The sequence below is a fragment of the Streptomyces sp. NPDC054783 genome (assembly GCF_053611725.1).
Genome location: NZ_JBSHAY010000008.1, coordinates 113,344 through 226,253 on the forward strand (window position 1 = coordinate 113,344; position 112,910 = coordinate 226,253).

Here is a 112,910-nt window from a genome sequence, read left to right on the forward strand (position 1 = left end):
GCACTGGCGTGCCCCAGGGCCGGCTTCTGCGCGACGACGCCGGAGGCGTACGCCACGGCTGCGAGCAGGCACAGCACCACGCCGAGCAGCGAGTTGCCGCCGCCGCCCGACATCGACAGTCCCACGGTCACCGCGCCCGCGAACGACACGACCATCCCGGCCAGCAGCCGCGGCGGCATCGGATCACCGAGCAGCCGGGCGCCGAGCAGGGCGATCAGCAGCGGGCCGACGTTCACGACGAGAGCGGCGGTACCGGCGTCCACCTGCTGCTCGCCCCAGTTCAGGACGGCCATGTAGAACCCGAACCACAGCAGCCCGGAGAGCAGGATGCCGCGCCAGGCGGCCCTGGGCGGCAGCCCCTCCCGGCGTACGGCCCATATGACCCCCAGCGCGAGGGCCCCCGACGCCAGCCGCCCGAGGGCCAGCGCACCGGGGGAGTACTCCTGCCCCGCACTCCGGATCGCCACGAAGGCCGACGCCCAGAGCACGACGGTCACGCAGGCGGCGCCGGCGGGGAGAAGACGTTGACGTGGGTCGGCGTTCATCATGCTCCCGACGTTAGGTAGGGGAATGTGTCCTGGCTGGCGGAAATCGGACGGGGAAGCGCCCCGCAGGGGCGCGGGGAACCGCGCGAGCGACCACCACGGAGCCGCACCCGGCAGACCATCGAACCCCCACCCCCGTGGCCGCACTCAGCACAGCTCTTCCGGCGGAATACCCAGCAGCGCGGACAACTCCCGCTCCCCCGACGGAGTCACCTTCACCGCCCGCTGCGACCCGATCCGCACACACCACCCCGCATCCAGCGCATGCCGGCACAACGCGGCCCCCGCCACCCCCGCGAGATGGGGCCGCCGCTCGGTCCAGTCCAGGCAGGCACGGGCCAGCGGCCGCCGCCCCGACACCTCAAGAGCAATCCCCGCCGCACGGAACCACTCCACGCCCGTGTCCGTGAGCGCGAACCCGGTGTCCTGCCGCAGCAACCCCCGCAGGGTCAGCGCGTCCGTGACGGCGATCCCGAGCCGCCCGGCGAGATGGTCGTAACAGGTACGCCCCCGAGCCATCGCGGACCCCGCACTCGATTCCCGCAGCGTCCGCGGAGAGTGGCGTACGGCCGCCGGAGGCACCCGCGCGGCGAGGTCCTCGACTAGCTCCGCCGCGCGCGCGTCGGCGAGCCGCACATACCGGTGCCGCCCCTGCCGTTCCTCCGCGAGCAGGCCCCCGGCCACCAGCTTGCCCAGGTGCTCGCTGAGCGTCGACGCGGCGACCCCCGCGTGCCGGGCCAGCTCACCGGCCGTCCAGGCCCGCCCGTCGAGCAGGGCCAGCAGACACGCGGCCCGGGTCTCGTCGGCGATCAGGGCGGCGAGCGCGGCCAGGCCGGCGGCCTGCGGGTCCTTGGCGGTCATACCGCCCAGCATGCGACACGGACACTTCGGCCCCCACCGAATTATCGCTGCACGCTCTGCTGTACCTGCTGCCGTACCTGCTCGTACTGCTGCGCCAGCCCGTCCAGCAGCGCCGTCAGGCCGGTCTCGAAGGCCCGCTCGTCGATCTTCTCCTGCTGCTCGGCGAGCAGATGGGCCTGGCCGAGGTGGGGATAGTCGGCCGGGTCGTACGCGCTCGCGTCGTCCACGAAGCCCCCGGCGAACGAACCGAGTGCGGAGCCCATGATGAAGTACCGCATCAGCGCGCCGATGGAGGTCGCCTGGGCCGGCGGCCAGCCGGCGTCGACCATCGCGCCGTACACCGCGTCCGCGAGCCGCAGGGCGGCCGGGCGGCGGCCCGGGCCCCGGGCCAGCACAGGGACGATATTGGGGTGGTCGCGCAGGGCGGCCCGGTAGGAGACGGCCCAGTCGTGCAGCGCGGTGCGCCAGTCCCGGCCGTCCTCGAACATCGACAGGTCCACCAGACCGCTCACCGAGTCGGCGACCGCCTCCAGGATCTCGTCCTTGGTGCGGAAGTGGTTGTAGAGCGAGGGCCCGCTCACCCCCAGCTCGGCGGCGAGCCGGCGGGTGGAGACGGCCGCCAGGCCCTCCCGGTCCACGAGTTCCCGGGCCGTCTCGACGATCCGGTCGGTGCTGAGGAGGGGCTTGCGCGGTCGGGCCATGGCGCACATAGTAGGGCTGCGCGCGGAAACTAGCAGTGCTAATTTAAATGTACGGCTTTCAAGATCCGTCGCTGGATTCTTTCTGTGGGGTGATCGCGTGGTGAACCTGGAGCTGAGCGAGGAGCAGGCCGCCGTACGGCAGCTCGCCCGGGACTTCGTGGAGCGCGAGATCGCCCCGCACGTCGTCGCCTGGGACCGGGCCGAGGAGGTCGACCGGGGCATCGTGAAGAAGCTCGGCGAGGTCGGCTTCCTGGGGCTGACCATCGACGAGGAGTACGGCGGCTCCGGCGGTGACCACCTCGCCTACTGCCTGGTCACCGAGGAGCTGGGCCGAGGGGACTCCTCGGTCCGCGGGATCGTCTCGGTCTCCCTCGGGCTCGTCGCCAAGACGGTCGCCGCCTGGGGCGACGAGGAGCAGAAGCGGCGCTGGCTGCCGGGGCTGACCGCGGGCGAGTACGTCGGCTGCTTCGGCCTCACCGAGCCCGGCACCGGCTCCGACGCGGGCAACCTCACCACCCGCGCCGTACGCGACGGCGACGATTACGTCATCAGCGGCACGAAGATGTTCATCACCAACGGCACCTGGGCCGATGTGGTCCTGCTCTTCGCCCGCTCCACCGGCGCCCCCGGCCACAAGGGCGTCTCCGCCTTCCTCGTGCCCACCGACACCCCCGGCCTGACCCGCCGCACCATCCACGGCAAGCTCGGCCTGCGCGGCCAGGCCACCGCCGAACTCGTCCTTCAGGACGTGCGGGTGCCCGCGTCGGCGATGCTGGGGGAGGAGGGCAAGGGCTTCTCCGTCGCCATGTCCGCGCTCGCCAAGGGGCGGATGTCGGTCGCCGCGGGCTGCGTCGGGATAGCCCAGGCGGCGCTGGACGCCGCCGTGCGGTACGCCGGTGAGCGCGAGCAGTTCGGCAAGCCGATCGCCCGCCACCAGCTGGTGCAGGAGCTGATCAGCGACATCGCCGTCGACGTGGACGCCGCGAGGCTGCTCACCTGGCGCGTCGCCGGTCTGGTCGACCGCGGGCAGCCGTTCGCCGTCGAGTCCTCCAAGGCCAAGCTGTTCGCCTCCGAGGCCGCCGTCCGCGCCGCCAACAACGCCCTGCAGGTCTTCGGCGGTTACGGCTACATCGACGAGTACCCGGCCGGCAAGCTCCTGCGCGACGCCCGCGTGATGACCCTCTACGAGGGCACCAGTCAGATCCAGAAGCTGCTCATCGGGCGTTCCCTGACCGGGGTTTCGGCGTTCTGAGCACTTCCCGGACACACGTCGTCTCTGAGTATGTGTCTGAGTACTTCGGCGGATGTGGCGCGGGCCACGTCCGCCGATGCTTCTGCCATGAGTGACACACCGGTCAAGCAGCAGAGCACGGCCGCGTTCTACGGGCAGGCCGTCGCCTCCTTCTCCATCGCCATGGCGGCCACGGCCGTCGGCATCTACCAGCTGGACACCAGCGCCTGGGTCCGGGCCTTCCTCGCCATCGCCGTCCTCTACCTCGTCACCTCCGCCTTCACCCTCGCCAAGGTGATCCGGGACCGCCAGGAGGCCGGGCAGATCGTCAGCCGCGTCGACCAGGCGCGGCTGGAGAAGCTGCTGGCCGAACACGACCCCTTCGAAAAGCTCTGACCGGCTGCACTAAGCGCTCGCTCACCGTCGGCGGTATGGTGGTGCTCCTGCCATCGAGAGGGGCGAGCGAGCGATGAGTACGGCGGAGGAGACGACCGGCGGCGAAGTGGAGCCGTGGGAAGAGGTCACCCCGGACGCGGCCCGACGGCTGCTTGTCGCCGCCGTGGAGGCCTTCGCCGAGCGCGGCTACCACGCGACGACCACCCGCGACATCGCGGGCCGGGCCGGCATGAGCCCGGCCGCGCTCTACATCCACTACAAGACCAAGGAAGAGCTGCTCCACCGGATCAGCCGGATCGGTCACGACAAGGCCCTCGACATCCTGCGCACGGCCGCGCGGCGGGAGGGCACCGCGACCGAGCGGCTGGCCGACGCCGTCAGCTCCTTCGTCCGCTGGCACGCGGGGCGGCGCACCACCGCCCGGGTCGTGCAGTACGAACTCGACGCCCTCGGCCCCGAGGCCCGCGCCGAGATCGTCGCGCTGCGCCGCCAGGTCGACGCCGAGGTGCGCGGGATCATCGAGGACGGCGTGGCCTCGGGCGAGTTCGACGTGCTGGACGTCAAGGGCACCACGCTCGCCGTGCTGTCGCTGTGCATCGACGTGGCCCGCTGGTTCACCGTGGACGGTCCGTTCACGCCCGAGGAGGTCGGCGCGCTCTACGCCGACCTCGTGCTCCGGATGGTCGGGGCCGAGCAGGGGCCCTGGGCTCAGACGTAGTACCGGGACACCGACTCCGCGACGCACACCGGCTTGTCGCCGCCCTCGCGCTCCACGGTGAAGGCGACGGCCACCTGGACGCCGCCGGTGACGTCCTCGACGCCGGTGATCTTCCCGGTGGCGCGCAGCCGGGAGCCGACGGGGACGGGGGAGGGGAAGCGGACCTTGTTGGTGCCGTAGTTCACGCCCATCGTCGCGCCCTCGACCCGGATCAGCTGCGGGCCGAACAGCGGGAGCAGCGAGAGCGTGAGATAGCCGTGGGCGATGGTGGTTCCGAAGGGGCCCGTCGCGGCCTTCTCCGGGTCCACGTGGATCCACTGGTGGTCGCCCGTGGCCTCGGCGAACAGGTCGATGCGCTTCTGGTCGACCTCCAGCCAGTCGGTGTACCCCAGCTGCTCGCCGACGGCCGCCTTCAGCTCGTCGGGGGAGGTGAAGGTCCTCGGTTGTGCCATGTTCCCGGCCTCTCGCTCGCATCTCGCTCACGTCTCTAAGCAACTGCTTAGCATGGTCGGGTGAGGGACGCCTGTCAACGACTGGGACCGGCACCGGGCGACTAGGCTCTCAGGAGTGCCCCAGATTCCCGAGAAGATCCACGAGCTGACCGTCGGCCAGTTGTCCGCGCGCAGCGGCGCCGCGGTGTCCGCCCTGCACTTCTACGAGTCCAAGGGCCTGATCACCAGCCGCCGCACGCCCGGCAACCAGCGCCGCTACAGCCGTGACACCCTGCGCCGGGTCGCCTTCGTACGGGCCGCGCAGCGGGTCGGCATTCCGCTGGCCACGATCCGGGACGCGCTCGCCGAGCTTCCCGAGGAACGCACGCCGACGCGGGAGGACTGGGCGCGGCTGTCGGAGAAGTGGCGCTCGGAGCTCGACGAACGCATCAAGCAGCTGAACCGTCTGCGCGACCACCTCACCGACTGCATCGGGTGCGGGTGCCTGTCCCTGGAGAACTGCGTGCTGTCCAACCCGGACGACGTGTTCGGCGAACGGCTGACGGGGTCGCGGCTGTTGGCGGAGGGCCGCTGAGATCCGGCGGATGCCGGCGAGCGTTCCGGCCCCCGCCACGCCCCGCCCCGCCACGACACCGGGCGACCGGTCACTCGTACTCGGTCCCGCCCTTGCGCGTCAGGTACGCCGGGCTCACCGCCTTCGCGATCGCCCGGCCCCCGGTCACCGCGCTGTACCGCTCCACGGCGGGCCGTATCACCACGCCCTCCCGCAGATGCAGCCCCCGCCCGGACACCGTCTCCCGTCCGCTCGCGAACTCCAGCACCCGGTCGATGTCGTACGGCCCCGCGTACAGCCGGGGCACCACCGGCAGCTCCCCCTCCAGCAGCTCCGCCGCGTCCAGCCGGCGCACGGCGCCGTCCACGTCCGCCGAGACGTCGAACGCCGCGTACCCCAGCGTGTCCCGCCGCCCGTCGGCGCCGTACGACAGGTCCTGCACTCCCGCGCCGTACACCTCACCGAAGATGCCGATCCGGCGTGCACCGAGCCGCTCGGCCAGCCGGGCCGCCGCCTCGGCGACGCCGTGTCCCCGGATCGCCCGCCAGTACAGGTTCCGCGGATCCTCCCTCAGGGCCAGCGACTTGGCACCGAAGCCCTTGGAGGACACGAACACCCGCCCCTCGTCGGCGACATACGTCAGCAGGCAGGCCGAGCCGTGGAGCTTCTCCGTCAGGACGACCGGCTCGCCCGGGGTGAAGATGTCCGGGTAACGCTGGATGTTCTCGATGTCGACCCACGGCAGCAGGTCGGGAGCGGACTCCACCTCGCCGTTCATGGTCGGCGGGATCGGCGGCACCCACTTGGTGATGCCCAGCCGCTCCGCGAAGTCCGTCCCCTCGGCCGCCGCCCGCGCCAGGTCGACGTCCGCCAGCGCCCTCGGCCGGCACACGATGCCCTGCGACAGCTCGCCGCGCAGCCGCACCGCCTTGACCCGGTTGGCCTCGCCGCCCGCCAGCCGTCCCGTCAGACCCAGCTCCTCGATCAGCTCGGCGGGGAGCACGGACTGCTCGGGGACGTAGACGGCGGCCTCACCGGTGCGGTACGCACCCTTGGCGACGACGGCCCGGTACAGGCCCACCTGGGCCAGCTCGAGCGCGTCGGCGTTCGGATGCTCGTGGACGGTCAGCACTTCGGCGGTGACCCGCAGAGTGGACATGGGACTCCCCGTGTTCATCGGTTCGGTTTCATCGGCTCCACTGTCCGGACGGGAATCGGGTGGAGCGAGCCGATTTACGGCTGATAGCGTCGGCCTCTTCGGCCGGCCCCGGCGCCGCGCACGGAGTATCGAACGGGGACCCAACTCCCTTGCCCACGCCTGCCCTTGCCGCCGCGCTCGCGGACATCGACACCGTCTTCAACGGCTTCTCCAGCCCCACGGAGACCGGCTGCGAGCGCTGTTTCGCGCCGGAGGAGACGGCGTATCTGCGCACGCCCTGCACACGTCTGCCACCCGCCCTGCTGAGCCGGTTCGTGCGCAAGGTCCCGGACCACTTCGAGGACCACGCCGCCGTGATGCGGCGACTGCTGCCCCAGTGCGCGCACGCGATGGCGGACGGCACCCTGGACGACGTCGGCTGGGCACCGCACGGGCTGAGCCGGGTGGACTGGCGATCGTGGCCGGCAGCGCAGGCCTCGGCCGTCGAGGCGTTCGTGCTCGCCTGGTGGGAGGACGTGCTCGCGGCGCCCGAGCCGCCGTACAGCGCCGAGCACGTCCTCGAGACCTGCGCCTCGATCCTGCGCACCCTGACCCCGCTGCTCGACCGGTGGCCGGCCGGTCCCGTCGCCGACGCCCACCTCGCGGGCTGCGCCCGCTCCTGGCTGTACGACCTGGTCAACGACGACTGGCCGTTCACCTGGTGGGAGCCCGAGGACCGGGCCGCCGGTGTCGCCGAACTGCGGTCCTGGCTCGCCCGGCACGCCCCCGAGCGGCTGCGGGCCCGGGGCGAGCCGGATCTGGCGATCCGTGCCCGGCTCGTCGGCCTGCCCTACGACGAGCGCTGGAACGACCCGTACTGGACCAGCCCCTCCGCGACCAGCTGAGCATTCCCCGCCGCCCGTCGGCCGTCCGGCAGGAACAGGGTGTCCTCCAGACCGATGCGGGTGGCCAGGCCCAGCCGTCCGGCCAGCCTCAGCACCGGCCAGGTGCCGCCCTCCTCGCCGTGCAGGAGCACCGGGCGGCCGTGGGCCGTGCCCAGCTCGGTGAGCAGGGTGCGCGCCGAGGCCTCGGCCGTCGCCGGGTCCGGGTCGGTCACCTCCGCCAGCACGCGCAGCACCCTCGGCCCGAGCGGTGAGGCCGCGAACCGGGCCGCGCCGTCGGTGCCGGACCAGATGCCCGCCTCGACGCCCACACCCATGGCGATGAGCTGGTGGGCGACCGCTTCGGCGCCCGGCTCATGCCAGTTGACCGAGGCGAAGTCGGGCAGCACGGACCAGCCGCGCACCCGGGCGAGCCGGACTTCGGGATCGGGCTCCGCCCAGGCACCGGTCGTCACCCCGACCGGCACCGGCACCCGCGCCCGTATCGCCTCCAGGGCCGGAGCGAGGACGCGCGGGGAGAGGCTGTCGTGTCCGCACGGCGTCTTCGGGTGGACGTGCACCGAGGTGGCCCCGGCCGCCACGGCCCGGGCCGCGGAACGGGCCATCTCCTCGGGGGACGTCGGCAGCCCCGCGCCCTCGGCGGCCGAACGGCTTCCGTTGAGACACACCTGCATCATGCTGTTGATGGTGCCAGTCGCCACTGACAACGGCCCCCGGTCACCGCACCGCAGGGGGCGCGGCATCCCCCAACGCACCCCCCGGACATGCCCCCCGTTGGTACAGCACTGCTCAGGCCGACATCAGCAGCCGCCCCCGCCTCGCGAACTCCAGTGCCTGCGGCGTCAGTACCGGACGCGGTACGAGGATGCCGCAGTCCGTGCAGACCGGGCCGGACGACGGCTCGTGGTCCAGGCCGTACCGCCAGACCAGGCGGTCTCCGCCGCACACCGGGCAGCCCGAGCCCGGTTCCCGCTCCAGGGCGGCGATCAGCCGGCGCAGCACCTCGGCCAGCGGCGCCCCCGGATGGACCCGCGGGTCGTCGCACCACGCGACCCCGAAGCCTCCCCAGGTCAGCCGGTGCCAGTCGTCCACGCTGCCCGGCCTGCGCAGCCCGTCGTGCTTCTCCTTCCTGCGCCGCTCGGTGAAGTCGGTCTCATAGGCGAGCCAGACGGACCGGGCCTCCTCCAGCTCCTCCAGTGCGGCCACGAGCCGCGCCGGGTCGGGGGAGCGGTCCTCGGGGCCGAAGCCCGCCCGGGAGCACAGATGGTCCCAGGTCGCCCGATGCCCGTAAGGGGCGAACTTCTCAAGGCACTTGCGCAGTGAGTAGCGCCGCAGTGCCAGATCGCAGCCCGGATCGCGTACCTGTCTCGCCAGACTCCGGAAACCGGCCATCGCCCTGCACCTCCGTCACACCTGCACCTGTACTTCGGTCACTTCGGCGTCGTCGCACGGACGTCGCCGAATAGACGTATCGACAGGCGAATCGGCTCCATCTCTTCGCGTGCTGTCTTCTGCTTCCTGCTTGCGGACTCCGGAAAGTGACGCATGTTCACCTTTAAAGCTGGGGATACCGGCGGTAACGTTCGGCCACCTCTGTCGCTAGGAGCTGCCATGCCACGGCGAACCCCACGTATCACCCTTGACAGACTGAGAACGTCCCGCCGCTTCAGCGGGTTCCTGAAGACGGCGTCGATATGCGTTCTCGTCGCCGGACTTCTCTCCCCACTCACCCAGACCGCGTCCGCCGCCGCGGCCACGGCCTCGAACGACTACTGCGGCGGCCAGTGCTCGGACATCCTGCCGCCAGGCGAGAACGGCAACGCCACGCTCGCCCAGATCCTGCTCAACCAGGCCTTCGGCACCCAGCCCTCGCACGCCGAGGACCAGCTCGGCCCGTACGCCAACCTGGCCGGCGGCTACAAGGGCCTCACGGACGCCACGATCAACAACTTCTTCAACGACGCCTCCTTCGGTGTCCCGTCCGACCAGGTCGCCTCCACCGAGAAGCCGGGCGGACGCGGTGACGTGACGATCGTCCGGGACAAGAAGTCCGGTGTGCCGCACATCACCGGCACCACCCGCTACGGCACCGAGTACGGCGCCGGGTACGCGGCGGCCGAGGACCGGCTGTGGCTGATGGACGTCTTCCGGCACGTCGGCCGCGGCCAGCTGACGTCATTCGCCGGCGGCGCGGCCGCCAACCAGGGCCTGGAGCAGCAGTTCTACCGCAACGCGCCCTACACCGAGACGGACCTGCAGGCGCAGATCGACAACGCCGTCGCCAAGAACGGGGCCCGCGGCCAGCAGGCCCTCGCCGACGTCAAGGCCTATCTCGACGGCGTCAACGCCTACATCGACGCCTCGGACAGCGGCCGCTACTTCCCCGGCGAGTACGACCTGACCGGCCACAAGGACCCGATCACCAACGCCGGCACCATCGATCACTTCAAGGTCACCGACCTCGTGGCGCTGGCCTCCGTGATCGGCTCGCTGTTCGGCGCCGGCGGAGGCGGCGAGGTCAACAACGCCCTCTCCCTGCTCGCCGCCCAGTCCAAGTACGGCGTCGAGGAGGGCACCAAGGTCTGGGAGTCCTTCCGCGAACGCAACGACCCCGAGGCCGTCCTCACCGTCCACGGCGGCGAGAGCTTCCCCTATGGCGGCAGGCCCGCCGACGCCAAGGGCGAGGCGCTGCCCGACGCCGGCTCGGTCACCCAGGAACCGCTGGTCTACGACCGTACGGGCAGCGCGGCCACGGCCGCCGCCAAGAGCACGTCCGCCACCGCCGCCAAGGCCACCCTCGGCTCGGCCAGACGCGGGATGTCCAACGCCCTCGTCGTGAGCGGCAAGTACACCGCGAGCGGCCACCCGATCGCCGTCTTCGGACCGCAGACCGGCTACTTCGCCCCGCAGCTGCTCATGCTCCAGGAGATCCAGGGCCCGGGCATCAGCGCGCGCGGCGCCTCCTTCGCGGGTCTGAGCATGTACGTCGAACTCGGCCGCGGCCAGGACTACTCCTGGAGCGCGACCACCTCCGGCCAGGACATCATCGACAGCTACGCCGTCGAGCTGTGCCAGGACGACTACCACTACCTGTACCACGGCACCTGTACGGCGATGGACAAGGTCGAGCAGAAGAACTCCTGGTCGCCGACCACGGCGGACAGCACGCCGGCGGGGTCGTACACCATGCGGGCGTGGCGGACGAAGTACGGCCCGGTGGAGTACCGGGCGACCGTCGGCGGCAAGAAGGTCGCCTACACCACCCTGCGCTCCTCGTATCTGCACGAGGCCGACTCGATCATCGGCTTCCAGATGCTGAACGACCCGGACTTCGTCAAGGGCCCGAAGGACTTCCAGAGCGCGGCCCAGCACATCAACTACACCTTCAACTGGTTCTACGCCGACGCCCAGCACACCGCGTACTACAACAGCGGTGACAACCCGGTCCGCGCGGCAGGCGTCGACGCCGAGTTCCCGGTCTGGGCGCAGCCGGCGTACGAGTGGCAGAACTGGGACCCGGCCACCAACACGGCCGACTACACCCCGGCCTCCGCCCACCCCAACTCCATCGACCAGGACTACTACGTCTCCTGGAACAACAAGCAGGCCAAGGACTACACGACCGCGTCCTGGGGCGACGGATCCGTGCACCGCGGCAACCTGCTGCAGGACCGGGTGAAGAGGCTGGTCGCGGCCGGCGGGGTGACCCGCGCCGAACTGGTGCAGGCCATGGCGGACGCGGCCCTCGCCGACCTGCGCGCCGAGGACGTGCTGCCGAAGCTGCTCAAGGTGATCAACTCCTCGACGGTGACCGACTCCACGGCCGCCGCGGCGGTGAGCAAGCTGCAGGCCTGGGTGGACGCGGGCGCCAGGCGCACGGAGACGTCCGCCGGTTCGAAGGCCTACGCCGACACCGACGCGATCCGCATCCTGGACGCCTGGTGGCCGCTGCTGGTCAAGGCGGAGTTCGAACCGGGCCTCGGCAGCGACCTGTACACGGCCCTGACGAACAACCTGTCGGTCGACGAGGCCCCCTCGGCCGGTCACGGTCCGACCGGCGCGCACGCCGGAAGCTCCTTCCAGTACGGCTGGTGGAGCTATGTCGACAAGGACATCCGAGCGGTGCTCGGGGAGAACGTGCAGGGCGGGCTCGCCGAGAAGTACTGCGGCGGCGGCAGCCTCAGCGCCTGCCGGGCCGCCCTGATCAGCACCCTCGACCAGGCGGCCGGGACGACCGCCGCCCAGGTCTACCCGGGCGACGACCAGTGCTCGGCCGGCGACCAGTGGTGCGCCGACTCGATCGTCCAGCGCACCCTGGGCGGCATCAAGCACGGCAGGATCAGCTGGCAGAACCGGCCGACGTTCCAGCAGGTCGTGGAGTACACGTCGCACCGGTGAACCGGTCGGCGTGATGCGGGCGGCGGGTCAGCTGATACGGCCCGCCGCCAGCACCAGCCGTGCCAGTTCGGGGTGCACGATGTCGCTGTGCGCCCCGGCCGGCGGGCCGCCGTGGCAGACGACCGCGGCGGCGTCGACGTTCACGCACCCCGACGCGGGCAGCGGTCCGGAGAGGGCCGCCGCGAGGTCCAGCCGGGCGGTGCCCGGCACCGCCTGCACCCCGTCGTGGCCCATGGCGCCCCACTCCGGCCCCAGCACGGCCGCGATCTCGCTGCCCACGCACGAGCGGTCGTCCCCGGCGAGCCGGGAGGCCAGCGGATAGAACGTGCCGAGTGCCACGTCGAAGTGCGAGTAGCAGCACACCAGCGGGCCGTCGATCCGCCGCTGCCGGTCCTTGAGCGCCCCCGCCCTGTCCGGGTCCTGCGGCAGCCGGTCCGCGAACGCGTAGTGCGAGAAGGCGCCTTGGAGGAGCGTCACGGACTTCACCGTGCCCACCCCGTCGGGCAGCCCGCGCAGCGCGAACGACACCAGCCGCCCGCCGAAGCTGTGCCCCACCAGGTGCACCCGCACCCCGGGCGCCGCCTGCGCCAACTGCCCGATCACCGGCCCGAGCCCGTGCTCGCCGACCGTCCCGGCCCGCCGCTTCATCGTGTAGTACGTCGCCTGCCGCAGCAGCTCCTTCGCGCCCTCCCAGGGGTTCGGGATGCTGAAGCCGGCCGGTGCGCCGGGCGACCGTACGGCGGCCAGCGCCTCGGCGAACTCGTCGCAGGCGGTCGCCGGGTCCTCGGTGAACACCAGCGGCTCGCCCTCCTGGCCCGTGTCGGCCACCCCGGGCCGCTCCCCGTCCACCAGCAGCCGCACCAGCCGCCCGAACTCGGTCAACCGGCCCTCGCCGTCCGGCCGTTCGTCCAGCATCCGGGCCAGCTGGTCGATCACCGGGGCCCGCCCCTGGAACGTCCGAAGCAGCGCACTGCGGGTGCCCTTGTCCAGCGCCGGACCCGGTGCCCCCTGCGCCGCCACGGCCGCCACCGACTTCGGGAAGTCCGGGATCGGCTCGTCGCTGAACCGCATCGACGGCCAGATCACGCCGACGTACCCGATCCGGGCCCGAGGCGCGAGCGCCGGGACCGGTGCGAAGAAGCGCCGGTACAGCGCGGTCGCGCCCGAGCGGTCGTCGTTCCAGCCGTGCGCGAAGACGATCAGGTCACGGACGCCATGTGCCGTGACCTGCGCCATCAGCTGGTCGCGTTCGGGGTCGTCCACGTCCCCGTCCGCGTCGAAGGTCAGCTCCCAGTAGGGAGTCACGCTCATCCCGGGATCCGCCATGCCAGGCCCCCTCGTCCCGCCGGAAACGATGCGTCACGATGTGGTGCGGACGCATCGTCCTGCGCCGGGGCGGGGTTGGCCATACACCGTGCCTCACCTGTACAGGAGATATTCCTTTCGAACCCGCCGGAACGCGGCCAGCTCCTCCTGCCAGGCGCCGGTCACCTCGTCGGTGGCCGCCCCCGCGTCGATCATCGTGCGCACCCGGGTGGAGCCGGTGAGCCTGTCGATCCAGTTGTCCGGCCGCCACGCGAAGCCGGCCCAGACCTTCCGGACGGTCACCAGCAGCGCGATCCCGGTGCGCACGGGGTCGTAGGCGGCCCGGTCCTGCACATGGATCTGCACCCCGCCGACCGTCCTGCCCTGGAACTTGGAGAAGGTGGGCGTGAAGTACGCCTCCCTGAACCGCACGCCGGGCAGCCCGAGTTCGTTCACCGCGGCGGCCCAGCGGCCGTCGACGCCCTCGGCACCGAGCAGTTCGAACGGCCTGGTCGTGCCCCGGCCCTCCGAGACGTTGGTGCCCTCGAACATGCAGGTGCCGGAGTACACGAGAGCCGTGTCCGGGGTCGGCATGTTCGGGCTCGGCGGCACCCAGGGCAGCCCCCAGGAGTCGTAGAACTGCGTGCGCTTCCAGCCCGTCATCAGTACGGTGTCCAGCGCGACCGGACTGCTCAGGAACTCTCCGTTGAACAGCCGCGCCAGCTCCGCGACGGTCATGCCGTGTGCCTGCGCGATCGGCTGCCGGCCGACGAACGTGGCGAACTCCTTGTGCAGGACCGGCCCCAGGGCCTCCCGGCCGGTCACCGGATTGGGCCGGTCGAGGACGACGAACCGCTTGCCCGCGAGCTGCGCGGCCTCCATGCAGTCGTAGAGCGTCCAGATGTAGGTGTAGAAGCGGGCGCCGACATCCTGGATGTCGAAGACGACCGTGTCGACGCCGGCGGTGGTGAAGATGTCGGCGAGCTGCTGTCCGCTCTTGAGGTAGGTGTCATAGACGGGCAGCCCCGTCGCCGGGTCGTCGTACTTGCCCTCGGAGCCGCCCGCCTGAGCGGTGCCCCGGAAGCCGTGCTCGGGACCGAAGACCGCCGTCAGCTGCACACGGGGGTCCCTGTGCATGACGTCGACGATGTGGGCGGTGTCCCTGGTGATGCCGGTCGGATTGGTGACGATGCCGACGCGCCGGCCCTTCAGCAGGGAGTAGCCGTCGGCTGCGAGTCTTTCGAAACCGGTGTGCAGTTCCGCACGGTGGGCGGGCGTGGGCGCAAGGGCGGCCATGGGTGCCGATGCGAGCAGGTTCCGTCGGGACAGATGCATGGCTGGAGGTTGATGCGGTGGCCCTTCCTTCACACATACCGACCGGTTAGTCTGGGGCGATCAGAGCCGACGCGCGCCGCGCGAAGTCGTGTCGAGGGAGACCGATGGTGGAAGCCGTGCAGGATGCGGGAGTGGTCGTCACCGGGGCCGGCGGGGGGATCGGGGCCGCGCTGGCCCGGCGTTTCGCCGCCGAGGGGGCCCGGGTCGTCGTGAACGACCTGGACGTCGAGCGGGCCGAGGCGGTGGCCGAGGAGATCGGCGGGATCGCCGTACCGGGCGACGCCTCCGCGATCGTCGGCGACGCCCGCGACGCGCTCGGCGGCACCGTCGACGTCTACTGCGCCAACGCCGGTGTCGCCTTCGAGGGCGGCGGCGAGGGCGGGCCGCTCGACGAGAGGTCCTGGGCGGTCGCCTGGGACGTCAATGTGATGGCGCACGTCCGCGCCGCCCACGCGCTGCTGCCGTCCTGGCTGGAGCGGGGCGCCGGGCGGTTCGTGTCCACCGTGTCGGCCGCCGGCCTGCTCACCATGATCGGCGCGCCCTCCTACAGCGTCACCAAGCACGGCGCCTACGCCTTCGCCGAGTGGCTGTCGCTGACGTACCGCCACCGGGGCCTGAAGGCGCACGCGATCTGTCCGCAGGGTGTGCGCACGGACATGCTGGCCGCCACCGGCAGCGCCGGGGACCTGGTGCTGCAGCCGACCGCGATCGAACCGGAGGCCGTCGCCGACGCCCTGTTCCGGGGCATCGAGGAGGACCGCTTCCTGATCCTGCCGCACCCCGAGGTGGCCGAGTACTACCAGGCCCGGGCCACCGATCCGGATCGCTGGCTGAGCGGCATGAACCACATCCAGCGCAAGTGGGAGCAGACCCGGTGAGCGCCTCCCGCTACGCGGCACGCCCCTGGCTGGCCCTGCTCGACGACGCCCAGCGCGGCCCCGTCGACCCTGCCGACTCGCTGGTGCACGCCCTGCGGACGGCCGTCGCCGAGGCGCCCGAGCGCACCTTCCTCGCCTACTTCGACGCCCGGCTGAGCTACCGCGAGGTGGACGAACTGAGCGACTCCGTCGCCGCCCACCTCGCCACGCACGGGCTGGAGCGCGGTGACCGGGTGGCGGTGCTGCTGCAGAACTCCCCGCACTTCGTGCTCGCCGTCCTCGGCGCCTGGAAGGCCGGCGCGACCGTCGTCCCGGTCAACCCGATGTACAAGTCGGCCGAGATGGAGCACATCCTGCGGGACGGCGAGGTGGCCGCGCTGATCTGCTCCGACCGGGCCTGGGAGGCGTACCTCAGGCAGACGGCGGCCGGGTCACCGGTGCGGGTCGTGCTCACCGCGAGCGAGCTGGACTTCCAAACCCGCAACGACGCGCGCGTTCTCGGTTTCGAGCGGCTGCCCCAGGCGCCGGACGCCGACGACCTCGTGGCCGTCGCCCGCCAGGGCGGCAAGGCGCCCGAGGACCGCGACCCGCGCCCGGACGACATCGCGCTGATCAGCTACACCTCCGGCACCAGCGGCACCCCCAAGGGCGCCACCAACACGCACGGCAACATCATGCACAACGCCGAACGGCAGCGGACCGGGCTCGCGCTGCCCGAGGCGCCGGTCTACTACGCGCTCGCGCCGCTGTTCCACATCACCGGCATGGTCTGCCAGTTCGGTGCCTGCCTGAACAGCGCCGGCACCCTGGTGCTCGCCTACCGCTTCGAGCCCGGACTCGTCCTGGAGGCCTTCGCCGAGCACCACCCGCACTACACGGTCGGCCCCTCCACCGCCTACATGGCGCTCGCCGCCCACCCGGACGTCACCCGCGAGCACTTCGCCTCCTTCGTGAACATGTCCTCCGGTGGCGCGCCCGTGCCCCCGGCCCTGGTGGAGAGCTTCCGCGAACGCTTCGGGCCGTACATCCGCGTCGGCTACGGCCTCACCGAGTGCACCGCCCCCTGCGCCTCCGTCCCGCCCGGCCTCGAGGCGCCCGTGGACCCCGTCTCCGGGACGCTGTCGGTGGGGCTGCCCGGCGCCGACACGGTCGTCCGGATCGTGGACGAGCAGGGCGAGGAGGTGCCCTTCGGGGAGCAGGGCGAGATCCTCGTACGAGGGCCCCAGGTCGTTCCCGGCTACTGGCGGCGCCCGGACGCCACCGCGGAGTCCTTCCCGGACGGCGAGCTGCGCACCGGCGACATCGGATTCATGGACGAACAGGGATGGCTGTACGTCGTCGACCGCAAGAAGGACATGATCAACGCGTCCGGCTTCAAGGTGTGGCCCCGAGAGGTCGAGGACGTGCTGTACACCCACCCGGCGGTGCGCGAGGCGGCCGTCGTGGGCGTTCCCGACGGCTACCGTGGCGAGACCGTGAAGGCGTACATAAGCCTGCGTCCGGGCGCCGAGGCGGCCCCGGACGAACTCGCGGTGTACTGCAGGGAGAGACTGGCCGCCTACAAATACCCGCGTCAGGTGGAGATCCTGCCCGACCTGCCCAAGACGGCGAGTGGGAAGATCCTCCGGCGGGAACTGCGTTCCCGCGCGCGGGACCTCGCGCAGGACATTCGGTAAGCATCACGGAAGGCAGGTGGCGGCAGTGCCCAGGACGACGGACGGAGACGGGACGCCCGTTCCGCAGCGGCTGCTGGCCGCCGCCACCCGGCTCTTCGCCGAGCAGGGATACGACCGCACCTCCGTGCAGGAGATCGTGGAGGCGGCCGGCGTCACCAAGGGGGCGCTGTACCACTACTTCGGCTCCAAGGACGACCTCCTGCACGAGGTGTACGCGCGCGTGCTGCGCATCCAGCAGGAGCGACTGGACCACTTCGCCGGGATGGACGCGCCGGTGGAGGAGCGGCTCAGAGCCGCGGCGGCTGACGTGGTCGTCACCACGATCGACAACCTCGACGACGCGATGATCTTCTTCCGGTCCATGCACCACCTCAGCCCGGAGAAGAACAAGCAGGTCCGCGCCGAGCGCCGGCGTTACCACGAACGGTTCCGGGCGCTCATCGAGGAGGGCCAGAAGGCGGGCGTGTTCTCCACGGCGACCCCGGCCGACCTGGTGGTGGACTACCACTTCGGCTCGGTCCACCACCTGTCCACCTGGTACCGCCCGGACGGCCCGCTCACCCCGCAGCAGGTCGCCGACCACCTCGCCGACCTGCTGCTGCGGGCACTGCGCCCGTGAAGCGACCGTCCGTGAGATGACGGACGAGGGCCGCGGCCGCCGGATTCCCCGGGGCGGTGATCAGCACCAGCTCCTCGTGCCAGGCGCCCAGCTCCCGTCCGGCGCGTGCGGCGGCCGTGCTGTGCCCGCGGGACAAACCCCCGGGCCCCGGCCCAGAACCCCGCGCGGAGCCTTGTGGACGTGGAGCGCGCCGCATCCGGCACGCTCCACGTCCCCACGTTGTCGCCGGCCCCTTGCCGAACGGGGCGGCTCAGACGTACTTCTTCAGCTCCCGCCGGGCCAGCGAGCGCTGGTGCACCTCGTCCGGGCCGTCGGCCAGCATCAGGGTGCGGGCGCTCGCGTACAGCTCGGCCAGCGGGAAGTCCTGGCTCACCCCGCCCGCGCCGTGCAGCTGGATCGCGCGGTCCAGGATGCCGACCACCGCGCGCGGCGTGGCGATCTTGATGGCCTGGATCTCGGTGTGGGCGCCCTTGTTGCCGACGGTGTCCATCAGCCAGGCCGTCTTCAGCACCAGAAGCCGCAGCTGCTCCACCGTCACCCGGGCGTCGGCGATCCAGTTCTGGACCACACCCTGCTGGGCCAGCGCCTTGCCGAAGGCGGTACGGGAGACGGCCCGCCGGCACATCAGCTCGATGGCCCGCTCGGCCATGCCGATCAGCCGCATGCAGTGGTGGATCCGGCCGGGGCCGAGCCGGGCCTGGGCGATGGCGAAGCCGCCGCCCTCCTCGCCGACGAGGTTGGTGACCGGCACGCGCGCGTGGTCGAAGATCACCTCGGCGTGGCCGCCGTGCGAGTGGTCCTCGTAGCCGAAGACCTGCATGGCGCGCTTGACGGTCACGCCCGGGGTGTCTCGCGGGACCAGGACCATGGACTGCTGGCGGCGGATGTCGGCGCCGTCCGGGTCCGTCTTGCCCATCACGATGAAGATCTTGCAGTCCGGGTTCATCGCGCCGGAGATGTACCACTTGCGGCCGGTGATGACGTACTCGTCGCCGTCCCGCTGGATGTGCGTGGTGATGTTGGTGGCGTCCGAGGAGGCCACCTCGGGCTCGGTCATCGCGAACGCCGAGCGGATCTCACCGGCCAGCAGCGGCTCCAGCCACTGCTTCCTCTGCCGTTCGTCGCCGAACTGCGCCAGCACCTCCATGTTCCCGGTGTCGGGCGCGGCGCAGTTGGTCGCGGTGGGCGCCAGATGCGGGGAGCGGCCGGTGATCTCGGCGAGCGGCGCGTACTGCAGGTTGGTGAGGCCCGCGCCGTACTCGGCGTCGGGCAGGAAGAGGTTCCACAGGCCCTGCCTGCGGGCCTCGGCCTTCAGCTCCTCGACCACGGCCGGGGTGTCCCACGGCGAGGCCAGCGCGGCCCGCTGCTCCTCCGCCACCGCCTCGGCCGGGTGGACGTACTCGTCCATGAAGGCGAGCAGCTTGGCACGCAGTTCCTCGGTGCGCGCGTCGAACGCGAAGTCCATGAGCGGTCAGCCTTCCTGAAGAGTGGTCAGTCCGTGGTCGATGAAGACGGGCACGAGGTCGCCGATCCGGTCGAAGCCGCGCCCGACCGTCTGGCCCAGCGTGTACCGGTAGTGGATGCCCTCCAGGATCACGGCGAGCTTGAACCAGGCGAACGCCGTGTACCAGGAGACGCCGGAGACGTCCCGCCCCGATCGTTCGGCGTAGCGCTCGATCAGCTCCCGCGGGGACGGGTGTCCCGGGGCCTCGGCGGTGGTGGAGACCGGGGAGTCCGCCATGCCCAGCGGCTGGCTGTACATCACGAGCAGCCCCAGGTCGGTGAGCGGGTCGCCGAGGGTGGACATCTCCCAGTCGAGGATCGCCTTGATCTGGTCGTCGTCCCCGATCAGCACGTTGTCGAGCCGGTAGTCGCCGTGTACGACGGCGGGCGCGGGGGAGTGCGGCAGCTCCCGGCCCAGGGACGCGTGCAGTTCGTCGATGCCGGCCAGTTCGCGGTTGCGGGAGGCGTCCAGCTGCTTGCCCCAGCGGCGCAGCTGCCGGTCCAGGAAGCCCTCGGGGCGGCCGAAGTCCTCGAGGCCCACCGCGGCGGGGTCGACCGCGTGGAGTTCGACCAGCGTGTCCACCAGGGACAGCACCGCGTTCCGGGTGCGCTCGGGGCCGAGCGGGGCGAGCTGCTGGGCCGTGCGGTACGGGGTGCCCTCGACGAACTCCATGACGTAGAACGGCGCCCCGAGCACCTCCTCGTCCTCGCACAGCAGCACCGGGCGCGGGACCGGCACCCGGGTCGGGTGCAGGGCGCTGATCACGCGGTGCTCGCGCTTCATGTCGTGCGCGGTGGCCAGGACATGGCCGAGCGGGGGCCGGCGTACGACCCAGCGGGAGGTGCCGTCGGTGAGCGCGTAGGTGAGGTTCGACCGTCCGCCCTCGATCAGCCGGCCGCTGAGGGGGCCGGTCGCCAGACCGGGGCGCTCGCGGTCGAGGTGGGCGCGCAGCCGGTCCAGGTCGAGTCCGGGCGGGTGGTCGGCGCTCATTCATCACTCCTACGAACGGGTGAACAGGTCTCGACTCATGATGCCGACCGGTCGGTATGCCGTCCAGTGGATGTACCCGCCAGGAGGTGAAACGTGACAGGAGCCACGATAGGCCGACGGCTCCCCGGCGCGCTGCCCGGGAAGCCGTCGGCCTATCGTGTCAGTGGTCGTCCCAGTGACCCTCGTGCTCGGCGTGCCGGTGGCCGCCGTGCAGATAGTCGATGTGGTCGCCGTGCGGCACCTGGGCGTGTCCGCACTCTTCGTAGTGCACGTGCTCGTGCCCCTCGTGGACGGTGTGCCCGGTCGGCTCGCACTCGTCCCAGTGACCCTCGTGCTCGCGGTGCAGATGCCCGTCGTGCGCGTAGTCCAGGTGGTCGCCGTGCGACACGGCGCTGTGCCCGCAGCCCGGGCCGTGGCAGTGCGTGCCGTGTTCGGTGTGTTCCTGGTGCAGGGTGGTCATGGTGCTCACCTTCGTACCGCTTGCGTGAGGTTCGAGTACCCCGGAGGGTCGAGGGCATGAAGGGCATCAGCTACCGCCGCTACGGCGGACCCGAGGTGCTGGAGTTCGGCGAGGTGCGCGACCCCAAGGTCGGCCCCGACCAGGTCCTGGTCGAGGTCCGTGCCGCGGCCGTCAACCCGGTCGACTGGAAGTGCCGCGAGGGTCACCTCGACGCGGTCCTGGACGCCGTCTTCCCGGTGATCCCCGGCTGGGACGTCAGCGGGGTGGTCGTCCGGCCCGGCGCCTCGGTCACGGAGTTCGCCGCAGGCGACGAGGTCATCGGCTACTGCCGCGAGGACTTCCTCTCCCGCGGCACCTTCGCCGAGTACGTCGCCGCGCCCGTGCGCACCCTGGCCCGCAAGCCGCGCAACCTCTCCTTCGAGGAGGCCGCCGGCCTTCCGCTCGCCGGGCTCACCGCCTATCAGGTGCTCGTGAAGGTGCTGCAGGTGGGGCGCGGCGAGACCGTGCTGGTGCACGCGGCGGCCGGCGGGGTCGGCTCCCTCGCCGTCCAGATCGCCTCCCACCTCGGCGCCCGGGTCATCGGTACGGCGAGCGAGCGCAACCACGACTATGTGCGGGGCCTCGGCGGCGAGCCGGTGACCTACGGCGAGGGCCTCGCCGGACGGGTGCGCGCGCTCGCCCCCGAGGGCGTGGACGCGGTCTTCGACACCGTCGGCGGCGACACCCTGAAGACCTCGGTCAACCTGCTCGTCCCGGAAGGCCGGCTGGCGTCGATCGCCGACCCCGAGGTGGTGAGCCACGGCGGCCGCTACTTCTTCGTCCGCCCGGACGCCGAGGACCTGGGCGCGCTCTCCCGGCTGGCCGAAGAGGGCGTTGTCTCGGTGCACGTCCAGGAGGCGTTCCCGCTGGAGCGGGCGGTGGATGCGCACCGGCTGAACCAGGAGGGCCGCACTCGCGGCAAGATCGTGGTCGTCGTGGGCCGGGACGGCTAGACGACCAGCGCGGCCGCGCACACCGCCAGCGCCACCGCGCACAGCGCCGCCGCCGTCGCGTGCCGGGGAGCGAGCGCCGAAGGGCGGGGCCCGGTCGCGAGGGCCCGGATCCGGCGGTGGGCCACGGCCAGAAAGCCCAGAAAGAGCACACAGCACAGGGCGCAGACGGTCACTCCGGTGGCCGAGACGCCGCCGTGCAGGGCGGTCTTGACGGCAAGTACGGCGGCCACGGTGGCCGACAGGGTCGTACGGCGCCAGGCCAGCCGGGTCCGCTCCGGCTGCAGCCCCGGGTCGCGCCCGGCCGTGCTCACCCCGCCCATCCGGCGAGCACCACCACGACCATCGCCACCGCCACCACCGCGACGACCAGGCTCAGCAGCGCCGGGAACCGGGACGCGGGCAGGTCCTCACCGCGCCGGATCGCCCGCTCACAGCGCACCCAGTGGTTCACCGCGCGCAGGGAGCACAGCACCCCGGCGCCGAGCAGCGCGAGCGCGAGCCCGACCCGCCAGGCCCAGCGCAGGTCCGGCAGGAACTGGTCCACCGCGAATCCGCCGCCGATCAGCGCGAGCGCCGTGCGCAGCCAGGCGAGAAAGGTGCGCTCGTTGGCCAGCGAGAACCGGTAGTCGGGCGTGTCGCCCTCGTCCCGCACCTGTTCCGGTGCGAACCACAGCCGGATGTTCTGTACGAATTCGCTCACGCGGCCGACCCTACCGGTCGGTCACCGGCCCGCCCGGAACGCCTGCAGCCTCTCGTAGGCCGCCAGCCCGTCCGGCACCCACTCCCAGTCGCCGAGCCGCCGCTCGACCTCCTCCTCGGGCAGGAAGTCGTGCCACTGGACCTCCTCCGCCTGCGGTCGCACGGGCAGCTCGCAGCGCACCTCGTACACCGCCGACCACCAGCTGTTCGCCCCGTCGTCGTACAGGAACTTGAAGAGGTACGTCGGCCGGGGCAGCCCCGTCACGCCCAGTTCCTCCTCGGCCTCCCGCAGCGCGGCCTCGTCGTAGGACTCGCCCGCTCCGACGACGCCGCCGACGAACATGTCGTACAGGGCCGGGAAGACCAGCTTGGTCGCGGTGCGCCGGTGGACGAAGAGCCTGCCGGCCGCGTCCCTGGCCTGGACGAACACGCACCGGTGGCGCAGTTTGCGGGCGTACGCCTCGCCGCGCGGGTACTGGGCGATCACCCGGTCGTGCTCGTCGACGATGTCGAGGATCTCGTCAGCGGGGTTCATGCGAGCCATCCAAGCAGAAGGCTCAGCGCCGCTGGAGGTCCTGGGCCGACGACTCCGTCTCCGTCGCGCCGCACGGCATCGCCGGGTGCAGCCCCAGCAGCACGATGCCCGTGACCACTGCCGCGAGCCCGGCGGCCTCCCAGGCCAGCGCCCCGGTGTCGGTGCGCAGCCGGTCACCGAGGAAGCCGACCCCGCAAAGGATCCCGGCGAGCGGCTCGGCCGCGGTGAGCGCCGGCAGCGACATGCGCAGCGGGGCCGTCTCGAAGGCGCTCTGCACCAGGACCAGACCGGTGACCCCGCAGGCCAGCACGCCGTACGGCTGCCAGCCGGTGAACAGCTCGGTGAAGCCGCCCTCGGAGAAGCGGGTGCCGCTCACCCGGGTCAGCGCGTCCTGCACCCCGTACAGCAGCCCGGCGGCGGTGGCCAGCAGCACCGGGCCCCAGCTGAGCCGGGAGCGCTTGCCGTACGTGGTGAGCACCAGGGCCGCGCCGACCATCGCGCCGATGATCAGCCAGTGCCGCAGCGGATCGGAGATGGCGCTGCCGGCCCGCGGCTCGCCCGCCATGATGAACGCGCTCACCCCGCCCGCGAGCAGCAGCAGCCCGGCCCAGCCCTGGCGGCCGAGGGGCTGTCTGGTCTGGTGCCGGGACAGGGCGAGCGCGAACAGCAGATTGGTCGCGAGCAGTGGTTCGACCAGGGAGACCTCCCCCTTGCCGAGGGCGATCGCGCCGAGCACCATGCCGGCCACCATCAGGCCGAGCCCGCCCAGCCAGCGTGGCACCCGCATCAGGTCGAGCAGCAGCCGGAAGGACAGGAAGTCGCTCAGCGGTGCCTTCTGCGCCGCGTTCTGCTGGAGCACGAAACCGAAGCCCAGACAGCAGGCCGCACTCACGGCGAGAAGGAGAACCAGAACGGACACGCTGCGTACCTCGATCATCCGGCCGGACCACGGGTGCGTAGTGGCCGACTGTAGCGCCCCCGGGACGGCATCGACCCGGAAGCGCGGGGAACAGGGCGGTTGACTCGCCATGCTCCGGTGCCGGCCGGCGTGACGCCATGGCGTACGCCACAGCGGACCGTCTGGTACCCCCGCAGGGTCCGGCCCACCTGCGCGGAGTACCCCAAGTTCCCTGTGCTTCACGCTAGTTGAAGTCAGTAACAGCCCGGTTCCGCTTGACGCAAACCTTGGCTGGGGGTTTGCTGTGAGTGATCGGTCGATGGCAGCCCGAGAAAACAGGAAGTCCCGCGGTGCCCCCTTCCCCACCCCTGCTCGGCGCTCGCCGGGTCCTCACGGACCAGTCCGGCGACACCGCCCCGGACGAATCCGGCGCCTTCGACGACGCCTTCGACGACGTCGAACTGCGCACCGCACGCGCCGCGTTCACCCAGGGCCGGCGGCAGGCCGCCCGCTCCCTGCTCCGGCACACCGGCGACGACTGGGACCGCCGCGGCCACCGCCTCACCGTGCTCGCCGGGGAGCCGTACGCCGTGGCCTGGGCCCGCGACTGGCGGCACGCCGAACCCGGCTCCGCCGACGCCGCCGCGCTGTACGCCCTCGCCCTGGTCCGGCGTGCCCTGCGCGACAAGGAGGACCCCGGCCGGGCCCGCGAGGCCTGCGCCACCGCCGCCGCGCTCGCCCCCGACGACCCCACCCCCTGGCTGGGCTCACTCCTGCTGGCCCGCGCCCTCGGCCCGGAGCGCGAGGTGTTCGCCGCCTTCGCCGAGCTGCGCCGCCGCCACCCCGAGCACCACCACGCCCACCACCTGCTCCTCGCCCGCCTGGCCGAACGGCCCGCCGGCGGCCGGGCGGCCGAGGACCACGAGGCGTACGACCTCGCCGAACTGGCCGCCGCCGAGGCCCCCGCCGACTCCCCGCTCGCCGTCCTGCCGGTCGTCGCCTACGCCGAGCGCTACCGCGTCCTCGCCGCCACCGGTCTCGCCCCCGCCGACCCCGCCGCCTCCGGCCACTGGTCCGGCCCCCGGGCCCGCCGCATCCTGCGCTCCTGCTTCGACTGGTGGCTGGAGTGGGAGCACGACGAACACCCCCGCCGCCACATCGACCTCAACCACCTCGCCTTCGCCCTGTCCTGCGCCGGCCGCCCGGCCGAGGCGGCGGCCCTCTTCCGGCGCATCGGCCGGCACGCCACCCGGGCACCCTGGTCCTACGCCCACCGCGACGCCCGCACGGCCTTCCGGACCGCCCGCGCCCACGCGCTCGGGCACTGAACGGCACGCCTGTCCGGGACGTACGCAAGAAGTGATTACAGAACTCTGACCACTGACCGGATCCTCTGGCCCCCCGGGGCCCCGAGTGCTCGAATGAACGCGTGAACTCCGAACGATCCGAGGAGCGGGACGGCACCCCCGTCGGCCGCCGCGTCTTCCTCGGCACCCTCGGCCTGGGCGCGCTCGGCCTCGTCGCCGCGCCCACGCTGCAACGCGGCCTGGAGGGCGTCCTCGGCGCCGTCGCCGGAAAGGACCCCACGGGCCTGACCGGCCTGCTGCCCAACGGCGGGGGATTCCGCTACTACTCCGTCGCCGCGTCGGTGCCGCACCTGAACGCCACCGACTACCACCTGAAGATCGGCGGCCTGGTCGACCGCCCGCACACCTACACCCTGGCCGATCTGCGCGCCCTGCCGCAGACCCGGCTGGTCAAGGACGTCCAGTGCGTCACCGGCTGGCGGGTCCCCGGCACCCCCTTCGAGGGCGTACGCCTCTCCGACCTGCTGGACGCGGCCGGCGTCCGTCCCGGTGCGAAGGCGATCCACTTCACCTGCTTCGACGGCACCTACACCGAGAGCCTCACCCTCGACCAGGCCCGCCGCCCGGACGTCCTGGTCGCCCTGCGCATGCAGGACAAGGAGATCTCCCACGACCACGGCGGCCCGGTCCGCCTCTATGTCGCCCCCATGTACTTCTACAAGTCGGCCAAGTGGCTCTCCGGCATCACGGTCACCGACCAGGTCGAGCCCGGTTACTGGGAGCGCCTCGGTTACGACGTCGACGCCTGGGTCGGCCGGTCGAACGGACGCACCGATGAGCCTACGAGCTGACGCCCCGGCCCCGCCCGGCGCCCGTGTCCGCCGCTTCAGCCGGGCCGAACGCTGGGTCCACCGCACGACGGCCGCGCTGATGGGGATCTGCGTGGTCACGGCCGCCATCCTCTACATCCCCCAGCTGGCGGTCATGGTCGGCCGCCGCGAACTGGTCGTCCGCGTCCACGAGTGCGCCGGGATCACCCTCCCCGTCCCGGTCCTGCTGGGCCTGGCCTCCCGCGCCTTCCGCACCGACCTGCGCTTCCTCAACCGCTTCGGCCCGCACGACAAGGTCTGGCTGCACGCCGCGCTGGTCCGCGACAAGCGTCGCGGCTCCCGTCCGGCGGGCAAGTTCAACGCCGGCCAGAAGGTCTATGCCGCCTGGATCGCCGGGGCCACCCTGGTCATGCTCGGCACCGGCCTGCTGATGTGGTTCACCCACCTGGCCCCGCTGGTGTGGCGCACCTCGGCGACCTTCGTCCACGACTGGCTCGCCCTGACCATCGGCGTGGTCCTGGCCGGCCACATCGGCATGGCCCTGGGCGACCCGGAGGCGAGACGGGGGCTGCGTACGGGGACGGTGAGCAGGGAGTGGGCGAAGCGGGAACACCCGCTGTGGCGCCCCTAGTTCCCGAACTCCGGCCTTGGGGATCAACGGAACAGCCGTCAGCGCTGAGCCGCTCCCATCCATCACTGCCCGTTGATCGTGCTGACGCGGCATGCGCATGGCGGTGGCGGGTGAGGGGTGCCGGCCTTTCTTCGCCCTGGTGGTTGTCTGAAATTGGTCCTGCGGTGATCGTCATGGCGCGGGGTGAGTGCCCCCGGTCAGTAGGCCAGTGCGGTCATGTGGTCGGGGTGGTGGGCGGCGACGTCGTGGGCGGCTTGGACGAAGGCGGCGACGGCTGCGGATCGCGAGGTCTCCGGCCAGGCGACCATGACCGCGCTGGGGCTGAGGCCGGTGACCGGCCGGTATGCGATGTCCGGGCGCTGGTGCCGCTTGGTGGTGGAGAGTGACAGGAACGCCACCGCCTGGCCCAGCGCGACCACCTCCAGGAGTTGCTCGACGCTGGCCACGAGCGGCCCCTCAGGAGTGTCGGCCGGCGCCAAGCCTGTGTGGCCATCGCCTGCTTCCGCTCCGTCGCATCCTGTGTAGTAGGCGGTGGTGGACGGGGCGGCCCCTTTCCAGCGTGGGATCGGTTCGCCCTTGAGGTCGGTCAGCCGCAGTCGCCGGCGTCCGGCCAGGCGGTGCGCGGCGGGGAGAACGGCCAGTCGCGGCTCGACCACGAGCGTCTGGGAATCCAGCCCTTGACCGTCGAACGGGCTGCGCAGCAGCGCTACGTCGGCACGGCCGTCCCGCAGCATGGCGATCGGCTCTCCGCTGCCGCCGACGACGACTTCAGGCGGCGGCAGATGCGAACCCGTTCCCCGGTAGGCGGCGAGGATGTCCCGCAGCAGCCCGGCATCGCCTCCCGGTTTGACCGCCACGACGAGCTGGGGTGTCGGCTGACCGGCCCGGCGTGCTCGCCGGGCCGCCGCGTGCACCGCGTCGACCGCGATCCGGGCCTGGTCGAGCAGCACCCGACCGGCGTTGGTCAGCCTCACCTGCCGGGTGGTGCGCTCCAGCAGGCGTACCCCGAGCCGGGACTCCATCTGAGCGATCGCCTTCGACAGCGGGGGCTGCGCCATCCCCAGGCGTTGCGCGGCCCGGCTGAAGTTCAGTTCCTCGGCGACCGCGATGAAGTACCTCAGCTCCCGCACCTCCAGCTCACTCATATCTGTGGACTATAGATCCAGAGTCTTCTGGTCTTTCCCTGCCGCCCATGGGTGAGGGGAGGCTGGATGCCATGACGACTTCGCAGAAGGCTGCTCTGATCACCGGCGCGAACAAGGGCATCGGCAAGGAAACGGCGCGCAGGCTCGCAGCCCTCGGCATCACCGTGCTGATCGGCGCCCGCAACGCCGAGCGTGGCGATGCGGCGGCCGAGGAGCTTCGCGCCGACGGCGCCGACGTACGGTTCGTACCGCTGGACGTCACCGACGAGATCTCGGTCCAGGCCGCCGCCAAGCACATCGACGCCACGTTCGGCCGCCTCGACATCCTCGTCAACAACGCCGCGATCGCCGCCGGACCGCAAAAACCGAGTGAAACCCCCGCCGCCACTGTCCGGCAGGTCTACGAGACCAACGTGTTCGGCGTCATCGCGGTGACCCACGCCATGCTCCCCCTGCTGCGCCGCTCCGCCGCCGCACGCATCGTCAACATGTCCAGCGAACTCGGCTCCCTCACCCACCTGGCCGACCCGGGCAGCCCGTGGTCCGCCTACTCCTCGATTCTCCTCCCTTACTGCACCCCGAAGAGCGCGCTGAACGCGATCACCGTGCTCTACGCCAATGAACTGCGCGCCGAAGGAATCCTGGTCAACGCGGTGAGTCCCGGCTACTGCGCGACCGACCTCAACCGCCACACCGGGATACGCACGGCGGAGGAGGGCGCGGCCGTCGCGGTTGACCTGGCGACTGTGGGCGAGGACGGCCCGACGGGCGCCTTTCTGGCCGAGGACGGGCCGATTCCCTGGTGAGACCATGCCGTGCCGTCTCCGCCCGAAGCCTGACGGGGGTGTTTTCAACCTCCGCAGTGACGATCACCGGCCTCTTGCGCGGCGCCCATCCCCACGGGCTTTACTGGTAGTTGGTGGGCGCACAAGCCAAGACGGGCACGAGGTGATCACTCATCTCGCGGAATCAGCGTCAAGGGCTGGGCCGCGAGTCAGCCGGCGCCTTCCATCGCGGTTGTGTGCTCGTCGTGTTCACGCAGCATGCGCATGACGGTGGCGAGTGAGGGGTGCTGTCCCTTCTTCGTGCCGGTGGTGATGACGAGGCCGCACCGGGTCAAGGGCGGCGCCCCGCAGCTCGGCGCCGAGGAGCCCGTCCTGCCCGGACCGTTCGGCACCTGGACCGGCCAGGACGACCAGGAGGCTGAGGAGTCCGAGGGCGACGCCAGGCTGTGGTGCTGACCGGCCGGCCCGGTCAGCCCTCGGCGCTCTCATCGTCCTCCTCCTCGGCCCCGGCCGGGTCGCGCAGCGGGCGGAGCACCCCTCCGGCCGGGGTGGAGCCGCGGAAGCTGTAGTGGCCCAGCACGTTCAGGTTCGCGTGCCGCAGCGGGGAGAGCCGGGCGACGTCCTCCATCTGCCGCTCGGTGTACCGCTTCACCACCGAAGGGTCCTCAACGCCAGGTGTTCGGCGACGTACGCGACCACCGGCCACGGCACGTCCAGCGGGTCCTCCAGGAACAGCCCCAGGTACCGGACCGTGCTTCTCTGCACCATGTCAAGCGAGATGATCGTGGTCGGTGCAGACCTCTGAACGGACTGTCTGTGGAACGGCACCTGACGGGGACCCAGCGGCCTGCTCCCGAGGCCCGCGCAAAGCACACCCGCGTAACTCGGACGGCCGCTAGATTTGGGCGATGCATGAGCAGGCTGGTAGCGAGAACGTAGCAACTGATCAGTCCCAGCATGCCGACACCGACACCCAGGCCGCCGAGGGGAAGCATCCACTTCGCAGGGCGGCCAGCTTTCTGGGCAGGCGCCGGGTTCGCAAACGCGTCCTGTTGCTCATCGTTGGCGTCGGAACGGGCGCCGTTCAACATGGTGTCCTTTCCCTCAATGACGCGATGTGGGTGTTGCTCCCGGCGGTCGTGTTGCTTGCGCCAGGATCCGCCTTGCGGTCCGCCTTACAGCCGCCTTCGGGACAGGTCGACGCAGAGCGGCGACGGCTGGAAGCTGAGGTGTTGGGGGAGACCGAGCAGGTAGTGCGGGGCGGGCAGGACAGCGCTGGCGGGCACTTCGACCAGTTCAAACCGGAGGCCGATGATGACCAGGCTGTGCGACAGGGCTTTGCCGTCCAGCTCCTCGACTACTACGCCTACGGACTCGCTCAAGCGAAGCGGAGCATGGCGGCGAGCTTGGCTTCGTCCGCTGTGGGGGCGTCGGTCCTTGTAGCGGGGGTCATTCTGGCGCTCGTCCGGTCGAGCGAGCCGACGGCATCGATCGTCAGCAGCCTTGCCGGTGTGCTCACCTCGGCGATCGGAGCGCTGTTCCATCGCCAAGCAAGTCAGGCCATCAAGCACATGGAAGGCCAAAGTCGTGCTCTGCGGCAGGATATGAAGGCAGAGCGTGACCAGCAGCAGGCCATTGCCCTGCTCGCCGAAATCCACGACCTCGAACTGAAGGCGCAATTGCAGGCCGCTTTGATCTTGAAGTTCGCGAACACGACTTTTCCGCCGAAGTCGTCGGCGCGCTCTCGCGCCGAAGTCGAGCCTTCCTTGAACGGATCGGGTCCTGAGCAGCGACCTGCGGCTCGGCGCAGTAGACGCCAAGTGAACCCGTGAGCGCATAGCCCCAGGGCCGGCGGCGCGTTCCTGGTCAACCCTTCTGTCTATCAGAGTGATCGCCAAGGCCATCCGGACGAGCGATGGCCGCATTGTCATCGTCACTCGGACTACGGGCGGGTGGTCGGGATACCCAGGGCGACAGGGGTCCTTCGTGTGAGACGGGCTGCGTCGGCTTGCTTGGTGCGGACGAAGGTCAGAGTCATGTCGATGCCTTCGATCTCACCGAGCCACTGCTCCTCCTCGGCTCGCTTCCGGCGGAGGATCAGGTCCTTCTCGATATCTGCGAGCCTCGGCAGCATCTTCGGGTTGACCTGCAGCATCGGGCATCGTATGCAGGCATGTTCATGTTGACAGGGTGATCCATAGGGACGAGCGCAGTTGCCGAGTTCGACCTTGCGTTTGTCGAAGTGCTCCTCGAACTCCGCCCACTCCTCTGGGGTGACATCGCCGTACTCGTGCTCAGGACGCAGGTCTCGGCGGTGGTTCAGGAACTCCTGGTAGTGCTTGACGATGTCCTCGGCGAAGACCGCGACGTAGCCCTGTGTCGTCTGGAGATTCAGGTGTCCAGGGAGGGCGGCACCGATGTGGATTGGAAGGCCGCCGTTGACGATCTCGGTCGCGAAGAGCCGGCGGAAGTCGTGCGGCGTGAACTTGGTGCCGGCGAACGCCGGAGCGATCTCGGCGATCTCTTCGCAGCTGCGCGCGAGCATGTTGAGGATCGTGTGCGGGGCGATGATGTTGCGGATCGTCCCCAGCTGACGCTGGAACAGAAACGGCATGGGTTCTGACCAAGTCTTCTCGTGCGAGTCGTAGCGGGTCACGAGAGGAATGGCCTGACCGTTGCGGGTCTGGCGGCGGATGATCTGCGCGACGGCATGGAACAGCTCGGCGGACATCGGGATGACCCGCTCGCGTTCACTCTTCGACGGGGCGACGACCAGGAGAGCGATGACCTCGCCGTTGGGCCGTTCGTATTGGCGAATACTGAGGTGGGTCAGTTCAACGAGCTCTTCGACCCGGATGCCGCTGTGCCGCAGGATCTCAACGGCCACCCACTCCCAGAACGCCGACTCCTCCGCCGTGGTCACGTTGATCATCTCACCGGTGCTGTGGTCGATGATCCGGACGGACGGCTCGGCCAGGGTCTTGGCCCGGCGGCGGTCCTCGCGGGAATCCGTGCGGCTATAACGACGCCCCTGGTGCTCGAAGGGCTCGCCCAGAGGCACGGGACGGGCAGCCTCCAGCAGGTCCGCCAGGTGCTCGTAACGGCCCTCAACATGCCGGACGAGGACCGGCAACAGAGGCTGGCGAGCGCGGGTGCGGTCGGCCATCCGCCGGTTGATCTCGCGGCGCCGCTTGCCGAACCCCTTGAGATCTCGCGGCAGGATCGGGCAGGGAGCCACCCACTGAGCCCACCGCTCCGGTTCGGCGACGGCCCAACTGTGAAGGTCGACGTAGAGGCAGCGGACGGCCAGCAGCACAGAGGCAGCGTCTTTTCGCAGCCGGGTCCGGTCGGCCTTGCCGTACTTCCGCCAGTACTGGATCTCGGCCCGCCACTGGTCGTAGAGCTCCTGGCTGAGGTTCAGGTCCTTCTGCTCGGGGTTGAGTTCCTCAATGACAGCCCAGAACAGGCTGGCCAGCTGGCGGGCGAGACCTTCGAGGGTGATGTAGTCGGTGTCGGCCTTGCGTCGGGCGAGGTAGTCGATCAGGAGCTGCCGGACCGCGGCGTTCTTGATGTCGTAGCGGTCGACGAGTTCCTCGACGCTTCGCTGACCGTCATAGATGAACGTCCTCAGGGTCGGGGCCGTCCCAGGAGGGAAGTGCCCCATCCTGTGCAGGATCTCCCAGGCGCCCAGGGCCGCGAAACGCGTGGTTCTCTTGGTCGCGCCGGGCGTCAGCCCCAGACGCTTGTTCTCCAGCGAGTAGTGCAGCAGGGCCGACGGGGTCAGATCCTCCAGGTGGATGCCCTGCGTCGTGAGCGCGCAGGTCAGATCGAACTTCGCCCGCTGCCGGTGCACCGTGGTGAGCCGCTCTTGAGCGTCGACCGTCTCGAAGAACTCGTCCAGCCGGTGGTCCTGCTGGATCTTCCGGAACGGCTCGGCGTAGTCGGAGAACTTGTTCGCCCGGAACCCGGAGAGCGAGGGCTGGATGATCCGGGCGGCGAACGCCATCTTCAGCGCCGAGACCATGTTGCTGCCGTCGTAGCCGACCCCTGGCCGTCCCAGGACATTGACCGAGAGGGCGTTCTCCTCGTTGAACCCGCTGGCCTCCCAGCGCTCCTGCCAGGTCTGCCCCGACAGCGCCTCCAGGTGTCCGAAGAGCATCCGGATGCCGGCCGTGCGTTTCTCCACCAGAGAGCGGCCCTGGTTCGGCCACGCGCCCGCACAGATCGTCGATGCTGGCCTGCGACAGGTCCCCGAACGGGGCCGGAGGCTTCGCGGGCCGAGGAGCCGGGGCCGCCTTCAGCGATGCGCTGGTGAACCTTCTCGGCTCCAGCTGACCGTCGAGCGGTTAGGCACCGAACACCGCTTTGACGTCGTCGGGGTCGTAACCAGCGGTGAAAGTCCGTTGCACCCGCGGGCGGTTGTAGTGGGCCTGCAGGGCGTCGAAAAGGTCCTCCACTCGGGCATTGAGGTAGCGGCCGGTGGTGGCCAGGTCGGTGTGCCGCATGATCGCGCGGACCTGGGCGAGGGTGAGGTTGGGGTCGTTCGCCATCCGTGTCGCGGCGGTGTGTCGCAGGTCGTGCAGGGTCCAGTTCGTGCCGAGTTTCTCGTTCGCGCGCTGGATCACACGCCGCATCGCCCAGTAGGTCAGCGGCCGGTCCGGGCCCCGCCGCGTACGGAGAACCGACTCGTCGGCCGGCGGCAGCCCGATGTGGTCGAGGTATGCGGTCAGGACCGTCAGCGCCTGCGGGCTGGCCGGGACCGCCTCGCGGTCGTCGGTCCCCTTGGTGATCACCCAGATCAGTTGCTTCGCCCAGTCGATGTCTCCCGGGGTGACCCCGAGGAGTTCGCTGGCGCGGGAGCCACTGGAGACGTAGAGCAGGACCGCAGCCCGGTCACGGTCGCAGGACATCGCCCCGAAGAACTCGTACCACATCGAGTCGGGAATCGAGCGGGGATCGGTCCGCCGGACCCTCTGGCGGAGCCTGGCCCGCCGGAATTGAGGGACCTCGCTGTCCAGGGCCCGGTGAGCGAGGGCCCGGCGCTGTGCCCGTGACTCCGGAACCGGATTGACGAGCGGACCACGGCCGTAATGCCGGTGGTAGGCGTAGAAGCTGCTGACCACGGTCAGACAGTGATTGATCGTGCTGGGGGCGTAGCCGGCCTTCAGGTAGGGCTTGCCTGTGCGGGGGTTCACCGAGTCGGGCTGATGTGCGTTCGGGTTTCCCCGGCGGCGCTGCGGATTCGGGGCGACCCGGAGCCATCCGACCAGCGCGGACGCTTCTGCCTCGGTTGCCCGTTCCCAGGGGATGCCGAGGAACCACAACAGCCGGTACCAGCGCAGCAGGTCGTATGCGTAACTCTTGGCGGTCAGTGGCCGGTTGTCGTCCAGGATCAGACCGCGGAGGTACGGAACGACGGGGCGACCGCGGACCCGTCAGGGTCGAGAACGGAGTACCCAGGTATGGAATCCAGCTCGACGACCGAGCCGACGCGCGGCACATCGGCCTGGCCCTCGATCAGCTGGCGATGTAGGTCTTGCAACAGACTCTTCCTTGCAGGCGGAGATCATCTCGCTCCATGATCGGAGACACTGGTGCAGTTAACACACCACATCTGCAACGCGAAGCCCAGCCGGCTGTGGTCACTGCGCCGCTTCCCGATCAGTCTCCGGTCCACGTCATCGAGGCAGAAGAACCGCTCCATCTCCGGGCGCGTCGGCTCCTCAACGAACCGTCCGTACGCCTCGGCCTGCTCATCGGTCAGAAACTCCACCGGCACGCGCCGGACGGTAGCCCCCGGCCGACCCGCTCATACGATCGTCCGTCGAAACCCGCCCCGCAGGCGATCACCGTTGTAGGCGGCCCGATCGGGCCTCAGCGCTGACGGCTGCTCCGTTGATCCCCGAGGCCGAACTCCAGCAGGACCTTGCAGGACCGGCTCCGATCGGCAGCCAGCACCAACGCGTCCTCGGCCTCCCCCATCGGAACCACCGCGCTGACCAGCCCGTCGAACTCGCCGCGCGCGGCCAGCAGTTCCAGTGCGTCGTCGAAGCCGGCGGCGAAACGGAACGCCCCGCGCAGCTCGATCTCCCGGCTCACCAGCAGGTTCCCGGCGAACGGCGACGGCCCCGGCGGCAGCATCCCGAGCTGAACGACCACACCACCGCGCCGAACGCGCCGCAGGCAGGTGTCGAGCCCGGCCGCGACCCCCGACGCCTCGACGGCCACGTCCACCTCCTCGGGCCACCCGGCATCACCCGGATCGTCGGCCCGCACCAGCGTGTCGGCCCCGGCCACCGCCGCGTACCCCAGGGCCCGGGGTACCAGGTCGGTCGCCGTCACCCGTGCCGCGCCGGCCGCCTTGGCCGCCGCGACCACCAGGCACCCGATCGGCCCCGCCCCGGTCACCAGCACATGCCGACCGGACACGTCCCCGGCCCGCCGCACGGCGTGCAGCGCGACCGCCAGCGGCTCGGCCAGGGCGGCCCGCCGCAGCCCGAGTCCGGCCGGCAGCGCCCGCAGCTGCCCGGCCGGTACGGCGATCCGCTCGGCGAAGCCGCCCTGGACATGCGGAAAGCGGGCCGCGCTGCCCAGGTACCGGGTGTCCCGGCACACGTTCGCGCGCCCGTCGGCGCACTCCGGGCAGTGCCCGCACGGGGTGGCGGGGTGCACGGCGACGGCCGTACCCGGCGCGGGACCCGTGGCCCCGGCGCCGTAGGCCACCACCGTGCCCACCACCTCGTGCCCGAGCAGCATCGGCTCCCGGAGCCGGAAGTCCCCGACCCCGCCGTGCAGCCAGTAGTGCAGATCGGAGCCGCACACCCCGCCGTAACGCACGGCCACCAGTGCCTCGCCGGGCCCGGGTTCGGGCACCGGAAGCTCCGCCACCCGCAGATCGCCCGCGCCGTGGATCACACAACCCAGCATTCCCGCAGCCCCTTTCAGAGCACAGCGCCTTTCACAGGACGCTCGTCATGCCGCCGTCGACGTACAGGATCTGGCCGCCCATGAAGTCGGAGGCCGGCGAGGCGAGGAAGAGCAGGGCGCCCACCAGGTCCTCGGTACGGCCCCAGCGGCCGGCCGGGGTGCGGTGGCGGACCCAGGCGCTGAACTCCTCGTCGTCCACCAGGGGCCGGGTCAGCTCGGTCTCGATGTAGCCGGGGCCGAGGCCGTTGACCTGGACGCCGTGCGGTCCCCAGTCGGCGCACATGCCCTTGGTGAGCATCTTCAGGGCGCCCTTGGTGGCGGCGTAGGGCGCGATGCCGGGGCGCACGACCTCGCTCTGCAGCGAGCAGATGTTGACGATCTTGCCGTGGCCGCGTTCCGTCATCCCCCGGGCGGCTTCCCGGCCGACGAGGAAAGCGCTGGTGAGGTTGGCCTCCAGGATCCGGTGCCAGTCGGCGTCGGTGAACTCCAGCAGCGGGGCGCGCAGTTGCATGCCCGCGTTGTTGACGAGGATGTCGAGCGGGCCCACCCGCTCCTCGACGTCCGCGATCCCGGCGGCCACGGCCGGACCGTCGGTGACGTCGAACGCCGCCGTGCGGACCCGGTCGCCGGGCAGTTCGGACGCGGCCTCGGCCAGCCGGTCCGGGTCGCGCCCGTTGAGGACCACGGTGCAGCCGGCCTCGGCCAGGCCCCGGACGAGCGCGAGGCCGATGCCCCGGCTGGAGCCCGTGACCAGGGCGGTGCGGCCGGCGATGTCGAAGAGAGGGTGAGCCGTCATCGTCGTACCCCTCCTACAGGACCAGCGACAGCAGCAGGACCAGACCGCCGGCGACCACCGAGAGGATCGTCTCCATGATCGACCAGGTCTTGACGGTCTGCCCGACGCTCAGCCCGAAGTACTCCTTCACCAGCCAGAAGCCGGCGTCGTTCACGAAGCTGAAGAAGAGCGAGCCGGCGCCGATGGCCAGGACGAGCAGGGCGGTGTGGGTGGTCGACGTGCCGGCCGCGAGCGGCGCGATCAGACCGGCCGCCGAGACCGTCGCCACCGTCGCCGAGCCGGTCGCGAGCCGGATCACCACCGCGATCAGCCAGGCCAGCAGCACCGCCGGGATCGACCAGTTCTTGGAGACGTCCAGGATCATCTGGCCGACACCGGAGTCGATCAGGGTCTGCTTGAAGCCGCCGCCCGCGCCCACGATCAGCAGGATGCCGGCGATGGGCATCAGGCCCTTCTCGACGGTCTGCTGCAGCCGCTCCTTGCTGAACCCGGCGGGCCGGCCCAGCGTGAAGAAGCCGACGAGCACGGCGGCGAGCAGCGCGATCATCGGTGTGCCGACGATGTCGAAGACGCGCTGGGTGGTGGTGGTCGCGTCGTCGACGACGATGTCCACCAGCGCCTTGGCCAGCATCAGCACCACCGGCAGCAGCACGGTCGCCAGGGTCACGCCGAAGCCGGGGCGGCGCTCGAGCTCCTCCGAGGGGCGCTGCGGGAGCATCCGCTCGGGTGCCGGGACGTCGACCCAGCGGGCCGCGACCTTCGAGAACAGCGGACCACCGACGATCACGGTCGGTATCGCGACGAGGATGCCGAGCGCGAGGGTCACACCCAGGTTGGCGTGGAGTGCGTCGATCGCGACCAGCGGGCCGGGGTGCGGCGGGATCAGGCCGTGCATCACGGACAGACCGGCGAGCGCCGGGATGCCGATGCGCATCAGGGAGTAGTTGCCTCGCTTGGCGACCATCAGCACGACCGGGATCAGCAGCACGATGCCGACCTCGAAGAACAGCGGCAGACCGATCACGGAGGCGATGAGCACCATCGCCCAGGGCATCGCGCGCCCGCCGGCCCTGGCAAGGATGGTGTCGACGATCTGGTCGGCGCCACCGGAGTCGGCGAGGAGCTTGCCCAGGATCGCCCCGAGCGCGATCAGGACGCCCACGCCGGCCACGGTGGTGCCGAGCCCGGTGGTGAAGCTGGTGATGGCCTTGTCGAGCGGCGCTCCGGCGACCGCGCCCAGCGCCAGTGACCCGATGGTCAGCGCCAGGAAGGCATGGAGCTTGAACTTGGTGATGAGCAGGACGATCACGGCCATGCCCACCAGCACGGCGATGCCCAGCTGGGCGTGTCCGGCGGAGGTGATCGGCGGAGGTGCGTCCGCTGCCAGCATCTCGACGCTGAGTCTGGTCACGGGGGTTCCCTTGCGTTACGGGGGGACGGGGGTGAGTGCTACGCGGTGGTGTCGGGAAGCGCCTCGAGTGCCTTCACGGCACGCTCGGTGATCTCCTCGGGGCTGCCGGTGACGTCCACGGCGACTCCCGCCTCGTCCGGCTCCAGGGGCTGCAGCGTGGCGAACTGGGAGTCCAGCAGCGCGGTCGGCATGAAGTGCCCCTGCCGCTGCGTCATCCGGTCCTCGATCAGCTTCCGGTCGCCGGTGAGGTGCACGAACACCACACCGGGAGCGGCGGCCCTGAGCCGGTCGCGGTACGACCGCTTCAGTGCCGAGCTGCTGACCACCCCGCCCAGTCCGGCCCGCCCGTGCGCCCAGTGACCGATGGCGTCCAGCCAGGGCCACCGGTCGTTGTCCTCGAGCGGGATCCCGGCCGACATCTTGTCGATGTTGGCCTGCGGGTGGAAGTCGTCGCCCTCGGCGTACGGGACGCCCAGCCGCGCGGCGAGCAAGGGACCGATCGTGGTCTTGCCCGTCCCCGCGACGCCCATCACGACGACGACCTGGGGGGTTCGCATCACTGCCTCGCTGTCTTCCTCGACATCCGACGCCACGGCGGCGTCGCCACACTGAAACCCATTAGGTACGACGAATTCAAGAGCCTGTGACATATAAGTCTGACTTTTTCCGTCAGTGATCCACGCCGTACGCTGAGTGCATGACCACACCGGGCCGGGGGCTGCACGGCCATGTACTGGACACCCTCGGCCCCGCGATCACGGCGGGCGAGTACCCGCCCGGCAGCGTGCTGCGCACCGACGAACTGGCACAGCACTTCGAGGTGTCACGCTCCGTGATGCGCGAGGCGGTCCGCGTGCTGGAGTCCATGCACCTGGTCGAGTCCCGCCGCCGCGTGGGCGTCACCGTCCGCCCCAAGGCGGAGTGGAACGTCTACGACCCGCAGGTCATCCGCTGGCGCCTCGCGGGCGCCGACCGCCCGCACCAGCTGCGCTCACTGACCGTGCTGCGCTCCGCGGTCGAACCGGTCGCGGCCGGCCTCGCCGCCAGGCACGCCACGGCGGAGCAGTGCGCCGAACTCACCGAGTGCGCGCTCGGCATGGTGGCCAACTCACGCGGCCACAAGCTGGAGGAGTACCTGGTCCACGACATCGCCTTCCACCGGGTCGTCCTGAACGCCTCCGGCAACGAGATGTTCGCCCGGCTCGGCGACGTCGTCGCGGAGGTCCTGGCCGGCCGCACCCATCACGAGGTCATGTTCGAGGACCCCGACCCGGCCGCCGTCACCCTGCACGTGCAGGTGGCGGAGGCGGTCCGCGCGGGCGACGCGACCCGCGCCGAGGAGCTGACCAGGGAGATCACCGTGGGCGCCCTGCAGGAACTGGACATCCTGGCGCCCTGAGGCGCTAGTCCAGGAAGTCCCCGTCCACGTACGCCCAGGCCCCGTCGACCCGCTCGAACCGGCTGCGCTCGTGCAGCGAGCCGCCCCGGTAGGAGGCGCGGAAGGTCACCGTGCCCGTGCTGTGGAAGGCGGACCCGTCGGTGGTGTCCAGGATCTCCAGCCCCGTCCACTCCATCCGCGGATCGAGGTCCAGCCGCTCCGGCCGGGTCCGCGGATGCCAGGTGCGCAGCAGATAGCCCGCGTCGCCCGTCACGAACGCGCTGTACCGCGACCGCATGAGCAGCTCGGCGGTCGGCGCGGCGGCCGGCCCCGCGTGGAACCGGCCGCAGCAGGCGTCGTAGGGCTGGGGGAGTCCGCAGGGGCAGGTGCGCGAGGTCATGGCCCACATTCTGCCTGGCCGAGGGGAGGCGCCCGCTGGTGCCGGGGTGCAAAGTAGAAGCGCTGGAATCGTGTGCCCCGTAAAGGGCGCGGGGAACTGTGCGACCAGCCAGGACGGCGCCGCACACGACCGACGGCCCATCGCGGCACAACCCGCGGAGCGAGGTGGCGGACTATGACTCGACCCATGACCAGCCGTCCTCCGGCCGTCAAGGAGTGGCGGCTGAACCTGTACCTGTCCGAGCGCGACCCGGACACCACCGCCCGGATCATCCTGGACACCGGCGACAACGTCCTGGAGAGCCATGCGGAGGCCCGCCGGAACCCCTACGACCCCGACGTACCGGAGATAGGCGACGAACTCGCCGCCGGACGGGCCCTGATCGCCATGGGCCGCAGGCTGCTGCGCGCCGCGGACGGGGACATCAAGGCGGTGGGGGCCGCCGACACGGAAGAAGAGGACCTGTCACCCCTGTGGCTGGACCGGGAATGACGCCCCTCACCTGCCCTTGCGGCCCTTCTCCAGGAACCGCCGCAGCCTCGTCAGCGGCCAGGTGTTGATCACGTCGTCCCGGGTGAGCCAGCCCCGCTGCGCCGTGCCGACGCCGTAGCGCAGCTGCGCGAGGTGCGGGACGGAGTGGGCGTCGGTGTTCACGGCGAACCGCACGCCGTGCTCCCTGGCGCGCAGGATGTCCTCGTCGCGCAGGTCGAGTCGGTCCGGCTGGGCGTTGACCTCCAGCGCGGTGCCGGTGCGCGCGCAGGCCGCGAACACCTCGTCCCAGTCGGCGTCGACGCCCGCCCGCTTGCCGATCAGCCGGGTCGTCGGGTGCCCGATGACGTTGACGCAGGGGTTCTCGCAGGCCCGCACCAGCCGCCGGGTCATCGCCTTGCGGCCCAGGTCGAAGTGCGAGTGCAGCGAGGCCACGCACAGGTCGAAGCCGGCCAGGAAATCCTGGGGCCAGTCCACCCCGCCGTCCGGGTCGATGTTGAGCTCCGTGCCATGCAGCAGCCGCATCCTGCGGTGGGCGCCGTCCAGCTCCCGCACCCGCTCCCGCTGGGCGAGGACCTTCTCGTCGGTCATGCGCTGCATGTACAGGTTGGGCGCGTGGTCCGTGACCGCGTAGTACGCGTATCCGCACTCGGCGGCCGCCGCCACCATCTCCTCCAGCGGGGCCAGCCCGTCCGTGAGATCGGTGTGGGTGTGCAGGTCACCGCGGATGTCCTTCTCGGTCACCACCTCGGGCAACTCGCCGTTCAGGGCCGCCTCGACCTCCCCGCGGTCCTCCCGCAGTGTCGGCTCGATCCACGGCAGCCCGAGCCGGGCGTAGACCTCCTCCTCGGTGCGCGAGGCCAGCGACTTCCCGCTCTCGGCGTCGAACAGGCCGTACTCGGACAGCTTCAGCCCCTGGTGCACGGCGATGGTGCGGGTGCGGATGTTGTGCGCCTTCGAACCGGTGAAGTACTGCATCGCGGCACCCCACGACTCCGGCGGCACCACCCTGAGGTCCACCTGGAGCCCCTTGGCCGTGCGGATCGACGTCTTCTTCGACCCCCGCGCGATGACCTCCGCGGTGGCCGGCAGCTCGCACAGCGCCGCCATGAACGGCTCCGACTTCTTCGCCGCGACCAGGACGTCCAGATCCCCGACGGTCTCCCGCATCCGGCGCAGCGAGCCGGCGTAAGCGCAGCGCCTGCACCCGGTCACCGCGGACAGCTCCGCGACGATCTCCTCGGCGGTGTCCAGGGCCAGCGACAGCGGCACCCGGGCGCCCGCCCGCTGGAGCAGCTCGATGCCGTGCCGGATGTTGTCCTGGGTCTTCTCGCCGAAGCCCTTCAGATCGGCCAGCGCGTCCGCCTCGATCGCCGCGGCCAGCTCGCTCACCGAGGAGATGCGCAGGTCCTCGTACAGCCGAAGCGCCTTCTTCGGGCCCAGGGTGGGAATCGTGATCAGCTCGCGTACCCCGGCGGGGATCTTCGCCCGGCGCTCCTCGACCACCGCCATCTTGCCCGTGCGCAGGTACTCGGCCACCTTGTCGGCGATCGACTTCCCCACGTTCGGGATCTCCTTCAGGCCGTCCTCGTCCAGCTTGGAGATGTCGGCCGGATATCCGCCGATGGCACGCGCCGCCTTCTCGTAGGCGCGCGCCTTGAAGGCGTCGCCTCCGGTGATCGCGATGAGGTCCGCGTACTCCCGCAGGAGCGCCTCGACCTCGTCATTGGGCCGGGCCACCCCTCAAGTCTAGGAAACTCCCCCGAGCACCGGCAGGGGCGGCAGCTTCGCCCCGTACACCCACTCCTGGAACAGCCCGGCCGCCGGCTCGACGGCGAAGCGGGCCACGTGCTCGGTGAACGCCTCCGTCGTCACCGACCCGTTCCGGTGCAGCCGCACCCAGCCGCGCAGCATGCGGAAGAACGCGTCGTCGCCCAGCGCGCAGCGCACCGCGTGCAGGGTCAGGCCGCCCCGCTCGTAGAGCCGCTCGTCGAACATCGCCTTGCGGCCCGGATCTGCCAGCCTGAGGTCCTGCGGCAGCGTGGACAGCAACCGGTGCGCCGCCGCGGCCAGTTGCTGGGCACTGCGTCCCCCGGAGCGCTCGGACCACAGCCATTCGGCGTACTTGGCGAAGCCCTCGTTCAGCCAGATGTGCCGCCAGTCGGCGATGGACACGCAGTTGCCGAACCACTGGTGCGCCAGCTCGTGCGCCACCAGCCGCTCCGAACCCCGGGCGCCGTCCACGTGGTTGGAGCCGAACAGCGACAACCCCTGTGCCTCGACCGGCACATCGAGCTCCTCCTCGGTCACGGCGACCGCGTAACCGTCGAACGGGTACGGCCCGAACAGCTCCTGGAACAGCTCCATCATCGCCGGCTGCCGCGCGAAGTCCCGGGAGAACTCGGGCAGCAGCCGCGCCGGGATGTGCCCGTGCTGCGGCACGCCACCCGGGCCCGGGTCGCCCAGCAGCACCGTCTGGAACCTGCCGATCGCCAGGCCGACCAGATAGCTGGACGTGGGCGCGGACTGTTCGTACACCCAGGTCGTGGTGGAGGCCTTCGTCGTACGGGTCAGCAGGCGCCCGCCCGTGACCACCGCGTACGCGGACGGGACGGTGACCGAGATCTGGTAGGACGCCTTGTCGGCGGGCCGGTCGTTGCACGGGTACCAGGACGGCGCCCCGACCGGCTGGCTCGCCACCAGCGCCCCGTCCGCCAGCTCCTCCCAGCCGAGCCCGCCCCACGGGCTGGCCACCGGCCTGGGGTTGCCGGACCAGTGGACCTCCACGGTGAACGCGGCACCGGCCCGGACGGGCTTGGCCGGGCGGATCCGCAGCCGTCCGCCGCGGTGCGTGAAGTGCGGCTGCCGGCCGTCCACCCGCACCCGGCCGATCCTGAAGTCGGCCAGGTTGAGCTGGAATTCCGTGAGCGGCGCACGGCCCGCTATGGCGTTGATCCGGGCCGTGCCGGACAGCCGGTTCGGGCCGGGGCGGTAGTCCAGCGCGAGTTCGTAGCGGTGCACCCGGTAACGGGAATCACCGTTGTCCGGGAAGTACGGGTCCTGGCCGACCGACTGCTGAACTGCCACTGCTGTGTCCGCTCCCTGCGCTGTGCCACCACCGGGGGCCGGTGCGCCCACCGGCCCTGCACGGCCCGCGCTCAGGGACGCCATGCCTCGATCGGATTGCCGAGCCAGCGGGTGTCGTCCGGGACGGACTCCGCGGCCATGACGAGCGACGCGGGCCCCAGGGTCGTACGGGCCCCGACCGTGCTGCCGGGCAGCACGATCCCGCCAGGGCCCAGCGTGGCGCCCTCACGGAGGACCACAGTATCCGTCCGCAAGATCCGGTCGTGGAAGAGGTGTGTCTGCAGCACACAGCCACGATTGACGGTCGCCGCGTCCTGAAGGGTCACCAGGTCCGTCTCCGGCAGCCAGTAACTCTCCACCCACACGCCCCTGCCGATACGCGCGCCGAGCCCGCGCAGCCACGCCGTCAGCACCGGCGTCCCCGGCACGGCCCCGGCCAGCCACGGCACCGCCAGCACCTCGACGAACGTGTCCGCCAGCTCGTTGCGCCACACGAACGAACTCCACAGTGGATGCTCCCCGGCCCGGTGCCGCCCCACGAGCAGCCACTTCGCGAGGACCGAGACGACCGCCGCGACCACACCGGCCCCCAGCAGCACCGCGCCCGACAGGGCCCACGCCCACGGCCCCAGCGCACACAGCACCGCCACCGTCCCCGCGGCCAGCGCGGCCGAACACAGCACCGGCACGATCCGGCACAGCTCCACAAGACCGCGCGCCCACAGCAGCCCCGCGGGCGGCTCGTACGTACGGCTCTGGTCCCCGCCCGCCGCACTGCGCGGCAGCTTCACCGGCGGCAGCCCCAGATACGAGGTGCCCTTCTTCGCCTTCTTCGGCGTCGCCGACAGCACGCCGACAAGACCGCCGTCCGGCACGCTCCGGCCCGGTCCGGTCATCCCGGAGTTGCCGAGGAAGGCCCGCCGCCCGATCTCCGCGCGCCCGATCCGCATCCAGCCGCCGCCCAGCTCGTACGGCGCCGTCAGCGTGTCGTCCGCCAGGAACGCCCCGTCGCCGACCGTGGTCAGGCTCGGCAGCGCGAGCACCGTCGACACCTCGGCGCGGCGCCCGATCCGCATGCCGAGCAGCCGCAGCCACACCGGCGTGATCAGCCCCGCATACAGGGGGAACAGGGTCTCGCGGGACCGGTCCATCAGCTGCGTCACGGTCCACGCCTGCCAGCCGACCCGGCTGTGCGTCGGATGCGTGCCCTCGCGCAGCCCCACACCGAGCACGCGCACGGCGACCAGGATCAGCACCGCGTAGGCCAGCCCGTAGGCGAGCGTGGCCGGGACCAGCCCGAGCGCGGCTCCGCGCAGCGCCTGGGGCAGTGAGCCTCCGGGCGCCACGAAGAGCCGGGCGACCAGCAGCGCGGCCACGCCCGCGAGCAGCGGCAGGGCGCCGAGCCCGATGCCCGCCGCGCCGTACATCACCCGCCAGTACGTGCCCCGCTGCGGCCGCTCCTTCGGCCAGGTGCGCTTGGCCTTGCCGAGCTTCACCGCGGGCGCGCCCGCCCAGCGCTGGCCGGTCGGGACCTGCCCGCCGACCGCCGAGCCGGGGGCCACCTCGGCCCGCTTGCCGACGCGGGCGCCCGGGAAGAGCATGCTGCGGGTGCCGACGGTGGCGTGCGCGCCGACCTTGACCGGCCCGATCTCCAGACGGTCGCCGTCCAGCCAGTGCCCGGACAGGTCGACCTCGGACTCCACGGCCGCGCCCCGGCCCAGCTTGAGCATGCCGGTGACCGGCGGCAGCGAGTGCAGGTCCACCTCGGGCCCGACCTTCGCGCCCAGCGCACGGGCGTACCGCTCCAGCCAGGATCCGGTCAGCGAGGTGGCCCCGCTGAACTCGGCCAGCCGCTCGGCCGTCCACAGCCGCAGGTGCACGCTGCCGCCGCGCGGGTACCGGCCGGGCCCGACGCCCCGCAGCAGCAGCCGCGCTCCGCCCGCCGCGAGCGCGATCCGGCCGGGCGGGGTGAAGAACAGCAGCGCACCGGCCGCGAGCAGCCACCAGGGGGCGGTCGGCAGCCAGGAGTAGCCGGGCAGCAGGTTTCCGACGGCGGCCAGGACCACCGTCCAGCGCAGCCCGAGCAGGGAGAACAGCGGGAGCAGCAGCAGGAGCTGCACGGCCTGGGCGCGGACCGGAACCGGCGCGATGGTGCGGGCCCCGCCGTCGTCCTGCGCCGAGGCCTCCAGCCGCCGGGCCAGCTTGCGCAGGACGGGCTGCTGGTAGATGTCGAGGACGGCGGCGCTCGGGTAGCGGGTGCGCAGCCGGGTGGTGAGCTGGGCGGCGGCCAGGGAGCCGCCGCCGATCGCGAAGAAGTCGTCGTGGGCGCCGGTCACCGGGATGCCCAGGACTTCCGCCCACTGCTCGGCGAGCCAGGCCTCGGTGCCGTAGAGCTGCTCCTTCGCCGGTGCCTGGAGGCCTTCCAGGGGCCAGGGCAGGGCGTTTCGGTCCACCTTCCCGGAGGTCCGGGTCGGCAGCTCGGCGACGGGCGCGAGGAGCGGCACCAGCGCGGCGGGCAGCTCGGCGCGCAGCTTCTCGACGGCGGCCGCATGGTCCCAGCCGTCCTGGGTGACCACGTAACCGACGAGGAGCTGATTGCCGCCGCGGGCGGTGCGCACGGCGGCCGCGGCTCCGGTGACCCCGGGCAGGGCCTGCAGCGCGGCATCCACCTCACCGAGCTCGATCCGTCGCCCGCCCAGCTTGATCTGCTCGTCGGCCCGGCCCAGGAAGATCAGCCCCTCGGGCTCGGCCCGGACCAGGTCACCGCTGCGATAGGCCCGCTCCCAGCCCAGCGAGTGCAGCGGCGCGTACTTCTCGGCGTCCTTCTCGCGATCGAGATACCGCGCGAGCCCGACGCCGCCGATCACGAGCTGCCCGCTCGCGCCCATGGGCACCGGCTCCCCGGCCTCGTCGACGACGGCGAGCTCCCAGCCGTCGAGGGGCAGCCCGATCCTGATGGGCTCGGCACCGGTCAGCAGCGCCGCACAGGCCACGACGGTCGCCTCGGTCGGACCGTAGGTGTTCCACACCTCGCGCCCCTCGGTGACCAGCCGCTGCGCCAGCTCGGGCGGGCAGGCCTCGCCGCCGAAGATCAGCAGCCGTACGTCGCCCAGCGTCTCCGGCTCCCACAGCGCGGCGAGCGTGGGCACGGTCGAGACGACGGTGATCTCCTGCTCGACCAGCCAGGGCCCGAGATCGGCGCCGCTCCTGACCTGCGACCGGGGCACCGGCACCAGACAGGCGCCGTACCGCCAGGCCAGCCACATCTCCTCACAGGAGGCGTCGAAGGCGACGGAGAGTCCGGCCATGACCCGGTCGCCGGGCCCGATCGGCTCCTCCGTGAGGAACAGGGCCGCCTCGGCGTCCACGAACGCGGCGGCGCTGCGATGCGTGACGGCGACGCCCTTGGGCTTCCCGGTGGACCCGGAGGTGAAGATGATCCAGGCGTCGTGCTCGGCGCCGGGCCGCGCGGCGGGGGAGGCGGAGGAGCCCTGGACGGTGCCGGCCGCGCCCGCGACGGTGCCGGACGCGCCCTGCACGGTGATGGTGTGCCCGGCCCCGACGACGGCCCGTACCTCCCCCTCCCCGAACACCAACTCCGCCCGCTCGTCCGGGTCCTCGGCGTCGACGGGCACATAGGCGGCACCGACGGCGAGAACGGCGAGGATCGCGACGTACAGCTCGTTGGTCCCCGAGGGGACCCGCACTCCGACCCGGTCCCCGAGCCCGACCCCCGCACCGGCGAGCCGCCGCCGCAGCCGCTCCACCGCGAGGGCCAGCGCACGGTAGGTCAGGCACGTCGTGCCGTCGTCCAGCGCCGGCTCGTCCGGATGGGACCGCACGGTCGCGTCGAAGACGTCGACCAGCGTGCGCGGCGACGCCGCGGGCCGCGCGGAGAAGCGTGCGCGGTCGCCGAACTGCGTGCGGATCTCTTCGTCGAGCAGGCCGAGAGCGCTGCTCTCGTCTATGGCTGCCATCGGGTCCTCACGTCGGTCCGACTCAGTGACAAGCCGGAAATATTAGTACGACGCTAGGCTCCATCCCCTTCGCCCCGCCGTCCGAGAGGGCCGTCCGGGTGGCTGCGGCACGGCGGCTGTGGCCCCCTGACCTGCCGAGCTTCACGCCGGGCGAGACATGCCTCACACACCGTCAAGGAGTGGGCGATCCGGGGCAGTTGGGCTTCACTCGCGAGCAAGACGAAGGGCCCCTGCTGAGCAGGGGCCCTCACTGGTGTCCGAGGGGGGACTTGAACCCCCACGCCCGATAAAGGGCACTAGCACCTCAAGCTAGCGCGTCTGCCATTCCGCCACCCGGACAAGGTGTCTGTCGTGCGGGAGAACCCTTTTGGCGGGGTTTCCCTCGCGGCGACGAAGGAAACATTACCAGGCTTTCGGGGGTGGCTGATCACCCCTGCCCCCGGAGCGCGTCGCGCGTGAACGGCGTGTGACGGGCCGGGACCGGTCTTGGGCGGCGGGCGGGGGAGAGGGAGGATGTGGAGGACCACCAGCAGCGACAGCGCGGGAGGAAGCACGTGAGCGAGACGGACACGGCCAGGAGCGTCACCGGCGAGGACGAGGTCGTGGACCTCTGCCGCGAGCTGATCCGGTTCGACACCAGCAACTACGGCGACCACTCCGGCCCCGGCGAGCGCAAGGCGGCCGAGTGGGTCGCGGAGAAGCTCGCCGAGGTCGGTCTCGAACCGAAGATCTTCGAGTCGCATCCGGGCCGCGCCTCGACGGTGGCCCGCATCGAGGGGGAGGACCCGTCCCGGCCCGCGCTGCTGATCCACGGCCACCTGGACGTCGTACCGGCCAACGCCGCTGACTGGACCCACGACCCGTTCTCCGGCGAGGTCGCCGACGGGTGCGTGTGGGGGCGCGGGGCCGTCGACATGAAGGACATGGACGCCATGACCCTCGCGGTCGTGCGCGACCGGCTCAGGAGCGGGCGGCGTCCCCCGCGGGACATCGTGGTCGCCTTCCTCGCCGACGAGGAGGCGGGCGGTGCGTACGGCGCCCGCCACCTGGTCGACCGCCACCCCGAGCTGTTCGAGGGCGTCACCGAGGCGATCAGCGAGGTGGGCGGCTTCTCGTTCACTGTGAACGAGCAGCGTCGGCTCTACCTGATCCAGACGGCCGAGAAGGGCATGCACTGGATGAAGCTGACCGTGGCCGGCACCGCCGGGCACGGCTCGATGATCCACCGCGACAACGCCATCACCGAGCTGTCCGAGGCCGTGGCCCGGGTCGGCCGGCACAAGTTCCCGGTGCGGGTCACCAAGACCACCCGGGCGTTCCTGGACGAGCTGGGCGACGCGCTCGGCACCGAACTGGACCCGGAGGACATGGAGTCCACCCTGGTCCGGCTCGGCGGCATCGCCAAGTTCATCGGCGCCACCCTAAGCAACACCGCCAACCCCACCCAGCTCAACGCCGGCTACAAGGTCAACGTCATCCCGGGCGAGGCCACCGCGCACATCGACGGCCGCTTCCTGCCGGGCTACGAGGAGGAGTTCCTCGGCGACCTCGACCGGCTGCTCGGACCCCATGTCCGCCGCGAGGACGTGCACACCGACAAGGCCGTCGAGACCACCTTCGACGGGGCGCTGGTGGAGGCCATGCAGTCCGCGCTGCTCGCCGAGGACCCCACCGCCAAGGCCATCCCCTACATGCTCTCCGGCGGCACCGACGCCAAGTCCTTCGACGACCTCGGCATCCGCGGCTTCGGCTTCGCCCCGCTGAAGCTGCCGCCGGAGCTGGACTTCGCCGGCATGTTCCACGGCGTGGACGAGCGGGTGCCGGTGGACGGGCTGCGGTTCGGCGTGCGGGTGCTCGACCGGTTCATCGACGCGTCGTGAGGTTCCGGGTCGCGATGGCCGACATATTCGGGCGCTCGTACGAGATCGACTGGAACGGGTGAATGCGACGATCGGTTCGTAGCTTCATTAGTTCCTCCTCGTTACAGGTGATGTGACTCCGCACCTTGGGGTCGCTTTGCCAACAAGGAGGAATAATGATCAAGAAGGTCGTCGCTGCTGCGGCTGCCACCGGTGGGCTGGTTCTCGCGGGCGCGGGCCTTGCCGTCGCCGACTCGGGTGCCCAGGGTGCCGCCGTGCACTCCCCGGGTGTCGTCTCCGGCAACGTCGTTCAGGTGCCCGTGCACGTCCCGGTGAACGTCTGCGGCAACACGGTCAACGTGATCGGGCTCCTGAACCCCACCTTCGGCAACACCTGCGTCAACAAGTGACGACGACCTCCTGAGGGGGGCGTCATTTTCGAGCCGTCGGCCCCGGAGCGCGTGCCATGCGCTCCGGGGCCGACCGGCCTCTTGCGCGGCGGCACGGTCCGCGAGGGCCGTGCGCGCCACGCCACCGCGAGGCACGCACAGCAGGATCGAAGGCAGGGGAACAACGGAAATGCGACAGAGCACCCGTAAGGGCCTGATGACCATGGCGGCGGCCACGGGTGTGATCGCCGCCGCCAGCGGCTACGCCCACGCCGACGCGGGCGCGGCCGGCACCGCCACCGGCTCGCCCGGCGTACTGTCCGGCAACACGGTGCAGGCGCCGGTGCACGTCCCGGTGAACGTGTGCGGCAACACCGTGAACGTCGTCGGGCTGCTCAACCCGGCGGTGGGCAACAGCTGCACCAACCAGGGCGGCACGTCCGGCGGCACGTCCGGGGGCCACGGCGGCTCCGGCGGCTCGCACGCGGGCGGGCACAGCGCCGGCTCGCCCGGCGTCGGCTCCGGCAACACCGTCCAGGCGCCGATCGACGTCCCGGTGAACGTCTGCGGCAACAGCGTCAACGTCATCGGAGTCGGCAACGCCACCACGGGCAACGACTGCGCCAACGGAGGCGGCGGTCACCACGGCCGGCCGCCGGGCGGCGGCCACGGCAACCCGCCCGGGCAGCCGGGGCACCCCGGGCATCCGGGCCACCCGGGTCACCCCGGTCACCCCGGGCAGCCGGGTCACCCGGGGCAGCCGGGTCATCCGGGCGGCCCGACGACCCCGCCCGGCCGGGGCGGTCACACGCCCCAGGGACCCCATGGGTCCACCGAGGTCAGGCAGCACGGCGGCCGCTCCGCCGAGCCTCTGACCAACGCCCAGCTCGCGCACACCGGCAGCGAGCTGCCGCTGGACCTCGTGCTGCCGGTCGGCGCGGGCGCGCTGCTCGCGGGCGCGGTGCTCTACCGCAAGGCCCGGCCCACGTCGTAGCCGGAAGCCCCGGGTACGGCACGCGTTGAACGGAGCGGGCCCCGTCATGACAGACGGGGCCCGCTCCGGTTCAGGTCGTCGGCCTCACCACGTGGCACGCACCTGGCGGATGATCCGCCGGCGCAACCGCACCCTGCGGCTGCCGTCCCGCAGCAGGCTCAGTCGGTCCAACTCCCAGTGTCCGTACTCTGCATGGTCCGTCAGCAGACGTGTTGCCTCCTTGCGGGAGACCCCGCGAGGCACATACACGTCGACAAATTCGTATTCCGGCATCGCATCTATTGTGCGGGCTGGGGCCCGGTACGGATAGCGTCTGCACTATGTCTGATGCTGCGCAGCCCACCGCTGCCGAGGTACGCGCCGCCGCCGAGGCGGTCAAGACCGCGCTCGACCGTCATCTGGCCGCGGTCGAACGCAGGTCGGGTGAGGACGACCCGGCGGTCTTGGAGGCGTTCAACCAGCTGGCCGCGGCCGCCGAGGTGTACGACGAGCTGCTCTACGACCGCTACGACGAGGTCACGCCCTTCGAGATCCCCGGTGCGGAGGAGCTCCCGCCGTACGCGGGTCCCGAGGAACCGAACGCGATCAGCGTGCTGATCCGCCGCGACTACGCCGTGGTGGAACCCCAGCGGCTGCTGGCGCAGGCCCAGCGGGTCGAGGCGGCGGAGTACGAGGCCGCGGGCGGCCTGGCCGAGGATGCCGCCGGTACGGTTCCGGGCGCGCTGGGCATTCTCTTCGGCGAGTTCGAACCGGACGAGATCGCTTCCCGGCACAAGGAGTTCGGCCTGGAGGAAGGCGACTCCACGCTCTGGGTCACCGCGGCGGAGGAGACACCCGAGGCGGGGGAGTGGCTGGAGGCGCCGTTCGAGCACATCGATCCGCAAGGGGTGGTGTGCCGGTTCGACGTCAGTGCCGTCTTCGACGACGAGGACGAGTCCGACGAAGAGGACGATCTCGAGTTCGACGAAGACGAGGACGACGGCGAGGACGACGGCGAGGCCGAGGACCAGGCCGAGAACCAGGCCGAGGACCAGGCCGAGGACGAGGATCTGGAGCCGCTGGACGCCGAGAAGTGACCGGGCCGGCGGTGCCGGGGGCGGCCTGGGGCCGGCTCGGCACCGCCGGATTCCGCCGTCGAGGCCGGTCGGCGTCGCGGTGGAGGGAGATTCACACCCGCAGCAGCGTCTGCAAGCGGGTCGTGCGGGGCTTCGCCGGTGTCTCCGCCACCGCCTTCGGCAGGGCCTGTTCCACGCCGTGGACCACGGAAAGATGCCGCTCCGCCCGGCCGAAGGCCGTGTACACCCAGGGTCTGCTGAGCGCCTGCGCGGCGTCGCCGGGCAGGACGACGACCGCCGCCGGCCAGCGGGTGCCCACCGTCTGGTGTGCGGTCAGCGCCCAGCCGTGCCGTACGGCGCCCTCCACCCGCTCGCGCGGTACGACCACCGCCGTGCCCGCGCACGACAGGTGCAGCCCGTCCGTGTCGGCCTTCACCACCGTGCCCGGCACCGTACGGCCCGGGGCGGGGGAGTAGGCGATCCGGTCGCCGGGGTCGAAGCCGCCGAAGCGGCCCGGGCCGGGGTTGAGGCGCTCCTTCAGCGCGGAGTTGAGGGCGCGGGTGCCCGCGGCACCGCCGTGCCCGGGGGTGATCACCACCGTCTGGTCGGCCGGCACACCGAGCGCCCGCGGCACGGAGTCGGCGACCAGCTGGACGGTCCGGTGCACGGCCTCGCCCGCGTCCCGCACCGGGACGATGACGATCTCCTTGCCCGGAGCGGCGACCTGGTTCAGCTCGCCGATGCCGATACCGGAGACCAGCTCGCCGATCGGGCCCGGGTCAGGGAGGCGGGAGGCGACCTGCGGGCAGACGCGGGCGGCGAGCAGATCGGCGAAGACCCGCCCCGGTCCCGCCGACCACAGCAGCGCCGGGTCGCCGCTGAGCACGAGCCGGGCCCCGTCGGGCAGCGACTCCACCAGCATCGCGGCGCTCTCCACATCGAGCTGCGGCGCGTCCAGCACGATCAGCAGATCGAGTTCCAGCGCGCCGTCCGTGTCCCGCCCCGGTCCCTCGGCGCCGGACAGCAGACCGGCGACCGTGCCCACGCTGTGCTCCGCCGGGTCCGCGCCCGGCAGGACGGCGAGGCGGTGGCGTCCGTCGGGGGTGTGGCAGACGGCGAAGGCCCGCAGGCCCGCGGCGCGGGCGGCGCCGAGCAGCGCGGCCGGTTCGGCGCGGGCCGCCTCTCCGCCGGTGTGGAGCACCAGGCCGTGCCCGGCGACCGCGCGGACCAGCTCGGCCGCGCCGCCGGAGACGGCGTCGGCCGCCGCCTGCCAGGCCTGCTCGGTCTCCTTGGGCAGCGAGTTGACCAGCCGGGCCAGGCCGTCGGCGAGGCTCTCCTCGGCCAGTGCGTACCGCTCCAGGCCGACGAGGACCCGGACCGGCCGCTCCTCCGCGTCCGCGTCCTCTTCCGTCGCCTGCGCCGCGGCGGCTCCCGGTGCCTCCAGGGCGTCCTGGAACCCCAGTGCCTCGCCCTCCGCGAGCGCGCTCTGCACCGCCGCGTCCGGGTCCGGGACGCCCTGCTTGCCCAGCGCCGCGGTGAGCGTGGCCAGTTCCAGCGCGGTGTGCCCGGCCAGGGCCGCCTGCTCCAGCAGCCAGACGGTGATCGCGCGAGCCCGTCGCTCGTCGCCCGGGCCGCAGGCGGCGCCGAGCAGGGCGCGGGCGAAGCCGTCGGCCTGCTCGGGCCGTACGCCGCTGATCCGCAGCAGCTGCCAGGGGTCCTCGCGCAGCGCCGCGTCGGCGCCCTCGCCGAGCGCCGCGGCCACCTGGGGAGCCAGGGCCTCGGGTGCACCGCCCTCGGCCAGCACCCGGCGCGCGCCCTCCACCGTCTCCGGTGCCGGAGCGGTGGGGGTGACGACGGCCGGTGCGGGCGCGGGCTGCGGCCGGCGTGCGGGCTCCGGGGCCGGGCGGCGCGGCGCGGGCGCGGGCTCGGCGAAGACCGCGGCCACCGGCTTGTCGCCGCTCTCCACGGCCCGCACCGCCGCGAGCAGGTCGGCCGCCGTGCCGCTGAGCTTGGCGCCGCTCTCGATCGGCCCCTTCTTCTCGGCCTTGCGCCGCGCGATCCGCTCCCGCTCGACCCGCTGCGCAGCCAACTCGGCCTCGGCCTCGGACACCTGGGCGGCGTCAGCGCCTTCGCCTTCGGCCTCGGACGGCTGGGCGGAGTCGGCGTCCGCGCCCTGGGGCCCGGACAGCCGCGCGGGGCCGACATGGTCGCCTTCGGGCTCGGAGTGCCGGGTGGAGTCTGCTTCTTCGCCCTCGAGGCCGCCGGCGCCGGCCGCCCCATCGGCGCCCTCGCCCCCAGCACCGGTCGGGCCGCCCGCGTCCTCGTCGCCGCCCGGGCCGTCCCCGCTCCGGCCTCCGCCCCCGACCGCGCTCTCGCCCCCGACCGCGCTCTCGCCCTCCGCGCTGCTCGCCCCGGCGCTGCTCCGGCCCTCGGCGCCGCTCGCCGTAAGGCTGTTCGTGCGGCTCCCCGGGGGCACGGCCTCCCCGCCCGGGCCCTCGGGCGTGTCCGGTGTCCCCGGCCCGGCTTTCTCCGTGGTCTCCGGCTCCGTGCTCACAGCGTGCTCCAGTCGTGATCGGGATAGCGGTGCACGGGCGCCGACACATCGTCCAGCGCCCGGCAGATCTCGTCAGGAAGACTAAGGGCCTCCACTGACAATGCCGCCGTGAGCTGCTGCGCGTTGCGCGCGCCGACGATCGGCGCGGCCACCCCGGGCCGGTCCCGGACCCAGGCGAGGGCCACCTGGAGCGGGGTCACGGCGAGCCCGTCGGCGGCCGTCGTCACCGCGTCCACGATGCGGGTCGCCGTGTCGTCCAGGTACGGCTCGACGAACGGCGCCAGATGCTCGGAGGCGCCGCGCGAGTCCGGGGGAGTGGTGTGCCGGTACTTGGCGGTCAGCACGCCCCGGCCGAGCGGGGAGGAGGGCAGCAGCCCGACCCCGAGATCCAGCGCGGCGGGCAGCACTTCCCGTTCCACGCCCCGCTGCAGCAGTGAGTACTCCATCTGCGTGCTGGCCAGTCGCGTGCGCGTGCCCGGCGCCGCGAGCTGCCAGGTGGCGGCCTTGGCGAGCTGCCAGCCGCAGAAGTTCGAGACGCCCGCGTACCGGGCGCGGCCGCTGCTGACCGCTATGTCCAGTGCCTGGAGGGTCTCCTCCAGCGGGGTCCCGGGATCGAAGGCGTGGATGTGCCACACGTCGACGTAGTCCGTGCCCAGGCGGGCCAGGGAGGCGTCGAGGGCGGCGAGCAGATGGCCGCGTGAGCCGTCGAAACGGCGGTCGGGGTCGGGGACGCTGCCCGCCTTGGTGGAGATCACCAGGTCCCGGCGCGGAACCAGGCCGTCCATCAGCTTCCCGAGCAGGTACTCCGCCTCGCCGTTGCCGTACACGTCCGCGGTGTCGACCAGGGTCCCGCCGGCTTCCCAGAACGCCTTCAGCATGTCCGCGGCGTCGTGCTCGTCGGTGTCCCGGCCCCAGGTGAGGGTGCCGAGTCCGATCCGGGACACGCGCAGGCCGGTACGGCCGAGATGCCTCTGCTCCATGCGGGCGAGATTACTGGCCGGAACCGGTGCGGTGGGTTGCCTGTGGATAACCCGATCGGGCTGCGGACCGGTCTTTTCACGTGCCCGGCGCCTGCCCCGACCTCCGTCCCCGCGCTAAGGTCGCCCCACCAGAACGTTACTCATGAGTAAGGGGATCGGCGATGGAGCTCGGGATCAACCTCGGCTACTGGGGTGCCGGAATGGACGGGGACAATCTGGCCGTGGCCCAGGAGGCCGACCGGCTGGGCTTCTCCGTGTGCTGGGCCGCCGAGGCCTACGGCTCCGACGCGGCGACCGTGCTGTCCTGGGTCGCCGCCCAGACCGAGCACATCGACGTCGGCTCGGCCATCTTCCAGATCCCGGCCCGCCAGCCCGCGATGACCGCGATGACGGCCGCGACGCTCGACTCGCTGTCCGGCGGGCGGTTCCGCCTCGGGCTCGGGGTCTCCGGCCCGCAGGTCTCCGAGGGCTGGTACGGCGTCAAGTTCGACAAGCCGCTCGCCCGCACCCGCGAGTACGTCGAGATCGTGCGCAGGGCGATGACCCGGGAGCGGCTCACGTACGAGGGCGAGCACTGGACGCTGCCGCTGCCCGGCGGCCCGGGCAAGCCGATCAAGCTGACCGTGCACCCGCAGCGTGAGCACATCCCGCTGTACATCGCCGCCATCGGCCCGAAGAACCTGGAGCAGACCGGTGAGATCGCCGACGGCGCCCTGCTGATCTTCCCCGCCGCCGACCACCTCGAGGACACCACCCTCAAGTACCTGCGCGCCGGCCGGGAGAAGGCGGGCAAGGCCCTCGACGGCTTCGACGTCTGCCCGACCCTGCCCATCGCCGTCGGCGACGACAAGGACGTGGCCCGGCTCGCCGACACCTTCCGGCCGTACACCGCGCTGTACGTCGGCGGCATGGGCAGCGCCAAGCAGAACTTCTACAACCAGCTCGCCCAGCGCATGGGATACGAGAAGGAAGCCGCCGAGATCCAGCAGAAGTACCTGTCCGGCGACAAGCAGGGCGCCGCGGCCGCGATCCCGCAGGACCTCATCGACAAGACGACTCTGCTGGGTTCCGTCGACCGCATCGCCGACCGGATGAGGGCCTACGCCGCCGCCGGTGTCACCACGCTCAGCCTGTCGCCGGCCGGCTTCACCCTGGAGGAGCGGCTCGCCTCCCTGCGGGCCGGCCGCGAGGCCCTGGAGCGCGCCGGGCTGTCCTAGGGAGCTTCAGCGGCCGTGGTGGGGGCTCGGGGGTCTTCCCCGCCACGGCCGTCACCGTGAACAACGCGCCGGGCGCCGCACGGTTACGACCGCGGAGTCATCCTTTTGGCCGAGCGGACACGCACAGCTGTTGCACGCCCCATACCGTCCGCATTTGACTCTATTCATGCTTTCGGCCAAGAGTCTGTTCAAGGAGATCCTCGACAACGACGAGGCCTTCCGGCTCTTCTGCTCCATCGCCGCCAGCGGGGAGTCCCAGGGGGGCTGGGAGAACGGGCGGATCGCCGCGCTGGTCCCGCCCGGCGAACGCGCCCTGGCCCCGAAGATCGCCCGGCACGGCTCCGACGAGGACAAGCACGGACGCATCTTCAACGCCCTGATGAGGAAGCGCGGGCTCACCCCCGTCGCCGTACCGCCCGAGACCGACTACACGATGCTGCTGGAGCGGAACGGAATCGGCCTCGCCCACGACAAGCTCCGGCGGGACGAGCCGCTCACCGAGCGGGACGTCATCGTCTACCTCGCCCACAGCCGCGTCACCGAACAGCGCGCCGCCGAACAGATGGAGCTGCTGCTCAGGGTGTTCGCCGACCATCCCGACGTGGGCAGGGCCGTACGCATGATCTCCGACGACGAGGACAAGCACCTCGCCTACACCCATGAGGAACTGCTGCGGTTCGCCGCCGCCGGGCACGGCCGGCTGATCCAGCGCACCCTGCGTGAGTGCGCCCTCGCGGAGATCCGCGTCCACCGGGACGTCAGCCTCGCCGTGATGGCCCGCATGGGCCGCATCCTGGGCTGGTCCAGGGCCAGGTACGCCCTGCTCGCGGCCGGCATCCACGCGGTGTACGCCTGCGAGCGCCTGGCCGGCTGGCGCCGCATGGTCACCCTCACCATCCCCGAGCGCCGCGACCCCCTCGGCGGTCCCGCCACCCCCGCCCACGAGTTCGCCTGAGCCGCGAACATCGGCAGCAAAAGGCTCACAGCCAGCCGCGATGTTTGAACAGGCGGTACAGCAGCACCTCCAGAGCGGCCATCGCCAGGATCACCGCCGGATACGACCAGAGCCAGTGCAGCTCCGGCATGTGGTCGAAGTTCATGCCGTAGATCCCCGCGATCATCGTGGGGACCGCGGCCATCGCCGCCCAGGCGGAGATCTTCCGCATGTCGTCGTTCTGCCGCACGCTCATCTGCGCCAGATGCGCCGACAGGACGTCCGACACCAGCCGGTCCAGGGCCTCCACCGACTCGTTCACACGCGTCAGGTGGTCGCCCACGTCGCGGAAGAACGGGCGCGCCTTGTCGTTCACGAACGGCACCGAGGTACCCAGCGGTGCGGCGCCGGCCAGCCGGGTCAGCGGCAGCGCCAGCGGGCCGGTGGCCCGGCGGAACTCCAGGACCTGCCGTTTGAAGCCGTAGATCCGGGACGCGGTGCCCCGCGAGCCGCCGCCCTCCGGCCGGAACACCTCCGCCTCCAGCTCCTCCAGGTCGTTCCCCAGCTCCGTCGCCACCTCCAGATAGTGGTCGACGACGGCGTCGGAGATCGCGTACAGCACGGCGGTCGGTCCCTTGTCGAGCATCTCCGGCTCCTCCTCCAGCCGGCGCCTCACGGCGGCCAGTGGCGAGCCCTCGCCGTGGCGCACGGTGACCACGAAACAGGCGCCGACGAAGACCATGATCTCGCCCGTCGAGACGGCATCGCTCTCGGTCTCGTACACGACCGGTTTCAGCACCATGAACAGCGAGTCGTCGTACACCTCGAGCTTGGGCCGCTGATGCGCGTTCAGCGCGTCCTCGACCGCCAGCGGATGCAGCCCGAACTCCTGGGTGACCAGGTCGAACTCCCGCTCGGACGGCTCGTACAGGCCGATCCACACGAACCCGCCCTCGGCCCGCGCCTCGGCGAGTGCGTCGGACAGGTCCTCCGGCCCCTCGGTGCGGAGCCCGTGCCGGTAGATGGCGCAGTCGACGATCACGGAGCGCATTCTCCCTTCGCCCGGTCAGCAGTGCATGTGCTGATACGCCTACCCTGGGCCGCATGCCCACGCTGATCCTCGTCAGGCACGGACGTTCCACCGCCAACACCTCCGGTGTGCTCGCCGGCTGGACGCCAGGCGTCACCCTGGACGAGCGCGGCGCCGCCCAGGCCGCCGCGCTGCCCGGCCGGCTCGCCGCACTGCCGATCTCCGAGGTCGTCACTAGCCCCCTGGAGCGCTGCCAGGAGACCGTACGGCCGCTGCTCGAGGCCCGCCCCGGCCTGAGCGCCCACACCGACGAGCGGATCGGGGAGTGCCACTACGGCGACTGGTCCGGCCGCAAGCTCGCCGAGCTCAAGGACGAGCCGCTGATGGAGGTCGTCCAGGCGCACCCGTCGGCCGCCGCCTTCCCCGGCGGCGAGTCCATGCGCGCCATGCAGACCCGCGCCGCCGAGGCCGTACGCGAGTGGAACGCGCGCGTGGAGCGCGAGCACGGCGCCGACGCCGTCTACCTCATGTGCTCCCACGGTGACATCATCAAATCCCTGGTCGCCGACGCCCTCGGACTTCATCTCGACCTCTTCCAGCGGATCTCCGTGGAACCGTGTTCCGTCACCGCGATCCGCTACACCCGGCTGCGGCCGTTTCTCGTTCGCCTCGGCGACACCGGGGATTTCGCTTCGCTCTTCCCGCGCGAGGAACCTGGTGAGGGCGACGCACCGGTCGGAGGTGGTGCGGGCGCACCGTGATCGTCGGCCGCAGTAGGGTGAAGCGATCCGCACAGTCGCGTATCCGTGGGCGGCCCGCACCGCTGAAACCTACGAACCAACTCTCCGCACTCACTCTCAATGGAGACAGGACGTGTCCCGTCAGGTGTTCCTCTACGACCCGCCGGACCGCTTCGTGGCCGGCACGGTCGGACTGCCCGGACGCCGTACGTTCTTCCTCCAGGCCACCGCAGGCTCCCGGGTGACCAGCGTGGCTCTGGAGAAGACCCAGGTGGCCGCGCTCGCCGAGCGCATGGACGAACTGCTCGACGAGGTCGTACGGCGCAGTGGCGGCAGCGCCGCCGTCCCCGCCATGGCGCCCACCGAGATCGCCGACACCGCCCCGCTGGAGACCCCCATCGAGGAGGAGTTCCGCGTCGGTACCATGGCGCTGGCCTGGGACGGCGAGGAACAGCGCATGATCGTCGAGGCGCAGGCCCTGGTGGAGCTGGACGCCGACACCGAGGAGGACCTCGCCGAGGCCGAGGAGCGGCTGCTCCAGGACGAGGAGAACGGGCCCCCGATGCTGCGGGTCCGGCTGACCGGCGCGCAGGCACGGGCCTTCGCCAAGCGCGCCCTCGACGTCGTCAACGCCGGGCGGCCGCCGTGCCCGCTGTGCAGCCTCCCGCTCGATCCGGAAGGACACGTATGTCCGCGCCAGAACGGATACCGCCGCGGAGCGTGACGCCCACCGACGCCGCAGCCGACTCGGCCGCCGCCGAGCTGCTCGCGCGAGGTGAGCTGACCGTGCGCGGACGGATCCGCGAGGCGTCCAACGCCGCGCTGTTCTGCACCATCGCCCTCGACGGCCTTGAAGCCTCCTGCATCTACAAGCCGGTGGCCGGGGAGCGCCCGCTGTGGGACTTCCCCGACGGCACCCTCGCAGCGCGCGAGGTGGCCGCCTACGAGGTCTCCGAGGCCACCGGCTGGGGGCTCGTCCCGCCGACCGTGCTGCGCGACGGGCCGTACGGCGAGGGCATGTGCCAGCTGTGGATCGACGTCCAGGCCGAGGCCGAGCTGCTCGCCCTGGTCGACGCGGAGGAACCGGAGCCGGGCTGGAGGGCGATCGGCCTGGCCGAGGTCGGCGAGGGCCGCACCGCGCTCCTCGTGCACGCCGACGACGAGCGGCTGCGCCGCCTCGCCGTCCTGGACGCCGTGATCAACAACGCCGACCGCAAGGGGGGCCATCTGCTGCCCACCACCGACGGCCGGCTCTACGGCATCGACCACGGCGTCACCTTCAATGTCGAGAACAAGCTGCGCACGCTGCTGTGGGGCTGGGCCGGGGAGCAGTTGACCACCGAGGCCCTCGACGCCCTCCGGACACTGCGGGAGGCCCTGGGCGGGCCGCTGGCCGAACGGCTGACCGCACTGATCACCCCGGCCGAGATCCACGCCACACGCGCGCGTGTCGAGGCGTTGCTCACCAAGGGAGTGCACCCGGAGCCCAACGGCGAGTGGCCGGCCATCCCCTGGCCGCCGGTGTGAGCCTGCTCAGCACATCGCGCGCCGATCCACAAGACCGCACGACTGGCCATCCGGCGCGATCCCGTTCGTATACGCCGCTCGTGGCCGGTTAGGCTCATGTACATGCATGCCTGGCCCGCTTCCGAGGTCCCCGCCCTGCCTGGTCAGGGCCGCGACCTGAGGATCCACGACACCGCGACCGGCGGCCTCGTCACCCTCGACCCCGGTCCCGTCGCCCGTATCTACGTCTGCGGCATCACGCCGTACGACGCCACCCACCTGGGGCACGCGGCGACCTACAACGCGTTCGACCTCGTTCAGCGCGTGTGGCTCGACACCAAGCGGCAGGTCCACTACGTCCAGAACGTCACCGACGTCGACGATCCGCTGCTGGAGCGCGCGGAGCGGGACGGCGTCGACTGGGTCGCCCTCGCCGAGAAGGAGACGGCCCTCTTCCGCGAGGACATGACCGCCCTCAGGATGCTCCCGCCGCAGCACTACATAGGTGCGGTGGAGGCGATACCCGGCATCGTCCCGCTCGTGGAGCGGCTGCGCGAGATCGGCGCGGCCTACGAGCTGGAGGGCGACATCTACTTCTCCGTCGAGTCCGACCCGCACTTCGGGCAGGTCTCGAACCTCGACGCGGCCGCCATGCGGCTGCTGTCCGCCGAGCGCGGCGGCGACCCGGACCGTCCGGGCAAGAAGAACCCGCTGGACCCGATGCTGTGGATGGCGGCTCGCGAGGGCGAGCCCAGCTGGGACGGCGGCACCCTCGGCCGGGGCCGGCCCGGCTGGCACATCGAGTGCGTGGCCATCGCCCTGGACCACCTCGGCATGGGCTTCGACGTCCAGGGCGGCGGCTCCGACCTCGCCTTCCCGCACCACGAGATGGGCGCCTCGCACGCCCAGGTGCTCACCGGCGAGTTCCCCATGGCCAAGGCCTACGTCCACGCCGGCATGGTCGCCCTGCACGGCGAGAAGATGTCCAAGTCCAAGGGCAACCTCGTCTTCGTCTCGAAGCTGCGCCGAGACGGCGTCGACCCTGCCGCCATCCGCCTGGCCCTCCTGTCCCACCACTACCGCGCCGACTGGGAGTGGACCGACCAGGTCCTCCAGGACGCCGTGGCCCGCCTCGCCCGCTGGCGCTCGGCCGTCTCCCGCCCCGACGGCCCGCCCGCCGACACCCTGGTCGAGGAGATCCGCGAGGCCCTGTCCAACGACCTCGACGCCCCCGCCGCCCTCGCGGCGGTGGACCGCTGGGCGGCCCGGCAGGAGCAGGAGGGCGGCACGGACACGGGCGCACCGGGCGTCGTCACGCGTGCCGTGGACGCGCTGCTCGGGGTCGCCCTGTAGACACCGTGAGGTCGGGCGCCCCGTAAGGGGCGCGGGGAACAAAAGAAGGGGCGCTTCCCGACACGGGAACCGCCCCTTCGCCGTACCTCAGTCCTCCGAACCGTCCTCGTCATCCTCCTTGGCCCCGCCGCCGGAGGCAGGGGGCCGCGGTTTCCCGCCCGGAGGGCTCACGTCCCGGCGCCGCAGATACCGCTCGAACTCGCGGGCGATCGCCTCACCCGACGCCTCCGGCAGCTCCGCGGTGTCCCGGGCCTCCTCCAGCGTCTGGACGTACTCGGCGACCTCGCTGTCCTCGGCGGCCAGCTGGTCCACGCCCACCTGCCAGGCACGGGCGTCCTCCGGCAGATCGCCCTGCGGGATGCGCAGGTCCAGCAGGTCCTCCAGCCGGTTGAGCAGCGCCAGCGTGGCCTTCGGGTTCGGCGGCTGGGAGACGTAGTGCGGTACGGCCGCCCACAGCGACACCGCCGGGACGCCGGCGTGCGTGCACGCCTCCTGCAGGACGCCGACGATGCCCGTCGGGCCCTCGTACTTGGTCTCCTCCAGGTCCATCCGCTGGGCCAGGTCCGGGTCGGACGTCACCCCGCTGACCGGCACGGGACGCGTGTGCGGGGTGTCACCGAGCAGGGCGCCCAGGACGACCACCAGCTCCACGCCGAGCTCGTGCGCGAAGCCGAGCAGCTCGTTGCAGAACGAGCGCCAGCGCATGGACGGTTCGATGCCGCGGACCAGCACCAGGTCGCGCGGCTTCTCACCGCCGACCCGCACCACCGACAGCCTTGTCGTCGGCCAGGTGATCTTGCGCACACCGGCCTCCATGAACACCGTGGGCCGGTTCACCTGGAAGTCGTAGTAGTCCTCGGCGTCCAGCGCCGCGAACACCTCGCCCTTCCATTCGCGTTCCAGATGCGCGACCGCCGTGGAGGCGGCGTCGCCGGCATCGTTCCAGCCCTCGAACGCGGCCACCATGACTGGGTCGATCAGCTCGGGAACCCCCTCCAGCTCGATCACCCAGTGCCTCCTTCCGACGTGCCCTCGCTTGACTCACCAACCTTACGGCGTCCGGCGGGGGCGCTCGCAGCCCCCTTGCGTGGGCCAGTGACCGGATCACTGCCCCGTTCGCCACTGTGGAACACCCCCCGTCAACCCGGAGCCCGACCGGATCGGCACAGGCGTTTGCCCATGCTCACAGGGTGCTGCGCAGCCACTGCTCCACGCTCGCGATGTGCACGGTCGCCCAGGAGCGGGCCGCCTCCGCGTCCCGGTCCCGCAGCGCGGCCAGGATCGCCCGGTGCTCGCGAAGGGTGCGGCCGACCGCGTCCTCCTGGGTGAGACCCCGCCAGATCCGGGCCCGGGTGGTCGGCCCCGACAGGCCGTCCAGCAGCGAGCACAGCACCGAGTTGCCGGCGCCGCGCACGATGCCGCGATGGAACTCCAGGTCGGCGGCGACCAGCTCCTCCACCGAGGGCTGGTCGCCGAGGGCCTCCAACTGGACGGACAGTGCGTCCAGTTGCTCTTCGCCGATCCGGAAGGCCGCCATCGCGGTCGCGGCCGGCTCCAGGATCCGGCGCACCGCGAGGAACTCCAGCACGGTGTCGTCGCGGTGGAAGTCCACGACGAAGCTCAGCGCCTCCAGCAGCAGTTGCGGATCGAGACTCGTGACGTACGTGCCGTCGCCCTGCCGCACGTCCAGGATCCGGATCAGCGACAGTGCCCGGACGGCCTCCCGCAGCGAGTTGCGCGACAGTCCCAGCTCGGCGGCCAGCTCGCTCTCCTTGGGCAACCGGTCCCCGGGCCGCAGCGCACCGGAGACGATCATGCCCTTGATCTTCTCGATCGCCTCATCGGTGACTGCCATGACCGGCCTCCCTGGTCGCCAGACATCGGATGTCTCAGCGGTCATTATGCGGGCGCGGCGTCGAACCACTCCCTGCCGTCCGCCCAGTGCCGCACCCAGCCGGCGAAGCCGGGCTCGCCGGCGGTGTGACCGAACTCCGCCCCGAAGGGCACCGCGCCCTCACCGGTGATCTGCCATATGTGACCCCGGTGCGGGCCGGTGACGATCAGGTGCCAGTCCATGCCGCAGCCGTCGGTCCCCAGCCGCAGGGAACCGTCGTGGGCGACCCGCTCGATCACGGCCTCGGGGTCCTCGTACGGGCCGTCGTCCTCCTCCCACACCCACGCCCGGCTGAGCGGGAACGGCTCGGCGAGCCGCTGGTGCTCGGCGCCCCGGCGCAGCCCGGCCATCCCGTACTCCGGCGGCCCCTGCAAGGACCCGTCGGTCGCCTCGGCCACGAACGTCCGGTACGGCTCGGGCAGCACCACGCGGTGCTCCGCCTCGAAGGCGTGCACGGCCGCCCAGCCGAGGGCGGAGTCGCCGCCGCCGTCCACCGCGAAGGCCTCCCGCAGAGCCGCCAGTTCGGCGGGATCCGCTTGATCGTTGTTCATGCCCCCATGGAAGCACCCGGCACTGACAACGCCCCCCGCGCAGGCGAAAGGGGCGGCCCCATCGGCGTGGGGCCGCCCCTCTCGGATGTCCGGACCCGGTGCGGCGGTCCGGCGCTGCGGAGGCGGCCGGTCCCGGTCAGGGAAACGGACCGGACGCCACCGAGGCCTACTTCTTGTCGAGCAGGTCCTGCACCTTCGCGCGGACCTCGTCCGTGGCCAGGCCCCGGATGGTCAGCGTGGTGCGGCGGCGCAGCACGTCGTCCGGCGTCTCGGCCCACTCGTGGTCACGGGCCCAGACGACCTGTGCCCAGATCTCCGGCGCGTCGGGGTGGACACGCTCGGCCAGCTCCGGGTTGTCGTTCGCCAGGCGGGCGATGTCGAAGGCCAGGGAGCCGTAGTGGGTGGCCAGGTGCCTGGCGGTGTCGGCGGCCATGCGCGGACCCGGAGCCGGCCGGTCCACCAGCAGACGGTGGGCGACGGCGCGCGGGTTGGCGACACCGGGCAGCGGCAGCTTCTTCGGCAGCGAGGAGATGGGCTCGAAGTCGTCGCCCAGCGGGTGGCCCGGCAGCGCCTCCAGCTTCTGCATCACCGTACGGCCGATGTGCCGGAAGGTGGTCCACTTGCCGCCCGCGACGGACAGCATGCCGCCCTTGCCCTCGGTCACCACGGTCTCGCGCTTGGCCTTGGCGGTGTCCCCGGGGCCACCCGGCAGCACCCGCAGGCCGGCGAAGGCGTAGGTGATCAGGTCGCGCTGGAGCTGCTGGTCCCGGACGGAGAACGCGGCCTCGTCCAGGATCTGGGCTATGTCCTTGTCGTTGACGGACACGTCCGCCGGGTCGCCCTCGTACTCCTCGTCGGTGGTGCCGAGCAGCAGCATGTCCTCCCAGGGGAGGGCGAAGGTGATGCGGTACTTGTCGATCGGGGTCGCGAGCGCTGCCTTCCAGGGGGAGGTGCGCTTCAGGACCAGGTGCGCGCCCTTGGACAGGCGGATGGACGGTGCCGCGTTCGGGTCCTCCATCCGGCGCAGGTGGTCGACCCAGGGGCCGGTCGCATTCAGCACCAGGCGGGCGTTGACCCCGAACTCCTCGCCGGACAGGCGGTCCTTGAGCTCGGCGCCGGTGACCCGGCCGTTGGTGAAGCGCAGGCCGGCGACCTCGGCGTGGTTCAGGACGACCGCGCCCGCCTCGACGGCCGCGCGGACCGTCATCAGCGCCATGCGCGCGTCGTTCATCTGGTCGTCGCCGTACACGGCCACGGCCTTGAGGTTCTCGGTGCGCAGCTCGGGCACGTCCTGCGCCGCCTTGGCGGGGGAGAGCAGGTGGCCCACCCCGTCGCCGAACGCGGAGAGCGCGGAGTAGGCGAAGACGCCCGCGCCGAGCTTCGCCGCGCCGTGCGGCCCGCCCTTGTACACGGGGAGGTAGAAGGTGAGCGGGTTCGCCAGGTGGGGGGCCACCTGGCGGGAGACCGCACGGCGCTCGAAGTGGTTCTCCGCCACCAGCTTCACCGCGCCGGTCTGCAGGTAGCGCAGACCGCCGTGGAGCAGCTTGGAGGAGGCGGAGGAGGTGGCACCGGCGAAGTCGCCGGCGTCGACCAGAGCCACCCTCAGGCCGGACTGCGCGGCGTGCCAGGCGGTGGAGATGCCCAGGATGCCGCCGCCGATCACCAGAAGGTCGTACGACGCCTTGGAGAGTTGCTCCCTGGTCTCGGCCCGGCTCGGGTTGGAGCCGGAGGCCGGGTGCGTCCCCAGGGCAGGCACGGAACTCAGGGTGGACTGACTGGTCATGTCGGGTACTTACTCCTCGTCAGAGATGTCTGAGCTGGTGTGGGCCGCTCAGCTCTCGTCCTCGATCCAGCCCATGGTCCGGTCGACGGCCTTGAGCCAGTTCTTGTACTCACGGTCGCGGGTGTCCGCGTCCATCTGGGGGGTCCACTCGGCGGCCCGGCGCCAGTTGGCGCGCAGTTCGTCGGTGCTGGACCAGAAGCCGACGGCGAGACCGGCGGCGTAGGCGGCGCCGAGGCAGGTGGTCTCGGCGACCATCGGGCGCACCACGGGCGCGTCCAGGACGTCGGCGAGGGTCTGCATCAGCAGGTTGTTGGAGGTCATGCCACCGTCGACCTTCAGGGCCACCAGCTCGTCGCCGGAGTCCTTGACCATGGCGTCGGCGATCTCGCGGGTCTGCCAGGCGGTGGCCTCCAGGACGGCGCGCGCGAGGTGCGCCTTGGTGACGTACCGGGTCAGACCGGCGATCACACCGCGGGCGTCGGAACGCCAGTGCGGGGCGAACAGGCCGGAGAAGGCCGGCACGAAGTAGGCGCCGCCGTTGTCCTCGACCGAGAGCGCGAGCGTCTCGATCTCGGCGGCGGTGGAGATCAGGCCCATCTGGTCGCGCATCCACTGCACCAGCGAGCCGGTGACGGCGATCGAACCCTCCAGGGCGTAGACCGTCGGCTGGTCGCCGATCTTGTAACCGACCGTGGTCAGCAGACCGGCGTAGGAGTTGATGATCTTGTCACCGGTGTTCATCACCATGAAGGTGCCGGTGCCGTAGGTGGACTTGGTCTCGCCCTCGGAGAAGCAGGTCTGGCCGAACAGGGCGGCCTGCTGGTCGCCGAGCGCGGAGGCGACCGGGATGCCGCCGATCACGTCGCCGAGCTTGCCGCCGGTGACCTCGCCGTAGACCTCGGCGGAGGAGCGGATCTCCGGCAGGATCGCCAGCGGCACGCCGATGGACTCGGCGATCTTCTCGTCCCACTGCGTGGTGTGCAGGTTCATCAGCATGGTGCGGGAGGCGTTGGTGACGTCGGTGACGTGCTTGCCGCCGTTGACACCGCCGGTCAGGTTCCAGATGACCCAGGTGTCCATGGTGCCGAAGAGGATGTCGCCGGCCTCGGCGCGCTCCTTCAGGCCGTCGACGTTGTCGAGCAGCCAGCGGGCCTTGGGCCCGGAGAAGTACGAGGCCAGCGGCAGGCCCGTCTCGCGGCGGAAGCGGTCCTGGCCGACGTTGCGGCCCAGCTCCTTGCACAGGGCGTCGGTGCGGGTGTCCTGCCAGACGATGGCGTTGTGGACGGGCTCACCGGTGTTCTTGTCCCACAGCACGGTGGTCTCGCGCTGGTTGGTGATGCCGATGGCCTTGATGTCGTCACGGGTGATGCCGGCCTTGGCGATGGCCCCGGCGACGACTTCCTGGACGTTGGTCCAGATCTCGTTGGCGTTGTGCTCGACCCAGCCCGGCTTGGGGAAGATCTGCTCGTGCTCCTTCTGGTCGACGGAGACGATACGGCCGTCCCGGTCGAAGACGATGCAGCGGCTGGAGGTCGTGCCCTGGTCGATCGCGGCGATGAACGGGCCTGCGGTGTGGGCGTCGGTCACTGTGTGCTCCTGAAAGGATCCGTGGTAAGGGGGCTGTCCGTACGGCGCGTGCTTCGAGGCGTTGTCTAAGCGAAGGCGACGTTGTAAATGCCCGCGGCGATGGCGCCGCCGATCAGCGGACCGACGACCGGGACCCAGGCGTAGGCCCAGTCGGAACCGCCCTTGTTGGGCAGCGGCAGCAGGGCGTGCACGATGCGCGGCCCCAGGTCACGGGCCGGGTTGATCGCGTAGCCCGTCGGACCGCCGAGTGACAGACCGATCGACACCACCACGAATGCGGTGATCAGACCGCCGAGGATGCCGAGGCCGTTGCCCTTGTCGTTCAGGCCCTGCGTGAGGACCGCGAGGATCAGCACGACCGTGCCGATGATCTCCGTGGCGAGGTTCTGCGCCGCGTTGCGGATCTCCGGACCGGTGGAGAAGATGCCGAGGACCGGGCCGGCGCCCTTCTCCTGGGCCTCGACCGCCTTGGCCGCGATGGCCTGCGCGCCCGGACCGCCGACGATCTCCTTGTCGGTCAGGTGGGCGTGGAACTGGCCGTAGTAGGCGACCCACACCAGGGTCGCGCCGATCATCGCGCCGAGCAGCTGGCCGGCGAAGTAGACCGGGACGTTGCTCCAGTCGCTGTTCTTGATGGCGAGAGCCACCGTGACGGCGGGGTTGAGGTGAGCACCGGACAGCGGTCCGGAGATGTACACGGCCGTCATGACGGCGAAGCCCCACCCGAAGGCGATGGCGAGCCAACCGGCGTTACGGGCCTTGGAGGCCTTCAGCGTGACGGCCGCGCAGACGCCGCCGCCGAGCAGGATGAGTATGGCGGTACCGATGGTCTCGCCGATGAAGATGTCGGAGCTGGACACCCGCGACTCCTTTGTCCTTCGTCCAGGGATAGCCGAACCCCGGGTCCCTCCGGTGGTTCTGGCGCCCTCGGGGGTGAGAGCGATTGCCGGTCCTTGGCGTTGTCACACTCTAGCGCGTATTGCCGGTAGGTGTTCGACAATGCCGACCGATGGACGGGAGTCTTGCTTCGGCGTTACGCATGCGTCAAGGGTTCTGTTATCGAAAACAGGATCGTTATTGATCGCTGCCGGATATCACTCTTCGCGCGCTGACGTGGGCATTAGCCCCATATGTCGGTTTCAGGGTAGGGCGAGAACCGGAACGCCGCCCGGCGTTCCGGTCATCCCCCGGGGGTCCCCAGGCGTGCCGTCGAGGGAGCGCCGGGCGCTCAGAACCGTCCCGCGCCCAGGTCCCTGGACACCGCGCGGGCGCAGTCGCGCACCGCCGCGATCAGCTCGGGACGCAGCTGCCCGTCCTGGCACAGCCGTTCCACGGCCCCGGTGATGCCGACCGCGCCCACGGGCATACGGCGCCGGTCGTGGATGGGCGCGGCGACCGACGCCACGCCATCCCAGGTCTCCTCGACGTCCGCCGCGTATCCACGCGCGCGTGTCATGTCGAGAAGGTGCTCGAAGTCCTCCATGTCGCACACCGTGCGGTCCGTGAAGGGTTTCCGGTCGGCCTCCAGCGCCTCGCTGTGCGCCACCGGGTCGTAGGCCGACAGCACCTTGCCGAGCGCCGTGGAGTGCAGCGGCTGCATGGCGCCGATCTCCAGCACCTGCCGGCTGTCGTCCGGCCGGAAGACGTGGTGCACGATCAGCACGCCCTGCTGGTGCAGGACCCCCAGATACACGCTCTCCCCGCTGGAACGGGCCAGGTCGTCGGTCCATACCAGGGCCCTGGCCCGCAACTCGTGCACGTCCAGGTAGGTGGTGCCCAGGCGCAGCAGCTCCGCGCCCAGCTGGTAGCGCCCGGAGGCGTCGTCCTGCTCCACGAAGCCCTCCTGCTGGAGGGTGCGCAGAATGCCGTGGGCCGTGCCCTTGGCGAGGCCGAGTGACGAGGCGATGTCCGACAGGCCGAGCCGCCGCTCGCCGCCCGCGAGCAACCGCAGCATCGCGGCCGCCCGTTCGAGCGACTGGATGTTCCGTGCCATCGCCGTCCTGCCTCCGTCTTCCTCGACTGCCGCCGGGGTGCTCGACAACACCGTTCGGCAATGTCGAACACTACCGGTCCATGCCGATCTCCCGCCAATGGTCCGACGGCACTTGTTACATCACACGTGGCCTGGCTGTGGGGTACCCGCCACCAGGCGTCCGCCTCGTGGACGCCGGTGCCCATCCAAGCCGACTCCCGGTTAGTCTGGCGCCGTGCGGCCTCCCCGCCTGCCGGGGATACCGCATAGCCGACAGCCGTCGCACCTAGGGAGCCCCTTCATGGCCTCGTTGCCACCGTCCCCTTCCGCCGACAGCCGGACCCGTGCGTCCGCGCTCCGAGAGGCGCTCGCCACACGCGTGGTGGTCGCCGACGGAGCCATGGGCACCATGCTCCAGGCCCAGGAACCCACACTCGAGGACTTCCAGCAGCTCGAGGGCTGCAACGAGATCCTCAACCTCACCCGCCCCGACATCGTCCGCTCCGTCCACGAGGCGTACTTCGCCGTGGGCGTCGACTGCGTCGAGACCAACACCTTCGGGGCCAACCACTCCGCCCTCGGCGAGTACGACATCTCCGAGCGCGTGTACGAGCTGTCCGAGGCCGGTGCCCGAGTGGCCCGCGAGGCCGCCGACGAGTTCACCGCCCGGGACGGCCGCCCCCGCTGGGTGCTGGGCTCCATCGGCCCCGGCACCAAGCTGCCCACCCTGGGCCACGCCCCCTACACCACCCTGCGCGACGCCTACCAGCGCAACGCGGAAGGCCTGGTCACCGGCGGCGCCGACGCGCTGCTCGTGGAGACCACCCAGGACCTGCTGCAGACCAAGGCCGCCGTCCTCGGCGCCCGCCGGGGCCTTCAGGCCCTCGGCCTGGACCTGCCGGTCATCGTGTCGGTGACCGTCGAGACCACCGGCACCATGCTGCTGGGCTCCGAGATCGGCGCCGCGCTCACCGCGCTGGAGCCGCTCGGCATCGACATGATCGGCCTGAACTGCGCCACCGGCCCGGCCGAGATGAGCGAGCACCTGCGCTACCTCGCCCGCAACGCCCGCGTCCCGCTGTCCTGCATGCCCAACGCGGGCCTGCCCGTCCTCGGCAAGGACGGCGCCCACTACCCGCTGACCGCGCCCGAGCTCGCCGACGCCCAGGAGACCTTCGTCCGCGAGTACGGCCTCTCCCTCGTCGGCGGCTGCTGCGGTACGACGCCGGAGCACCTGCGCCAGGTCGTCGAGCGCGTCCGGGACCTGACCCCGACCGAGCGCAGTCCGCGCCCCGAGCCCGGGGCGGCCTCCCTGTACCAGACGGTGCCGTTCCGCCAGGACATCTCCTACCTGGCCATCGGCGAGCGGACCAACGCCAACGGCTCGAAGAAGTTCCGTGAGGCCATGCTGGAGGGTCGCTGGGACGACTGTGTGGAGATGGCCCGGGAGCAGATCCGCGAGGGCGCGCACATGCTCGACCTGTGCGTGGACTACGTCGGCCGCGACGGGGTGGCGGACATGGAGGAGCTGGCGGGCCGGTTCGCGACGGCCTCCACGCTGCCGATCGTGCTGGACTCCACCGAGGTCGACGTCATCCAGGCGGGTCTGGAGAAGCTCGGCGGCCGTGCGGTGATCAACTCGGTGAACTACGAGGACGGTGACGGTCCCGACTCCCGCTTCGCCAGGGTCACCCGGCTGGCCCAGGAGCACGGCGCCGCTCTGATCGCCCTCACCATCGATGAGGAGGGCCAGGCCCGCACCCCCGAGAAGAAGGTCGAGATTGCCGAACGGCTGATCGCCGATCTGACCGGGAACTGGGGCATCCGCGAGGAGGACATCCTCATCGACACCCTGACCTTCACGATCTGCACCGGTCAGGAGGAGTCCCGGAAGGACGGCATCGCCACCATCGAGGCGATCCGCGAGCTGAAGCGCCGCCATCCGGATGTGCAGACCACCCTCGGTCTGTCCAACATCTCCTTCGGCCTGAACCCGGCCGCCCGCATCCTGCTCAACAGTGTGTTCTTGGACGAGTGCGTGAAGGCGGGCCTGGACTCGGCGATCGTGCACGCCTCCAAGATCCTGCCGATCGCCCGGTTCAACGAGGAAGAGGTCAGCACGGCCCTGGACCTGATCCACGACCGGCGGTCCGATGGCTACGACCCCCTGCAGAAGCTGATGCAGCTCTTCGAGGGTGCCACTGCGAAGTCGCTGAAGGCGGGCAAGGCCGAGGAGCTGGCGGCGCTGCCCCTGGAGGAGCGCCTCAAGCGGCGGATCATCGACGGCGAGCGCAACGGCCTGGAGGCCGACCTCGACGAGGCCCTGAAGGACCGCCCGGCGCTGGACATCGTCAACGAGACCCTGCTGGACGGCATGAAGGTCGTCGGCGAACTGTTCGGCTCCGGCCAGATGCAGCTGCCGTTCGTGCTGCAGTCCGCCGAGGTGATGAAGGCGGCCGTCGCCCATCTCGAGCCGCACATGGAGAAGTCGGACGCCGAGGGCAAGGGCACGATCGTGCTGGCGACCGTGCGCGGGGACGTGCACGACATCGGCAAGAACCTGGTCGACATCATCCTGTCGAACAACGGCTACAACGTCGTCAACCTGGGCATCAAGCAGCCGGTCTCCGCGATCCTGGAGGCGGCCGAGGAGCACCGGGCCGATGTGATCGGTATGTCGGGGCTGCTGGTGAAGTCCACGGTGATCATGAAGGAGAACCTGGAGGAGCTGAACCAGCGCGGCCTGGCCGCCCGCTTCCCGGTCATCCTCGGCGGCGCCGCCCTCACCCGTGCCTATGTCGAACAGGACCTGTACGAGATCTATGACGGCGAGGTCCGCTACGCCCGCGACGCCTTCGAGGGCCTGCGCCTGATGGACGCCCTCATCGGCGTCAAGCGCGGCGTGCCGGGCGCCAAGCTGCCCGAGCTGCGCCAGCGCCGGGTGCGGGCCACCGCCGTCGAGGTCGAGGAACGCCCCGAGGAGGGGCACGTCCGCTCCGACGTCGCCACCGACAACCCGGTGCCGACCCCGCCGTTCTGGGACACCCGGATCGTCAAGGGCATCCAGCTCAAGGAGTACGCGAGCTGGCTCGACGAGGGCGCGCTGTTCAAGGGCCAGTGGGGCCTGAAGCAGGCCCGCACCGGCGAGGGGCCGTCGTACGAGGAACTGGTGGAGAGCGAGGGCCGCCCGCGGCTGCGCGGCCTGCTGGACCGGCTGCAGACGGAGAACCTGCTGGAAGCGGCCGTCGTCTACGGCTACTTCCCCTGCGTGTCCAAGGACGACGACCTGATCATCCTGGACGAGCGGGGCAACGAGCGCACCCGGTTCACCTTCCCGCGCCAGCGCCGCGGCCGCCGGCTGTGCCTGGCCGACTTCTTCCGCCCGGAGGAGTCCGGCGAGACCGACGTCGTCGGCCTGCAGGTCGTCACCGTCGGCTCGCGCATCGGCGAGGAGACCGCGAAGCTCTTCGAGGCCAACTCCTACCGGGACTACCTCGAACTGCACGGCCTGTCCGTCCAGTTGGCGGAGGCGCTCGCCGAGTACTGGCACGCACGCGTCCGCGCGGAACTCGGCTTCGCCGGTGAGGACCCGGCCGACATCGAGGACATGTTCGCCCTGAAGTACCGGGGCGCCCGCTTCTCCCTCGGCTACGGCGCCTGCCCCGACCTGGAGGACCGCGCCAAGATCGCGGACCTGCTCCGGCCGGAGCGGATCGGCGTCCACCTGTCCGAGGAGTTCCAGCTGCACCCCGAGCAGTCCACGGACGCGATCGTGATCCATCATCCGGAGGCGAAGTACTTCAACGCCCGCTGAGCCCTCCCGCGGTTTCGCCCTTCTCGGCTTCGCCGCACACCGACGGCCCTCTGGCCTGCGCCGGGGGTGATCCAAGGGGTACCCCCGGCCACGAGTGATAAACGAGGCGTTTCCGTCGCCGGAGACGTACACTGGTCGGTCCACCAGGCCGGTTCCCTGTCCGGGAACCGGCTTGATCGTCCCTCGAGGAGGTGCGCCCGGATGACCAGCACGGTCCCCGCGCTCGGAACCCTTACGGCCGAAGGCTCCGCCCTGCAGGCGGTGCTCCTCGACATGGACGGCACTCTGGTGGACACCGAGGGATTCTGGTGGGACGTCGAGGTCGAGGTCTTCGCCGCCCTCGGCCACACCCTGGACGAGTCCTGGCGGCACGTCGTGGTCGGCGGACCCATGACCCGCAGCGCCGGCTTCCTCATCGAGGCCACCGGCGCCGACATCACCCTCGCCGAACTCACCGTGCTGCTCAACGAGGGCTTCGAGGACCGCATCGACCGTGCCCTGCCGCTGATGCCGGGCGCCGCCGGCCTGCTCGCCGAACTCCACGAGGACGGCATCCCGACTGCCCTGGTCTCGGCCTCCCACCGGCGCATCATCGACCGCGTGCTGAGTGTCCTGGGCGCCCACCACTTCGACCTGTCCATCGCCGGCGACGAGGTCTCGCGCACCAAGCCCTTCCCCGACCCCTACCTGCTCGCCGCGGCGGGGCTCGGGGCCCGGCCGGACAGATGCGCGGTGGTGGAGGACACCGCGACCGGTGTCGCCGCCGCCGAGGCCGCCGGTTGCCGCGTCGTCGCCGTACCCTCCGTCGCCCCCATCAGCCCTGCCGCCGGACGCACCGTGGTGACCTCTCTGGAGCAGGTCGACCTGGCATTTCTGCGCGGCCTGATGACGGAAATGCTCTAGCCGTTCACCCAGCGTGAAAAGTCCATTGGCCGGGCTGGACAAATTTCCGGGGAAGTACACCCAAGTGGAATTCATGACCAGCCGACGGGCCGAATTCCACTGACTCCCCGTACAGTTGGGAGTGTGACGTTCGCCACCCCAAGGGCCCTCGACAATCAGGGTCAAGTGTGCAGAACGGCCCCGTTCGGCCCGGGATGACGGGTCTTTGTGTCCCGATTGATGGGATGCTGCACTAATCCTGCCGCTGTCGGGTTTTCGGTGTGTCCGCACCTGGTTTCACTGCGTGATGGGGGGTCAACTCGCGGGGCCGTGAACCCTCCTGCGGGCGCGGACTAATCTCATCGCGAGAACATCGCCGCAACCCCCCGTGATCCGCCGCACCACCCATGCATGTCGGATACACGGACCCGAACAGCTCTGGAGAAACTCCCGCATGAACCGCAAGACTTTGGTGCTGCCGGCGGTGGCCGGCCTGCTCACCCCGGTTCTCGCCGCGTGTGGCGGATCCGGCAGCGGGAGCAAGAGCGGTGACGCCATCGTCGTCGGCACCACGGACCGGTTCACCACCACCAGCGACGCCCCGGCGCCCCTCGACCCCGCCTACGCCTACGACGTCGGCACCTGGAACATCCTGCGCCAGACCGTGCAGACCCTGATGGCCCAGCCCAAGGGCGAGGGTGAACCCGTCCCGGACGCCGCCGACAGCTGCTCCTTCACCGACAGCGGCAGCGAGCGCTACGCCTGCAAGCTCCGCGACGGCCTGAAGTTCGCCAGCGGCGACCCGGTGACCGCCCAGGACGTCAAGTACTCCATCGAGCGCGCCCTGCGCATCAAGTCCAGCAGCGGTGTCGCCTCCCTGCTGAACACCATCGACACCATCGAGACGCAGGGCGACCGCGAGGTCGTCTTCCACCTGAAGACCGCCGACGCCACCTTCCCGTACAAGCTGTCCACCCCGGTCGCGGGCATCATCAACCCGAAGGACTACCAGAAGGACAAGCTGCGCGACGGCTTCGAGGTCGACGGCTCGGGCCCCTACACCTTGCAGGCCGACGTCAGCGGCAACGCGATGTCCGCCGCCACCTTCACCAAGAACCCCAACTACAAGGGCTACTTCAAGGTGAACAACGACAAGGTCGAGCTGCGCTCCTTCGCCGACGCCGACGCCATGAGCGCCGCCATCGACAAGGGTGACATCGACGTCATGAGCCGCACCATGTCGCCCGCGCAGATCCAGAAGCTGGACGCCGGCGGCGACGACAAGGTCGACCTCGTCGACATGCCGGGTCTGGAGATCCGCTACCTCGCCTTCGACACCAACGCGCCCAGCGTGAAGTCCAAGGCCGTACGCCAGGCCATGGCACAGCTCATCGACCGCGCGGAAGTCGTCTCCAAGGTCTACGGCACCCAGGCCGAGCCGCTGTACTCGCTCGTCCCCGCCACCGTCACCGGCCACTCCAACTCGTTCTTCAACAAGTACGGCAACCCCAGCGTCGCCAAGGCCAAGGACCTGCTGACCAAGGCCGGCATCACCACCCCGGTCAAGCTGACCCTGCACTACACCACCGACCACTACGGCTCCGCCACGAAGAAGGAGTTCGAGGTCCTGCAGAAGCAGCTCAACGACAGCGGCCTGTTCGACGCATCCATCCAGGGCCACCCCTGGGACGTCTTCCGGCCCGCCGAGCAGAAGGGCCAGTACGACGTCTACGGCATGGGCTGGTTCCCCGACTTCCCGGACGCCGACAACTTCCTCGCACCCTTCCTCGACAAGGACAACTTCCTCGGCTCGCCGTACTCCAACAGCGCCATCCAGCGCACCCTGATCCCGGAGTCCCGCCGCGAGGCCGACCGGCTCAACGCCGCCAAGAGCCTGACGGCGATCCAGGACATCGTCGCCGAGGACGTCCCGGTCCTGCCGCTGTGGCAGGGCAAGCAGTACGTCGCCGCACGGGACGACATCACGGGCGTTGCCTACGCCCTCAACTCCTCGTCTACGCTCCAGCTGTGGGAGCTCGGCCGCGGTGTGAGCGGCTGACGGCTCTCTCGTCCGGGGGCCAGGGACGGCTGCCCCGGACAGCCCGGGACCAGGACGGCGGACCCGGGTGACGAACCGACGACAAGGCACATTTCAAGTGAACATGCGCAACCAGTGGCCAGTCCTGCCCATCGTGGCGGGGCTGGCCTCCGGCCTGTTGACCGGCTGCGGCTCGGAGAGCGGTGATTCCGGGGGCACCGGCTCCTCCGTGGTGATGGGGATGTCCGACGACGTCCTCGCCACGGACCCCGCCTCCGGTTACGACCCCGGCTCCTGGCTGTTGTTCGACAACGTCTTCCAGTCGCTGCTCAGCTTCCCCAAGGGCCAGACCGAACCCCAGCCGGAACTGGCGAAGGAATGCTCCTTCACCGACTCCCGCGCCTCGGTCTACCAGTGCACCCTCAAGGACGACCTGAAGTTCAGCAACGGTGACGCCCTCACCTCGAAGGACGTCAAGTTCTCCTTCGACCGCATGCTGAAGATCAACGACCCCGCGGGGCCCGCGGTCATGTTCCCGATGCTCGGCAGCGTCGACACCCCGGACGCCAGGACGGTCGTCTTCCACCTGAAGACGTCCGACGCCACCTTCCCCAGCAAGATCGCCTCCGGTGCCGGCTCCATCGTCGACCACCGCCAGTACGACGCGAACGGCCTGCGTACCGACCACGGAGCCATCGGCTCCGGCCCCTACAAGCTGGACTCCTTCGACAAGGACCAGGCGGTCTTCTCCGTCAACGGCAACTACCAGGGCACCGCCAAGGTCAAGAACTCCGGCGTCACCATGAAGTTCTTCCACGGCGACCGCGCAGCCCTGAAGAAGGCCCTCCTCGACGGCAACGTCGACATCGCCTACCGAGGCCTGTCCGCCTCCGACGTCGCCGGCCTCGACCAGCAGGAGGGCAAGGGCGTCGACGTCATCGAAGGCAGCAGCGCCGAAGTCCAGCACCTCGTCTTCAACATGAAGGACCCGGTCGCCGGAAACCTCGGGGTCCGCAAGGCCATGGCCTACCTCGTCGACCGCGACGCCCTCATCAAGAACGTCTACCAGGGCACCGCCACCCCGCTGTACTCGATCATCCCGGCGGGCATCGTCGGCCACAACACGGCCTTCTTCGACACCTACGGCGCCCGCCCCTCCCAGGCCAAGGCCGCCGCCGCACTGCGCGCCGCCGGAATCAACGGCAAGGTCAAGCTCACCCTGTGGTCCACGCCGTCGCGCTACGGCCCCGCCACCGACGAGGAGCTGAAGGCCATCGCCGGGCAGCTCAACGCCAGCGGAATGTTCCGGGCCGACGTCAAGTCGGTCGCCTTCGACCAGTACGAGAAGAACATCGAGGCCGGCAAGTACGGCGTCTACGTCAAGGGCTGGATCCCGGACTACCCCGACGCCGACAACTTCACCGCACCCTTCTTCGGCAAGGGCAACGTGCTGGACAACAACTACAGCAACCGCACCATCACCGGCACCCTCATCCCCGACACCGCCGCGCAGAGCGACCGGGCCGCCACCGACAAGGACTTCGGCCGGCTGCAGAACATCGTCGCCACCGAACTGCCCGTCCTGCCCGTCTGGCAGGCCAAGCAGTACGCGGTCGCCCGCGACGGCGTCTACGGCCTGGAGTACTGCCTGGACGCCTCCACGGTGTTCCGGTTCTGGGAACTCAGCAAGAGCTGACGCCCGTTGACACCGAGGGCGCCCATCTCCACACGGGAGGGGCGCCCTTCGCCGTCGTACCGGACGTGCGCGCGCTCACTGCGCGCCGGGGCGCACCAGACCGCTCTCATACGCGTACACCGCCGCCTGCACCCGGTCCCTCAGACCCAGCTTGGTCAGCACATGCCCCACATGCGTCTTCACGGTGGTCTCGCTGACGAACAGGTCGGCGGCGATCTCCGCGTTCGACAGACCTCGCGCCACCAGCTTCAGCACCTCCACCTCACGGTCGGTGAGGGTGTTCAGCGTGTCCGGCACGGGCTCCTCGCCGGAGGGCAGATGCGTGGCGTACTTGTCCAGCAGCCGCCGCGTGATGCTCGGCGCCAGCATCGCCTCACCCGCCGCCACCACACGGATCGCCTGCACCAGTTCGTTCGCGGGCGCGTCCTTCAGCAGAAAACCGCTCGCGCCGGCGCGCAGCGCCTCCACCACGTACTCGTCCAGATCGAACGTGGTCAGCACCAGCACCTTCGCGGGACCGGACCGGTCGGGCCCGGTGATCTGCCGGGTCGCCTCCACCCCGTCCATCCGCGGCATACGGATGTCCATCAGCACCACGTCCGGCTGCAGGGCCCGCACCTGATCGAGGGCCTGCAGACCGTCACCGGCCTCGCCCACGACCGCGATGTCCTGCTCGGCCTCCAGGATCATCCGGAAACCCGTACGCAGCAGGGGCTGGTCGTCGACCAGTAGGACACGGATGGCCACCTGACACTCCTTCGCTAGTCCGGGCCCATTCTGCCCTGCGACACGCTCCCGGACTCGCGCGCCCTCACCGGCAACGGATACGGCGGGGGAGTGCCGCCGAACTCCGGGCAGTGCGCCTGGTGGTCGCACCAACCGCACAGCTTGGTCGGGCGCGGCCGCCACTCCCCGGTCTCCGTGGCCTGCCTGATGGCGTCCCACAGCGCGTGCAGCTTGCGCTCCACCCGCTCCAGATCGGCCAGGACCGGGTCGTACGTCAGCACGTCCCCGCTGCCCAGATACACCAGTTGCAGCCGCCGCGGCACGACCCCCTTCAGCCGCCACACCACCAGGGCGTAGAACTTCATCTGGAACAGCGCGCCCTCGGAGTACTCCGGCCGCGGCGCCTTCCCCGTCTTGTAGTCGACGATCCGCACCTCACCGGTCGGCGCCACATCCACCCGGTCGATGATCCCGCGCAGCCGCAGCCCCGACTCCAGCTCGGCCTCCACGAACAGCTCCCGCTCGGCCGGCTCCAACCGCGTCGGATCCTCCAGCGTGAACCAGCGCTCGACCAGCCGCTCCGCCTCCTGAAGCCACCCGGCCAGCCGCTCCCCGTCCGGGTCGTCCGCGAACAGCTCCGTCAGCTCCGGCCTGCTCTCCCGCAGCCGGTCCCACTGGCCCGGGACCAACGCCTTGGCCCTGGGCGCGGTCCGCTCCGCCGCGGGCGCGTCGAAGAGCCGCTCCAGCACCGCGTGCACCAGCGTGCCCCGGGTCGCCGCCGCGCTCGGCTTCTCCGGCAGCCGGTCGATCACCCGGAACCGGTACAGCAGCGGGCACTGCATGAAGTCGCCCGCCCGGGACGGGGACAGCGAGGTGGGCGGTATGGCCACGCGCTCGGCACCGGTCTCCGGCGGAGCCGGCACGGCGGAGTCCGGCGCGGAGGCCTCCACCGCGGTCGAGGGCCCCGGCACCGACGCCGCCACGGGCGTCGGTTGCGGCGCCTCGGCCGGATCCGTCTGCTCGGCGCCGCCCGACAGGGCTCCGGCGTCCTCGATGCTGCTGTCCATGTCCACAGACCTTACGGCCCACCACTGACAGTGACCCAGCCGCCGCCCGCCTCCGGCCCCGCGACCGCGCGGCAAACACAAGGGGTGCCGGGGCGAAACGCGTCACCAAGGCCGCATACCATCGACCACAGACCCTTCCGTCCGGCAGGTGCGGAAGACGCTTCGAACGAGGGGACACCGTGGACGTGAGCGGCGGGAGCGGGCAGCCGCGGTCCGGCAAAGACAAGCCGGCCGAGCAGCCCGCAGGTCCAACGGCCCCGACGACCGACCGCACCGACCATGCGGGTCCGGAGCCCGAACCCGCGACGCCCACCGCGGACCACATCCGGGCCGAGTCCGACGACAAGGGGGACGCCTCCGCTTGCCCGGCCGTCGCACGCCCCGCCCAGCCCGATGCGGACACCACCGCGAACCCGGAGGGCACGGACCGCACCGCCGCAGGCCCGGACGCCGCCGCCCCTCCTGAGGGCACGGGCAGCTCCGCGCCCCCGCAGAGCACGGACAGCGTCGACCACGGCTCGGACGCCACCGCGCCTGCGCGCACGGACAACACCGGCGCCGCCCACGGCTCGGGGGCCACCGTGCCTCCGGCGGGTACGGCCGGCACCGACCACGGCTCGGACACCGACAGGACCGACGGCGGCCCGGCCGACACCGGCAACGCGAGGGCTGACATCGGCGAGACCGGCACCAGCGGCACCGGCAGTGCGAACGCGGCCGGCGCCGAGGGCAGCCCCCCTACGGCCGGCACCGGTCAGGGCGCGGGCGCCGACGGGCGCACCCGTGACTCGCAGGCCACCGGCACCGGCGTCACGACCGGCGACACCGGCGGATCGAAGACCCCTTCCCGCGAAGCGACCGTCCCGCCCCACACCCCCGACCCCTCCGCCGGACCCGGAAACGCCCCCGGCACCGGCACCCCGCCGGACACGCACCCCGAGCAGCACCGGACCCTCGCCCACTCCGGAATCGCCAAGGGCGAACCGCCCCAGCCACGGCCCAAAGAGCCCGGTGGCGGCATCCTCATGGGCCGCCCCTTCGGCGTGCCGGTGTACGTCGCACCGAGCTGGTTCCTCGTCGCCGCGCTCATCACCTGGGTGTTCGGTGGCCAGCTCGACCGCGTACTGCCCGAGCTGGGCGCCGCCCGCTACCTGGTCTCCCTGTTCTTCGCCGTCGCCTTCTACGCCTCCGTGCTGGTCCACGAACTCGCCCACACCGTCGCCGCGATCCGCTTCAAGCTCCCGGTCCGCCGCATCCAGCTGCAGTTCTTCGGCGGCGTCTCCGAGATCGAGAAGGAGGCCGAGACCCCCGGCCGCGAGTTCGTCCTGGCCTTCGTCGGACCACTGCTCTCGCTCGTCCTGGCCGGCCTGTTCTACCTCGCCATGAAGCCCGTCGAACCCGGCACCGTACCCGGCGTCCTGCTGGCCGGCCTGATGATCTCCAACCTCATCGTGGCGATCTTCAACCTCCTCCCCGGCCTGCCCCTCGACGGCGGCCGCATGCTCCGCGCCGTCGTCTGGGCCATCACCGGCAAACCCATGAGCGGCACCGTCGCCGCAGCCTGGGTCGGCCGCGCCCTCGCCGTCGCCGTCCTGATCGGCCTGCCGCTGCTCAACCACTCCGGCGCCCTCGGCGGCAACGGCGAGGACACCGGCGGCATGGACACCGTCACCGACGCCCTGCTCGCCGCGATCCTCGCCGCCATCATCTGGACCGGCGCCGGCAACAGCCTGCGCATGGCCCGCCTGCGCGAACACCTCCCCGAACTGCGCGCCCGCACCCTCACCCGCCGCGCCGTACCCGTCGAGACCAACACCCCGCTGTCGGAAGCGCTGCGCCGCGCCAACGCCGCCGGCGCCCGCGCCCTGGTCGTCGTCGACGCCCACGGCAACCCCATCTCCCTGGTCCGCGAGTCCGCCATCGTCGGCGTACCCGAACACCGCCGCCCCTGGGTCGCCGTCAGCGGCCTCGCCCAGGATCTCACCGACGGCATGCGCGTCTCCGCCGAGCTCGCCGGAGAAGCGCTCCTGGACGTCCTGCGCGCCACCCCGGCCACGGAGTACCTGGTGGTCGAGGAGACCGGCGAGATCTACGGCGTCCTGTCCGCCGCCGACGTGGAACGAGCCTTCGTCAAGGCGATGGCACGCCCCGCCTCGTAACGCCCTGCGCCCCCGCGCCCCGAAAGGGGGCGCGGGGCCGCATCGACGTGCGGCTGCCGCCGCACGTCGGCCCGCCCGGCCACCGACGGCCCGCACCGTGCGAACCCGCCCTTGCCCCGCCCCCTCCGGCGGCCAAACCCCAGGACGGGAACCGGTACGCTGGTCACATGTCCGAACCGACCGGTGCTGCCCGCAGGCGCGGGCCCTTCAAGGTCGGGGACCAGGTACAGCTGACCGACCCCAAGGGCCGCCACTACACGTTCACGCTCGAAGCCGGGAAGAACTTCCACACCCACAAGGGTTCCTTCCCGCACGACGAACTGATCGGCGCTCCCGAGGGCAGCGTTGTCCGCACCACCGGCAACGTCGCCTACCTCGCGCTGCGCCCCCTGCTCCCCGACTACGTCCTGTCCATGCCCCGCGGGGCAGCCGTCGTCTACCCCAAGGACGCGGGGCAGATCCTCGCCTTCGCCGACATCTTCCCCGGCGCACGCGTCGTCGAGGCCGGCGTGGGCTCCGGCTCGCTCAGCAGCTTCCTGCTGCGCGCCATCGGCGACCAGGGCATGCTGCACTCCTACGAGCGCCGCGAGGACTTCGCCGAGATCGCCAAGCAGAACGTGGAACGCTACTTCGGCGGCCCCCACCCCGCCTGGCAGCTCACCGTCGGCGACCTCCAGGACAATCTCTCCGACACCGACGTCGACCGCGTCATCCTCGACATGCTCGCCCCCTGGGAATGCCTCGAGGCCGTCTCCAAGGCACTCGTCCCCGGCGGCATCCTCTGCTGCTACGTGGCCACCACCACCCAGCTCGCCCGGACCGTGGAGTCCATCCGGGAGATCGGCTGCTTCAACGAGCCGACCGCCTGGGAAACCATGATCCGCAACTGGCACATCGAAGGCCTCGCCGTCCGCCCCGACCACCGCATGATCGGCCACACCGGCTTCCTGCTCACCGCCCGCCGCCTCGCCGACGGCGTCGAGCCGCCCATGCGCCGCCGCCGCCCCGCCAAGGGCGCCTACGGCGAGGACTACGCCGGACCCAACGCCGACGGCGGCCCCGGCCGCTGACCCACCCCGCACACAGCACAACGCAAGGGCGCCGTGCCGCAGTTCCCGCACACCGACGGGAACTGCGGCACGGCGCCCGCTCGTTGACAGGCCACCAGGGGCCCCACCCGCACGCCCACCACACGCGCGGGCCGCCGCCTGCGGGAATCCCCGACCCCGCCGTTCCCCCGCACTGTGACGTGTGGCACCATGCTGGCCACCCCACCGGCACAGCCCTCACAGGAGACACTCCTAGTGCAGCAATCCGCCGTTCCGGAGCTCGCTCACAGCCAGACCCGGCCCATCCACTGGGTCGCCACCGCCACGGCCGTCGCCGGCGTCGTAGCCTTCTCCTCCGTCGTACAACCCGGATCGGCCACGGCCGCCCAAACCCACACCGACACCCGCGGCAAGTCCGCCCCCGCTGCCATCGCAGCGCCCAGCACCACCGGCGTCGACTTCCCCCTGCAATGCGGACCCGTGAAAGCCGTGGTCGCCAAAAAAGCGACCGGAGACCTCGACGGCGACGGCAGACCCGAAACGGTCGCAGTGGTCCACTGCGACTCCGCCATGGGCACACCGCCCGACGGGGCCTACGTCCTCACCCGCTCCCCGGACAGCGACCAACCACGCGTCGTGGCCACCCTCGTCGACCCCAAGGACCGGCTCACCGTCACCGACTTCTCCATACGCGCGGGCACCGTCGCCGCCACCCTGCTCGGCTACTCCTCCGACGCCGTCCCCAACTGCTGCCCCGACCTCAAGACCCCCACCAAGTGGCACTGGAACGGCACCGCGTTCATCCGCTCCACCCCCACAGACGCCCACGGCGTCTGACGCACGGCCCGGCCCGGACTCACTCCGCGTCGGGCCCGTACACCTCGACCCTGTCCGAAACCCGGCGCACATGAATGCACTCACCGGGACACTCCCGAGCCGAGTCCACCACATCCGTCAGCAGCGGCAACGGCACCGGCGCCACCGCACCCACCGCCTGCAACAGCTCCGCGTCCGCACCCTTCACATAAGCCAGCCCGTCGATGTCCAGCTCGAACACCTCAGGCGCGTACTGGGCGCAGATCCCGTCACCGGTACACAGATCCTGGTCGATCCAGACCTCCAGCGCCTCCCCGCCCAGGGCCTCCTGCTGCACGGTCACCTCTCCTGCCGTCGATACGCCGGGCGGAACCGGCACCCCAAGGGCCAGCCGGGTCCGCACCAGCGGCTGTTGAACACCCCCGACCCTACCTCCGCCCGCATTCCAGCCACGTTCCACCGGCACCGGGTTTCCACTCCCGCCCCCTCGGGTAGCAGCGCCCGACCAGGACGGACATGACATCGGCCACGGCACCCACCACTTCAAGCCGGACCCGCCGTCACGCCCGTCACCCGGACCGTCGCTCAGCGTGATGACCGCGAGAGCGTACCGCGGGCTGCCCACCTCCCGGGCCCACCAGCCCGGACCGGACAACTCCGGCCACTCCCGAAGGGTTTTGACCATGCGATGCCCGGAACAAGCCGCTTCCGCATCACGTTGAGTGGGTATCCCCTCCGTGCGAGGGGGAGCGCAACGGGTGACCGACGACACACCTTGACAGTCTTGGTGATCTAGGGGTTTCAATCGACACCCACCCAGGTAGGGTCTGGAAGCGTCCAGCTCCCCTTGGAGGAGGTGAGGACCGTGGCAGCCCACGACGACGACATGAACCGCGGCATCCGCCCGGGACGAGGGTCCGACGACCCGGCCGGGCAGATCGCCTACCTTGAGCAGGAGATCGCCGTCCTGCGACGCAAGCTCGCCGACTCTCCGCGACACACGAGGATTCTCGAAGAGCGGATCGTCGAGCTGCAGACCAACCTGGCCGGCGTGTCCGCCCAGAACGAACGGCTGGCCAACACCCTCCGCGAGGCCCGCGACCAGATCGTGGCCCTCAAGGAGGAGGTCGACCGGCTCGCCCAGCCGCCCGCCGGCTTCGGCGTCTTTCTGCAGGCCAACGAGGACGGCACCGCCGACATCTTCACCGGAGGCCGCAAACTCCGCGTGAACGTCAGCCCCAGCGTCGACCTCGACGACCTGCGGCGCGGCCAGGAAGTCATGCTCAACGAAGCGCTCAACGTGGTCGAAGCCATGGAATACGAGCGCGTCGGCGACATCGTCACCCTCAAGGAAATCCTCGAGGACGGCGAGCGCGCCCTCGTACTGGGGCACACCGACGAGGAACGGGTGGTACGGCTCGCCGAGCCACTGCTGGACGTCACCATCCGCGCCGGCGACGCCCTCCTGCTCGAACCCCGCTCCGGCTACGTCTACGAAGTCGTCCCCAAGAGCGAGGTCGAGGAACTCGTCCTCGAAGAGGTCCCCGACATCGGCTACGAGCAGATCGGCGGACTCGGCAACCAGATCGAAGCCATCCGCGACGCGGTCGAGCTGCCGTACCTCTACCCCGACCTGTTCAAGGAGCACGAGCTGCGCCCGCCCAAGGGCGTCCTGCTCTACGGCCCCCCCGGCTGCGGCAAGACACTCATCGCCAAGGCCGTGGCGAACTCGCTCGCCAAGAAGGTCGCCGAGGTCACCGGCCAAGCCGCCGGCAAGAGCTTCTTCCTCAACATCAAGGGCCCCGAGCTGCTCAACAAGTACGTCGGCGAGACCGAGCGGCAGATCCGCCTCGTCTTCCAGCGTGCTCGAGAGAAGGCCAGCGAGGGCACCCCCGTCATCGTCTTCTTCGACGAGATGGAGTCCCTCTTCCGCACCCGCGGCTCCGGCGTCAGCTCCGACGTGGAGAACACCATCGTCCCGCAGCTGCTCGCCGAGATCGACGGCGTGGAAGGCCTGCAGAACGTGGTCGTCATCGGCGCCTCCAACCGCGAGGACATGATCGACCCCGCCATCCTGCGCCCCGGCCGCCTCGACGTGAAGATCAAGATCGAGCGCCCCGACGCTGAAGCCGCCAAGGACATCTTCGGCAAGTACCTCACCGAACGCCTCCCGCTGCACGCCGACGACCTCGGCGAACACGGCGGCGACAAGGCCACCACCGTCCAGAGCATGATCCAGACGGCGGTCGAGCAGATGTACGCCGAATCCGAGGAGAACCGCTTCCTGGAAGTCACCTACGCCAACGGCGACAAGGAAGTCCTCTACTTCAAGGACTTCAACTCCGGCGCCATGATCGAAAACATCGTCGGACGCGCCAAGAAAATGGCGATCAAGGACTTCCTCGAAAAGAGCCAGAAGGGCCTCCGCGTCTCCCACCTCCTCCAGGCCTGCGTGGACGAGTTCAAGGAGAACGAAGACCTCCCCAACACCACCAACCCCGACGACTGGGCCCGCATCTCCGGAAAGAAGGGCGAACGGATCGTCTACATCCGTACCCTCATCACCGGAAAGCAGGGCGCAGACACCGGACGCTCCATCGACACGGTGGCGAACACCGGTCAGTACCTGTAACAGCAGGGCGGCTGCGGGTGCCCTCACCGGGGTACCCGCAGCCCTTGCGTTTTTTCAGGCCACGACCGGAGCAGCCAATGACGCAAATGATCTCCCCACCAGCGCAAAGGCGTTCTAGGCTCGTTCCTACCGCCGAGTCGCGCAGTGCGGGGACGGGCACCGCACACGCACCGGAGCGCCAGCGGTACGTGAGCGGCGCCCACGACCGAGGGTGCCGCCGGGCAAGGAGGGCCGCATGACCGTACGGCGAGTAATGGGCATCGAGACGGAGTACGGAATCTCCGTCCCCGGCCACCCCAACGCCAATGCCATGCTCACCTCGTCCCAGATCGTCAACGCCTACGCGGCGGCGATGCACCGGGCCCGCCGGGCCCGCTGGGACTTCGAGGAAGAAAACCCGCTACGGGACGCGCGAGGCTTCGACCTCGCCCGGGAGGCCGCCGACGCCAGCCAGCTCACCGACGAGGACATCGGCCTCGCCAACGTCATCCTCACCAACGGTGCGCGACTCTACGTCGACCACGCCCACCCCGAATACAGCGCCCCCGAGGTCACCAACCCCCGCGACGCCGTCCTCTGGGACAAGGCCGGCGAGCGCATCATGGCCGAAGCCGCCGAACGAGCCGCCCAGCTCCCCGGCGCCCAGCCCATCCACCTCTACAAGAACAACACCGACAACAAGGGCGCCAGCTACGGCACACACGAGAACTACCTGATGAAGCGGGAAACCCCCTTCTCGGACATCGTGCGCCACCTCACCCCCTTCTTCGTCTCCCGCCAGGTCTTCTCCGGCGCCGGCCGCGTCGGCATCGGCCAGGACGGCCACGAACACGGCTTCCAGATCAGCCAGCGCGCCGACTACTTCGAAGTCGAGGTCGGCCTCGAAACCACCCTCAAGCGCCCCATCATCAACACGCGCGACGAACCCCACGCCGACGCGGAGAAGTACCGCCGCCTCCACGTGATCATCGGCGACGCCAACCTCTCCGAGATCTCCACCTACCTCAAACTGGGCACGACCTCCCTGGTCCTGTCCATGATCGAGGACAGCTTCATCGCGGTGGACCTCGCCGTCGACCAGCCGGTAAGGACGCTCCACCAGGTCTCCCACGACCCCGCCCTGAAGCGCCTGATCACGCTCCGCAGCGGACGCACCCTGACCGCCGTCCAGCTCCAGATGGAGTACTACGAGCTGTCCCGCAAGTACGTGGAGGAGCGCTACGGCGCCGACGCCGACGACCAGACCAAGGACGTCCTGACCCGCTGGGAAGACACCCTCACGCGCCTCGAGAACGACCCCATGAGCCTCGCCGGCGAACTCGACTGGGTCGCCAAACGCGAACTGATGGAGGGCTACCGCCGCCGCGACGGCCTCGACTGGGACGCCGCCCGCCTCCACCTCGTCGACCTCCAGTACGCCGACGTACGCGCCGAGAAAGGCCTCTACAACCGCCTCGTCGCCCGCGGCCGCATGAAGCGACTCCTGGACGAGGCCGAGGTCGACAAGGCCCGCACCAAGCCGCCGGAGGACACCCGCGCATACTTCCGCGGCCGCTGCCTGGAGCAGTACGCCGACGACGTCGCCGCCGCCTCCTGGGACTCGGTCATCTTCGACCTCCCCGGCCGGGACTCGTTGCAGCGCGTTCCAACCCTGGAACCGCTACGCGGAACGCGAAATCACGTCAAGGAGCTGCTGGACCGCTGCCGCACCGCAGAAGACCTGGTCAGGGTCCTGTCAGGCGGCTGAGCGGGCCAGAGGGGTACTCGGTGCGGCCCGGGCGGCAGGGTGGAAATCCTGCCGCCCGGGAATCATCGAGATGGCCCCCGTACGTTGGAGAAACTGCGGGGCCGATGTCGGACCCGGCTTGTAGGGTCTGATCATCACCGATCGGCAGGCGAACTGAGCGGGGTGAGGGTTATGGCAACCAAGGACACCGGCGGCGGCCAGCAGAAGGCCACGCGCGCGACCGAAGAGGTCGAGGAGCAGGCGCAGGACGCGCAGGCTTCGGAGGACCTCAAGGAGCGGCACGAGAAGCTGAGCGATGACGTGGACTCCGTCCTGGACGAGATTGACGATGTCCTGGAGGAGAACGCAGAGGATTTCGTTCGGTCATTCGTTCAGAAAGGCGGCCAGTAGCCTTCGAATCGAAGACTACGGGGGGCAAATTTGGCAAGCGAAGAAGGTGTGAAGCGCTGCGTGCGGTGCGGCGAATCGAAGCCGCACGCAGCCTTCGCTAATCGGCGATCGAACCTCGACGGTCTGCAGCGACATTGCCGGGAGTGCGCATCGGACTACCACCGGACGCATCAGGAGAGCCTCGGCAAGATGGTCAGGCCCAAGGTGGAAGTGCCCGATGGATACAAACACTGTCTGAAGTGCGGGGAGGTCAAGCCCTGGAGCGAGTGGCATCGCAACGCCACGGCTTCGGACGGGTTGTCGACACGCTGCAAAGCGTGCCGGGCTGCCGAGGGGCGAGCCAACCACCTGAAGCGCAACTACGGCCTCACCGAAGCCGAGCGTGACGCGATGATCGCCTCTCAGTACGGCCTCTGCGCGATCTGTCTGGTTGCCCCGCCCGCGCATGTGGATCACTGCCACGAGACGGGTAGGGTCCGTGGCGTACTGTGCTTCAACTGCAATTCGGCCATCGGCAAGTTGTGCGACGACCCAGGCACCGCTCGCCGAGCCGCTGCCTATCTGGAAGGAAACTTGTGGAAGCCAACTCTCGTGGCACCGGGCGTCTACCAGCTGCCTTCCTGACGCCGGGGTCCTCCTCCTTCATGGACTTCCTGTCCGAGCACCAGCCCGAGATGCTGCCGGGCAACCGGCAGCTGCCGCCCACACAGGGTGTGATCGAGGCGCCCCACGGCACCACGATCGTGGCCGTGACCTTCCCGGGGGGCGTGGTGCTGGCCGGTGACCGTCGGGCCACCATGGGCAACATCATCGCTCAGCGGGACATCGAGAAGGTGTTCCCGGCGGACGAGTACTCGGCCGTGGGTATCGCCGGCACCGCCGGTCTCGCCGTGGAGATGGTCAAGCTCTTCCAGCTGGAGCTGGAGCACTTCGAGAAGGTCGAGGGTGCGCAGCTGTCGCTGGAGGGCAAGGCGAACCGGTTGTCGACGATGATCCGGTCAAACCTCGGTATGGCCATGCAGGGCCTGGCCGTGGTCCCCCTCTTCGCCGGATACGACCTGGACCGCGAGAAGGGGCGGATCTTCTCCTACGACGTCACGGGTGGCCGCAGCGAGGAGCACAACTTCGCGGCGACGGGTTCCGGCTCGATCTTCGCTCGTGGTGCGATGAAGAAGTTGTTCCGTGATGACCTGTCCGAGGAGCAGGCGACCACTTTGGTGGTGCAGGCTCTCTATGACGCGGCTGACGACGACTCGGCGACCGGTGGTCCCGATGTCGCCCGCCGGATCTACCCGATCATCACCGTGATCACCGAGGACGGTTTCCGCCGGGTGACGGAGGAGGAGTCCTCCGAGATCGCTCGTGCGGTGTTGCAGAAGCGCCTGGAGGAGCCGGACGGCCCGAAGGCCGCCCTGCTCTGAGTGCGGGCCCCGGTTCTTATCGAGGTGATCCAGTGACCATGACAGAAAGGGACGGATAACCGGTGTCGACGCCGTTCTATGTCTCCCCCCAGCAGGCCATGGCCGACCGGGCGGAGTATGCCCGGAAGGGCATCGCCCGTGGCCGTAGCCTGGTCGTGCTGCAGTATGCCGACGGCATTGTGTTCGTCGGTGAGAACCCGTCCCGTGCGCTGCACAAGTTCAGCGAGATCTATGACCGGATCGGTTTCGCGGCCGCCGGTAAGTACAACGAGTACGAGAACCTGCGCATCGGTGGTGTCCGTTACGCCGACCTGCGGGGTTACACCTATGACCGTGATGATGTGACCGCCCGTGGTCTGGCGAACGTCTATGCCCAGACGCTCGGCACGATCTTCTCGTCGGCCGCGGAGAAGCCGTACGAGGTGGAGCTGGTCGTGGCCGAGGTGGGGGAGACCCCGGAGGGTGACCAGATCTATCGGCTGCCGCATGACGGGTCGATCGTGGACGAGCACGGTTCGGTCGCGGTGGGCGGCAACGCCGAGCAGATCAGCAGTTTCCTGGACCAGCGTCACCGTGACGGCATGTCGCTGGCGGAGGCTTTGAAGCTGGCGGTGCAGGCCTTGTCCCGTGACACCAACGGCAGCGAGCGGGAGATTCCCGCGGAGCGGCTGGAGGTGGCGGTGCTGGATCGTACGCGTCCGCAGAAGCGCAAGTTCAAGCGCATCGTCGGTCGTCAGCTGTCGCGTCTGCTGGCGGCGGACGGCGCGGCCACCGAGGCGGAGAGCTCGGAGGAGGAGGACGGCTCCGAGGAGGAGTGATCCGCCGCCCTGTTTGCCTGCTCCCGTGTGCCCCGGCCGTTCTCCTGGCCGGGGCACACGGCGTTCGGGTATGTCAGCGTGGGGCCTGGGCGGCGCGTGGTGGGGCCGTGGAGCCGCGTACGACGAGGCGGACCGGGATGTCCCCGCTTTCGGGTTGCCGGCCTTCCAGGACGGCGAGGAGGGCTTGCATGCCGCGTTCACCGAAGAGCTCGGCGTTCAGTCGTACGGTGGTCAGTTCGGGGTCGATGGCGGTGGCGAGGCCGAGGTCGTCGACGCCGGTGACGGAGACGTCGTCGGGTACGCGCAGGCCGAGGCGGCGCAGGGCTTTGTAGGCGCCGGCTGCGAGTTTGTCGTCGTCGCAGACGACGGCGGTGGGCCGGGGTCCGGGGGCGGTGAGCGCGGTCTCGGTTGCGGTCAGGGCGCCTTCGATGGAGATCGGGGCCCGGGTCGTGCGCACGTGCGTCCCCGGTACGGCGGCCATGCGTGTCGCGAGTTCACGCGCGCGTACCTCGAAGGTCCAGGAGGGTACGTCGGCGGCCAGGTGGAGGATGCGGCGGTGGCCGAGGGCGAGCAGGTGGTCGGTGACCTGGCGGACGCCGTCGGTGATGTCCAGGTTGACAGTGGCGGCGCCGAGGCTGCCTTCGGGGTCGCTGTCGAGCATGACCAGGGGCAGTTGGTCGCCGCGGATGGCGGTGAGGGCGTCGGCGGCCATGGAGGAGGCGATGACGCCGTCGAGGGCGGCTTGGGCGGAGGCGAAGGGGTCGCGGGCGGGGCCGATGCCTTCGGGGGAGGGGTAGAGGACGAGGCCGAAGCCGTTTTCGGCGGCGACGCGTGCGGCACCGGTGTAGACGCCGGCGAAGAACTCTGTGGTCAGGGCCGGTACGACCAGCAGGACGGTGCGGGTGTGGCCGAGGCGGAGGTTTCGGGCGGCGAGGTTGGGGCGGTAGCCGAGTTCGCGTGCGGCGTCGCGGACTCGTTCGGCGGTGGCTGCGGAGACCCGGCCGCGCCACTTGTCGCCGAGTACGAGGGAGACGGCGGCCTGGGAGACCCCGGCTGCCTGGGCGACGTCCCGGCTGGTCGGGCGCGTGCTGCTGCGTGCCACGGTGGGCTGCCCCTGTTCTTCTGGTCGTTCGCCTGGACGTGTGAACAGCGCACATGGTACGTATGACGACGGAAGTTATACGTAAAACTTGGGGCTGGAGGGCGGCACATGGCCACGGGTTATCTGGAGATACTCCGGGCGCGGCATGCGCTGCGGCTGCTCACCGGCACGCTGGTGGGGCGGCTGCCGAACGCGACGGCCGCGATCGCCCTGGTGCTGTTCGTCCGTGCCGAGGGCGGCACGTACAGCCTCGCGGGTGCCCTCGCCGCGGTCTACGGCGTCGCCAACGCCGTGGGCCAGCCGGTGCTGGGCCGGCTCGTGGATCTGCACGGCCAGCCGCGTGTGCAGCTGCCGGCGGCGGTGCTGGCGGCCCTGTCCATGGCGGTCTTCGCGTTCTCCGGCACCGATCCGCTGCCGCTGGCGTATGCGGCCGTGGCGGCGGCCGGTCTGTTCACGCCGCCGCTGGAGGGCGGCCTGCGCGCGCTGTGGCCGTCGGTGCTGGGGCGCGAGGAGCAGGTGCACACGGCGTACGCGATGGACGCGATCGCGCAGGAGATCATGTTCACGGTGGGGCCGCTGCTGGTGACGTTGTGCGTGTCGCTGTGGGACGAGCGTGCCGCCCTGCTGGTGCTGAACCTGCTGGGGGTGCTGGGTGCGCTCTCCGTGGTCGTGTCGCCGCCCTCGCGCGCGTGGCGGTCGGCGCCGCGTGAGGCGCACTGGCTCGGCGCGCTGCGCTCGCCGGGTCTGCTCGTGCTGCTCGGTGCTTTCCTGTTCGTGGGGATCGCGCTGGGCTCGATCACGGTCGCGTCGGTGTCGTACGCCGACGGTCATGGCGGTGACGCGGTGTACGGCTGGATGATGGCGGGGCTGGGCCTGGGCGCACTGGTGGGTGGCACGGTGTACGGGGCCCGTCGGTGGGACGGTTCGCCGGAGCGGCGACTGAGTGGGCTCGTGGCCCTTCTGGCGGTGTGTTACCTGCCTTTGATGCTGACGCCGGGTGCGCCGGCCATGGTGCTGCTGTCGGTGCTCTCCGGGGTGTTCCTCGCGCCGTGTATCGCCTGTGCGTTCATCATCGTGGACCGGCATGCGCCGAGCGGGACGGTCACCGAGGCTTTCTCCTGGCTTGTGACGACGTTCACCGTGGGTGCCTCGGTGGGAACGGGTGTGGCGGGGCCCGTGGTCCAGGCCGGTGGCACGGTGTGGGGGTTCGCGGTTCCGGGGGCGGCGGGGGCCGTGTCGTTGCTGGTGCTGCTCGCCATGGGGCGGGTCCTCGCAGCTCCCGCGCGGGGCGGGGTCGTTGCGTCTTCATCGGAAAATGATCCAAATCGTGCTGCCGAACCCCGTTTCAGCTCGGGGGATCGGGCGTAATGTTCAGTCATGGACCGCCGCATTTTCGGGCTGGAGAACGAGTACGGCGTCACGTGCACGTTCAGGGGACAGCGCCGCCTGTCTCCTGACGAGGTGGCGCGGTACCTCTTCCGCCGTGTCGTGTCATGGGGCCGCAGCAGCAATGTCTTTCTGCGAAACGGCGCCCGGCTCTATCTCGACGTGGGCTCACATCCGGAATACGCGACCCCCGAATGTGACAACGTGATCGAACTGGTCACCCACGACAAGGCCGGCGAGCGCATTCTCGAAGGACTCCTGGTGGACGCGGAGCGACGCCTGCACGAGGAGGGAATCGCGGGCGACGTCTACCTGTTCAAGAACAACACGGACTCCGCGGGCAACTCGTACGGCTGCCATGAGAACTATCTGGTGGCACGGCACGGGGAGTTCTCGCGGCTCGCGGACATCCTCATCCCGTTCCTGGTGACCCGACAGCTTCTGTGCGGTGCGGGGAAGGTGCTGCAGACGCCGCGTGGTGCCGTGTACTGCGTGAGTCAGCGTGCGGAGCACATCTGGGAGGGTGTGTCCTCGGCGACGACCCGTTCGAGGCCCATCATCAACACGCGTGACGAGCCGCACGCGGACGCCGAGCGCTACCGCCGGCTGCATGTCATCGTCGGTGACTCGAACATGTCCGAGACGACGATGCTGCTGAAGGTCGGCGCGACGGACCTGGTGCTGCGCATGATCGAGGCGGGCACGGTGATGCGTGACCTGACGCTGGAGAACCCGATCCGGGCGATCCGTGAGGTCAGCCATGACATCACGGGCCGCCGCAAGGTGCGGCTGGCCAGCGGCCGCGAGGCCTCGGCGCTGGAGGTGCAGCGGGAGTACTTCGACAAGGCCGTGGACTTCTGTGACCGCCGGGGGATCCGTACCGGCACGGTCGCGCAGGTCCTGGAGCTGTGGGGCCGCACCCTGGACGCGATCGAGAGCGAGGAACTGGACCGGATCGCCACCGAGATCGACTGGGTGATGAAGTACAAGCTCATCGAGCGCTATCGGGCCAAGAACAACATGACGATGTCGCATCCGCGGGTCGCGCAGATAGACCTCGCCTACCACGACATTCATCGTCGTCGTGGCCTGTACTACCTGCTGGAGAAGAAGGGCCAGGCGGCCCGGGTCTGCAACGACTTGAAGATCTTCGAGGGCAAGTCGGTTCCGCCGCAGACCACTCGGGCGCGGCTGCGCGGTGACTTCATCCGGCGGGCACAGGAACAGCGCAGGGACTTCACGGTCGACTGGGTGCATCTGAAGCTCAACGACCAGGCGCAGCGCACTGTGTTGTGCAAGGACCCGTTCCGTTCGGTGGACGACCGGGTGGAGAAGCTGATCGCCGGAATGTAGGCGAAAGCGGGTGAGCCAAGCGTTTCGGGTGTGAAATGCCGGAACGCCACACGGGCGTCGTACGTTTACCGTACGGCGCCCTTCTCGCGTCGTAGAGTTGCGCGCACGCCATCCGCAAGATCGATCGATTACGAGGCTCTCCCGTGCGCCGACGTTCACTTCTCCTCGCCGCCGTTCCCGCAGGGCTGGTCACACTGGCCGCGTGCGGTGACGGCAAGTCCGGCTCCAGCAAGGCCGGTGTCTCGCCGTCGGCGTCCACGATGCCTCCGCCGAAGATCGTGGACGCTCCGCTGCCGGCGATCACGGCGGGCACGAAGTTCGGTGAGAAGCCGACCGTGGCCAAGGGGCCGGGCGAGCCGTCGAAGAACCTGGCGGTGAAGACGGTGATCGCGGGCGGTGGTCGCACGGTCGCGGAGAACGACTTCGTCCAGGCGAACTATCTGGGCCAGATCTGGGACACGGGCAAGGTCTTCGACAACTCCTACGACCGCAAGATCCCGCTGGTCATCCAACTCGCCCAGGGCAGCAGCATCGACGGCTGGAGGTACGGGCTGGCGGGCAGGAAGACCGGCAGCCGTGTCCTGATGGCGGTGCCGCCCACCTGGGGCTACGGCAAGTCGGGCGAACCACAGGCGGGCATCAAGGGCACCGACACGATGGTCTTCGTCGTCGACCTGATCGATGTCTTCAACTCCAAGAGCTCCTCCCACGGCAAGCCGGTCCCGCAGAGCGACACGGCGCTGCCGGAGGTCGCCACGAACACCGACGGCGAGGTTCCCAAGGTCACCATCAGGCAGCCGCACCCGCCGAAGAAGCTCGTGTCCACCTACGTCCTGGAGGGTGACGGCCCCGAGCTCAAGGCGGACCAGACGGTCCTGTGCCAGTTCCAGGGGCTGGTCTGGGAGGGCGACAAGACCTTCGAGCGGACGTACGGCTCGGGGCGGCTGAGCCAGTTCCCGCTGGCGCAGATCCAGCAGGTGGTCCCAGGCCTGGCGCAGGGGCTGACCGGCAAGAAGGTGGGCAGCCGCGTGCTGGTCGTCGTACCGCCGGAGCTGGGCTACGCCACCCCTCCGCCCGGCGGGGTCGTCAAGAAGGACTCCACGCTCGTCTACACGGTGGACATCCTCGCGGCGATGTAGCCGTGTGGTGTGCGTGGCTGGCGGGGAAGCTGGTGTCCGTGACGGGCTTTGGGGCTGCAGAGATGAAAGACTGTCCACGTTTCGTGTCGTACACAAGCAGGAGCTTTTGACGTGAGCATCGAGAAGCCCGAGATCGACTTCCCTGGTGGCGAGCCCCCGGCGGACCTCGAGATCAAGGACATCTGGGAGGGCGACGGGCCGGTGGCGCAGGCGGGTCAGACCGTCACCGTCCACTATGTGGGTGTCGCCTTCAGCACCGGCGAGGAGTTCGACGCCAGCTGGAACCGTGGCACTCCGTTCCGCTTCCCGCTGGGTGCGGGCCGGGTCATCGCGGGCTGGGACCGGGGCGTGCAGGGCATGAAGGTCGGTGGCCGTCGCCAGCTGACCATCCCCGCCCACCTCGCCTACGGCAACCAGAGCCCGACCCCGGCGATCAAGCCGGGCGAGACGCTGATCTTCGTGGTGGACCTGCTGGGCGTCTGATCCCCGCCGGTCCCGTTGTGATCCACACGTGATCCACACCTGATCGACCGGTCGTGTCCGACCGGTTCCGATCACCTGGGGCCCATGCCTGCTCGGGCATGGGCCCTCGGCTTTTGTCACCGCCGTGAGGAGCGGTACGGTCATCGGTCGGAAGCACCATAGGAAAGGCGAAGGGCGTCGATGGCCATTGCCAAGGCCGAGCGGCTGATGAACCTGGCGCTGTGTCTGCTCGGCACACGGCGGCCGCTCAGCAAGCGCGAGCTGCGGGAGAGCATCGAGGCCTACCTGGAGGCGGGCTCCGACGACTCCTTCAACCGGATGTTCGAGCGCGACAAGGACGACCTGCGCGAGCTGGGCCTGGTCATCGAGACGGTGGAGAACCTGGACGGCGAGGTCGGCTATCTCGCCCGCCGCGACAGCAACCGGCTGCCGCCCATCACCCTGGACGCCGAGGAGGCCGCGGCGCTCGGTCTGGCCGCGAAGGTGTGGCAGCAGGCCCGTCTCGCCGGCGCGGCCAGCGGTGCTCTGCAGAAGCTGCGCGCCGCGGGGCTGCCCGAGGACGTCGACCCCTACGAGGCGCACGGCGCCCTGGAGCCCCGAATCCCGGTGCACGAGGCCGCGTTCGAGCCGCTGATGCTGGCCTGCCGGGACCGCCGCCCGGTCGTCTTCGACTACCGCAAGGCCTCCGCGGCCCGCCCCGAGCCCCGGCATGTGGAGCCGTGGGCGCTGGAGTGCTGGCGCGGGCACTGGTACCTGGCCGGTTTCGACCGGGACCGGGGTGCCGAGCGCGTCTTCCGGCTCTCCCGGATCACCGGCCGGGTCCGCTCGCGCGGTACGGGCTTCACCGCCGCCGTGCCCGACGTCGTCACCGTGCGCGAGACCGTGGCGAGCTGGGCGGGCGAGATCGCCGACGGTACGGCGCTGATCCGGCTGCGTTCCGGGGCCGGTTACCCCCTTCGGGCGAAGGCCGCCAGGGTGCGGGAACTCGGCGACGGCTGGGACGAGTTGGAGATTCCGTACGGGCACGGCCTGGACGCCTGGCTGGTGGAGTTCGGGCCGGACGTGGTGGTCCTGGAGCCGGCCGAGCTGCGCGCGGACGTGGTGGACCGGCTGCGTGCCGTGGCCAAGGGCTGAGGGGGGAGCAGGACTGTGGCAGGCAAACCGGTCAGGCCCGTGAACGCCATCGACCAGACCCGGCGGATGCTGTCCCTGGTGACCTACCTCAGGGAGCGTCCCGGCGCCCGGATCGCGGACGTCGCGCGTGCCTTCGGCATCACCGAGGACGAGCTGGTCGCCGACCTCGATCTGCTGCCGATGTGCGGCACGAGCTTCCGTGGTGGCGATCTGCTGGACATCGACACCGACGGCGAGCGGATCTGGTGGCACAACCCGGCCGCGCTGGGCGAGGAGGCGGCGGAGCCGCTGAGACTGGCCGCCGACGAGGCCACCGCGCTGCTGGTGGCCGCCCGGGCCGTCTCGACCCTGCCGGGCCTGCGCGAGGGCGACCGGCAGGCCCTGCTGCGGGCCACCGCGAAGGTGGAGGCCGCCGCCGGTGAGGCCGCCGGGGCCAGCGCGCGGCTGTCGGTGACCTTCGAGTCCGAGGGCGGGGTCTTCGCCGACGTCGACCGGGCGATCTCCGAGCGCCGCCGGCTGTGGATCCGCTACTACTCCCCGGCCCGCGACGAGGTCACCGAGCGCGAGATCGACCCGATCCGCCTGGTCAGCGTCGGGCACACCTATGTCGAGGCATGGTGCCGGCGGTCCGAGGCCCGGCGCACCTTCCGGCTCGACCGGGTCGCGGAGATCCGGATACTGGACGAGCCGTCCGCGCCGCCCGAGATAGAGCTGCGCGACCTCTCCGAGGCCCTGGTGCAGCCCGCGGCCGAGGACCCGGAGGTCGTGGTCGAGGTCGGCCCGGGCGGCCGCTGGGTGGCCGAGTACTACCCGCACGACAGCGCCGATGAGCTTCCCGACGGCGGGCTGCGTATCACTCTGCGCACCCCGGATCCGGCCTCCCTGCGCCGGCTGGCACTGCGGCTCGGCGCCGACGGCCGGATCGTGTCCCCGCCGGAGCTGGCCGACAGCGCCCGGAGAGCGGCGGCGGAGGCGCTGGCGGCGTACGACACGGCGTCGCGGTGAGGCAGCGCCCCGAGGGGGCGCAGGGCCGGGTTCGACATGCGACTCCGCCGCGATGCGCGTCCCCCGGGGTTCGAGCGGAGCCGAGAACTCGGGGGAGCGACCAGCCACGGCGGAACCGCAGACGCGCGACGGCGGACGGTGGCCCTTCCAGCGGCGCCTTGGCGAACGACGAGAAGAAGGAGCGAGGGCTGTGAGCGAGCGTGCGGGTGAGATGACGGTGGCGGCCGCCTTCGCAGGGATGAGGAGAGCGGTCCCCGTGATGTTCAGGGCGGGCTGCCCGGACTGCCGGGGTCGCTTCGAGCTCGCCGCGAGCGCGCTGCGCCTCGCCATCGGCGCCACCAGCCGGACGACGTTCTACTCCTTCACCTGCCCCGAGTGCGGGGCCGCCGTGCGCAAGCCCGCCGGGGAGCGCATCGTCGAGCTGCTCACCGGCGGCGGGGTGCGCACGCTGCGGCTGCACACCACCGTCTAGTCTCGACGTCATGTTCTGGCCGATGTGCGCGGTAGCGTTGGGTTTCCTGGGTCTCGCGGTGCTGGGGGTGCTCGCCGTCCGGGTCTTCCTGGAGGCGCGGCGTCTCGGACAGCAGGTCGCGGACTCGGCGCGCCGTATCAACAGGGCGGCGGAGGACCTGGAGCGGTCGGCGGCCAGTGCGGCCCGTGCCGTGGATGCGCTGTGATACCCCCAAGACCGTGCGCTTTGGGTCACTTCGCCCTGTCAGGCGACCGGCCCGTCCAGGTACGCTGGCGATCGCGGCCCGGACAACGAGGCGCGGTCCGCAGAGGGAGCCGGAGTACGCACGGGGATTGTCCTACGTTCACCCCTGGGCGTTACGATCGCTGCCAGCACGATGCTCGGACACATGTCCGACCGGCCGGACACAGCCCCGCCGCCCCGCCTCAGTGAGAAGGTGAAGACTATGTTCCGCAACGCACTTGAGCCGTGGCACCTGGTGCTCCTGGTTCTGGTGATCGTCCTCGTGTTCGGCTCCAAGAAGCTTCCGGACATGGCGCGCTCGCTCGGCAAGTCCGCGCGCATCCTCAAGAGCGAGGCCAAGGCGATGAAGGACGAAGGCAAGCCGTCTTCCACCCCCGCCCAGCCCGCCGAGGAGCAGACCCCGGCTCAGCGCACGATCCAGGCGGCGCCCGGCGACGTGACCAGCTCCCGGCCGGTCAACGAGCCGACGGACACGACCCAGCGCTGACGCGAGGACCGGGGCATCCGGTCCGCTGCACGAGATGAGGATGTGGGTTGCCCAAGCCTGCCCGCAATAAGGAGAAGGATCCCGAGGGGCGGATGCCGCTCGCGGATCACTTGCGTGAGCTGCGCAACCGGCTCGCGAAGGGCGTCCTGGCGATCGTCGTTGTCGCGGTGATCTCGGCCTTCTTCTACAAGGACATCATCAACTTCATCACCCGGCCGGTGCTCGACTCGGTCGGTTGCGGGCAGACCTTCGGGCAGCTGGTCAAGACCAAGAACGCCCACTGTGCGCACATCACGGTCAGTGGTTTGTTGGGTCCCTTCACTCTGGCCCTGAAGACCGCGCTGACGGCCGGCGTCGTGCTGGCGGCGCCGGTCTGGCTCTACCAGCTGTGGGCGTTCGTCGCACCGGGCCTGCACCGGCACGAGAAGAAGTACGCCTACGCGTTCGTCGGTCTCGGTTTCCCGCTCTTCCTGGTCGGCGGCTACCTCGCCTACCACGTGCTGCCCGTGACGGCGAAGTTCCTGGTCGACCTCACGCCGAGTGGTACGGAGAACCTGCTTCCGCTGGACGAGCTGCTCGACCTGGTCACGCGGATGGTAGTCGTGTTCGGCCTCGCCTTCGAGATGCCGTTGCTGCTGGTGATGCTCAACCTCACCGGCATCCTGTCCGGCCGGCGGATGCTCGGTTGGTGGCGTGGCATGATCGTCGGCATTGCCGCCTTCGCGGCCGTGGCCACGCCCAGCCCCGACCCGGGCACGATGCTGGCGCTGGCGGCGCCGATCTGGGCGCTGTTCTTCATCGCCGTGGCCGTCTCGCTGCTCAACGACCGCCGCCGGGCCCGACGCGAGGCGGACGGACCCGCCGACGACGAGGCCTCCGACCTGGACCTCACCCCCGAGGCGATCGGCGAGATCGAGCCCGTCGCGGCCAGCCGGGCCCTGCCCGAGCAGAGCGGCCCGGACCGGGTCAACGGCTACGACGACGTGACCTGAGCTTCGCGCCTGACCGCACCGGATGCCCCCGCCCTGATGGGCGGGGGCATCCGTCTTCGCCGGCCGGCCCACGTTCCGGATAATGATCGTCCTGTTGTCAGTGCGGCCCGGTACGCTCGAAAGCACGATGACAGAGGACCTCTCTCCGGCCGAGCGGTACGCGGCAGCCCGCAGGCGGGCAGCCGAGCAGGCCACCGCGCTCGCGTCCTTCCGCGAGATGTACGACTTCGGCCTCGACCCCTTCCAGATCGAGGCCTGCCAGGCACTCGAGGCGGGCAAGGGCGTACTGGTGGCCGCCCCCACCGGCTCGGGCAAGACGATCGTGGGCGAGTTCGCCGTCCACCTGGCCCTCATGCAGGGCAAGAAGTGCTTCTACACGACGCCCATCAAGGCGCTGTCGAACCAGAAGTACGCCGACCTGTGCCGACGCTACGGCACCGGCAAGGTCGGCCTGCTCACCGGCGACAACAGCGTGAACTCCGACGCCCCGGTGGTCGTGATGACCACCGAGGTCCTGCGGAACATGCTGTACGCCGGCTCCCAGACCCTCCTCGGCCTCGGCCATGTGGTCATGGACGAGGTGCACTACCTCTCGGACCGCTTCCGCGGCGCCGTCTGGGAGGAAGTGATCATCCACCTTCCCGAGTCGGTGACCCTGGTGTCACTGTCCGCGACCGTGTCCAACGCCGAGGAGTTCGGGGACTGGCTGGACACCGTCCGTGGCGACACCGAGGTGATCGTCGCGGAGCACCGGCCCGTGCCGCTGTTCCAGCACGTCCTCGCCGGGCGGAGGATGTACGACCTGTTCGAGGAGGGCGAGGGCCACAAGAAGGCCGTCAACCCCGACCTGGTCCGCCTCGCCCGGATGGAGGCGAGCCGGCCGTCGTACCAGGACCGCAGACGCGGCCGCGCGATGCGCGAGGCCGACCGGGAGCGGGAGCGCAGACAGCGCTCGCGGGTGTGGACACCGGGCCGTCCCGAGGTCATCGAGCGCCTGGACTCCGAGGGCCTTCTGCCGGCCATCACGTTCATCTTCAGCCGCGCCGCCTGCGAGGCCGCCGTCCAGCAGTGCCTGTACGCGGGCCTGCGGCTGAACGACGAGGAGGCCCGGGAACAGGTCCGCGCCCTGGTCGAGGAGCGCACCGCGCACATCGCGACGGAGGATCTGCACGTCCTCGGGTACTACGAGTGGCTCGAGGGCCTGGAGCGCGGCATCGCCGCCCACCACGCGGGCATGCTGCCGACCTTCAAGGAGGTCGTGGAGGAGTTGTTCGTACGCGGCCTGGTCAAGGCGGTGTTCGCCACCGAGACCCTCGCGCTCGGCATCAACATGCCCGCCCGCTCGGTGGTGCTGGAGAAGCTCGTCAAGTGGAACGGCGAGCAGCACGCCGACATCACGCCGGGCGAGTACACCCAGCTCACCGGCCGCGCCGGCCGCCGGGGCATCGACATCGAGGGCCACGCGGTCGTGCTGTGGCAGCGCGGCATGAGCCCCGAGCACCTCGCCGGCCTCGCGGGCACCCGCACCTATCCGCTGCGCTCCAGCTTCAAGCCGTCGTACAACATGGCGGTCAACCTGGTCGAGCAGTTCGGCCGGCACCGCAGCCGCGAGCTGCTGGAGACCTCCTTCGCGCAGTTCCAGGCCGACAAGTCGGTCGTCGGGATCTCCCGCCAGGTGCAGCGCAATGAGGAGGGCCTGGCCGGCTACAAGGCGTCCATGACCTGCCACCTCGGCGACTTCGAGGAGTACGCGCGCCTGCGCCGCGAGCTGAAGGACCGCGAGACCGAGCTGGCCCGGCAGGGGGCGAACCAGCGGCGGGCCGAGGCGGCCGTGGCGCTGGAGAGGCTCAAGCCGGGCGACGTCATCCACGTCCCCACGGGCAAGTACGCCGGTCTGGCCCTGGTGCTGGACCCCGGTCTGCCCGCCGGGCGTTCCAACGGCCACCGCGGCTTCGACCACCTCGACGGTCCGCGCCCGCTGGTGCTGACCGCCGAGCGTCAGGTCAAGCGGCTGGCGGCGATGGACTTCCCGGTGCCGGTCGAGCCGCTGGACCGGATGCGGATCCCGAAGTCCTTCAATCCGCGCTCGCCGCAGTCCCGCCGGGACCTCGCCTCCGCGCTGCGCACCAAGGCCGGGCACATCCCGCCGGAGCGGGCCCGCAAGAAGCGCTCGCAGGCAGCCGACGACCGCGAGATCGCCCGCCTGCGGACCGCGATCCGCGCCCACCCCTGCCATGGCTGCAACGACCGTGAGGACCACGCCCGTTGGGCCGAGCGCTACCACCGGCTGCTGCGTGACACCTCACAGCTGGAGCGCCGCATCGAGGGCCGTACGAACACCATCGCGCGGACCTTCGACCGGATCGTGGCCCTGCTGACCGAGCTGGACTACCTGCGCGGCAACGAGGTCACCGAGCACGGCAAGCGCCTGGCCCGGCTGTACGGCGAACTGGACCTGCTGGCCAGTGAATGCCTGCGCGAGCGGGTCTGGGAGGGGCTCGGCCCCGCCGAACTCGCCGCCTGTGTCTCGGCGCTGGTGTACGAGGCACGGGTCGGCGACGACGCGATGGCGCCCAAGCTGCCCTCGGGCAAGGCGAAGGCCGCGCTCGGCGAGATGGTCCGGATCTGGGGCCGGCTGGACAGTCTGGAGGAGGAGTTCCGGATCAACCAGACCGAGGGCGTGGGCCAGCGGGAACCGGATCTCGGATTCGCCTGGGCCGCGTACATGTGGGCCTCGGGCAAGGGGCTCGACGAGGTGCTGCGCGAGGCGGAGATGCCCGCGGGGGACTTCGTGCGGTGGTGCAAGCAGGTCATCGACGTTCTCGGCCAGATCTCCGCGGCGGCCCCAGCGGAGGGCTCGACCGTGGCCAAGGCCGCGCGCAAGGCTGTGGAACAGCTGCTGCGGGGGGTTGTCGCCTACTCGTCGGTCGGGTGATCTCCGGTTCGCCGGAGCGGATGACCATGGGGGCCCTTTCGGGCCCCCATTTCGCTTATCACGGTGAGTCACTTCGCATGCCCGTACACCGTGACCGAAAGTGTTCGAATATGCGCTGAGCGTGCAAATGGAGTCGAGCGTACTCCTGGTGTACGGGCCATTTCAGGTGCTTGCCGAATATGACACGGCGATGATCCGGTCGGACTAAGCTCGCCCGCGGCGCACCGAGTTGAGCTGAATTCGTGCGTCTGTTCCCAAACATGCGATAAATCCCGACAGTTCCATGAACCTTCCCCCCAAAAGCTCCCCCGACACCCAGCCGACTCGTCTCAGAAGGCATCCATGGTGAGTGTTCAGAAGCCTCCCGGTGGCCGTGAACGTCCTTACACACGCGTCCTGTTGCCGCCGGCCATATTGATGGCCGCCGCGACCGGCGCGGCCGTTGCCCTGGGGCCGGCGTCGGCCCGGATCGCCGTCGGCGCGGTCGGGGCCGTGGCCCTGCTGCTGATCCTCGCCATCGGCGGGGAGGCCGCCCGCCGCGGCCGCAGGCTCCGCGAGGAACAGGCCGAGCACGCCCGTCACACCGCGTATCTGGAACACCGTCTCGCCGCCCACGACGATCTGATCGGGCGCTTCGCGAGCGACGTCATCCCCCACGGCCATCTGCGGCTGCGCGCCGGAGAACCGCTGCGCGACGTGATGGTCAACGGCTACGACGTCGACCCCGAACTGCGCAGCCTGCCCGACTCCTACCGGGAGATGTTCCGCGCCGCGATGCGCGGCGCGGACCGCGAGATCAACATGCGCGACGCCACCGAGCGCTCCTTCGTGAGCATCGCCCGTCGCGTCCAGGCCATCGTCCACCAGCAGTCCAACGAACTGCGGGAGATGGAGGAGGACCACGGCCGCAACCCCGAGGTCTTCGACGACCTGCTGCGCATCGACCACGGCACCTCGCTGATCGGCCGGCTCGCCGACACCATCTCCGTCCTCGGCGGCGGCCGCCCCGGCCGCCAGTGGCCGCTGCCGGTCTCCCTCTACAGCACGCTGCGCGGTGCCATGTCGCGCATCCTGGAGTACCGCCGCATCCAGCTGAACTCCATCGTCAACATCAACATCAAGGGCACCTCCGTCGAGCCGGTCATCTACGCCGCCGCCGAGCTCTTCGACAACGCCACCCGCTACTCGCCGCCCACGGCCAAGGTGCACGTCACCGCCACCGAGGTGCAGACCGGCATCGCCATCGAGATCGAGGACGCCGGCGTCAGCCTCAGCGAGGAGTCCCGCGCCCGCATCGAGAAGATGATCGAGGACGCCAAGAACCTCGACGACGCCCACAACCTGGGCGAGAACCCGCGCCTCGGCCTCGCCGTCGTCGGCCGCCTGTGCAAGATGTTCGACATGGAGGTCTCGCTGCGGGCCTCCGCCTACGGCGGTTGCCGCGCGATCCTCATCGTCCCGCGCGTGATGACGACCACCGAGCCCGGTGTCGGGGCCGCCCACGGCATCGGCGCCACCGGCACGCCGATCCCCGCGCTCGGCGCGGTCGAGGGCCCCAAGCGCCCGCCGAAGCGGCGCCGCCCCACCAGCCCCAAGATCCCGGCCGGGATCTCCATGGAGGACGACGTCCCGGTGGTCACCGAGTGGACGGCGGGCGGTCTGCCGCAGCGCCGCAGCCGGATGAAGACCCCGATCAGCCAGCGCTTCGCCGAGCAGGCCGAGGTCGAGCAGGCCGAGCGTGAGGGCAGGCCCACCGTCTGGTCGCAGCCCAAGCCCGAACGGCAGCCCGAGATGGACCCCGTGCGCAAGAAGCTCATGGAGCGGCCGATCGGCCAGGGGATCGAGGACTTCTGGAACGGCCTGCGCAAGGGCATGCCCGAGGGCGCCACCGGCCCCGAACTGACCGACTTCACGAGGCACCCGGAAAAGTACGTGCACCTGCTCAACGACTACGCGGACGAGCCCGTCGAGGGCACCACCGAGGCCGACGACGAGGGGGACCTCAAGTGATCCAGCAGCGAGGCAACATCGACTGGATGCTCAAGCAGCTCAACGACGGCGTGCCGGGCATCGAGATGATCGTGGTCCTCTCCGCGGACGGACTGCGCATCGCCCGCTACGGTGGCGATCCCGACGCCGCCGACCGCGTGGCCGCAGCCTGCGCGGGCGTGCAGAGCCTGGCCGGCGCCATCATCAAGGAACTCCCCGGAGCCGGCGACATGCAGGTCGTCGTCTTCGAGATCGACGGCGGCTACTTCTACCTGATGAACGCCGGCGACAACGCCTTCCTCGCCGTACTCGCCGACGTCACCTGCGAACCGGGCCGGATGAGCGGCATGATGCGCGACCTCGTCGTCCGGATCGGCGCCCATCTCACCAGTCCGCCCCGGCGGAACGGGCAGAGCGTATGACTCCTCCACGACGCAAACGGCGCGAGCCGAAGCTCCCGCCGCCTCCGCAGCCGCAGCCACCGGCGCCCAAGCCGGCGGACGGCGAGGCCGAGCCCAAGAACCCCGAACGGCTCTACGCCGTCGCCGGATCCGAGGACGGCGCACGCGCCGAACTCGACCTCGTGACGTTAATCGTGGCGCGCGACGCGCCCCAGATGGCCGCCTCACCGGAGCAGGCCGCGGTCCTGCGGCTCTGTGCCAACCCCCTGTCCGTGGCCGAGCTCTCGGCCTATCTGAACCTGCCGTTCAGCGCGATGACCGTCCTGATCACCGAGCTGATCACGGCCGAACTGGTGCAGGTGCGTGCCCCGGTCGTCCGCCGGGCGCTCCCGGACCGTTCACTCCTCGAAGCGGTGATGCATGGACTTCAACGGCTCTGACACCATCCCCGGACCACGCACCGAGGATCATCTGCCGCGCACGGCCGAGACCGCGGTGAAGATCGTGATCGTGGGCGGCTTCGGCGTCGGCAAGACCACCATGGTCGGTTCCGTCAGCGACATCAGGCCGCTGACCACCGAGGAGACCATGACCCAGGCCGGCATCGGCGTGGACGACAACTACGGTTCCGAATCCAAGACGGCCACCACCGTGGCCATGGACTTCGGCCGCATCAGCATCACCGAGAAGCTGGTGCTCTACCTCTTCGGCACCCCCGGCCAGGAACGCTTCTGGTTCCTGTGGAACGGGCTGTTCGAGGGCGCGCTCGGCGCGGTCGTCCTCGTCGACACCCGGCGCCTGGAGGTCAGCTTCGACGTCATGGGCCGGCTGGAGGAGCGCGGCGTGCCCTTCGTCGTCGCCATCAACTCCTTCCCGGACGCGCCTCGTTACCCCGTCGAGGAACTGCGCACCGCGCTCGACCTGACCCCGGAGATCCCGATCATGGATTGCGACGTACGCCGCCGGGCCTCCAGCAAGGACGTGCTGATGACCCTGATGCGCTTCCTGCACTCGATCGCCCTGTCCCGCGCCCTCGCCTGATCCCCCGCCGACCGATCCCCTCTCCCTTTCGTTCCGGAGCGACACCGTGACGTCTGAACCCTCCTCCCTGACCGACACAGACCCCAACGCCGGACCGCCGCGGGGCTGCCCCGCGCACCGACCGGGCCCCGGCGGACTGCACCGGCTCTACGGCCCCGACGCGGAGGACCTGGGCGGCCTCTACGAGCGGCTGCGGGACCAGCACGGCCCCGTGGCACCCGTGCTGCTGCACGACGACGTACCGATGTGGGTGGTCCTCGGGCACGCCGAGAACCAGCAACTGGTGCGCAGCCCCTCCGTGTACACCCGCGACAGCCGGGTCTGGACCCCGCTGGTGGAGGGCACGGTCAAGCCCGACCACCCGCTGATGCCGCACATCGCCTGGCAGCCGATCTGCTCGCACGCCGAGGGCGACGAGCACCAGCGGCTGCGCGCGGCGGTCACCGCCGCCATGGGGACCATCGACCACCGCACCGTGCGCCGCCACATCGGCCGCCACACCCAGGGCCTGGTCAACAGCTTCTGCGAACGCGGGCGGGCCGACCTGGTCCCCCAGTTCGCCGAGCATCTGCCGATGGCCGTCATGTGCGAGATCCTCGGCATGCCCGAGGAGTACAACGACCGGATGGTGCAGGCCGCCCGGGACGCCCTGAAGGGCACCGAGACCGCCATCCAGAGCCACGCCTACGTCATGGACGCGCTGAACCGGCTCACCACCCGGCGCCGCGCCCGGCCCGAGGAGGACTTCACCAGTCACCTCATCACCCACCCGGCCGGGCTCAGCGACGACGAGGTCCGCGAACACCTGCGGCTCGTCCTCTTCGCGGCCTACGAGGCCACCGCGAACCTCCTCGCCAACGCGCTGCGCATGGTCCTCACCGAGCCGGGTTTCCGCGCCCAGCTCAGCGGCGGCCAGATGACCGTGCCGGAGGCGATCGAGCAGTCCCTGTGGGACGAGCCGCCGTTCAGCACCGTCCTCGGCTACTACGCCAAGCAGGACACCGAGCTGGGCGGGCAGCGCATCCGCAAGGGCGACGGCCTGCTCTTCGCGCCCGCGCCGGGCAACCTCGACCCGCGCATCCGCCCCGACCTGTCTGCGAGCATGCAGGGCAACCGCTCCCACCTCGCCTTCGGCGGCGGCCCGCACGAGTGCCCCGGCCAGGACATCGGCCGTGCCATCGCCGACGTCGGCGTGGACGCGCTGCTGATCCGGCTGTCCGACATCCAACTCGACTGTGCCGAGGAGGAGTTGCGCTGGCGTGCGTCCATCGCCTCCCGGCACCTGGTGTCACTGCCCGTGCGCTTCGAGCCGAAGCCGCAGCAGGACGTCAACGTCCTGCCGAGGCCCGTGCCCCTCCCGCCGCAGCGCACCTGGCAGCCCGGCACCCCGGGCCCCGACCGGCCCGCGGTCGTCGAGCCCCGCCCCGCCACCCCCCGTCCCGTCACGCCCGAGCCCCATTCCACGGCTCCGCAGCCGGCGGTGCGCCGCCGGGGCGTCTGGCGGCGGTTGCTCAACTGGTGGCGTGGGGAGTAACCGCACCCGGAGGACGGCCCGTCGCGGCTCACCCGGCGGAGCGCTCAGCCCCGGCCCGCCCAGCCGTCGTACGACTCCCAGGCCTGGAGCACGCGTCCGCTGGCGAACGTGTGCTCCGCGCCGGTGACCGGATCGGTGAACTCCAGCCTGCGGGCGAGCAGTTGAAGCGGGCGCCGGAAGTCGCCGGCCGGCACCGGGGCGGTCACCTCCGGATACAGCGGGTCGCCGAGGACGGGGACGCCGAGCGCGCTGAGATGCACCCGCAGCTGATGGGTCTGCCCGGTCGCCGGGACGAGCCGGTACCGGGCCAGCCCGCCGCGCTGCCCGGCCGACTCGATGTACGTCTCGGCGTTCGGCTCGCCCTCGACCTCCCGGGCCGCCTGCACTCCGCGCTCCTTCACGATCCGGCTGCGCACGGTCCGGGGCAGGGCGAGCGAGCGGTCGTACGGCGCGATCGCCTCGTACTCCTTGCGCACCCGCCGGTCCCGGAACAGCGTCTGGTACGCCCCGCGCTCCTCGGGCCGCACGGTGAACAGCACCAGCCCCGCCGTCAGCCGGTCCAGGCGGTGCGCGGCGCTCAGCGTCGGGATGCCCAGCTCGCGCCGCAGCCGGGCCAGCGCGGTCTCGGTCACATGGCTGCCGCGCGGGGTCGTGGCGAGGAAGTGCGGCTTGTCGGCGACGACGATGTGCGCGTCCTGGTGGACGACCTCCACCGGGAACGGCACCGGCACCTCGGCGGGCAGCTCGCGATGGAACCACACGTACATCCCCGGCTCGTACGGCGCGTCCGGCGCCACCCCGCGCCCGTCGGCGCCGACGATCAGTCCGGAGTCGAACATCGACTCGACCATGCCGGGCGGGGCCCCCGTCAGCCGCTCCACCAGATGCTCCCGCACGGTGGCCCACGTCCCGCCGTACGGCAGCCGCACCCGCACGGGGTCGACCCCGTTGCGTTGGGGGAGCGGGGCGGGCGGGGGTGGTGTACGGCGTCTCATCGGGGTCAAGGGTACGAGGCGGAAACCGGTGGGCGGGCGGCCGTGCGGTGGGCAGGATGTGGATCATGCCGTATCTCAACAGCCCGGTCGTGCCGGCCGGCACCCTCGCCCGAGTCCCCCAGCCCAGCCTTCCCAGCGGTGACGGCTTGCTGCTGCGCCCTTGGCAGGCGAAGGACGCGCCCGCGGTGTACGCCGCCTTCCAGGATCCGCTGATGCACCAGTGGCACATCAGGTCCGCCGACTCCGAGCAGGAGGTCGCCGGCTGGATCACGCAGTGGCAGAGCTGCTGGACGGACGAATGCCAGGCCCAGTGGGCCGTCGTGGACGCGGACACCGACGAACTGCTGGGCCGTGTCGCGCTGCGCCAGATCCTGCTCGACGACGGCTGCGCCGAGGTCGCGTACTGGACGGTGGCACGCGCGCGTGGCCGGGGTGTCGCGGTGCGGGCCACTACCACGCTGTCCCGCTGGGCGTTCGAGGAGATCGGTCTGCACCGTCTCGAACTGTCGCACGCCACCGCCAACGAGGCCTCCTGCCGCGTGGCCCTGAAGGCCGGTTTCGCCGCCGAGGGCACCAAGCGCAGCGCCCTGCTCCATGCCGACGGATGGCACGACATGCATTTCCACGCGCGCGTGCGGGGCGACTGACCGGTGCGCGATCACCGGACACGCGATACATCGTAAGTCTTGACCCCTCGCGAACGGACGCGATATGTTCGTGAACGGATATTCGGAAACGAGGTGATCGTCGTGACCATGAAGCGTCGCAAGCTCGGCAACCCGCTGGCGCTCGCGGTGATGGCGACCCTCTGGCAGAAGCCCATGCACCCGTACGAGATCGCCCAGACCCTGCGTCGCCAGGGCAAGGACACCAGCACGAAGATCAAGTACGGCTCGCTCTACACGGTCGTGCAGAACCTCGAGAAGCACGGTTTCGTCGAGGTGACCGACGTGGAGCGGCAGGGCAACCGACCCGAGCGCACGGTGTACGGGCTGACCGACGCCGGGCGCGAGGAGATGACCGAGTGGCTGTCGGACCTCATCGCCGTCCCGGTGAAGGAGTACCCGATCTTCGAATCCGCCCTCTCGCTCATGGGTGCGCTGCACCCGGACGAGGTGGTGCGGCTGCTTCGGGAGCGGCTCAGTGCTCTGGAGGTCCAGGTGGCGAGCGGGCGGGGAGCGCTGGAGAAGCTGTCCGAGACGCTGCCGCGGCTCTTCCTCGTCGAGATCGAGTACCAGCTGCACATGACCGCGGCGCAGGCCGAGTGGGTCCGCGGTTTCCTGGCGGAGATGGAGGACGGCACGCTGCCGGACGTCGACGGCTGGCGGTACTTCCACGAAACCGGGGAGCTGCCACCGGACTTCACCGTGACCACCTGAGAGAGAACACGACCCCGGCGGGGCTGTTGCAGCAGCTCCGCCGGGGTCTCGAACCCCGAAACGGATCCGCCGTGCGGCGGCTCCGGGCGATCGAGGTGCGGCACACCCAGGATAGCCCGGCGCTCTTCACGTGGATCTTCCTTCCTACACACACGCAGGAGAGCTGTCGTCATGAACACCCGTGCGCCCGCAGTGGAGGCGCGCCGGCTCGTCAAGACCTATCCCGGTGACGTCACCGCCCTGAACGGCATGGACGTCACCGTGACACCGGGCACCGTCTTCGGACTCCTCGGCCCCAACGGCGCCGGCAAGTCCACCACCGTCAAGATCCTCACCACCCTGGCCCGCCCCGACTCCGGCACCGCGACCGTCGCCGGACACGACGTGCTGCGCCACCCCGACCGGGTGCGCCGCGCGATCGGCGTGGTCGCCCAGCAGTCCGGCGCCGACCCCGTCGCGACCGGCCGGGAGAACCTCCAACTGCAGGGCCGCCTCCACGGATTGAGCGGTGCGGCACTGAACCGCCGGGTGGACGAGCTGCTGGAGCGGTTCGGCCTCACCGACGCCGCCCGCCGGCCGGTGAAGGGCTACTCGGGCGGCATGCGGCGCCGCCTGGACGTCGCCCTCGGTCTGGTGCACCGCCCCGAGGTGCTCTTCCTGGACGAGCCGACCACCGGCCTCGACCCGGAGGCGCGCACCGCGATGTGGGAGGAGATCGGCCGGCTGGCCGGCGAGGAGGGGCTGACCATCCTGCTCACCACCCACTACCTGGAGGAGGCCGACCGGCTCGCCGAGCGCATCGCGATCGTCGACCGCGGCCGGATCGTGGTCGAGGGCACCCCGGACGCCCTCAAGGGCGAACTGCGCGGCGACGCCGTCCACCTGGAGCTGGGCGAGCCGGTCGGCGAGGCCGGCCGCACCCTGCTCACCGGCGCCCTGACCGCCCTGCCCGGGGTGCACGAGGCGCTGTGCGAGGGGCGCCGGATCAGCGTCCGCGCCGACGACGGAGCGGCCACGGTGCCCGCCCTGCTCGCCGCTCTGGACCGGGCCGGGGTCACCGTCTCCTCGGCCACCGTCGCCCGGCCCTCACTGGACGACGTCTATCTGCGCCACGCGGGCCGCCGGTACGCGGAGGCGGAGGCCGAGACCGCGGCCGTGCTCGCCGGAGGTGTGCGATGAGCGTCGCCCTCACCCAGACCTGGTACATGACGCAGCGCCAGCTGCGGGTGTTCGCCCGGCAGCCCGCCTACGCCGTCATCACCCTGATCCAGCCCGTGATCTGGCTGTTCCTGTTCGGCAACCTGTTCAAGAAGGTCGTCGAACTGGGCGGTTTCGGCACCACCTCCTACCTGGACTACCTGGTGCCGGGTGTGGTGGTGATGAGCGCCCTCAGCTCCAACATGTGGGCGGGGATGGGCACGTTGGAGGAGATCCAGCGCGGCACCCTCGACCGCTTCCTGACCACCCCTGTCAGCCGGGCCGCGCTGATGAACGGCAACGTCGTCAACAACGGCCTGGTCACGGCGTTCCAGTCGGTGGTCATCGTGCTGCTCGGCCTGCTCGGCGGCGCGGACTACCCCGGCGGCGTCGCCGGGGTCGCGATCCTCGTGGCGGTCGCCGTCCTGCTCGGCACGGTCTTCGGCGCCCTGTCCAACGCGCTCGGCATGCTCGTGCGCGAACGCGAGTCGATCATCGGCATCAACACCTTCCTGCTGCTGCCGCTGACCTTCCTCTCCAGCGCTTTCATGGCACCCTCGCAGATGCCCGGCTGGATGCGGCACATCGCCGACTTCAACCCGCTCAACTGGGCGATGGTGGCGGGCCGTGCCGCGATGTCCGGGCACTCCGACTGGGGCGTGGTCCTCAGCCGTGGCGGCGCGCTGCTCGCGCTCGCCGTCGCGGCGGTGTGGCTGTCGATCCGCACCTTCCGTTCCTACCAGCGGTCGGTGTGATGATGTAGGACATGCCGCCCTACGACCTCGCGAACCGGCTCGTCGTCGGTGTCGCCTCCAGCGCCCTGTTCGACCTGCGGGAGTCGGACGCGGTCTTCCGCGAGCAGGGCGAGGAGGCCTACCGGGCCTACCAGGAGCAGAACGTCGACACCACGCTCCGCCCCGGCGTCGCGTTCGCGTTCATCCGCAGGCTGCTGTCGCTGAACGACCTCGGCGAGCCGGGCGATCCGCTTGTCGAGGTCATCATCCTCTCCCGCAACGACCCCGACACCGGCCTGCGGGTCAT

106 protein-coding genes, 1 tRNA gene and 2 pseudogenes (2 of these 109 only partly in view) are annotated in these 112,910 nt (G+C 70.8%); 62 read left to right on the forward strand and 47 right to left on the reverse strand.

Translation table 11 applies throughout. The features are described from left to right. From ACWGJ5_RS16740 to ACWGJ5_RS16750, 3 genes are all read right to left on the reverse strand, one after another. A protein-coding gene (locus ACWGJ5_RS16740) for a DMT family transporter (RefSeq protein WP_453310460.1) crosses the window boundary here: on the reverse strand, positions 1 to 548 show its 5' portion. 391 nt of this gene lie to the left of the window's left edge; 548 of the gene's 939 nt are visible here — the first part of the coding sequence; it begins with the start codon at positions 546 to 548; the stop codon falls past the left edge of the window. A 144-nt stretch (positions 549 to 692) separates the two neighbouring features. Next, on the reverse strand, positions 693 to 1,406 hold the full coding sequence (locus tag ACWGJ5_RS16745; RefSeq protein ID WP_453310461.1) for an ArsR/SmtB family transcription factor: 714 nt from the start codon (positions 1,404 to 1,406) through the stop codon (positions 693 to 695). 41 nt (positions 1,407 to 1,447) lie between these two features. Next, complete coding sequence (locus ACWGJ5_RS16750) at positions 1,448 to 2,107, reverse strand: TetR/AcrR family transcriptional regulator (RefSeq protein ID WP_228618549.1); 660 nt, start codon at positions 2,105 to 2,107, stop codon at positions 1,448 to 1,450. Between the two features lie 100 nt (positions 2,108 to 2,207). On the opposite strand from ACWGJ5_RS16750, the gene ACWGJ5_RS16755 reads away from it, so the two are divergent. From ACWGJ5_RS16755 to ACWGJ5_RS16765, 3 genes are all read left to right on the forward strand, one after another. Continuing rightward, a complete protein-coding gene (locus tag ACWGJ5_RS16755) occupies positions 2,208 to 3,359 on the forward strand; it encodes an acyl-CoA dehydrogenase family protein (RefSeq protein WP_453310605.1) in 1,152 nt (383 codons plus the stop codon). An 87-nt stretch (positions 3,360 to 3,446) separates the two neighbouring features. Next, a complete protein-coding gene (locus ACWGJ5_RS16760) occupies positions 3,447 to 3,734 on the forward strand; it encodes a YiaA/YiaB family inner membrane protein (protein ID WP_228618551.1) in 288 nt (95 codons plus the stop codon). 73 nt (positions 3,735 to 3,807) lie between these two features. Beyond that, the gene (locus tag ACWGJ5_RS16765) at positions 3,808 to 4,452 is read left to right on the forward strand and encodes a TetR/AcrR family transcriptional regulator (RefSeq protein WP_453310462.1); all 645 of its coding nucleotides are present in this window, start codon (positions 3,808 to 3,810) and stop codon (positions 4,450 to 4,452) included. Here the strand turns inward: ACWGJ5_RS16765 and ACWGJ5_RS16770 are convergent. Continuing rightward, entirely contained in the window at positions 4,443 to 4,904 is a 462-nt protein-coding gene (locus tag ACWGJ5_RS16770) for a MaoC family dehydratase (RefSeq protein ID WP_453310463.1), read from the reverse strand. The two genes, ACWGJ5_RS16765 and ACWGJ5_RS16770, sit on opposite strands and share 10 nt — an antisense overlap. Positions 4,905 to 5,019: 115 nt before the next feature. On the opposite strand from ACWGJ5_RS16770, the gene soxR reads away from it, so the two are divergent. Continuing rightward, positions 5,020 to 5,478, forward strand: coding sequence for a redox-sensitive transcriptional activator SoxR (gene soxR / locus ACWGJ5_RS16775; RefSeq protein WP_453310464.1), 459 nt, complete (start codon positions 5,020 to 5,022; stop codon positions 5,476 to 5,478). A 70-nt stretch (positions 5,479 to 5,548) separates the two neighbouring features. On the opposite strand, the gene ACWGJ5_RS16780 is transcribed toward soxR, so the two are convergent. Then, positions 5,549 to 6,616, reverse strand: a complete 1,068-nt coding sequence (locus ACWGJ5_RS16780) for an RNA ligase (ATP) (protein ID WP_453310465.1) — start codon at positions 6,614 to 6,616, stop codon at positions 5,549 to 5,551. A gap of 149 nt (positions 6,617 to 6,765) precedes the next feature. Between ACWGJ5_RS16780 and ACWGJ5_RS16785 the strand changes: the two genes are divergently transcribed. Further along, complete coding sequence (locus ACWGJ5_RS16785) at positions 6,766 to 7,500, forward strand: hypothetical protein (protein ID WP_453310466.1); 735 nt, start codon at positions 6,766 to 6,768, stop codon at positions 7,498 to 7,500. Here ACWGJ5_RS16785 and ACWGJ5_RS16790 read toward each other — a convergent pair. Both ACWGJ5_RS16790 and ACWGJ5_RS16795 read right to left on the reverse strand, forming a co-directional pair. After that, positions 7,446 to 8,174 (reverse strand): 3-keto-5-aminohexanoate cleavage protein, encoded by a 729-nt coding sequence (locus tag ACWGJ5_RS16790; RefSeq protein WP_453310467.1) that lies wholly within the window; start codon positions 8,172 to 8,174, stop codon positions 7,446 to 7,448. The genes ACWGJ5_RS16785 and ACWGJ5_RS16790 overlap by 55 nt on opposite strands. A gap of 112 nt (positions 8,175 to 8,286) precedes the next feature. Then, complete coding sequence (locus ACWGJ5_RS16795; RefSeq protein ID WP_228618563.1) at positions 8,287 to 8,889, reverse strand: hypothetical protein; 603 nt, start codon at positions 8,887 to 8,889, stop codon at positions 8,287 to 8,289. A gap of 219 nt (positions 8,890 to 9,108) precedes the next feature. On the opposite strand from ACWGJ5_RS16795, the gene ACWGJ5_RS16800 reads away from it, so the two are divergent. After that, positions 9,109 to 11,895, forward strand: a complete 2,787-nt coding sequence (locus ACWGJ5_RS16800) for a penicillin acylase family protein (RefSeq protein WP_453310468.1) — start codon at positions 9,109 to 9,111, stop codon at positions 11,893 to 11,895. A 27-nt stretch (positions 11,896 to 11,922) separates the two neighbouring features. On the opposite strand, the gene ACWGJ5_RS16805 is transcribed toward ACWGJ5_RS16800, so the two are convergent. Both ACWGJ5_RS16805 and ACWGJ5_RS16810 read right to left on the reverse strand, forming a co-directional pair. Further along, entirely contained in the window at positions 11,923 to 13,221 is a 1,299-nt protein-coding gene (locus ACWGJ5_RS16805; protein ID WP_453310469.1) for a serine-threonine protein kinase, read from the reverse strand. Positions 13,222 to 13,314: 93 nt separating this feature from the next. After that, the gene (locus tag ACWGJ5_RS16810; RefSeq protein WP_453310470.1) at positions 13,315 to 14,535 is read right to left on the reverse strand and encodes an exo-beta-N-acetylmuramidase NamZ family protein; all 1,221 of its coding nucleotides are present in this window, start codon (positions 14,533 to 14,535) and stop codon (positions 13,315 to 13,317) included. Positions 14,536 to 14,639: 104 nt separating this feature from the next. Here ACWGJ5_RS16810 and ACWGJ5_RS16815 point away from each other — a divergent pair, with 104 nt between their 5' ends. From ACWGJ5_RS16815 to ACWGJ5_RS16825, 3 genes are read left to right on the forward strand one after another with little or no spacing between them, the layout of a single operon-like run. Beyond that, positions 14,640 to 15,413 (forward strand): SDR family oxidoreductase, encoded by a 774-nt coding sequence (locus ACWGJ5_RS16815; protein ID WP_453310471.1) that lies wholly within the window; start codon positions 14,640 to 14,642, stop codon positions 15,411 to 15,413. Next, on the forward strand, positions 15,410 to 17,089 hold the full coding sequence (locus tag ACWGJ5_RS16820) for a class I adenylate-forming enzyme family protein (protein WP_453310472.1): 1,680 nt from the start codon (positions 15,410 to 15,412) through the stop codon (positions 17,087 to 17,089). Before ACWGJ5_RS16815 ends, ACWGJ5_RS16820 begins: the two co-directional genes overlap by 4 nt. A gap of 25 nt (positions 17,090 to 17,114) precedes the next feature. Beyond that, positions 17,115 to 17,708 (forward strand): TetR/AcrR family transcriptional regulator, encoded by a 594-nt coding sequence (locus ACWGJ5_RS16825; protein WP_228618572.1) that lies wholly within the window; start codon positions 17,115 to 17,117, stop codon positions 17,706 to 17,708. Between the two features lie 250 nt (positions 17,709 to 17,958). On the opposite strand, the gene ACWGJ5_RS16830 is transcribed toward ACWGJ5_RS16825, so the two are convergent. The 3 genes from ACWGJ5_RS16830 to ACWGJ5_RS16840 all read right to left on the reverse strand — a co-directional run bounded on the left by ACWGJ5_RS16830 (position 17,959) and on the right by ACWGJ5_RS16840 (position 20,662). Continuing rightward, positions 17,959 to 19,173 carry an acyl-CoA dehydrogenase family protein gene (locus tag ACWGJ5_RS16830; RefSeq protein WP_453310473.1) on the reverse strand — a complete coding sequence of 405 codons (1,215 nt, stop codon included), beginning with the start codon at positions 19,171 to 19,173 and terminating at the stop codon, positions 17,959 to 17,961. Positions 19,174 to 19,179: 6 nt separating this feature from the next. Beyond that, on the reverse strand, positions 19,180 to 20,202 hold the full coding sequence (locus ACWGJ5_RS16835; RefSeq protein WP_453310474.1) for a phosphotransferase family protein: 1,023 nt from the start codon (positions 20,200 to 20,202) through the stop codon (positions 19,180 to 19,182). 160 nt (positions 20,203 to 20,362) lie between these two features. After that, positions 20,363 to 20,662, reverse strand: a complete 300-nt coding sequence (locus tag ACWGJ5_RS16840; RefSeq protein WP_453310475.1) for a hypothetical protein — start codon at positions 20,660 to 20,662, stop codon at positions 20,363 to 20,365. 56 nt (positions 20,663 to 20,718) lie between these two features. On the opposite strand from ACWGJ5_RS16840, the gene ACWGJ5_RS16845 reads away from it, so the two are divergent. Further along, positions 20,719 to 21,654 (forward strand): NADP-dependent oxidoreductase, encoded by a 936-nt coding sequence (locus tag ACWGJ5_RS16845; protein ID WP_453310476.1) that lies wholly within the window; start codon positions 20,719 to 20,721, stop codon positions 21,652 to 21,654. Here the strand turns inward: ACWGJ5_RS16845 and ACWGJ5_RS16850 are convergent. From ACWGJ5_RS16850 to ACWGJ5_RS16865, 4 genes are read right to left on the reverse strand one after another with little or no spacing between them, the layout of a single operon-like run. Then, complete coding sequence (locus tag ACWGJ5_RS16850) at positions 21,651 to 21,974, reverse strand: DUF202 domain-containing protein (protein WP_453310477.1); 324 nt, start codon at positions 21,972 to 21,974, stop codon at positions 21,651 to 21,653. The genes ACWGJ5_RS16845 and ACWGJ5_RS16850 overlap by 4 nt on opposite strands. Continuing rightward, complete coding sequence (locus tag ACWGJ5_RS16855; RefSeq protein WP_228618583.1) at positions 21,962 to 22,354, reverse strand: YidH family protein; 393 nt, start codon at positions 22,352 to 22,354, stop codon at positions 21,962 to 21,964. The genes ACWGJ5_RS16850 and ACWGJ5_RS16855 overlap by 13 nt, the downstream gene beginning before the upstream one ends. 21 nt (positions 22,355 to 22,375) lie before the next feature. Continuing rightward, positions 22,376 to 22,888 carry an NUDIX hydrolase gene (locus ACWGJ5_RS16860; protein ID WP_453310478.1) on the reverse strand — a complete coding sequence of 171 codons (513 nt, stop codon included), beginning with the start codon at positions 22,886 to 22,888 and terminating at the stop codon, positions 22,376 to 22,378. Positions 22,889 to 22,910: 22 nt separating this feature from the next. Continuing rightward, positions 22,911 to 23,807, reverse strand: coding sequence for a DMT family transporter (locus ACWGJ5_RS16865; protein WP_453310479.1), 897 nt, complete (start codon positions 23,805 to 23,807; stop codon positions 22,911 to 22,913). A gap of 329 nt (positions 23,808 to 24,136) precedes the next feature. Here ACWGJ5_RS16865 and ACWGJ5_RS16870 point away from each other — a divergent pair, with 329 nt between their 5' ends. The 3 genes from ACWGJ5_RS16870 (at position 24,137) to ACWGJ5_RS16880 (ending at position 26,554) form a co-directional block, all read left to right on the forward strand. Continuing rightward, positions 24,137 to 25,114, forward strand: coding sequence for a hypothetical protein (locus tag ACWGJ5_RS16870; protein ID WP_453310480.1), 978 nt, complete (start codon positions 24,137 to 24,139; stop codon positions 25,112 to 25,114). Between the two features lie 101 nt (positions 25,115 to 25,215). Then, entirely contained in the window at positions 25,216 to 25,944 is a 729-nt protein-coding gene (locus tag ACWGJ5_RS16875) for a molybdopterin-dependent oxidoreductase (RefSeq protein WP_453310481.1), read from the forward strand. Further along, positions 25,928 to 26,554: a cytochrome b/b6 domain-containing protein gene (locus ACWGJ5_RS16880; RefSeq protein WP_453310482.1), complete on the forward strand. Its 627-nt coding sequence runs from the start codon at positions 25,928 to 25,930 to the stop codon at positions 26,552 to 26,554. Before ACWGJ5_RS16875 ends, ACWGJ5_RS16880 begins: the two co-directional genes overlap by 17 nt. Before the next feature lie 197 nt (positions 26,555 to 26,751). Here ACWGJ5_RS16880 and ACWGJ5_RS16885 read toward each other — a convergent pair whose 3' ends face one another. After that, entirely contained in the window at positions 26,752 to 27,699 is a 948-nt protein-coding gene (locus ACWGJ5_RS16885; protein WP_453310483.1) for a LysR family transcriptional regulator, read from the reverse strand. Positions 27,700 to 27,770: 71 nt separating this feature from the next. Here ACWGJ5_RS16885 and ACWGJ5_RS16890 point away from each other — a divergent pair, with 71 nt between their 5' ends. Next, positions 27,771 to 28,505, forward strand: coding sequence for an SDR family oxidoreductase (locus ACWGJ5_RS16890; protein ID WP_453310484.1), 735 nt, complete (start codon positions 27,771 to 27,773; stop codon positions 28,503 to 28,505). Between the two features lie 243 nt (positions 28,506 to 28,748). Beyond that, positions 28,749 to 28,940 carry a hypothetical protein gene (locus tag ACWGJ5_RS16895; RefSeq protein WP_453310485.1) on the forward strand — a complete coding sequence of 64 codons (192 nt, stop codon included), beginning with the start codon at positions 28,749 to 28,751 and terminating at the stop codon, positions 28,938 to 28,940. 13 nt (positions 28,941 to 28,953) lie between these two features. On the opposite strand, the gene ACWGJ5_RS16900 is transcribed toward ACWGJ5_RS16895, so the two are convergent. Both ACWGJ5_RS16900 and ACWGJ5_RS16905 read right to left on the reverse strand, forming a co-directional pair. Then, a complete protein-coding gene (locus ACWGJ5_RS16900) occupies positions 28,954 to 29,136 on the reverse strand; it encodes a hypothetical protein (protein WP_453310611.1) in 183 nt (60 codons plus the stop codon). Next, positions 29,113 to 29,249: pseudogene (locus ACWGJ5_RS16905) on the reverse strand (DUF4158 domain-containing protein); the annotation flags it as partial. The pseudogene ACWGJ5_RS16905 and the gene ACWGJ5_RS16900, both read right to left, overlap by 24 nt. A gap of 143 nt (positions 29,250 to 29,392) precedes the next feature. Here ACWGJ5_RS16905 and ACWGJ5_RS16910 point away from each other — a divergent pair. Further along, positions 29,393 to 30,316, forward strand: a complete 924-nt coding sequence (locus tag ACWGJ5_RS16910; protein WP_453310486.1) for a TRADD-N-associated membrane domain-containing protein — start codon at positions 29,393 to 29,395, stop codon at positions 30,314 to 30,316. Between the two features lie 110 nt (positions 30,317 to 30,426). On the opposite strand, the gene ACWGJ5_RS16915 is transcribed toward ACWGJ5_RS16910, so the two are convergent. The 7 genes and pseudogenes from ACWGJ5_RS16915 to ACWGJ5_RS16945 form a co-directional block, all read right to left on the reverse strand. Next, positions 30,427 to 32,670, reverse strand: coding sequence for a site-specific integrase (locus ACWGJ5_RS16915; protein WP_453310487.1), 2,244 nt, complete (start codon positions 32,668 to 32,670; stop codon positions 30,427 to 30,429). A gap of 160 nt (positions 32,671 to 32,830) precedes the next feature. Continuing rightward, positions 32,831 to 33,679, reverse strand: a complete 849-nt coding sequence (locus ACWGJ5_RS16920; RefSeq protein WP_453310488.1) for a tyrosine-type recombinase/integrase — start codon at positions 33,677 to 33,679, stop codon at positions 32,831 to 32,833. 407 nt (positions 33,680 to 34,086) lie between these two features. Beyond that, positions 34,087 to 34,263: pseudogene (locus ACWGJ5_RS16925) on the reverse strand (DUF4158 domain-containing protein); the annotation flags it as partial. A gap of 95 nt (positions 34,264 to 34,358) precedes the next feature. Continuing rightward, positions 34,359 to 35,411: an L-idonate 5-dehydrogenase gene (locus ACWGJ5_RS16930; RefSeq protein WP_453310489.1), complete on the reverse strand. Its 1,053-nt coding sequence runs from the start codon at positions 35,409 to 35,411 to the stop codon at positions 34,359 to 34,361. A gap of 31 nt (positions 35,412 to 35,442) precedes the next feature. After that, positions 35,443 to 36,207, reverse strand: coding sequence for an SDR family oxidoreductase (locus tag ACWGJ5_RS16935; protein WP_453310490.1), 765 nt, complete (start codon positions 36,205 to 36,207; stop codon positions 35,443 to 35,445). A 13-nt stretch (positions 36,208 to 36,220) separates the two neighbouring features. Next, on the reverse strand, positions 36,221 to 37,618 hold the full coding sequence (locus ACWGJ5_RS16940; RefSeq protein ID WP_453310491.1) for a GntT/GntP/DsdX family permease: 1,398 nt from the start codon (positions 37,616 to 37,618) through the stop codon (positions 36,221 to 36,223). Between the two features lie 38 nt (positions 37,619 to 37,656). Next, the gene (locus ACWGJ5_RS16945; protein WP_453310492.1) at positions 37,657 to 38,175 is read right to left on the reverse strand and encodes a gluconokinase; all 519 of its coding nucleotides are present in this window, start codon (positions 38,173 to 38,175) and stop codon (positions 37,657 to 37,659) included. 140 nt (positions 38,176 to 38,315) lie between these two features. On the opposite strand from ACWGJ5_RS16945, the gene ACWGJ5_RS16950 reads away from it, so the two are divergent. Beyond that, positions 38,316 to 39,017, forward strand: coding sequence for a FadR/GntR family transcriptional regulator (locus ACWGJ5_RS16950; RefSeq protein ID WP_453310493.1), 702 nt, complete (start codon positions 38,316 to 38,318; stop codon positions 39,015 to 39,017). 4 nt (positions 39,018 to 39,021) lie between these two features. Here ACWGJ5_RS16950 and ACWGJ5_RS16955 read toward each other — a convergent pair whose 3' ends face one another. Then, on the reverse strand, positions 39,022 to 39,396 hold the full coding sequence (locus tag ACWGJ5_RS16955; RefSeq protein WP_453310494.1) for a YchJ family protein: 375 nt from the start codon (positions 39,394 to 39,396) through the stop codon (positions 39,022 to 39,024). Positions 39,397 to 39,570: 174 nt separating this feature from the next. Here ACWGJ5_RS16955 and ACWGJ5_RS16960 point away from each other — a divergent pair, with 174 nt between their 5' ends. Further along, a complete protein-coding gene (locus tag ACWGJ5_RS16960) occupies positions 39,571 to 39,888 on the forward strand; it encodes a dsRBD fold-containing protein (RefSeq protein ID WP_453310495.1) in 318 nt (105 codons plus the stop codon). Between the two features lie 6 nt (positions 39,889 to 39,894). On the opposite strand, the gene polX is transcribed toward ACWGJ5_RS16960, so the two are convergent. From polX to ACWGJ5_RS16980, 4 genes are all read right to left on the reverse strand, one after another. After that, complete coding sequence (polX, locus tag ACWGJ5_RS16965) at positions 39,895 to 41,625, reverse strand: DNA polymerase/3'-5' exonuclease PolX (RefSeq protein ID WP_453310496.1); 1,731 nt, start codon at positions 41,623 to 41,625, stop codon at positions 39,895 to 39,897. Between the two features lie 9 nt (positions 41,626 to 41,634). After that, on the reverse strand, positions 41,635 to 42,972 hold the full coding sequence (locus ACWGJ5_RS16970; protein WP_453310497.1) for a M1 family metallopeptidase: 1,338 nt from the start codon (positions 42,970 to 42,972) through the stop codon (positions 41,635 to 41,637). A gap of 71 nt (positions 42,973 to 43,043) precedes the next feature. After that, positions 43,044 to 46,949, reverse strand: coding sequence for a Pls/PosA family non-ribosomal peptide synthetase (locus ACWGJ5_RS16975; RefSeq protein WP_453310498.1), 3,906 nt, complete (start codon positions 46,947 to 46,949; stop codon positions 43,044 to 43,046). 251 nt (positions 46,950 to 47,200) lie between these two features. Beyond that, positions 47,201 to 47,288, reverse strand: a tRNA-Leu gene (locus tag ACWGJ5_RS16980). A gap of 215 nt (positions 47,289 to 47,503) precedes the next feature. Between ACWGJ5_RS16980 and ACWGJ5_RS16985 the strand changes: the two genes are divergently transcribed. The 3 genes from ACWGJ5_RS16985 to ACWGJ5_RS16995 all read left to right on the forward strand — a co-directional run bounded on the left by ACWGJ5_RS16985 (position 47,504) and on the right by ACWGJ5_RS16995 (position 50,191). Beyond that, entirely contained in the window at positions 47,504 to 48,829 is a 1,326-nt protein-coding gene (locus ACWGJ5_RS16985; protein WP_453310499.1) for a M20/M25/M40 family metallo-hydrolase, read from the forward strand. A gap of 155 nt (positions 48,830 to 48,984) precedes the next feature. Next, positions 48,985 to 49,218, forward strand: coding sequence for a chaplin ChpH (gene chpH, locus ACWGJ5_RS16990; protein WP_453310500.1), 234 nt, complete (start codon positions 48,985 to 48,987; stop codon positions 49,216 to 49,218). A 169-nt stretch (positions 49,219 to 49,387) separates the two neighbouring features. Next, complete coding sequence (locus tag ACWGJ5_RS16995) at positions 49,388 to 50,191, forward strand: chaplin (protein ID WP_453310501.1); 804 nt, start codon at positions 49,388 to 49,390, stop codon at positions 50,189 to 50,191. An 84-nt stretch (positions 50,192 to 50,275) separates the two neighbouring features. On the opposite strand, the gene ACWGJ5_RS17000 is transcribed toward ACWGJ5_RS16995, so the two are convergent. After that, positions 50,276 to 50,464 (reverse strand): DUF5703 family protein, encoded by a 189-nt coding sequence (locus ACWGJ5_RS17000; RefSeq protein ID WP_014671721.1) that lies wholly within the window; start codon positions 50,462 to 50,464, stop codon positions 50,276 to 50,278. A 47-nt stretch (positions 50,465 to 50,511) separates the two neighbouring features. Here ACWGJ5_RS17000 and ACWGJ5_RS17005 point away from each other — a divergent pair, with 47 nt between their 5' ends. Further along, entirely contained in the window at positions 50,512 to 51,267 is a 756-nt protein-coding gene (locus ACWGJ5_RS17005) for a hypothetical protein (protein ID WP_453310502.1), read from the forward strand. Positions 51,268 to 51,358: 91 nt separating this feature from the next. On the opposite strand, the gene ACWGJ5_RS17010 is transcribed toward ACWGJ5_RS17005, so the two are convergent. Next, on the reverse strand, positions 51,359 to 53,800 hold the full coding sequence (locus tag ACWGJ5_RS17010) for a helix-hairpin-helix domain-containing protein (protein ID WP_453310503.1): 2,442 nt from the start codon (positions 53,798 to 53,800) through the stop codon (positions 51,359 to 51,361). Next, positions 53,797 to 54,780, reverse strand: a complete 984-nt coding sequence (locus ACWGJ5_RS17015) for an aldo/keto reductase (protein WP_453310504.1) — start codon at positions 54,778 to 54,780, stop codon at positions 53,797 to 53,799. The genes ACWGJ5_RS17010 and ACWGJ5_RS17015 overlap by 4 nt, the downstream gene beginning before the upstream one ends. Before the next feature lie 161 nt (positions 54,781 to 54,941). Between ACWGJ5_RS17015 and ACWGJ5_RS17020 the strand changes: the two genes are divergently transcribed. Together ACWGJ5_RS17020 and ACWGJ5_RS17025 are read left to right on the forward strand one after the other, a co-directional pair. Beyond that, on the forward strand, positions 54,942 to 55,997 hold the full coding sequence (locus tag ACWGJ5_RS17020; protein WP_453310505.1) for an LLM class F420-dependent oxidoreductase: 1,056 nt from the start codon (positions 54,942 to 54,944) through the stop codon (positions 55,995 to 55,997). A 166-nt stretch (positions 55,998 to 56,163) separates the two neighbouring features. Beyond that, the gene (locus ACWGJ5_RS17025) at positions 56,164 to 56,952 is read left to right on the forward strand and encodes a ferritin-like domain-containing protein (protein WP_453310506.1); all 789 of its coding nucleotides are present in this window, start codon (positions 56,164 to 56,166) and stop codon (positions 56,950 to 56,952) included. 25 nt (positions 56,953 to 56,977) lie between these two features. On the opposite strand, the gene corA is transcribed toward ACWGJ5_RS17025, so the two are convergent. After that, positions 56,978 to 57,973 (reverse strand): magnesium/cobalt transporter CorA, encoded by a 996-nt coding sequence (gene corA, locus ACWGJ5_RS17030; protein ID WP_453310507.1) that lies wholly within the window; start codon positions 57,971 to 57,973, stop codon positions 56,978 to 56,980. A 62-nt stretch (positions 57,974 to 58,035) separates the two neighbouring features. Between corA and ACWGJ5_RS17035 the strand changes: the two genes are divergently transcribed. From ACWGJ5_RS17035 to mshC, 4 genes are all read left to right on the forward strand, one after another. Continuing rightward, positions 58,036 to 58,722 (forward strand): histidine phosphatase family protein, encoded by a 687-nt coding sequence (locus tag ACWGJ5_RS17035; RefSeq protein WP_453310508.1) that lies wholly within the window; start codon positions 58,036 to 58,038, stop codon positions 58,720 to 58,722. Positions 58,723 to 58,834: 112 nt separating this feature from the next. Next, entirely contained in the window at positions 58,835 to 59,425 is a 591-nt protein-coding gene (locus tag ACWGJ5_RS17040; protein WP_228618626.1) for a DUF3090 domain-containing protein, read from the forward strand. Next, positions 59,389 to 60,228: an SCO1664 family protein gene (locus tag ACWGJ5_RS17045; protein ID WP_453310509.1), complete on the forward strand. Its 840-nt coding sequence runs from the start codon at positions 59,389 to 59,391 to the stop codon at positions 60,226 to 60,228. The genes ACWGJ5_RS17040 and ACWGJ5_RS17045 overlap by 37 nt, the downstream gene beginning before the upstream one ends. A gap of 102 nt (positions 60,229 to 60,330) precedes the next feature. Then, a complete protein-coding gene (mshC, locus tag ACWGJ5_RS17050; protein ID WP_453310510.1) occupies positions 60,331 to 61,560 on the forward strand; it encodes a cysteine--1-D-myo-inosityl 2-amino-2-deoxy-alpha-D-glucopyranoside ligase in 1,230 nt (409 codons plus the stop codon). An 87-nt stretch (positions 61,561 to 61,647) separates the two neighbouring features. Here the strand turns inward: mshC and ACWGJ5_RS17055 are convergent, their stop codons facing one another. The 7 genes from ACWGJ5_RS17055 to ACWGJ5_RS17085 all read right to left on the reverse strand — a co-directional run bounded on the left by ACWGJ5_RS17055 (position 61,648) and on the right by ACWGJ5_RS17085 (position 69,368). Next, positions 61,648 to 62,568, reverse strand: coding sequence for a PAC2 family protein (locus ACWGJ5_RS17055; protein WP_453310511.1), 921 nt, complete (start codon positions 62,566 to 62,568; stop codon positions 61,648 to 61,650). A gap of 175 nt (positions 62,569 to 62,743) precedes the next feature. Then, positions 62,744 to 63,415: a FadR/GntR family transcriptional regulator gene (locus ACWGJ5_RS17060; protein WP_453310512.1), complete on the reverse strand. Its 672-nt coding sequence runs from the start codon at positions 63,413 to 63,415 to the stop codon at positions 62,744 to 62,746. A 44-nt stretch (positions 63,416 to 63,459) separates the two neighbouring features. Beyond that, a complete protein-coding gene (locus ACWGJ5_RS17065; protein WP_453310513.1) occupies positions 63,460 to 64,005 on the reverse strand; it encodes an SMI1/KNR4 family protein in 546 nt (181 codons plus the stop codon). Positions 64,006 to 64,171: 166 nt separating this feature from the next. Further along, positions 64,172 to 65,788, reverse strand: coding sequence for an FAD-dependent oxidoreductase (locus ACWGJ5_RS17070; RefSeq protein WP_453310514.1), 1,617 nt, complete (start codon positions 65,786 to 65,788; stop codon positions 64,172 to 64,174). Positions 65,789 to 65,836: 48 nt separating this feature from the next. After that, positions 65,837 to 67,375, reverse strand: coding sequence for a glycerol kinase GlpK (glpK, locus tag ACWGJ5_RS17075; protein WP_453310515.1), 1,539 nt, complete (start codon positions 67,373 to 67,375; stop codon positions 65,837 to 65,839). Positions 67,376 to 67,440: 65 nt separating this feature from the next. Beyond that, positions 67,441 to 68,235: an MIP/aquaporin family protein gene (locus ACWGJ5_RS17080; protein ID WP_453310516.1), complete on the reverse strand. Its 795-nt coding sequence runs from the start codon at positions 68,233 to 68,235 to the stop codon at positions 67,441 to 67,443. A gap of 368 nt (positions 68,236 to 68,603) precedes the next feature. Beyond that, positions 68,604 to 69,368, reverse strand: coding sequence for an IclR family transcriptional regulator (locus ACWGJ5_RS17085; protein WP_453310517.1), 765 nt, complete (start codon positions 69,366 to 69,368; stop codon positions 68,604 to 68,606). A 280-nt stretch (positions 69,369 to 69,648) separates the two neighbouring features. Here ACWGJ5_RS17085 and metH point away from each other — a divergent pair, with 280 nt between their 5' ends. The 4 genes from metH (at position 69,649) to ACWGJ5_RS17105 (ending at position 77,777) form a co-directional block, all read left to right on the forward strand. Continuing rightward, positions 69,649 to 73,161, forward strand: coding sequence for a methionine synthase (gene metH, locus ACWGJ5_RS17090; RefSeq protein ID WP_453310518.1), 3,513 nt, complete (start codon positions 69,649 to 69,651; stop codon positions 73,159 to 73,161). A gap of 201 nt (positions 73,162 to 73,362) precedes the next feature. Continuing rightward, on the forward strand, positions 73,363 to 74,064 hold the full coding sequence (locus ACWGJ5_RS17095) for an HAD family hydrolase (RefSeq protein WP_453310519.1): 702 nt from the start codon (positions 73,363 to 73,365) through the stop codon (positions 74,062 to 74,064). 433 nt (positions 74,065 to 74,497) lie between these two features. Continuing rightward, positions 74,498 to 76,102: an ABC transporter substrate-binding protein gene (locus ACWGJ5_RS17100; protein ID WP_453310520.1), complete on the forward strand. Its 1,605-nt coding sequence runs from the start codon at positions 74,498 to 74,500 to the stop codon at positions 76,100 to 76,102. A gap of 97 nt (positions 76,103 to 76,199) precedes the next feature. Next, a complete protein-coding gene (locus tag ACWGJ5_RS17105) occupies positions 76,200 to 77,777 on the forward strand; it encodes an ABC transporter substrate-binding protein (protein ID WP_453310521.1) in 1,578 nt (525 codons plus the stop codon). A 75-nt stretch (positions 77,778 to 77,852) separates the two neighbouring features. On the opposite strand, the gene ACWGJ5_RS17110 is transcribed toward ACWGJ5_RS17105, so the two are convergent. Both ACWGJ5_RS17110 and ACWGJ5_RS17115 read right to left on the reverse strand, forming a co-directional pair. Next, positions 77,853 to 78,524 carry a response regulator gene (locus ACWGJ5_RS17110; RefSeq protein WP_228618649.1) on the reverse strand — a complete coding sequence of 224 codons (672 nt, stop codon included), beginning with the start codon at positions 78,522 to 78,524 and terminating at the stop codon, positions 77,853 to 77,855. Positions 78,525 to 78,538: 14 nt separating this feature from the next. Beyond that, positions 78,539 to 79,570, reverse strand: coding sequence for a PD-(D/E)XK nuclease family protein (locus ACWGJ5_RS17115; RefSeq protein ID WP_453310522.1), 1,032 nt, complete (start codon positions 79,568 to 79,570; stop codon positions 78,539 to 78,541). Between the two features lie 179 nt (positions 79,571 to 79,749). Here ACWGJ5_RS17115 and ACWGJ5_RS17120 point away from each other — a divergent pair, with 179 nt between their 5' ends. The 3 genes from ACWGJ5_RS17120 (at position 79,750) to ACWGJ5_RS17130 (ending at position 83,615) form a co-directional block, all read left to right on the forward strand. Beyond that, positions 79,750 to 81,729, forward strand: a complete 1,980-nt coding sequence (locus ACWGJ5_RS17120; RefSeq protein WP_453310523.1) for a site-2 protease family protein — start codon at positions 79,750 to 79,752, stop codon at positions 81,727 to 81,729. 167 nt (positions 81,730 to 81,896) lie between these two features. Continuing rightward, on the forward strand, positions 81,897 to 82,799 hold the full coding sequence (locus tag ACWGJ5_RS17125) for a tRNA (adenine-N1)-methyltransferase (RefSeq protein ID WP_228618655.1): 903 nt from the start codon (positions 81,897 to 81,899) through the stop codon (positions 82,797 to 82,799). Between the two features lie 234 nt (positions 82,800 to 83,033). Further along, positions 83,034 to 83,615: a hypothetical protein gene (locus ACWGJ5_RS17130; RefSeq protein WP_453310524.1), complete on the forward strand. Its 582-nt coding sequence runs from the start codon at positions 83,034 to 83,036 to the stop codon at positions 83,613 to 83,615. 19 nt (positions 83,616 to 83,634) lie between these two features. Here ACWGJ5_RS17130 and ACWGJ5_RS17135 read toward each other — a convergent pair whose 3' ends face one another. After that, positions 83,635 to 83,937, reverse strand: coding sequence for a ferredoxin (locus ACWGJ5_RS17135; RefSeq protein WP_453310525.1), 303 nt, complete (start codon positions 83,935 to 83,937; stop codon positions 83,635 to 83,637). A gap of 522 nt (positions 83,938 to 84,459) precedes the next feature. Here ACWGJ5_RS17135 and arc point away from each other — a divergent pair. The 6 genes from arc (at position 84,460) to prcA (ending at position 90,602) form a co-directional block, all read left to right on the forward strand. Further along, positions 84,460 to 86,226: a proteasome ATPase gene (gene arc, locus ACWGJ5_RS17140; protein ID WP_453310526.1), complete on the forward strand. Its 1,767-nt coding sequence runs from the start codon at positions 84,460 to 84,462 to the stop codon at positions 86,224 to 86,226. 235 nt (positions 86,227 to 86,461) lie between these two features. Further along, positions 86,462 to 87,973, forward strand: a complete 1,512-nt coding sequence (gene dop / locus ACWGJ5_RS17145) for a depupylase/deamidase Dop (RefSeq protein ID WP_453310527.1) — start codon at positions 86,462 to 86,464, stop codon at positions 87,971 to 87,973. A 171-nt stretch (positions 87,974 to 88,144) separates the two neighbouring features. Further along, positions 88,145 to 88,363: a ubiquitin-like protein Pup gene (locus tag ACWGJ5_RS17150; RefSeq protein ID WP_023551933.1), complete on the forward strand. Its 219-nt coding sequence runs from the start codon at positions 88,145 to 88,147 to the stop codon at positions 88,361 to 88,363. Positions 88,364 to 88,393: 30 nt separating this feature from the next. Then, positions 88,394 to 88,987, forward strand: a complete 594-nt coding sequence (locus ACWGJ5_RS17155; protein ID WP_453310528.1) for an endonuclease VII domain-containing protein — start codon at positions 88,394 to 88,396, stop codon at positions 88,985 to 88,987. Further along, positions 88,939 to 89,784 (forward strand): proteasome subunit beta, encoded by an 846-nt coding sequence (gene prcB / locus ACWGJ5_RS17160; protein WP_453310529.1) that lies wholly within the window; start codon positions 88,939 to 88,941, stop codon positions 89,782 to 89,784. Before ACWGJ5_RS17155 ends, prcB begins: the two co-directional genes overlap by 49 nt. A gap of 62 nt (positions 89,785 to 89,846) precedes the next feature. Further along, positions 89,847 to 90,602, forward strand: coding sequence for a proteasome subunit alpha (gene prcA, locus ACWGJ5_RS17165; protein ID WP_351603498.1), 756 nt, complete (start codon positions 89,847 to 89,849; stop codon positions 90,600 to 90,602). 73 nt (positions 90,603 to 90,675) lie between these two features. Here the strand turns inward: prcA and ACWGJ5_RS17170 are convergent, their stop codons facing one another. Beyond that, positions 90,676 to 91,704 (reverse strand): LacI family DNA-binding transcriptional regulator, encoded by a 1,029-nt coding sequence (locus tag ACWGJ5_RS17170; protein WP_453310530.1) that lies wholly within the window; start codon positions 91,702 to 91,704, stop codon positions 90,676 to 90,678. Positions 91,705 to 91,812: 108 nt separating this feature from the next. On the opposite strand from ACWGJ5_RS17170, the gene ACWGJ5_RS17175 reads away from it, so the two are divergent. From ACWGJ5_RS17175 to ACWGJ5_RS17250, 16 genes are all read left to right on the forward strand, one after another. Continuing rightward, positions 91,813 to 93,072 carry an MFS transporter gene (locus ACWGJ5_RS17175; protein WP_453310531.1) on the forward strand — a complete coding sequence of 420 codons (1,260 nt, stop codon included), beginning with the start codon at positions 91,813 to 91,815 and terminating at the stop codon, positions 93,070 to 93,072. Between the two features lie 9 nt (positions 93,073 to 93,081). After that, the gene (gene pafA / locus ACWGJ5_RS17180; protein ID WP_228618667.1) at positions 93,082 to 94,443 is read left to right on the forward strand and encodes a Pup--protein ligase; all 1,362 of its coding nucleotides are present in this window, start codon (positions 93,082 to 93,084) and stop codon (positions 94,441 to 94,443) included. A 143-nt stretch (positions 94,444 to 94,586) separates the two neighbouring features. Further along, positions 94,587 to 95,582, forward strand: a complete 996-nt coding sequence (locus tag ACWGJ5_RS17185) for an FKBP-type peptidyl-prolyl cis-trans isomerase (RefSeq protein ID WP_453310532.1) — start codon at positions 94,587 to 94,589, stop codon at positions 95,580 to 95,582. Between the two features lie 111 nt (positions 95,583 to 95,693). Beyond that, positions 95,694 to 96,065 carry an FKBP-type peptidyl-prolyl cis-trans isomerase gene (locus tag ACWGJ5_RS17190; RefSeq protein ID WP_228618670.1) on the forward strand — a complete coding sequence of 124 codons (372 nt, stop codon included), beginning with the start codon at positions 95,694 to 95,696 and terminating at the stop codon, positions 96,063 to 96,065. A 180-nt stretch (positions 96,066 to 96,245) separates the two neighbouring features. Further along, positions 96,246 to 97,199: a helix-turn-helix transcriptional regulator gene (locus tag ACWGJ5_RS17195; protein ID WP_228618672.1), complete on the forward strand. Its 954-nt coding sequence runs from the start codon at positions 96,246 to 96,248 to the stop codon at positions 97,197 to 97,199. A 15-nt stretch (positions 97,200 to 97,214) separates the two neighbouring features. Further along, positions 97,215 to 98,204: a helix-turn-helix transcriptional regulator gene (locus ACWGJ5_RS17200; protein ID WP_453310533.1), complete on the forward strand. Its 990-nt coding sequence runs from the start codon at positions 97,215 to 97,217 to the stop codon at positions 98,202 to 98,204. A 211-nt stretch (positions 98,205 to 98,415) separates the two neighbouring features. Continuing rightward, on the forward strand, positions 98,416 to 98,676 hold the full coding sequence (locus ACWGJ5_RS17205; protein WP_453310606.1) for a hypothetical protein: 261 nt from the start codon (positions 98,416 to 98,418) through the stop codon (positions 98,674 to 98,676). Between the two features lie 10 nt (positions 98,677 to 98,686). Then, positions 98,687 to 98,881, forward strand: coding sequence for a hypothetical protein (locus ACWGJ5_RS17210; protein WP_453310534.1), 195 nt, complete (start codon positions 98,687 to 98,689; stop codon positions 98,879 to 98,881). 240 nt (positions 98,882 to 99,121) lie between these two features. Further along, positions 99,122 to 99,406 carry a Sec-independent protein translocase subunit TatA gene (gene tatA / locus ACWGJ5_RS17215; protein WP_453310535.1) on the forward strand — a complete coding sequence of 95 codons (285 nt, stop codon included), beginning with the start codon at positions 99,122 to 99,124 and terminating at the stop codon, positions 99,404 to 99,406. Between the two features lie 47 nt (positions 99,407 to 99,453). Further along, positions 99,454 to 100,398: a twin-arginine translocase subunit TatC gene (tatC, locus tag ACWGJ5_RS17220; protein ID WP_453310536.1), complete on the forward strand. Its 945-nt coding sequence runs from the start codon at positions 99,454 to 99,456 to the stop codon at positions 100,396 to 100,398. An 82-nt stretch (positions 100,399 to 100,480) separates the two neighbouring features. Next, the gene (locus ACWGJ5_RS17225; protein ID WP_453310537.1) at positions 100,481 to 103,333 is read left to right on the forward strand and encodes a DEAD/DEAH box helicase; all 2,853 of its coding nucleotides are present in this window, start codon (positions 100,481 to 100,483) and stop codon (positions 103,331 to 103,333) included. Between the two features lie 342 nt (positions 103,334 to 103,675). Continuing rightward, a complete protein-coding gene (locus ACWGJ5_RS17230) occupies positions 103,676 to 105,343 on the forward strand; it encodes an ATP-binding protein (protein ID WP_453310538.1) in 1,668 nt (555 codons plus the stop codon). After that, entirely contained in the window at positions 105,340 to 105,744 is a 405-nt protein-coding gene (locus ACWGJ5_RS17235; protein WP_228618682.1) for a roadblock/LC7 domain-containing protein, read from the forward strand. The genes ACWGJ5_RS17230 and ACWGJ5_RS17235 overlap by 4 nt, the downstream gene beginning before the upstream one ends. Continuing rightward, positions 105,741 to 106,163: a DUF742 domain-containing protein gene (locus tag ACWGJ5_RS17240; protein WP_453310539.1), complete on the forward strand. Its 423-nt coding sequence runs from the start codon at positions 105,741 to 105,743 to the stop codon at positions 106,161 to 106,163. Before ACWGJ5_RS17235 ends, ACWGJ5_RS17240 begins: the two co-directional genes overlap by 4 nt. Next, positions 106,144 to 106,764 (forward strand): GTP-binding protein, encoded by a 621-nt coding sequence (locus ACWGJ5_RS17245; RefSeq protein ID WP_453310540.1) that lies wholly within the window; start codon positions 106,144 to 106,146, stop codon positions 106,762 to 106,764. The genes ACWGJ5_RS17240 and ACWGJ5_RS17245 overlap by 20 nt, the downstream gene beginning before the upstream one ends. 46 nt (positions 106,765 to 106,810) lie before the next feature. Continuing rightward, the gene (locus ACWGJ5_RS17250; RefSeq protein WP_453310541.1) at positions 106,811 to 108,298 is read left to right on the forward strand and encodes a cytochrome P450; all 1,488 of its coding nucleotides are present in this window, start codon (positions 106,811 to 106,813) and stop codon (positions 108,296 to 108,298) included. Between the two features lie 44 nt (positions 108,299 to 108,342). On the opposite strand, the gene ACWGJ5_RS17255 is transcribed toward ACWGJ5_RS17250, so the two are convergent. Continuing rightward, a complete protein-coding gene (locus tag ACWGJ5_RS17255; protein ID WP_453310542.1) occupies positions 108,343 to 109,293 on the reverse strand; it encodes a pseudouridine synthase in 951 nt (316 codons plus the stop codon). A gap of 65 nt (positions 109,294 to 109,358) precedes the next feature. Between ACWGJ5_RS17255 and ACWGJ5_RS17260 the strand changes: the two genes are divergently transcribed. The 5 genes from ACWGJ5_RS17260 to ACWGJ5_RS17280 form a co-directional block, all read left to right on the forward strand. Next, the gene (locus ACWGJ5_RS17260; protein ID WP_453310543.1) at positions 109,359 to 109,940 is read left to right on the forward strand and encodes a GNAT family N-acetyltransferase; all 582 of its coding nucleotides are present in this window, start codon (positions 109,359 to 109,361) and stop codon (positions 109,938 to 109,940) included. A gap of 108 nt (positions 109,941 to 110,048) precedes the next feature. Continuing rightward, complete coding sequence (locus ACWGJ5_RS17265; protein WP_453310607.1) at positions 110,049 to 110,672, forward strand: helix-turn-helix transcriptional regulator; 624 nt, start codon at positions 110,049 to 110,051, stop codon at positions 110,670 to 110,672. Positions 110,673 to 110,843: 171 nt separating this feature from the next. Continuing rightward, positions 110,844 to 111,851 carry an ATP-binding cassette domain-containing protein gene (locus ACWGJ5_RS17270; protein WP_453310544.1) on the forward strand — a complete coding sequence of 336 codons (1,008 nt, stop codon included), beginning with the start codon at positions 110,844 to 110,846 and terminating at the stop codon, positions 111,849 to 111,851. Then, a complete protein-coding gene (locus tag ACWGJ5_RS17275; protein ID WP_453310545.1) occupies positions 111,848 to 112,624 on the forward strand; it encodes an ABC transporter permease in 777 nt (258 codons plus the stop codon). Before ACWGJ5_RS17270 ends, ACWGJ5_RS17275 begins: the two co-directional genes overlap by 4 nt. Before the next feature lie 11 nt (positions 112,625 to 112,635). Further along, on the forward strand, positions 112,636 to 112,910 hold the 5' portion of the coding sequence (locus tag ACWGJ5_RS17280) for a 5'-nucleotidase (protein ID WP_453310546.1). The gene runs 658 nt beyond the window's last position; 275 of the gene's 933 nt are visible here — the first part of the coding sequence; the start codon lies at positions 112,636 to 112,638; its stop codon lies beyond the right edge, outside the window.

Bases quoted from the DNA above. Each gene is read 5' to 3' on its own strand.
- ACWGJ5_RS16950 (WP_453310493.1), top strand. From the start codon at position 38,316: ATGACCACACCGGGCCGGGGGCTGCACGGCCATGTACTGGACACCCTC.
- pafA (WP_228618667.1), top strand. From the start codon at position 93,082: ATGGACCGCCGCATTTTCGGGCTGGAGAACGAGTACGGCGTCACGTGC.
- metH (WP_453310518.1), top strand. From the start codon at position 69,649: ATGGCCTCGTTGCCACCGTCCCCTTCCGCCGACAGCCGGACCCGTGCG.
- ACWGJ5_RS17085 (WP_453310517.1), bottom strand. From the start codon at position 69,368: ATGGCACGGAACATCCAGTCGCTCGAACGGGCGGCCGCGATGCTGCGG.
- ACWGJ5_RS17060 (WP_453310512.1), bottom strand. From the start codon at position 63,415: ATGGCAGTCACCGATGAGGCGATCGAGAAGATCAAGGGCATGATCGTC.
- ACWGJ5_RS16960 (WP_453310495.1), top strand. From the start codon at position 39,571: ATGACTCGACCCATGACCAGCCGTCCTCCGGCCGTCAAGGAGTGGCGG.
- ACWGJ5_RS17095 (WP_453310519.1), top strand. From the start codon at position 73,363: ATGACCAGCACGGTCCCCGCGCTCGGAACCCTTACGGCCGAAGGCTCC.
- ACWGJ5_RS16895 (WP_453310485.1), top strand. From the start codon at position 28,749: ATGACGGTGGCGAGTGAGGGGTGCTGTCCCTTCTTCGTGCCGGTGGTG.
- ACWGJ5_RS17210 (WP_453310534.1), top strand. From the start codon at position 98,687: ATGTTCTGGCCGATGTGCGCGGTAGCGTTGGGTTTCCTGGGTCTCGCG.
- ACWGJ5_RS16910 (WP_453310486.1), top strand. From the start codon at position 29,393: ATGCATGAGCAGGCTGGTAGCGAGAACGTAGCAACTGATCAGTCCCAG.
- ACWGJ5_RS16750 (WP_228618549.1), bottom strand. From the start codon at position 2,107: ATGGCCCGACCGCGCAAGCCCCTCCTCAGCACCGACCGGATCGTCGAG.
- ACWGJ5_RS17270 (WP_453310544.1), top strand. From the start codon at position 110,844: ATGAACACCCGTGCGCCCGCAGTGGAGGCGCGCCGGCTCGTCAAGACC.
- ACWGJ5_RS16935 (WP_453310490.1), bottom strand. From the start codon at position 36,207: ATGACGGCTCACCCTCTCTTCGACATCGCCGGCCGCACCGCCCTGGTC.
- ACWGJ5_RS16815 (WP_453310471.1), top strand. From the start codon at position 14,640: ATGGTGGAAGCCGTGCAGGATGCGGGAGTGGTCGTCACCGGGGCCGGC.
- ACWGJ5_RS16765 (WP_453310462.1), top strand. From the start codon at position 3,808: ATGAGTACGGCGGAGGAGACGACCGGCGGCGAAGTGGAGCCGTGGGAA.
- ACWGJ5_RS17245 (WP_453310540.1), top strand. From the start codon at position 106,144: ATGGACTTCAACGGCTCTGACACCATCCCCGGACCACGCACCGAGGAT.
- ACWGJ5_RS16840 (WP_453310475.1), bottom strand. From the start codon at position 20,662: ATGACCACCCTGCACCAGGAACACACCGAACACGGCACGCACTGCCAC.
- ACWGJ5_RS17125 (WP_228618655.1), top strand. From the start codon at position 81,897: ATGTCCGAACCGACCGGTGCTGCCCGCAGGCGCGGGCCCTTCAAGGTC.
- ACWGJ5_RS16770 (WP_453310463.1), bottom strand. From the start codon at position 4,904: ATGGCACAACCGAGGACCTTCACCTCCCCCGACGAGCTGAAGGCGGCC.
- ACWGJ5_RS16800 (WP_453310468.1), top strand. From the start codon at position 9,109: ATGCCACGGCGAACCCCACGTATCACCCTTGACAGACTGAGAACGTCC.
- ACWGJ5_RS16850 (WP_453310477.1), bottom strand. From the start codon at position 21,974: ATGGGCGGGGTGAGCACGGCCGGGCGCGACCCGGGGCTGCAGCCGGAG.
- ACWGJ5_RS16835 (WP_453310474.1), bottom strand. From the start codon at position 20,202: ATGAGCGCCGACCACCCGCCCGGACTCGACCTGGACCGGCTGCGCGCC.
- ACWGJ5_RS17240 (WP_453310539.1), top strand. From the start codon at position 105,741: ATGACTCCTCCACGACGCAAACGGCGCGAGCCGAAGCTCCCGCCGCCT.
- ACWGJ5_RS17255 (WP_453310542.1), bottom strand. From the start codon at position 109,293: ATGAGACGCCGTACACCACCCCCGCCCGCCCCGCTCCCCCAACGCAAC.
- ACWGJ5_RS16995 (WP_453310501.1), top strand. From the start codon at position 49,388: ATGCGACAGAGCACCCGTAAGGGCCTGATGACCATGGCGGCGGCCACG.
- ACWGJ5_RS16760 (WP_228618551.1), top strand. From the start codon at position 3,447: ATGAGTGACACACCGGTCAAGCAGCAGAGCACGGCCGCGTTCTACGGG.
- ACWGJ5_RS16790 (WP_453310467.1), bottom strand. From the start codon at position 8,174: ATGATGCAGGTGTGTCTCAACGGAAGCCGTTCGGCCGCCGAGGGCGCG.
- ACWGJ5_RS17020 (WP_453310505.1), top strand. From the start codon at position 54,942: ATGGAGCTCGGGATCAACCTCGGCTACTGGGGTGCCGGAATGGACGGG.
- ACWGJ5_RS17265 (WP_453310607.1), top strand. From the start codon at position 110,049: ATGAAGCGTCGCAAGCTCGGCAACCCGCTGGCGCTCGCGGTGATGGCG.
- ACWGJ5_RS16885 (WP_453310483.1), bottom strand. From the start codon at position 27,699: ATGAGTGAGCTGGAGGTGCGGGAGCTGAGGTACTTCATCGCGGTCGCC.
- ACWGJ5_RS16810 (WP_453310470.1), bottom strand. From the start codon at position 14,535: ATGCATCTGTCCCGACGGAACCTGCTCGCATCGGCACCCATGGCCGCC.
- ACWGJ5_RS17275 (WP_453310545.1), top strand. From the start codon at position 111,848: ATGAGCGTCGCCCTCACCCAGACCTGGTACATGACGCAGCGCCAGCTG.
- ACWGJ5_RS16890 (WP_453310484.1), top strand. From the start codon at position 27,771: ATGACGACTTCGCAGAAGGCTGCTCTGATCACCGGCGCGAACAAGGGC.
- dop (WP_453310527.1), top strand. From the start codon at position 86,462: ATGACCGTACGGCGAGTAATGGGCATCGAGACGGAGTACGGAATCTCC.
- ACWGJ5_RS16795 (WP_228618563.1), bottom strand. From the start codon at position 8,889: ATGGCCGGTTTCCGGAGTCTGGCGAGACAGGTACGCGATCCGGGCTGC.
- ACWGJ5_RS16945 (WP_453310492.1), bottom strand. From the start codon at position 38,175: ATGCGAACCCCCCAGGTCGTCGTCGTGATGGGCGTCGCGGGGACGGGC.
- ACWGJ5_RS17035 (WP_453310508.1), top strand. From the start codon at position 58,036: ATGCCCACGCTGATCCTCGTCAGGCACGGACGTTCCACCGCCAACACC.
- ACWGJ5_RS17150 (WP_023551933.1), top strand. From the start codon at position 88,145: ATGGCAACCAAGGACACCGGCGGCGGCCAGCAGAAGGCCACGCGCGCG.
- ACWGJ5_RS16805 (WP_453310469.1), bottom strand. From the start codon at position 13,221: ATGGCGGATCCCGGGATGAGCGTGACTCCCTACTGGGAGCTGACCTTC.
- ACWGJ5_RS17225 (WP_453310537.1), top strand. From the start codon at position 100,481: ATGATCGTCCTGTTGTCAGTGCGGCCCGGTACGCTCGAAAGCACGATG.
- ACWGJ5_RS17015 (WP_453310504.1), bottom strand. From the start codon at position 54,780: ATGGAGCAGAGGCATCTCGGCCGTACCGGCCTGCGCGTGTCCCGGATC.
- ACWGJ5_RS17065 (WP_453310513.1), bottom strand. From the start codon at position 64,005: ATGAACAACGATCAAGCGGATCCCGCCGAACTGGCGGCTCTGCGGGAG.
- tatA (WP_453310535.1), top strand. From the start codon at position 99,122: ATGTTCCGCAACGCACTTGAGCCGTGGCACCTGGTGCTCCTGGTTCTG.
- ACWGJ5_RS17260 (WP_453310543.1), top strand. From the start codon at position 109,359: ATGCCGTATCTCAACAGCCCGGTCGTGCCGGCCGGCACCCTCGCCCGA.
- ACWGJ5_RS16880 (WP_453310482.1), top strand. From the start codon at position 25,928: ATGAGCCTACGAGCTGACGCCCCGGCCCCGCCCGGCGCCCGTGTCCGC.
- ACWGJ5_RS16930 (WP_453310489.1), bottom strand. From the start codon at position 35,411: ATGCTGGGTTGTGTGATCCACGGCGCGGGCGATCTGCGGGTGGCGGAG.
- ACWGJ5_RS16845 (WP_453310476.1), top strand. From the start codon at position 20,719: ATGAAGGGCATCAGCTACCGCCGCTACGGCGGACCCGAGGTGCTGGAG.
- ACWGJ5_RS16780 (WP_453310465.1), bottom strand. From the start codon at position 6,616: ATGTCCACTCTGCGGGTCACCGCCGAAGTGCTGACCGTCCACGAGCAT.
- ACWGJ5_RS17005 (WP_453310502.1), top strand. From the start codon at position 50,512: ATGTCTGATGCTGCGCAGCCCACCGCTGCCGAGGTACGCGCCGCCGCC.
- ACWGJ5_RS17025 (WP_453310506.1), top strand. From the start codon at position 56,164: ATGCTTTCGGCCAAGAGTCTGTTCAAGGAGATCCTCGACAACGACGAG.
- ACWGJ5_RS17205 (WP_453310606.1), top strand. From the start codon at position 98,416: ATGACGGTGGCGGCCGCCTTCGCAGGGATGAGGAGAGCGGTCCCCGTG.
- ACWGJ5_RS17230 (WP_453310538.1), top strand. From the start codon at position 103,676: ATGGTGAGTGTTCAGAAGCCTCCCGGTGGCCGTGAACGTCCTTACACA.
- ACWGJ5_RS16860 (WP_453310478.1), bottom strand. From the start codon at position 22,888: ATGAACCCCGCTGACGAGATCCTCGACATCGTCGACGAGCACGACCGG.
- ACWGJ5_RS17115 (WP_453310522.1), bottom strand. From the start codon at position 79,570: ATGGACAGCAGCATCGAGGACGCCGGAGCCCTGTCGGGCGGCGCCGAG.
- mshC (WP_453310510.1), top strand. From the start codon at position 60,331: ATGCATGCCTGGCCCGCTTCCGAGGTCCCCGCCCTGCCTGGTCAGGGC.
- ACWGJ5_RS16830 (WP_453310473.1), bottom strand. From the start codon at position 19,173: ATGGACTTCGCGTTCGACGCGCGCACCGAGGAACTGCGTGCCAAGCTG.
- ACWGJ5_RS17195 (WP_228618672.1), top strand. From the start codon at position 96,246: ATGGCCATTGCCAAGGCCGAGCGGCTGATGAACCTGGCGCTGTGTCTG.
- ACWGJ5_RS17000 (WP_014671721.1), bottom strand. From the start codon at position 50,464: ATGCCGGAATACGAATTTGTCGACGTGTATGTGCCTCGCGGGGTCTCC.
- ACWGJ5_RS17045 (WP_453310509.1), top strand. From the start codon at position 59,389: ATGTCCGCGCCAGAACGGATACCGCCGCGGAGCGTGACGCCCACCGAC.
- ACWGJ5_RS16745 (WP_453310461.1), bottom strand. From the start codon at position 1,406: ATGACCGCCAAGGACCCGCAGGCCGCCGGCCTGGCCGCGCTCGCCGCC.
- ACWGJ5_RS16955 (WP_453310494.1), bottom strand. From the start codon at position 39,396: ATGACCTCGCGCACCTGCCCCTGCGGACTCCCCCAGCCCTACGACGCC.
- ACWGJ5_RS16975 (WP_453310498.1), bottom strand. From the start codon at position 46,949: ATGGCAGCCATAGACGAGAGCAGCGCTCTCGGCCTGCTCGACGAAGAG.
- ACWGJ5_RS17070 (WP_453310514.1), bottom strand. From the start codon at position 65,788: ATGACCAGTCAGTCCACCCTGAGTTCCGTGCCTGCCCTGGGGACGCAC.
- ACWGJ5_RS17175 (WP_453310531.1), top strand. From the start codon at position 91,813: ATGGCCACGGGTTATCTGGAGATACTCCGGGCGCGGCATGCGCTGCGG.
- chpH (WP_453310500.1), top strand. From the start codon at position 48,985: ATGATCAAGAAGGTCGTCGCTGCTGCGGCTGCCACCGGTGGGCTGGTT.
- ACWGJ5_RS17100 (WP_453310520.1), top strand. From the start codon at position 74,498: ATGAACCGCAAGACTTTGGTGCTGCCGGCGGTGGCCGGCCTGCTCACC.